This window comes from uncultured Kordia sp., assembly GCF_947489565.1.
GTDB lineage: Bacteria > Bacteroidota > Bacteroidia > Flavobacteriales > Flavobacteriaceae > Kordia.
The window spans coordinates 1-115,343 of the sequence record NZ_CANLEA010000015.1; the positions used below are offsets into that span (position 1 = coordinate 1).

The 115,343-nt window shown below is 34.8% G+C and carries 49 protein-coding genes (1 of these 49 running past the window's edge); 35 read left to right on the plus strand and 14 right to left on the minus strand.

Going from position 1 to position 115,343, the window contains the following annotated elements:
• Positions 1 to 9: 9 nt before the first annotated feature.
• The 18 genes from Q0845_RS19150 to Q0845_RS19235 all read left to right on the plus strand — a co-directional run bounded on the left by Q0845_RS19150 (position 10) and on the right by Q0845_RS19235 (position 62,536).
• Entirely contained in the window at positions 10 to 7,293 is a 7,284-nt protein-coding gene (locus Q0845_RS19150; protein ID WP_298516663.1) for a non-ribosomal peptide synthetase, read from the plus strand.
• Positions 7,294 to 7,304: 11 nt separating this feature from the next.
• Positions 7,305 to 8,894 carry an MBL fold metallo-hydrolase gene (locus Q0845_RS19155; protein ID WP_298516666.1) on the plus strand — a complete coding sequence of 530 codons (1,590 nt, stop codon included), beginning with the start codon at positions 7,305 to 7,307 and terminating at the stop codon, positions 8,892 to 8,894.
• A 117-nt stretch (positions 8,895 to 9,011) separates the two neighbouring features.
• Positions 9,012 to 16,106 carry a non-ribosomal peptide synthetase gene (locus tag Q0845_RS19160; RefSeq protein WP_298516668.1) on the plus strand — a complete coding sequence of 2,365 codons (7,095 nt, stop codon included), beginning with the start codon at positions 9,012 to 9,014 and terminating at the stop codon, positions 16,104 to 16,106.
• A gap of 54 nt (positions 16,107 to 16,160) precedes the next feature.
• Positions 16,161 to 17,783 carry a sodium:alanine symporter family protein gene (locus Q0845_RS19165; protein ID WP_298516670.1) on the plus strand — a complete coding sequence of 541 codons (1,623 nt, stop codon included), beginning with the start codon at positions 16,161 to 16,163 and terminating at the stop codon, positions 17,781 to 17,783.
• Positions 17,784 to 18,288: 505 nt separating this feature from the next.
• Entirely contained in the window at positions 18,289 to 20,034 is a 1,746-nt protein-coding gene (locus Q0845_RS19170; RefSeq protein ID WP_298516672.1) for a carbamoyltransferase N-terminal domain-containing protein, read from the plus strand.
• Between the two features lie 38 nt (positions 20,035 to 20,072).
• A complete protein-coding gene (locus Q0845_RS19175; RefSeq protein ID WP_298516674.1) occupies positions 20,073 to 33,161 on the plus strand; it encodes a non-ribosomal peptide synthetase in 13,089 nt (4,362 codons plus the stop codon).
• Between the two features lie 38 nt (positions 33,162 to 33,199).
• Positions 33,200 to 39,493 (plus strand): non-ribosomal peptide synthetase, encoded by a 6,294-nt coding sequence (locus Q0845_RS19180; protein WP_298516676.1) that lies wholly within the window; start codon positions 33,200 to 33,202, stop codon positions 39,491 to 39,493.
• Positions 39,494 to 39,527: 34 nt separating this feature from the next.
• Positions 39,528 to 44,045, plus strand: a complete 4,518-nt coding sequence (locus Q0845_RS19185; protein ID WP_298516678.1) for a type I polyketide synthase — start codon at positions 39,528 to 39,530, stop codon at positions 44,043 to 44,045.
• Between the two features lie 18 nt (positions 44,046 to 44,063).
• Positions 44,064 to 45,968: a CocE/NonD family hydrolase gene (locus tag Q0845_RS19190; protein ID WP_298516680.1), complete on the plus strand. Its 1,905-nt coding sequence runs from the start codon at positions 44,064 to 44,066 to the stop codon at positions 45,966 to 45,968.
• Complete coding sequence (locus Q0845_RS19195; RefSeq protein WP_298516681.1) at positions 45,968 to 49,651, plus strand: beta-ketoacyl synthase N-terminal-like domain-containing protein; 3,684 nt, start codon at positions 45,968 to 45,970, stop codon at positions 49,649 to 49,651. Before Q0845_RS19190 ends, Q0845_RS19195 begins: the two co-directional genes overlap by 1 nt.
• Positions 49,652 to 49,707: 56 nt before the next feature.
• Complete coding sequence (locus tag Q0845_RS19200) at positions 49,708 to 50,415, plus strand: alpha/beta fold hydrolase (RefSeq protein ID WP_298516683.1); 708 nt, start codon at positions 49,708 to 49,710, stop codon at positions 50,413 to 50,415.
• A 23-nt stretch (positions 50,416 to 50,438) separates the two neighbouring features.
• A complete protein-coding gene (locus Q0845_RS19205; RefSeq protein ID WP_298516686.1) occupies positions 50,439 to 52,085 on the plus strand; it encodes an ATP-binding cassette domain-containing protein in 1,647 nt (548 codons plus the stop codon).
• A gap of 85 nt (positions 52,086 to 52,170) precedes the next feature.
• The gene (locus Q0845_RS19210; RefSeq protein ID WP_298516688.1) at positions 52,171 to 52,368 is read left to right on the plus strand and encodes a hypothetical protein; all 198 of its coding nucleotides are present in this window, start codon (positions 52,171 to 52,173) and stop codon (positions 52,366 to 52,368) included.
• 80 nt (positions 52,369 to 52,448) lie between these two features.
• Positions 52,449 to 52,631, plus strand: a complete 183-nt coding sequence (locus tag Q0845_RS19215; protein WP_298516691.1) for a hypothetical protein — start codon at positions 52,449 to 52,451, stop codon at positions 52,629 to 52,631.
• An 83-nt stretch (positions 52,632 to 52,714) separates the two neighbouring features.
• Positions 52,715 to 57,145: an amino acid adenylation domain-containing protein gene (locus Q0845_RS19220; protein WP_298516693.1), complete on the plus strand. Its 4,431-nt coding sequence runs from the start codon at positions 52,715 to 52,717 to the stop codon at positions 57,143 to 57,145.
• 11 nt (positions 57,146 to 57,156) lie between these two features.
• Positions 57,157 to 59,091 carry an alpha/beta fold hydrolase gene (locus Q0845_RS19225; RefSeq protein WP_298516695.1) on the plus strand — a complete coding sequence of 645 codons (1,935 nt, stop codon included), beginning with the start codon at positions 57,157 to 57,159 and terminating at the stop codon, positions 59,089 to 59,091.
• A 20-nt stretch (positions 59,092 to 59,111) separates the two neighbouring features.
• Positions 59,112 to 61,877, plus strand: a complete 2,766-nt coding sequence (locus Q0845_RS19230) for a hypothetical protein (RefSeq protein ID WP_298516697.1) — start codon at positions 59,112 to 59,114, stop codon at positions 61,875 to 61,877.
• Positions 61,874 to 62,536, plus strand: coding sequence for a 4'-phosphopantetheinyl transferase superfamily protein (locus Q0845_RS19235; RefSeq protein ID WP_298516699.1), 663 nt, complete (start codon positions 61,874 to 61,876; stop codon positions 62,534 to 62,536). Before Q0845_RS19230 ends, Q0845_RS19235 begins: the two co-directional genes overlap by 4 nt.
• Positions 62,537 to 62,627: 91 nt before the next feature.
• On the opposite strand, the gene Q0845_RS19240 is transcribed toward Q0845_RS19235, so the two are convergent.
• From Q0845_RS19240 to Q0845_RS19250, 3 genes are read right to left on the minus strand one after another with little or no spacing between them, the layout of a single operon-like run.
• On the minus strand, positions 62,628 to 63,815 hold the full coding sequence (locus Q0845_RS19240) for a hypothetical protein (protein ID WP_298516701.1): 1,188 nt from the start codon (positions 63,813 to 63,815) through the stop codon (positions 62,628 to 62,630).
• Positions 63,815 to 64,651, minus strand: a complete 837-nt coding sequence (locus Q0845_RS19245; protein WP_298516703.1) for a M23 family metallopeptidase — start codon at positions 64,649 to 64,651, stop codon at positions 63,815 to 63,817. Before Q0845_RS19245 ends, Q0845_RS19240 begins: the two co-directional genes overlap by 1 nt.
• A gap of 3 nt (positions 64,652 to 64,654) precedes the next feature.
• Positions 64,655 to 65,857 (minus strand): hypothetical protein, encoded by a 1,203-nt coding sequence (locus Q0845_RS19250; protein ID WP_298516705.1) that lies wholly within the window; start codon positions 65,855 to 65,857, stop codon positions 64,655 to 64,657.
• A gap of 214 nt (positions 65,858 to 66,071) precedes the next feature.
• Here Q0845_RS19250 and Q0845_RS19255 point away from each other — a divergent pair, with 214 nt between their 5' ends.
• A complete protein-coding gene (locus tag Q0845_RS19255) occupies positions 66,072 to 67,112 on the plus strand; it encodes a sensor histidine kinase (protein WP_298516707.1) in 1,041 nt (346 codons plus the stop codon).
• Between the two features lies 1 nt (position 67,113).
• Positions 67,114 to 67,821, plus strand: a complete 708-nt coding sequence (locus tag Q0845_RS19260; protein WP_298516709.1) for a LytTR family DNA-binding domain-containing protein — start codon at positions 67,114 to 67,116, stop codon at positions 67,819 to 67,821.
• A gap of 2 nt (positions 67,822 to 67,823) precedes the next feature.
• Here the strand turns inward: Q0845_RS19260 and Q0845_RS19265 are convergent, their stop codons facing one another.
• The 4 genes from Q0845_RS19265 to galK are packed head-to-tail and all read right to left on the minus strand — an operon-like array spanning position 67,824 to position 72,053.
• Positions 67,824 to 68,840, minus strand: coding sequence for a UDP-glucose--hexose-1-phosphate uridylyltransferase (locus tag Q0845_RS19265; RefSeq protein ID WP_298516711.1), 1,017 nt, complete (start codon positions 68,838 to 68,840; stop codon positions 67,824 to 67,826).
• A gap of 9 nt (positions 68,841 to 68,849) precedes the next feature.
• The gene (galE, locus tag Q0845_RS19270) at positions 68,850 to 69,875 is read right to left on the minus strand and encodes a UDP-glucose 4-epimerase GalE (protein WP_298516713.1); all 1,026 of its coding nucleotides are present in this window, start codon (positions 69,873 to 69,875) and stop codon (positions 68,850 to 68,852) included.
• A 6-nt stretch (positions 69,876 to 69,881) separates the two neighbouring features.
• Positions 69,882 to 70,889 (minus strand): LacI family DNA-binding transcriptional regulator, encoded by a 1,008-nt coding sequence (locus tag Q0845_RS19275; protein WP_298516715.1) that lies wholly within the window; start codon positions 70,887 to 70,889, stop codon positions 69,882 to 69,884.
• An 18-nt stretch (positions 70,890 to 70,907) separates the two neighbouring features.
• Positions 70,908 to 72,053 (minus strand): galactokinase, encoded by a 1,146-nt coding sequence (galK, locus tag Q0845_RS19280; protein ID WP_367180686.1) that lies wholly within the window; start codon positions 72,051 to 72,053, stop codon positions 70,908 to 70,910.
• 466 nt (positions 72,054 to 72,519) lie between these two features.
• On the opposite strand from galK, the gene Q0845_RS19285 reads away from it, so the two are divergent.
• The 14 genes from Q0845_RS19285 (at position 72,520) to Q0845_RS19350 (ending at position 101,056) form a co-directional block, all read left to right on the plus strand.
• Positions 72,520 to 73,215: an NUDIX domain-containing protein gene (locus Q0845_RS19285; protein WP_298516717.1), complete on the plus strand. Its 696-nt coding sequence runs from the start codon at positions 72,520 to 72,522 to the stop codon at positions 73,213 to 73,215.
• 15 nt (positions 73,216 to 73,230) lie between these two features.
• Positions 73,231 to 74,247, plus strand: coding sequence for a GntR family transcriptional regulator (locus Q0845_RS19290; protein ID WP_298516719.1), 1,017 nt, complete (start codon positions 73,231 to 73,233; stop codon positions 74,245 to 74,247).
• A 251-nt stretch (positions 74,248 to 74,498) separates the two neighbouring features.
• On the plus strand, positions 74,499 to 77,522 hold the full coding sequence (locus Q0845_RS19295; protein WP_298516721.1) for a TonB-dependent receptor: 3,024 nt from the start codon (positions 74,499 to 74,501) through the stop codon (positions 77,520 to 77,522).
• Between the two features lie 17 nt (positions 77,523 to 77,539).
• Positions 77,540 to 79,120 (plus strand): RagB/SusD family nutrient uptake outer membrane protein, encoded by a 1,581-nt coding sequence (locus tag Q0845_RS19300; RefSeq protein WP_298516723.1) that lies wholly within the window; start codon positions 77,540 to 77,542, stop codon positions 79,118 to 79,120.
• 476 nt (positions 79,121 to 79,596) lie between these two features.
• Positions 79,597 to 82,953: a VCBS repeat-containing protein gene (locus Q0845_RS19305; protein ID WP_298516725.1), complete on the plus strand. Its 3,357-nt coding sequence runs from the start codon at positions 79,597 to 79,599 to the stop codon at positions 82,951 to 82,953.
• Entirely contained in the window at positions 82,950 to 84,719 is a 1,770-nt protein-coding gene (locus Q0845_RS19310) for a glycoside hydrolase family 36 protein (protein ID WP_298516727.1), read from the plus strand. Before Q0845_RS19305 ends, Q0845_RS19310 begins: the two co-directional genes overlap by 4 nt.
• Positions 84,720 to 84,722: 3 nt before the next feature.
• Positions 84,723 to 86,381, plus strand: coding sequence for a solute:sodium symporter family transporter (locus Q0845_RS19315; RefSeq protein ID WP_298516729.1), 1,659 nt, complete (start codon positions 84,723 to 84,725; stop codon positions 86,379 to 86,381).
• A 29-nt stretch (positions 86,382 to 86,410) separates the two neighbouring features.
• Positions 86,411 to 89,581: a glycerol kinase GlpK gene (gene glpK / locus Q0845_RS19320; protein ID WP_298516731.1), complete on the plus strand. Its 3,171-nt coding sequence runs from the start codon at positions 86,411 to 86,413 to the stop codon at positions 89,579 to 89,581.
• 40 nt (positions 89,582 to 89,621) lie between these two features.
• Entirely contained in the window at positions 89,622 to 90,947 is a 1,326-nt protein-coding gene (locus Q0845_RS19325; protein ID WP_298516733.1) for a vanadium-dependent haloperoxidase, read from the plus strand.
• A 179-nt stretch (positions 90,948 to 91,126) separates the two neighbouring features.
• A complete protein-coding gene (locus Q0845_RS19330) occupies positions 91,127 to 91,315 on the plus strand; it encodes a hypothetical protein (protein WP_298516735.1) in 189 nt (62 codons plus the stop codon).
• 228 nt (positions 91,316 to 91,543) lie between these two features.
• Positions 91,544 to 93,622: a tetratricopeptide repeat protein gene (locus Q0845_RS19335; RefSeq protein WP_298516737.1), complete on the plus strand. Its 2,079-nt coding sequence runs from the start codon at positions 91,544 to 91,546 to the stop codon at positions 93,620 to 93,622.
• Positions 93,619 to 94,353 (plus strand): LytTR family DNA-binding domain-containing protein, encoded by a 735-nt coding sequence (locus tag Q0845_RS19340; protein ID WP_298516739.1) that lies wholly within the window; start codon positions 93,619 to 93,621, stop codon positions 94,351 to 94,353. The genes Q0845_RS19335 and Q0845_RS19340 overlap by 4 nt, the downstream gene beginning before the upstream one ends.
• A 393-nt stretch (positions 94,354 to 94,746) precedes the next feature.
• Complete coding sequence (locus Q0845_RS19345) at positions 94,747 to 95,319, plus strand: hypothetical protein (RefSeq protein ID WP_298516741.1); 573 nt, start codon at positions 94,747 to 94,749, stop codon at positions 95,317 to 95,319.
• Between the two features lie 31 nt (positions 95,320 to 95,350).
• Complete coding sequence (locus Q0845_RS19350; RefSeq protein ID WP_298516743.1) at positions 95,351 to 101,056, plus strand: hypothetical protein; 5,706 nt, start codon at positions 95,351 to 95,353, stop codon at positions 101,054 to 101,056.
• Positions 101,057 to 101,400: 344 nt separating this feature from the next.
• Here the strand turns inward: Q0845_RS19350 and Q0845_RS19355 are convergent, their stop codons facing one another.
• The 7 genes from Q0845_RS19355 to Q0845_RS19385 all read right to left on the minus strand — a co-directional run bounded on the left by Q0845_RS19355 (position 101,401) and on the right by Q0845_RS19385 (position 114,353).
• Positions 101,401 to 101,580 carry a hypothetical protein gene (locus tag Q0845_RS19355; RefSeq protein WP_298516745.1) on the minus strand — a complete coding sequence of 60 codons (180 nt, stop codon included), beginning with the start codon at positions 101,578 to 101,580 and terminating at the stop codon, positions 101,401 to 101,403.
• 380 nt (positions 101,581 to 101,960) lie between these two features.
• Complete coding sequence (locus Q0845_RS19360; protein WP_298516747.1) at positions 101,961 to 108,341, minus strand: hypothetical protein; 6,381 nt, start codon at positions 108,339 to 108,341, stop codon at positions 101,961 to 101,963.
• A 17-nt stretch (positions 108,342 to 108,358) separates the two neighbouring features.
• Positions 108,359 to 108,520: a hypothetical protein gene (locus Q0845_RS19365; protein WP_298516749.1), complete on the minus strand. Its 162-nt coding sequence runs from the start codon at positions 108,518 to 108,520 to the stop codon at positions 108,359 to 108,361.
• A 107-nt stretch (positions 108,521 to 108,627) separates the two neighbouring features.
• Entirely contained in the window at positions 108,628 to 110,274 is a 1,647-nt protein-coding gene (locus Q0845_RS19370) for a tetratricopeptide repeat protein (protein WP_298516751.1), read from the minus strand.
• A 106-nt stretch (positions 110,275 to 110,380) separates the two neighbouring features.
• Positions 110,381 to 111,799, minus strand: a complete 1,419-nt coding sequence (locus tag Q0845_RS19375) for a DASS family sodium-coupled anion symporter (RefSeq protein ID WP_298516753.1) — start codon at positions 111,797 to 111,799, stop codon at positions 110,381 to 110,383.
• Positions 111,800 to 111,976: 177 nt separating this feature from the next.
• Positions 111,977 to 112,618 (minus strand): gamma-glutamylcyclotransferase family protein, encoded by a 642-nt coding sequence (locus tag Q0845_RS19380; protein ID WP_298516755.1) that lies wholly within the window; start codon positions 112,616 to 112,618, stop codon positions 111,977 to 111,979.
• A gap of 73 nt (positions 112,619 to 112,691) precedes the next feature.
• The gene (locus tag Q0845_RS19385) at positions 112,692 to 114,353 is read right to left on the minus strand and encodes a tetratricopeptide repeat protein (RefSeq protein ID WP_298516757.1); all 1,662 of its coding nucleotides are present in this window, start codon (positions 114,351 to 114,353) and stop codon (positions 112,692 to 112,694) included.
• Positions 114,354 to 114,476: 123 nt separating this feature from the next.
• Between Q0845_RS19385 and Q0845_RS19390 the strand changes: the two genes are divergently transcribed.
• Positions 114,477 to 115,343, plus strand: the beginning of a protein-coding gene (locus Q0845_RS19390) for a BspA family leucine-rich repeat surface protein (RefSeq protein WP_298516759.1). Its footprint extends 7,530 nt past the window's final position; 867 of the gene's 8,397 nt are visible here — the first part of the coding sequence; it begins with the start codon at positions 114,477 to 114,479; its stop codon lies beyond the right edge, outside the window.

Sequence of the window (115,343 nt, forward strand, 5' to 3'; positions counted from 1 at the left end):
CACTTTCAATTGCCAGAGAGTGATCATTTGGTATTTATCGCACATCACTTAATCATTGATGGTGTTTCATGGCGAATTTTACTAGAAGATTTCACCAATGTGTATAGCAGTTTTGTAGCAGGTGAAAAGATTCAATTACCAGCAAAAACGACTTCATACAAAGCTTGGGCCAAAGAACAACAAGCATATGTGGATAGCGGACAGCTTGAAGCAGAGCAGAAATATTGGTCTTCTGTATGCGAACTTCCAAGTAGTAGTTATTTACCAGAAACACTGGCTACAATAACTCAAATACAACTAGATTCAACGACCGATTTTGCACTTACAGCTTCACAAACAGAAAAGCTGCAAAGCTCAATCCATGTTGGATACAATACAAATGTAAACGATATCTTGCTGAGTAGTTTATCATTGAGTTTAGACGAAGTATTTTCCATAGATCGTTGTTTGATAGAACTCGAAGGACACGGACGCGAAGAATTAACAAGCGCAATAGATTTAAGTAGAACCGTAGGTTGGTTTACAAGTTTATATCCTTTTGAATTACAATCTAAAGGTACAAATGTTGACACCTTAATTACAACCAAAGAAGGACTCAGAAACATACCAAACCGCGGAATCGGCTATAGTATGTTGCAATACTTATCTGAGGATTTTAAAACTGGATATCGACCATTATTACTGTTCAATTACTTAGGAGATTTTGGTTCAGGCGTAGAAAGTACCGAAACAACAACTACTGAAGCATCTACGAGTTTTGAATATGGAAGTTATGACGTTGGAAATGATCGTTCTAAAAACAATATCAGTCATGTCGGATTAGAAGTCACGGGCATCATTGTTTCAGGAGAATTATCAATCAGTATTCGTTACAGTCAAGCACATTATACCACGAATCAGATTAAGCAATTAGAACAATCTTATAAAAAACATTTACAACAATATATACAAACACTATCCGACAAAAAAGAAGCCAGTTTAACACCAAGTGATCTTAGCTATTCAGCAGTTAGCATAGAAGAATTATCACAGCTAACAACAGAAACCGCAATTGCAGATATCTATGAATTATCACCGTTGCAAGAAGGAATGTATTATCATTGGCTGTCAAGCGAGCTGAACGAATTGTATTTCGAACAAATGTCGTATAGTGTTAATTCGCTAGAGATTCCAATTCCATATGTAAAAGCAGCCTATAATGAACTGATCGCTCGTTATGAAGTCTTAAGAACAGGCTTTAGAAATGATATTGGCGGAACTCCATTGCAGATTGTTCACAAGGATGTACAAGGAGATTTTCGTTATTATGAAGCCGCTAGCAGTGAGATCAGCATAGAGGAATTAAAGCAACAAGATCGAAAAGAAGGTTTTGACTTAAGTGCTTCCTCACTGATGCGTTTACAAATCTACAAAACTGAAAAAGGAAGCTATGAATTCTTGTGGAGTCACCATCATATCTTAATCGATGGTTGGTGTATGAGTATTTTGATCAATGATTTTTACGAACTCATTCGCTCAAAAGTATCTGGAAAACCAGCCGATTTACCAAAAGTGCTTCCATATTCTCGCTACATCAATTGGCTTAGAGGAATAGACAAACAAAGCTCGCTGAACTATTGGAACAATATCTTATCAGGATACGAAGGCATCACACGTTTGCCAATGGACAAGCAAGCGGTATCAGAGGAATATCAACAATCACATATAGATTTAGAGATTTCTCAGGAAATATACACTTCATTAAAAGCGGTTTGTGCAGAATACGGATTCACACAAAATACACTCATACAAGGAGTTTGGAGTTATTTACTCTCACGTTATACACAACGTAACGATGTGGTATATGGTTCTGTAGTTTCTGGTCGTCCATCTGATTTAGAAGGTGTGGAAACCATGGTTGGACTGTTTATCAATACGATTCCAGTACGAGTGGAATTGAACGAAGAAGACACCGTTACAAGTGTACTCAAACGCATTCAAGAAGGTACCATTAGCAGCAACGGACATCATTATTTGAATCTATCAGAAATACAATCGTTTACCAAAACAGGTCGTCATTTGATAGATCACATTTTAATGTTTGGAAACTATTTGGTGGAAGAATCACGTGTGTCAGAAGTCGCTTCAGCAGAAGAAAGCGATACTGTAGAGATGGAAGTGAGTTCGTTTGAATCGTATGAAAGAACGAATTACAATTTCTACATTCAAGTTGCTCCAGATGCATCTTTAAGCTTCCGTTTTGTATACAACGAAGCCCTATACAGCACTGAATACATTCAGCGATTATCAGAGAACTTCAATACGTTGTTAACATCGTTTGTCACAAAACCAGAAGCACAATTAAGCAAATTAGCGTATGTATCTCCAGAAGAAGAATCATTATTGCTAAACACATATGCAAGTGATGATACGAATTACACAACTGAAGGCACAATTTTAGATCGTTTTGAGGAAATAGCAACACAGTATCCAACTCATACCGCAGTTGTATTTGAAGGAGAAACACTGAGTTATCAAGAATTAGACGAACAATCAAATCAATTAGCACATTATTTACGATCAGAACACAATATTGGCACAGAAGATTTAGTAGGAATTCTATTAGACAGAAGTCAATGGATGATCGTGTCCATCTTGGGAATCCTAAAAACAGGCGCGGCTTATGTTCCTATTGATCCAAATTATCCGGAAGCGCGTAAGGAATATATTTTAGAAGAAACAAAAGCCAAACTCTTGATTACGAGTACGGACTATATGTTTGACATTTATTATTTTGAAGAAACCATTTTTGCGATTGATGTCGAAATAGATTTCCTTGAAATGTCTCCTCAAAAACTAGATGTACACATTGCGGAAGAAAGTTTGGCATACATACTCTATACTTCAGGATCTACAGGGAAACCTAAAGGCGGAATGATTACGCACAAAGCTGCACTCAATACAGCATTGGCAGAGAAAGAAACCTTTCAAATTAGCGAAAAAGAACGTTGTTTACAGTTTGCTTCGTTCTCTTTTGATGCGTCCGTTTGGGAAAGCTTTTTAGCATTACTTTCTGGTGCTTCGTTATACATTACGACTGAAGATGTCCGAAAAAATCCAGAGCGATTACTTTCTTATATGCTCGAAAATGAAATTACGGTCGCCACATTGCCGCCATCGTATTTACGATTAATCGAAGTAAGCAAACTCAGAACATTAAACATTTTAATTACCGCGGGAGAACAAATCAATTACGAAGATATTGCAGGATTTGAAACTATTGGAACCTATTACAATGCCTATGGATTAACAGAAACGAGTATTTGCTCTTCCATTCATAAAGTAGCTGTTGAAGCGTATCAGCAAACTGGACCAATTTCTATTGGAAATCCAATTCGAAACATGTCATATTATGTATTGCAAGATGATATTTTGTGTCCAATTGGTGTTGCAGGAGAATTGTGCATAAGCGGAATTGGTTTGGCAAAAGGCTATCATAATAACGAACAATTGACCGCAGAAAAATTTGTAGAAAATCCTTTTGTAGCTGGCGAACGCATGTATAAAACGGGCGATTTGGTACGATGGCTTTCTGATGGAACGATTGAATTTTTAGGTAGAATTGACGATCAAGTGAAATTGCGTGGATATCGAATTGAATTAGGCGCCATTGAAAACAGTTTGATCAATCACAAAGAGATTCGCGAAAGTGTTGTATTGGTTCGAGAATTAGCAGGACAACAAGAATTGATTGGTTATTATGTGTCTGATAATGAATTAGAAACAGCTGAATTGCGTTCGCATGTTGGAACAAACTTACCACAATACATGTTGCCGTCATATTTTGTGCATTTAAAACAAATGCCATTAACCGCAAATGGTAAAATAGCGAAAAAGGAATTGCCAAATCCGGAAATAATAACATCAAGTGAAACAGCATCTTTCCGAGCTGCTGAAACAGATCTGGAAAAACAAGTGGTTGCTATTTGGGAAGAAATTCTAGGCAGAGAACATATTGGCTTGGATGATGATTTCTTTGTTTTGGGCGGACATAGTTTACGTGCGACTCGCTTATTAAATAAATACCACAAAGAATTTGAAATACGTTTAGAATTGAGCGATTTATTTTCAGCAACGACGGTTGCTTCACAAGTCGAATTGCTGTCTTCATCTGCAAATGAAAGCTATGAGGAAATTCCAGAATTGGAAGCACAAGAAGACTATGCAGTATCGTCAGGTCAGCATCGTTTGTGGATATTAAGTCAATTCAAAGAAGGTTCGTTGGCGTACCACATGCCAAGTTTTGTATATCTGGAAGGAAATCATAATGTTGTAAACTTTCAAAAAGCAGTACATGCGGTTGTTGAACGACATGAAATACTACGAACGGTATTCAAACAACAATCTTCAGGAGAAGTTCGTCAGCGCATCATTCCAAAAGAAAACTACAACTTTACAATCGATGTAGAAGATTTTAGCAGTCATGAAAACAGTGAAACAGCTTTTGAAAACTACAGAAAACAAGATGCCCAACTCGCTTTTGACCTAGAAAATGGTCCTTTATTTAGATGTAGTTTGATTCAACTATCAGACAAACACTATGCATTTTATTACAACCTGCATCATATCATCAGTGATGGTTGGTCAATGGATGTGCTTCGAAATGATGTCATGAAATACTATCAACAGTATCAACAAGGATTGGCAACAAATCTAGAACCATTACGCATTCAATACAAAGATTACAGTCAATGGCAATTACAGCAAAGTGAATCTGAAATACAAAAATCAGCTCAAAGCTATTGGAAAGAAAAATATCAAGGTGAACTTCCTATATTGAATTTGCCAGTCACCAAATTACGTCCAAAAGTAAAAACATACAATGGACGAGTATTAGAATCGATCATTTCAAATGATACATATAATGCCGTACAAAACTTTGTTTCAGAACACGGCGGAAGTACGTTTATGGTGCTTTTATCAAGTTGGCAAGCTATATTTTACCGTTATTCTGGTTTAAGAGATCAAATTATAGGAACGCCAACTTCTGGGCGAATGCACAAAGAATTGGAGAATCAAATCGGGTTCTATATCAATACCTTGGCATTACGAAATACACTGGAAGAAGGCGACACATATGTTACATTTTATGAACGTGTTACACAAAATACACTCGAAAGTTTTAACCATCAGGCGTATCCTTTTGATCGTTTAGTGGAAGATTTAGCGCTGAATTATGATACGAGTCGTAGCGCTTTGTTTGATGTATTACTTACGTTGAATCAGGTAGATGAAGCTTCTGAAGAAATAGAAAATACAGAAACGATCATAGAAGCAGGACAAACGATGACAAAGTTTGATATTGAAATTTCATTTCATGAAACGGAAGGTCAATTGTCATACGTGTTTATCTACAATGAAGATGTATACGATAAAGTAGTAATGAAGCAACTCATGAAGCATTATGAGGAATTATTATCTAAGATAGTTGTCGATTCAGTCACCAATATTGATCATATAACATACCTAAATAATGCCGAAAAAGAAGCGTTCGTAGAAAATATAGTTTCTCTAGAAACAGAAGATAATTTACTGTCTAATTTTCAAGCGAATGTTGCAAAAACTCCTGAAAATATAGCTGTAATTTTTGACGAAATCACGCTGACGTATCAAGAATTGGATCGACTGTCGAATCAATTTGCACACTATCTAATCAATACATATCAAGTTGCTTCAGAAGAATTAATTGCATTGAAATTAGAGCGAACCGAATGGATGATCATTTCCATATTAGGAGTTTTAAAATCAGGAGCTGCGTATGTGCCGATTGATCCAAACTATCCGCAAGAGCGAATTACATACATAGAAGCAGATATCAATTGCAAAGTTAGCATCGATGAAGCAGAATTGACCAAGTTTAGAGAAAATCAACACACATATGCCCAAACAGCAGTACCAGTAAGTATTGCAGCAAACAATTTGGCATATGTCATTTATACGTCAGGATCTACCGGGAAACCAAAAGGCGTGATGATTGCGCATAAAAACGCCGTAAGCATGCTACAATGGGCACAAAAGGAATTTGCAAAAACTGCTTTTGACGTCATGTATTATGTGACTTCCTATTGTTTTGATTTGTCTATTTACGAAATGTTTTATCCGTTAAGCACAGGGAAAAGCATTCGTATGTTAGAAAATGGATTGGAAATTCCAAACTATCTAGAAACAGACAAAAACATCGCAATTAATACGGTTCCAAGCGTGATTGAAACCTTGATTTCACAACAAGTAAATTGGGAAAACGTAGTTACCATAAATATGGCAGGCGAACCAATTCCACAACATGTTTCAAATGCTTTACCTTTTGATCGTATTGAAGTTAGAAATCTATACGGACCTTCGGAAGATACGACGTATAGTAGTTGTTATCGTATAGAAAAAACATTTGATTTTGATGCAATTCCTATCGGGAAACCAATTGATCAAACACACTTTTACATTCTATCAGAAGAAATGCAATTGCAACCCGATTATGTAGAAGGAGAATTGTATATAGAAGGTGCGGGACTTGCCAAAGGATACCTAAACAAAGAAGCATTAACCCAAGAAAGATTCATTCCAAATCCATTCAAAAGAGGAACACTTTTATACAAAACGGGAGATATTGTAAGACGTTTACAAGATGGTAATATTGTGTACAGAAGACGCTCTGATCATCAAATAAAATTGAGAGGTTACCGAATTGAATTGGGAGAAATAGAACAAGTAATTCAGAAGTTTTCGGCCATAAATCAAGTGGTTACGGTAGTGAAGCAACTCAATAATGAACCAAGTTTAACGGCTTATATTACTTCAGATGATACTATTGACAAAGCGCTCTTGCGAAGTTTTATTTCGGAAAGACTGCCAGAATATATGGTACCATCTTTCTACATGCAATTGGATGAATTGCCAAGAAACGCCAATGGAAAAATTGATCGAAAAAATCTTCCAGAAATTGACGATTCTGCAATTGTGAGAAATGTGTACGTTGCTCCAGAAAGTGAAGTACAGAAAAAACTTGTGACACTTTGGGAAGAACTCTTAGCAGTAGACAAGATTGGTATTGAAGATGATTTCTTTGAATTGGGTGGAAATAGTATCAAAGCAATGCAGTTAATCACCAATGTACAAGAACTTTTTCAAGTAACTATTGATATTGCAAATGTATTCCTCAATCCAAACATTACGCAATTGGCCACTGAAATTGAGAAATCATTATGGTATCAAGACTCTTTTGATGAAGATGAAATTATAGACTCAGAAATAATATAAAAAAACATAAAATGGAAGTATATTTAAAATTAAACGTTGTATTAGAAGCCTTAATTGATCGATGGTATGCCTGGTCACACTTGGTATCGCCAGCTACGGCAGCCATGAATATCAAAGACCGACATTTAAAAATAATGCAGTCGTACATCAGAAACCCAAAAATACATGCAGCAGCGGTTAAAAAACCTGAAATGTTAGGCGGACCTTTTATTGATTATGATGGCGGACGTGTAGAAGAAATCAAAGCGCTATTTGAGGAAACCAAAGAAAAAAGAGCACCAATGCTTGAACTTTGTGAAGCAATTAGTCAACTGAATACTACCTTGCAAACCGAAGCTACAGGGTTTTCATTAAATGCTTTATATGACAAAGTACCAGAACCACTCAAAGGATATGTAGAATTGTATTATGACTTAAATAATCATCCAAATTTCAGGTTCTTTGAAAGTTTATTATACCAAAGTGAATATTATGATGAAAGTACACAATCTGTGTCTTTACAGTTGATTGATGCAGATGATTCTCGCTCGTTTGTATTAAGCACACCAAGATTGGATGATGAAGATATGATTCATTTAAACATTCCTTTTAAGGAAAACGTGATTGAAGAACTCTTTAAAATGAAGCGAATTGCAGGTTCGTATGAAACTATCAAGGAAAAACTCAACATTCCAGCGGATAAAGAAGAACTATTCAAAAGCTTTTTTACGACAGAAGCACCTAAAAAATATGAACCGTATACAGGAAACGGAATTCGCACACGTTATTTTGGACATGCCTGCGTATTGGTAGAAACGAATGAAGTATCGATCTTAGTAGATCCTGTAATTAGTTATGACGGTTACGAATCGGATGTGAACAGATATACCATCAACGATCTTCCTGAAGAAATAGACTATGTATTAATTACGCACAATCATCAAGATCATATTTTGTTGGAAACCTTATTGCAACTGCGACATTCTATCAAAAATATCATTGTTCCTTCTTGCGGAAAAGGAAACTTACAAGATCCAGGACTAAAACTAATGTTTCAAAATATCGGATTCCACAATATTATAGAACTAGATGATATGGAGTCAATTACGTTAGATAAATGTACCATTACAGGATTGCCATTTTTAGGAGAACATTCTGATTTAGATGTACGAAGCAAACTCTGTTATCACATCAAATTACACAATGACTTCCGAGTGTTATTTGCTGCGGATTCGTGTAATGTAGAACCAAGAGTTTACGAACGTGTACAAAAACTGGTAGGAAATGCAGATGTGATATTTTTAGGAATGGAATGTGACGGTGCGCCGTTATCATGGTTGTACGGTCCGTTAATGCCAGAAAAATTACCGCGCGATCAAGACAATTCCAGACGTTTGGCCGGTTGTAATTACGAACAAGCTAGAAAATTCATCAATATCTTCAATCCAAAAGATGTATTTGTATATGCGATGGGACTCGAACCTTGGTTAGAATTCATCAGTTCTTTAAAATATACAGACGAATCACGTCCTATTGTCGAATCAAATCGTTTGCTCGATGATTGCAATCAAAGAGAAATGGTAGCTGAACGATTATTTGGAGAAAAAACAATTGAATACTAATCAATAATTTCTAGGGAGAAACCAAGAAGAATTTACATAAAATAACTAAAAATATTTCTACACAAACGTGGAGTATTACAATCTCGATTATCGAGTTAATTCATCATTAAAGCATACGTGGAAAACATAACAAATATACTTTCTGAATTACAAAAAGAAGATATCAGGCTCAAACTAAAAGGTGATGATATACAGGTGATTGCACTAAAGAAAAAACTAGCGCCAGATACCATTCGCAAAATAAAAGCGAACAAACAAGCATTGATCAATCATCTAAAAAAAGTAGAAGAATCCAAAAAAATATTAAACATTCCGAAGCTTGAAACGCAAGAAAATTATCCACTTTCTCCGGGACAGCAACGTATTTGGATTCTTAGTCAATTTAAAGAAGGAATGTTGGCATACCACATGCCGCAATATGAATATTTATCAGGAGAAATTAACCTTACAAACTTTCGTCGTGCAGTAGCAGCCGTTATTGCGCGTCACGAAATACTAAGAACGGTTTTTAAGCAAGATGAAAATGGTATCGTACGACAGTGGGTTCTTCCCGTAAACGAATGTTCGTGCGAGTTGGGATATATAGATTTTACTACTGAAACATGTCCAGAAAAAGTGTTTGAAACCTACAGGATTATTGAAGCAAATCAGCCATTTAAACTTGAGGAAGGTCCATTATACAGAGGAAGTGTCATTAAACTGTCAGAGTCAAATTTTGTATTCTACTTAAACATACATCACATCATTGGCGATGCGTGGTCGTTAAAAGTACTGCGAGATGAAATTATGAGCTATTACCAACATTATCAATTTGAAACGCCTTTGCAAATAACACCGTTGCGAATTCATTACAAAGACTATAGTGCATGGCAAATTTCATTGCAAGAAACGGAGCGTTACAAATTACATCAAACCTATTGGAAAGAAATTTTTAAAGGTGAAATTCCGGTATTCAATCTTCCCACACGAAAAAAACGTCCAAAACTAAAAACCTACAATGGTACAGGTTGGGAAGCAACAATTCCAACAACATTGCACAACGCGGTTCAAAAATTTACAAAAGAGCAGGGCGGAAGTGCATTCATGGTGTTATTAGCTGCTTGGAATGCCATTTGTTATCGCTACACGTCAGCAAAAGATCAAATTATAGGAACGCCAGTTTCTGGTAGAGTACATAAAGAATTGGAAAATCAAATTGGTTTTTATATCAATACTTTAGCATTGCGAAATACGATTGAAGATACTGATACTTTTCAAACACTATACAAACGCGTCAAAGAAAATACACTAGAAGCATACAATCATCAAGAATATCCTTTTGACAAATTGATTGATGATGTATCGTTAAGTTATGATTCAAGTCGAAGTACCTTATTTGATGTGCTTTTTACGGTGCATCAAGCAGAAGAGGCTTTGCAAACTTCACAAAACACGACGGAAATAGAAGAAATATACTCAATTTCCATAAAGTTTGATGTTGAATTTGCCTTTCATCAAGCAGAAGATCAACTACGTTACTCGTTTTTATATAACGAAGATGTATATGATGCTATCACAATGCGTCAATTAATACAACATTATTTTCAATTTCTTGAAAAAGTATTGGCAACACCTACAGCGGAAATTCGTAAAATTGACTATTTAACGGAAACAGAAAAAATCGTTTTATTAGAAGATTTTAAAGGCGAAGTAGTTTCGTATGATCAATCGGAAACGCTTATTTCGTTATTTCAAAAGCAAGTTGCTAAAACACCGAAAAACACTGCGGTTGTATTCAATGATATTCAACTCACATACGAAGAATTAGATGCTGTATCCAATCAACTAGCACAGTATTTAGTGGAAACGTATCAAATCAAAGCAGACGAATTAATTTCCTTAAAATTAGCGCGTAGTGAATGGATGATTATTACGATTCTGGCAGTATTAAAAACAGGTGGAGCGTATGTGCCTATTGATCCTAACTATCCGCAAGAGCGCATTCAATATATAGAAAACGATACAAATTGTAAGTTGAGTATTGATGCTGCGGAATTGGAACGTTTTAGAGCAGTGCAAGCGAATTATTCGGAAACCTACGCAGGTATTCATCCAAAACCAACCGATTTAGCCTATATCATTTACACTTCGGGATCTACAGGGAAACCGAAAGGAGTAATGATTGAGCATCGTTCTATCAGTAACTATCTGCAATTCAATACAAAAGTCTATGGTTTTAATGCCGATGATGTTACTCTATTGGTGTCTACGTATTGTTTTGACATTTCTCTAAACCAAATATTCAACACAATCCTTACGGGAGGAAAGCTGATTGTTTCAAAATTTGGCTATAATGAATTGAAGGAACTCATACACAAACATCAACTTACTTGGTTAGATGGAACTTCTTCCATGTCCGAATTTATTCCTGCTGAAAAATCATCATTACAAAAAATATTTCTCGGAGGCGAACCTTTAAAAGATACGGTTGTTGAAAAGTTTAAACACCAGCAATTGTACAATGGATACGGACCTACAGAATGTACGGTAACGACTTCCAGAGGAGAAATTCACAAAGGAAAACCCATTACGATTGGAAGTCCTGTACACAATGCGTCGTATTATGTCTTGCAAGATGAAACCTTATGTCCAATTGGTGTTGCAGGAGAATTGCACATTAGTGGAATTGGCTTGGCGCGCGGCTATCATAACAAACCTGAATTGACCGCAGAAAAATTTGTAGACAATCCTTTTGTACCTAGCGAACGTATGTATAAAACGGGCGATTTGGTACGATGGCTTCCAGATGGAACGATTGAATTTTTAGGAAGATTGGACGATCAAGTGAAACTGCGCGGCTATCGCATTGAATTAGGAGCCATAGAAAAGTGTCTCACATCTCATTCAGCGATACGTGAAAGTGTTGTGTTAGTGCGAGAATTGTCTGAGCAGCAAGAATTGATCGGTTATTACGTGTCTGATAATGAAATAGAAGCAGCTGAATTGCGCTCGCATCTAGCTACAAGTTTGCCACAATACATGTTGCCAGCGTATTATGTGCATTTAGAACACATGCCGTTAAATACCAATGGTAAAATTGCAAAGAAAGAACTTCCAAATCCTAAAATTGCAGATGCTAGAGAAGCGGAATCTTTTCGTGCGGCAGAAACGGACTTGGAAAAACAAGTAGTTGCTATTTGGGAAGAAATTTTAGGAAGAGAACATATTGGTTTGGATGATGATTTCTTTGTTTTGGGCGGACATAGCTTACGAGCAACTCGCTTATTAAATAAATATCATAAAGAATTTGAAGTACGCTTAGCATTGAGCGATTTATTTTCGTCAACAACAGTAGCTTCGCAAGTTGCATTGTTGTCTTCATCTGAAAATGAAAGTTATGAGGAAATTCCTGAATTGGAAGCGCAAGAAGACTATGCAGTATCTTCAGGTCAGCATCGTTTGTGGATATTAAGTCAGTTCAAAGAAGGTTCGTTAGCCTATCATATGCCAAGTTTTGTATATCTGGAAGGCGATTATGATATTGAACATTTTCAAAAAGCAGTACACGCGGTTGTAGAACGTCATGAAATACTACGTACGGTATTCAAGCAGCAATCTTCAGGAGAAGTGCGACAACGCATCATTCCAAAAGAAAATTACAATTTTACAATAGGTTTTGAAGACTTTCGCAATCACGCAGACAGTGAAATCGCTTTTGAAAACTACAGAAACGAAGATGCGCAACTCGCTTTTGACTTAGAAAATGGTCCATTATTCAGATGTAGTTTGATGCAACTTTCAGACAAACATTATGCATTCTATTACAATCTACATCATATCATTAGCGATGGTTGGTCTATGGAAGTGCTTAGAAATGATGTCATGAATTACTACCAACATTTCAATCAACAAGCAGCATTAGAGATAAAACCATTGCGAATTCAATACAAAGAATACAGTCAATGGCAGCAAGCACAACAAGCTGAACCATCATTTATAACACAAAAAGAATATTGGATCAGCCAGCTTTCGGGAGAATTACCATTATTAGATTTACCGACAACGAAACTGCGTCCAAAAGTAAAAACATTCAACGGATATGCACTAGGAGCGCAACTTCCAAAAGCACTTTACACGCGCATACAAGACTTTACAGCACAGTACGGCGGAAGTACATTTATGGTACTTTTATCAGGTTGGCAAGCTATTTTTTACCGTTATTCAGGATTGAGAGATCAAATTATTGGAACACCAACTTCTGGACGAATGCATAAAGAATTGGAAAATCAAATTGGATTTTACATCAATACCTTGGCATTGCGAAATACGGTGAAAGAAGACGATACGTACGCTACATTCTACGAACGTATCAAACAAAGTACACTGGAAAGTTTTAGTCATCAAACCTATCCTTTTGATCGTTTGGTGGAAGATTTAAACATACAATATGATACCAGCAGAAGCGCTTTATTTGATGCATTACTCAGTTATGACATTCTCAAAAATGGAGAAGAAGGCATCTCTTTTGGTACTGAAATTCAAGATTTCGGAGCAGCAGTTGTCAATTTTGATATCCGAATAGAAATACAAGATCAAGGAGATGAACTGAATTACAAACTCATCTTCAATCAAGATGTATACGATAAAGCATTAATGCAGCAGTTAATGCAACATTATGCGCAATTGCTCAACGCGCTTTTAACCAATGCAACAACCGCTATTGATACAATTGATTATTTACATGAAGATGAAAAATCAGCCTTATTAGAAGCTACCAGTGAAACGGAATCGTATGATACTTCGCAAACTGTAGTATCCTTATTTGCTTCGCAAGTACAAGCATTTTCAGAAAGAACGGCGCTTGTTCATGAAGGAAAGAGTTTTACGTACAAAGAATTGGACGAACTATCCAATCAGTTTGCGCACTATATAATAGAAACAAATACGATACAAGCGAACGATTTAATTGCGGTAAAATTAGATCATAATGAATGGCTGATTATTGTCATACTAGGAATTTTAAAAGCAGGCGCTGCATATGTGCCAATTGATCCAAACTATCCGCAAGAGCGTATCAATTATATAGAATCAGATACAAATTGCAAGCTAAGTATTGATGCTGATACTTTGGAACAATTCAAAACTCAACAGGAAGCATATCCTGAAACTCAGGTTGGAATTTACCCAAAACCAACCGATTTAGCATATATCATTTACACTTCAGGTTCTACAGGAAAGCCAAAAGGAGTCATGATAGCGCATCAAAACCTAAACCATTTATTCAGCAATGCCACTAAGAAATTGTTTGACTTTACAGAAAAAGATGTTTGGTGTTTATTTCATTCCTATTGTTTTGATTTCTCTGTTTGGGAAATCTTTGGCGCGATACTTTCTGGAGGAAAACTCGTGATTCTACCAAAAGCGCAGCGTGTCGATTATAAAAAACTAACTCAAGTATGCATTCAGGAAGGAGTTACGGTATTCAATCAAACACCAACTTCTTTTCAAGCATTGCAATCTAGTTTCATAGAAAATGCAGCAGCACTTAATATCCGCTATTTAATTTTTGGTGGAGAAAAGTTAGAAAATACTTTATTAAAAACGTGGAAACATCACTTTCCAACATGTCGTACCATAAATATGTATGGAATTACGGAAACTACGGTACACAATACATTTAAAGAACTCACGCTAACAGATGTCAATAGTAATGGAAGTACGATTGGACGATCAATTCCAGGGATTGACATACAAGTATTGGATGCGAACTTTGAACTTGTTCCTTTCGGAATTACAGGAGAAATGTATGTAAGTGGCGCAGGATTGGCAAAAGCATATTTAAACAGACCAGAAATCACAAAAGATCGATTTTTTGAAATATCAATCGGCAACAAAACAAGAAGGTATTACAGAACGGGCGACTTGGCAAAACGACTTCCCAATGGAGAACTTCAATATATTGGACGAATTGACGATCAAGTAAAAATTAGAGGTCATCGCATAGAAGTAGACGAAATTAATGTGGCACTAAATGCGCATAATGCCATCAAAGAATCCATTGTCATAGCACAAAAATCTTCCGTTCACGGCGCTATGGAATTGATAGCGTATTATGTATTGCAACCAAGCATTCAAGAAACGGACACTACCTTGCGTACATATCTTGCAAGTGTATTGCCAGAATATATGCTGCCTACATTTTTTATTCCTTTACAGCAGATGCCGCTGACGGTAAATGGTAAAATTCATAAAAAACAATTGCCAAAACCGAGTTCGGTAGCAATTCCGATTGTTGAAAATAACGAAATTGAAATTTCAGAGACGGGAAGACAAGTGGTGCAACTTTGGGAAGAAATATTACAAAAGAAAAACATTGGCTTGGATGATGATTTCTTTGAAATTGGCGGTTACAGTCTTACTGTGGCTTTAATGCTAAACAGACTCAAAGAAACGCTAGGTATTGAAATGCATATTGTAGATTTTTACGAAGAACCTACGATTGAAAACATTCTAAGTCACGCCGAACAAACGGAAGAAGCACAAGAAAATCATTCACGATTGCTCACCCTAACCAATGGGAATCATCAAAAAAGTATCTACTACTTGCCTTTATCACACGGAATAGGTTTGGTTTTTAAATCTTTGGCAAACTATCTAGGAGATGCATATAACAACTATACATTTCAAAGTTTAGGAATGCATGGCGATGAAGCTGTAGCTGAAACATTCCGAGAAGAAGCTGAGGTATATGCAGATCTTATCATCGAAAATTCACAACATACAGAAGCAATACTATTTGGATTCTCATTTGGAGGATACATAGGATATGAAACCGCAAAAATCTTAGATGAAAAAGGGTTTTCCAATTACAGACTAATCATCTTAGATGTAATTCCAGCATTTGAAAACATCATCGACAAAGACGGCGAATTGAAAAACTTAAAGGAATATGTGAAAGAATTTGGACAAGCTTTTGATCAAGATGTGGTGCAACGAAGCTTACGAATTGCAGAAAACAATTTACACATACTAACTGATAGTTATCAAGTTTCCGGAACCATCAAAAATGAAATCATTTGTGTACAAGCAACTAAGAATACAAAAGTACTCAATATGAACACTTGGGAGCCGTTTACAAAATCGTCTGTAGTTACGTTCCAACTAAGCTGTATACACGGAGAAATGATGGAAGAAGAGCACTTTAAATCACTAAAAAATATTCTTGATTCCTAAGTATATTTAAATATTATTTTTATATTGCTCAATATTCAAAATTAAACTTCATTCATGAAAAAAAGTAAAACTATTCTATCGCTACTGCTCGGTTTATGCTATTCGATAAGTGCTTTTTCACAAGACACAACTGTTGTTGAGGAAAAAGGAATTGATGAAAAAATTAATGACTTCTTTGTACCAATTACCGAAAAATGGGAAAGTATTGTACTTTGGGAAGTACCAGGGATAGAAATTCCTCTAGTAGTAGTTTTACTAGTACTTGGAGCTATATTTTTTACGGTAGCTTTTGGATTTATCAACTTTAGAAAAGTTCCTTTAGCAATAAATGTAGTAAGAGGAAAGTATGACGAATTAGATCATGCTTCAGCTGATGAAAAAGCGCAAGTGAATGTAGTTGATGGAGATATTCCTGATACGATTAGAGATGAAAGTGAAGGAGAGGTTTCTCATTTCCAGGCGCTTACAACAGCAGTTTCAGGAACAGTTGGTTTAGGAAATATTGCGGGTGTTGCTTTGGCAATTGCGATTGGAGGACCAGGAGCAACATTTTGGATGATTGTCTGTGGACTTTTTAGTATGGCGACTAAGTTTGTGGAATGTACACTTGGTGTAAAATATAGAGATGTAGGAGAAGATGGAGCTGTATATGGAGGACCAATGTATTACTTATCAAAAGGTCTTGCAGAAAGAAACATGAAAGGCTTTGGTAAAGTATTAGCGATTGTTTTTGCAGTATTATGTGTTGGAGCTTCTTTTGGAGGAGGAAACGCAGTACAATCAAATCAAGCAGCAGAACAGATCGCAAATGTTTTAGGAATTCAGGGTGGTTCTACAGGATTTATAATCGGAATTATATTTGCAATGGTAGTAGGAGTTGTTATTATTGGAGGAATTAAAAGAATTGCTTCTGTAACAGAAAAAATAGTACCATTCATGGCAGGTATTTATGCTTTAGCATGTTTGATCGTAATTTTTGCGAACATCTCATACATTGATGATGCTTTCGGATTAATTTTTGAAGGAGCCTTTACACCAGAAGCTGGACTCGGAGGTTTATTTGGAGTGTTAATTATAGGATTCAGAAGAGCAGTATTCTCTAACGAAGCAGGAGCTGGTTCTGCAGCAATTGCACACTCTGCTGTAAAAACAAAATATCCTGCTAGTGAAGGAATTGTAGCTTTACTAGAACCATTTATAGATACCGTACTTATTTGTACAATGACTGCCTTAGTAATTATATTCTACAACAGTGGAGATGTTTTTGCGTATGGTGGAGACGGATTAGGAACTGTAATTGTTGAAGGTCAAGCAGTAGGAGGTGTTAATTTAACCTCAATGGCTTTTGAATCTGTAATTCCTTGGTTCCCATATGTACTTGCAGTAGCAGTAGTATTATTTGCAATATCTACGATGATTTCTTGGTCATACTACGGTTTACAAGCTTGGAAATATGTTTTCGGAAGAGGAAAGAAAACAGAAATGGTATATAAAGTACTATTCCTATTATCAACAGTAGTTGGAGCTTCGATGTCTATGGGAGCAGTATTTGCTTTCTCTGATGCGATGATACTAGCATTAGTATTCCCTAATATGATAGGATTACTAATACTATTCCCGAAAGTAAGGGAAGAATTGACGCGATATATGACCGCGATAAAAAAGTCAAAAGAATAATAAATAATATAATCTAAATAAGAAATTACAATAACTATCTAATTCAATTAGGTAGTTATTGTAGTAATATAAAAGAACATAATTCTTTAAAAAATTAAATAGTTAGGCGAATATTTTTCCTACCTGTTTTATACGAAGCGTTTATGTTCAACGTTATCTAATAGTAAATCTATTTTAAACGAAGAGCGCCTATGTTTCTAAGTAAATAAGTAAAATCTAGATAAGATAATACCCTAAAAAACTATTTCAGGTTTGAGTCACACTTCGTGCTCTTAAATTTCCCCCTATTACATACATATAATATCAACAAAATGAATGTGTTGATATGAATCGATTTGCCTTATTCATCTAAGGTAAAACATGTGCAATTATGTTTTTAAAACAAAATTGTATGCAACGCATTGAAGACATACTGCTAAAATCAGTGATTGTTCTTCAATGATATAAAAATGGTGAAGCATACTAAAAAAGGAAGCTTCATAAACAGTATAGTAAAAAGAGAAATATGATTTTTTGTGGTATAAAAATAACGCATGACGGCGGTATAGCGCTTATAGAAAATAATGAACTTATTTTCAGTATAGAACTTGAAAAAGTAAATAATAATAACAGATATGCAGGAATTACGGATCTTTCCGAAATAGAAGAATTACTGCAATCAAAAGGATATGCCATAGATCAAATAGATCATTTCATCATTGATGGCTGGCATATTGATAGAACTCAAAATACAAAACCAGAACACTCTGTAATTGAAACGCAGTCGTCTGGAAAACCAATTTCACTTCCTGTTGCAACATACAATGAAGAAAGTCTCAAAGAAGACAACTTAAAAGCAACCATTTTTCCAAACGGATTACCTGTAAATAATAAAAACTATACCTACAGCAGCTACAAACATGTTGCAGGACATATACTAAGCGCGTATTGTGCAAGTCCTTTTGCAGCGAAAAAAGAAGATAGCTATGTATTGGTTTGGGATGGCGGACAATATCCACGATTGTATTATGTAAATGCCAATACGAAGAAGGTAGAAAACAAAGGAACACTCTTCTTTTTGACAGGAACCATCTATGGAATAATGGGACATTATTTTGGACCTTATAAGAAAAGTGAAGAAGAACGTCTAGAAGATCAACGACAAATGACGCTTAATGGTTTCTTTGGCGGATTGTCAATTGCAGGTAAAATAATGTCGTATATGGGCGAAGGGCAAATCAACCAAGAATTATTAAATGCTTTGCCTCGACTTTACAAAACGACTTTAGAAATCTCCTTATTCTTTGAGCATAAATTTTGTGCAGCCATCAAAGAATTCACAAAACATATGTCTTGTACAGATGCAGATGTATTACTTACAATACATACATTTTTAGAACATATGATCATCGAAAAACTAGCAGGGAAACTGAAAAAAGATGCATATGCAAAAGCGAATCTTTGTTTTGCGGGTGGTTCTGCTTTAAACATAAAATGGAACAGTGCCATAAGAGCTACAAACTTATTCAACGATGTATTTGTGCCACCATTCCCAAACGATTCCGGAAGTGCCATCGGAATGGCTTGTGCAGGAATGTGGGAACATACAACACATTCACATATTGAATGGCATCCGTATTTAGGACCAGATATAAAAGAGAGTGAAGTGCCAGAAGGTTGGACAGAAACAGCTTGTAATTTAGAAGATTTAGCAGCATTACTACATCATAAAAATGAACCTGTAGTATTTTTAAGCGGATGTGCCGAAATAGGTCCAAGAGCTTTAGGAAATCGAAGTCTAATCGCTGCTGCAACCTCGCCAAATATGAAGGCTTGTTTGAATATGGTCAAAAAACGCGAACCTTTTCGTCCAGTGGCTCCAATTTGTCTGTCGGAAGATGCTGAGACAGTATTTGATCCTGGTTGCGAAGATCCGTACATGCTATTTAATCATGATGTACGAGAAGATTGGAAAAATAAAGTGCCTACAATATGTCACGTTGATGGCTCTGCAAGGTTACAAACTGTAGGACCAGATTGCGCTTCAAAGGAAATTAGAAGTTTATTAGAAGCGTACAAAAAAATAAGTGGAATTCCATTGTTATGTAATACGAGTGCCAATTACAACGGAAAAGGCTTTTTTGCAGATGTAAAAACAGCGTGTGAATGGGGAAAACTAAACTATGTGTGGAATAATAACATCCTATACACAAAAATACAGCATCCTAATATTTTCCGAATTGATGAAGTATTGGAAAATAGTAATTCTTAAAAATAGTGTTTTAAAATATCAATAGTAGTTGTGTGAATATGAAGTCTCTATTAGATACATTATACAAATTAGGAGTTCGTTTAGAAATACAGGATAACGACCTAAAAATTAAAGCTCCACAAGGTGTAGTAACATCTTCTCATATACAAGAAATAAAAAAGTATAAAGAAGATTTAATTACATTATTGAGTGCTGAAAATACTTCAAAGATTCCCAAAGCTCCAACACAAGCTTTTTATCCTTTGACATCAGCTCAAAAACGTATTTGGATGCTGAGTCAATTCAACAATGCAAATACAGCTTATAACATCGTTGTAGCCTATCAAATGGAAGGCATGTTGAATAAAGAAGCCTTAGAAAAAGCTTTTCAATATGTTATTGACCGACATGATAGTTTGCGAACATCTTTTGTAGAAAAAGACGGAGAAGTATTTCAGCAAATTACACCAGCAGGACAAAACACTTTTGAAATAGAATACATAGATGAAACGACTGCTACAATTGAAAATATAGCTCCGTTTTATGAATTTGATTTAGACATCTCAATTGCTCCTTTATTGGGCGCGCGTCTTCTCAAAATATCCGAAACCAAACATATACTCATAGCTGTATTGCATCACAGTATTGGCGATGGTTGGTCTATGGAAGTTTTCTCCAGAGAATTGGTCATTGCGTATAATGCGCATTGTACATCAAAACCTGTAGAACTTCCAACGTTAGCAATTCAATATCCAGATTATGCAGTTTGGAAAAACCAATCTGAAAACACTGAAAATCATAAAAAAGCAGCAACATATTGGTTCAACAAATTTCAAGGAGAACTTCCATCACTACAATTACCTAGCTTTACAAAGCGTCCCGCAGTAAAGACATACAATGGAAAAACGAATCATTTCAAATTTTCAAGCGAATTCCATCAGACTTTAACTCAGTTCTCAAAAGATCAAAATGTTACTTTATTTGTGACGCTATTAGCTGGAATCAATGCGTTTCTATATCGATATACAGATCAAGATGATATTATTTTAGGAACACCAGTAGCTGGAAGAGAACATCCAGACTTACAAAACCAAATAGGTCTTTTTATCAATACAATTGCAATTCGTACACAAATTGCATCAAACGATAATTTCACCAAAATAGTACAACGTGCAAGAGAAAATATTTTTGAAGCATACGAGCATCAATCGTATCCATTTGACGAATTAATAGAGAAGCTTCAGTTAAAAAGAGATGTATCTCGCTCGGCATTATTTGATGTAATGGTAGTATTGCAAAGTCAATCGCAATTACAAGCAGTCGCAACCGATAATTTCTTTAAAGGATTAGAAACAAAACCACATCAGGTAGATTCTAATGTAGCAATGTTTGATCTTAGTTTCGTTTTTGCAGAAACAGAAGAGTTAAAATTGACATTAAATTACAATGCAGATATCTATGAAACTTCTTTTATTGACAGATTTCTTGAACATTTTGAAAGCTTCATGCGTAAAATCATTACAACGGAAGTGGCAACACCAATTCGTCAAGTAAATTATCTTTCAACAAAAGAAATAGAAACACAATTAACGAATTACAATGCAACAAGTGAGTCGTATCCAAAAAACAAAACACTAGTTGATATATTTCAAGATCAAGTACATAAATGTCCAAATGCAATCGCTGTAGTATTTGAAGGAAATGCGCTTACGTACAAAGAATTAAATGAAACATCAAATCAGCTAGCACACTATTTAAAAGAAACCTACAATCCGCAGCCAGATGATGTTATCGCAATACTGTTAGATCGTAGCGAGTGGCTTATCATTTCAATATTAGGAATTCTAAAAGCAGACGCGGCATATGTGCCAATGGCAGTAGAATATCCGAAAAATAGAATAGACTATATCTGTGCAGATGCAGCATGTAAAGCTGTGATTGACAGAGAAGAATTGACTGTTTTTAAAGAGAAGGCAGCTGCTTATAACAATACACTTCCAACGCAAGCAATTCGCCCAGAAAATTTAGCGTATACCATTTATACTTCTGGAACTACAGGAAATCCAAAAGGCGTCATGATTACACATAAAAACTGTGTAAATATCATGTCTTACTTTAACAAAGAAGTACACAATATTTCGCTAACCTGTAAATCAATTTTTGATGTTTCTGTAAAGGAAATATTCACAGCACTTACGTCTGGAAGTACTTTATATATAGCAAAAGAAGAAACCACTTTTGATCCTGAAGCTTACGCCAAATTTCTATATAAAAATCAAATATCATACAGTTATCTTCATCCCATGCATGTGCATCTTATTGCAAAAACATTGGATTCTTATGAAGAAATCTTTCTGAAAAAAATCATTCTTGGAGTAGAACCTATCAAACCAGAAATGGTTGCTTGGTATCTGTCCAAAAATATAAAAGTCATCAATGCATATGGACCTTCAGAAACGACGGTTTGTGCTACTGCGTATGAAGTTAGCAGTATAGATGCCATTAAAACACCAAATATTCCTATCGGGAAACCTATTGCCAATTATCAAGTATATATTGTAGATAGTGTATACAATACTTTACAACCAGATGGTATTTTGGGAGAATTATGTATTTCGGGTGATGGAGTTGGAAAAGGATATATAAATCAACCAGAATTAACTGCTCAAAAATTCATTCCGCATCCTTTTATAGAAGCTGAAATTTTATACAAAACAGGAGATTTAGCTAGAAAACTTCCTGATGGAAATATTGAATTTATAGGCAGAAGTGATCGACAAATTAAAATTCGTGGTCACAGAATCGAATTAGGAGAAATAGAAGCGGCAATTACAAACATAAACACTATTGAAGTTGCCTATGTAGATGTTCAATTACATCAAAACGAAAAACACTTAGTCGCTTATTATATAAGTACTAAAAAGCTGCTTAAAGAAGAAATTCGCAAGCATTTACAAACGCAAGTGCTAGACTATATGCTTCCTAGTTTCTACATGGAAATTCCAAAGTTGCCACTAACGGTCAATGGAAAAATAGATCGAAAAAAGTTGTCAGCAATAGATTTGGACGACATGATACAGGCGGAATATATACTGCCAAGTACAGCCATGGAAAAAGAATTGGTGGCGATTTGGAAGCAAGTATTGGGAACGCAACAGATTGGAATTACGAATAATTTCTTTGAATTGGGCGGACACAGTATGAAAGCCATGCAACTGGTAAATCATATAAATACTGCCTTTGAGAGCGATTTACACATGCGTGATGTGTTTCTGTATCCAACGATAGCAAGCATTTCAGAACAAATAGCTCAAAAGAATACGATTCAAGTACTACCAGCAGCATTCAAACCGAATTATGCGCTCTCAAACATTCAGCAACAAATTTGGATAGAAAGTCAAATTCCAGAAGGCTCAAAAGCCTATCACATGCCGTTTGTCATTGAATTATCAGGGAAATATGAATTGGATGTTTTGCACGCAGCGATGGATTGTATGATTGAACGTCATGAAATCTTAAGAACCGTTTTTAGAAAAGATGATCAAGAAACGGTCAAACAATGGATTTTAGGCGCCAAAGAAATTACTCGTAGCTATGACTTTTTTGACTGCACAAATCGAGAAGATGCGCATGCTTTCGTGAAAACATATGTGGACGATGAGAACGATAAAATATTCAACTTAGCAGAAGGTCCATTACTACATTATACGTTGTTTGATATGCCAGCGGATAAAAGTATTTTTTATCTAAAACTGCATCATATCATTGCCGATGGTTGGTCCATTCAAGTATTGCTAAAAGAATTATTTGATCACTACGAAGCACTGAAAAACAACAAAACGATTTCATTATCTCCATTATCATTGCAATACAAAGACTATGCGGAATGGGAAAAAACAGTGACTTCAGAAGCTGCCTTAAGTACACATGAAAAGTTTTGGAAAGAAACTCTTTCGGGAGTTTTGCCTGTCATTGATTTGCCAAGAACAAAAGTGCGTCCAAAAATCAAAACTTATAACGGAGCAATTTTTGAAACTTCACTATCCGTGACAACGTCAAAAGAACTTCACGTATTTTCAAGAGCGCATGAAGGAAGTGTATTTATGACTTTATTGACAATTTGGAAAGTCTTACTGTATAAGTATACGGGAACACAAGACATCATTGTGGGAAGTCCAGTTGCAACAAGGAAAACAAAAGCACTCGAAGATCAAATTGGACCGTATATCAACACAATTGCTTTACGAAATACAATTACGCCTGAGAAAAACTTTGAAGAATTATACACGTCTGTAAAAGACAATACCTTGGCTGCTTTTACTTATGAAGAATATCCTTTAGATGTTTTAGTAAAAAAAATGAACATCAAAAGAGATCACAGTCGAAGCCCAATTTTCGATATTTTATTTACATCGCAAAATGTGCAATCTTCAATAGTGAGCAATGCCATTCCTTCGGAAGATGAAATTATATACAGAGACAATGTATCCTCTAAGTTTGACTTAAATCTAAGCTTTTACGAAAGTGAAGATGCTATTGTTTTAGGATTAAATTTCAATCCAGACATCTATGAAGCAAACACAATTCACCAACTTTTAAGTCATTACAAAACACTTATTCCAAAGCTACTTCATAACCAGCAAGTTTCTATAGCAGCGTTGTCAATACTGTCTGACACAGAGCAACAAAACTATATCAATGCTTCGCAAAGCAAAGAAGTTTCCATTGATCAGAATGATACTATCGTAGGAAGTTTTCAAAATATCGTTCGAAAATATCCAGAGAATATTGCCATACAAACACCAAACAGAAAAGTTACATATCGTGAATTAGATACAGTAAGCAATCAATTTGCACACTATCTAAAGCAACACTATAAAATTACTTCTAGACAAGGTATTGTCGTAAAACTAGAAAGGGACGAATGGTTTTTTGTAACCATCATGAGTATCTTAAAAACAGGATCTTATTTCATTCCGGTGGACGTAGATTTTCCTGAAAAAAGAATCGATTATATCTTAAAAAATAGTGGAAGTTCTCTCTGTATTGACGCTGCTTTTATAACAACATTTACGGAGCAACAAGATACATACAGTAAAGATTTTGAAACCACTGAAATAGATGCCAATACTACATGCTACAGCATTTATACTTCAGGAACTACAGGAAATCCAAAAGGTGTTTTAATTCCGCACAAAGCGGTTGTAAACTATGCAAATTGGTTTATTTCCTCAAACAATATAACAGAAAATGATAGTTCTATCGTGCTTTCTAGTTTGGCATTTGACCTTATCTATACGAGCGTATTTCCGTGTATTCTGTCTGGTGCGACTCTTTTTGTGCCGCCAACAGGACAAACCAAGAACATTATTGAAATTACAAATTTTATAGCGGAACATGGAATTACATATCTGAAAATCACGCCGTCTTATTTAAATGTTTTTCTAGATATTTCTGAGAATATTCTAACGCGAGATGCCAAATTAAGATTGATTGTTAGTGGAGGAGAATCGCCGATACGAAGTGATGTTGAAAAAATTGTCCATTCTGGAATTCATATGTTAAACCATTATGGTCCTACAGAAGCGACTATCGGAACCTGTACACATTTGGTAACGCCAGAAAATTTAGCTGCTTTTGTAGAAAATCCAGTCATTGGAAAACCGATTTTCGGGAACTATATATATGTGCTCGATGCTTCATTACAATTAGTTCCGAATGGAGTTATGGGCGAATTATATATTGGAGGGAACGGACTGGCAAAAGGCTATTTAGATGCCGAAGAAACAAACCTAAAGTTCATTGCAGATCCATATAGAGCCGACAATAGAATCTATAAAACAGGTGATTACGGAAAAATTCTTCTTGATGGAACGATTCAGTTTTTAGGTAGAAAAGACAAGCAACTAAAAATCAATGGTTACAGAATTGAAACGCAAGAAATAAAAAGTTTATTGCTAGCGCATGACGCCATTACCAACGCACACATTGCAGTTGTTGAAAAGGACGGACAACAATTGCTTATTGCTTTTGTTGTGGGAACAATTGCAGATACCAACAAAATTAAAGAATATTTAGGTCAATATTTGCCAGCGTATATGTTGCCAAGACAAGCGTATGTATTTAATGAATTTCCGATGAATGAAAACGGAAAAATCATTGAAGAAACGTTGTTGGAAAGTATTGATATTACACAAGAAAACACAACCAATTATGTGCCGCCAAGCTCTGAAATAGAGAAAATGTTGGCAACGATTTGGCAAGACGTTTTAGGAGCTAAACCCATAGGAATTAAAGATGTATTCTTTGAATTAGGAGGCGATTCCATCAAAGCAATTCAAATATTATCGAGAGTAGGAGAACAAGGATTTACGTTTGATTTGACAGATATTTTAAAATATCCAACCATCGAACAATTGGGATCATTCGTAAGAGTTAAAAAAAGGAAAATTCCTCAAAATCAGGTTTTTGGAGAAGTTTCCTTAAGTCCAATTCAACAGCGATTCTTAAGCAATGAAGAAAATATTCCGCATTTCTTTAACTATTCATTCCTATACGAAAGCAAACTTCCGTTAGAAGAAAAAAAGGTTCAAAAAGCCTTTGAACTTCTATCCGAACATCATGATATTTTAAGAGTACAATTTTCCAAGTCAACTACAGAATGGAAACAAATCATACAAACACAGGCTGTATATGATTTTTATAAGTTTGAATCGACTTCGGAAGAGTTTGTATTCGAAAAATCACAATATGTGCAGGAGCAAATTAAAGTGACAGATACTTTGATTGGATTGGCACTTTTTAAAGATCACGAAAAATCATTGCTCTTCTTTACATTCCATCATCTAATTATCGATATAATTTCATGGTACAGTCTAAAAGAAGATTTTGAAAACATATACCAAAGTTTACACAACAACACAGCCGTTGCATTGCCTCAAAAAACAGATTCATATGCGTATTGGGTGCAACAACAACTAGCAAAAATACAAACCAAACAATTCCAAAAAGACAGTGACTATTGGAAGCAATTTGAAAAAGAATTACATACACCAATATTCAAAAACACAACGGAATTCATAAATACATTTGAACATCAAGAAGTTGCTTCGTTCCAATTTTCAAAAGAAGAAACATTGTTGTTCCAAGAATTACCACAAAAAAAATACAACATCAACATCGAAGAAGTACTCATAACAGGATTGTTAGATGCTTTTTCGAAAACGTTTGATACACACGAACTTCTCATAGATGTAGAAAGTCATGGAAGGCACGAAACATTAGAAGCTACCGATATCAGTCGTACTGTAGGATGGTTTACGTCCATCTATCCTGTGCAATTGCAAAACCATAGCACATTACGTGAACGCATCATTCACACGAAAGAAGTATTGCGAAAAGTACCCAACAAAGGAACGAGCTTCGGAATGTATAAATACTTGTCAAATACAACACAAGAATTCATACAACCACAACTACGCATTAACTATATCGGAAATATTGATGCAAGCGCTGTAGAAGAAGGTTTTTTAATCATGAAACCTAGCGTGCATCCAATTGCAGAAAAACGTACGCGCGATTATATCATTGATGTACAAGCACGCATACAAAATGGAGAATTGCATGTACAATGCTTCTATCCAAAAGATTTTCTTGCAGCAACAACCATAGAAAAACTGTTGACTGCTTATGCGCAAGAATGTCACGAAATCGTAGCGCATTGTCAAACCTTAAAAAAGCAAAAATACACACCATCTGATTTTACATTTTCAGACTTCAATATAGCGGAAATGGAAGCTTCAAACATCTTTGAAGACAACAATGTGGTTGATGTATTGCCGATGAGTTTGCTGCAAAAAGGAATCTTCTATCATTACCAAAGAAACACAAGTAGTAAAGCCTATTTTGAACAGAAAAACTTCAAACTCAGAGGAAACTTTAATGCAAATCAAGTTGCAGAAGCTTTTCAAGTAGTACTCGATAAATATTCTATTTTAAGAACGTCTTTTTCAGATGATATTGGCGGCGATTTGTTGCAAATTGTAAAAGGAAATCAGAAACTAAATTTCAACTATCACGATGTCTCTGAGGTTTCGGAAGAAGTCAGAAACGAAACTCTAAAAACCATTAAAGACCAAGACATTAAAGATGGTTTTGATATAGAAAAAGATACGCTAATACGTCTCAATGTCTTCAAACTTGCACCTTCTATTTTTGAATTTTGTTTGAGTCACCATCACATTCTGTTTGATGGTTGGTGTAATGGATTAATATTTAGCGACTTCTTTAAAGCTTATATTCAGCTACAGCAAGGTGTTGTAATTGACATTGGAAGCGAAATTCCGTTTTCTAACTATATCAATTGGTTGACAAAAAGAGACAATTCGGAAGCAGTTACGTATTGGAAGGAACTATTATTTGACTATGACAAAGGCGTCAAAGTTCCGTATGAAAAAAATATAATAGTGGAAGATGCGAGCAAACTACACGATCGCTATTCATTCCATATCACAGAAGAAGAAACCATTGCTTTACAACGTTTGGCAAATACGAATCGTGTTACCTTAAATACCTTGATTTCTGGAATTTGGGGAATGCTCTTAGCAAAATATAACGACACAAAAGATGTGGTTTTTGGAGCGGTAGTTTCTGGAAGACCAGGAGATTTACAACATGTGGAAAGTATGGTTGGTTTATTCATCAATACGATTCCTGTACGTGTGCGATTTGAAGAAGAATCCTTTGAAAATGTCGTAAAAGATCATCAACAATTTTGGATCGATTCACAAGCGCATCAATATTTGCAATTATCTGAAATTCAAGCGAATTCTCAGTTGAAAGATCGTTTAATCAATCACTTATACGTATTTGAAAACTATCCAAGTCTCAGTTCTTTGAACGAAAACAAAAAGAATTTAGACTTTGAATTTTTAGATTTTGAAGTGTACGAACAATCCAATTACAACTTTGCAATGATTGTCATGCCGGGAGCGGAATTGCATTTCGGATTTTCATACGATGCCAATTTATTTGAAACACAAGACTTGCAAAAAATTGAAAGTCACCTCAAAAATTGCATCCAACAAATCATAAAAAATCCAACGCTTTCTATTTCAGATATTGATATTATCACACCAAAGGAAAAAGAAGTATTGCTTTCCGATTTCAAAGGCTTTGAAGAAGAACGAAACGAAGCAGATACATTGGTGTCGCTGATTCACAAACATGCAATAGAATTGCCAAATCATGCCGCTGTGATTGATCATGAAGATGCACTTTCATACACAGAATTAGATCAGTTTTCTTCCAAAATTGCCAATTATCTCATTGAGAATAATATCCCGAAAGGAAAAAACATTGGAATACTCTATCACAAATCAACTACCTACATCGGACTGATTCTAGGAATCTTAAAAGCAGGTTGCGCGTATGTACCATTAGATATAAACTGGCCTCAAAAACGAAAAAAAGAAGTACTAGATCAGGCTGAAGTTCCTTTAATATTCATTGGGACTTCCGAAATACCAACGGCAAATATATTGCAATGGGAATGTTCTGAATTAAATACCTATGCATGTGTTGACAACGACGATCCGTACGCGATCCTAGAAAATGAAAGTCCGTTAATGTCGCAGGAATTATGGAATCACATCGCAAGCACAGCTACAGATGCTATTGAAGCAGGAGGTTGGGTGAGTAGTTTTACAGGATTGCCGTTTTCTGAACTAGAAATGAACGAATATTCAGAAAATGTACTGCAAAGAGTGCGTCCATATCTCAACAAAAACAAGCGTGTACTTGAAATTGGTTGTGCTTCAGGAATTACCATGTTTGCCGTAGCGCCGCATGTAAAAGAATATATAGGATTGGATATTTCTTCGGAAGTCATTCAAAAAAATAGAGAAAAAATACAACGAGAAGGAATCCTAAATGTCTCTTGCTATGTAAAAGGCGCGGCAGATATTGATGCACTTGACTTAGGAACCTTTGATATTGTCATTATCAATAGTGTGATACAATGTTTTCCTGGATTGAATTATTTACGTGATATTCTTGCAAAAGCTTGTTCAATTGTTGCCAAAGATGGAATGTTGTTTTTAGGCGATATCATGAATCATGATACAAAGCAAACCATGTTGGAAGATCTTCTAATGTATCAACAAGCACATCCTAATGTAAAAACGAAACTTGCATTTGATACCGAACTCTTTGTTGCACCAGCCTTTTTCCTTGATTATGTTGCTCAAAATCAATTGCCAATAAAACCGATTGTTTGTGGTAAAATACATTCCATCGCCAACGAATTGACAACCTATCGCTATGATGTTATTTATGAAATGGGCGAGGAGCATGCGCTTCCAAGTAGTTATACTTTGAAACAACAGCATGGAAAAAATGTTATTGAACAACAATCTATTGAAAGTTGCTACAGAGAAGTTTCTGCGGAAGCAGCAGCATACATGATTTTTACTTCGGGAACTACTGGAAAATCAAAAGGAGTTAGTGTAGCACATAAAAGCATTATCAACACCTTAAAATGGCGCGAACGTGTATACGAATTCACAAACGAAGACAATATCTTAAGCATTCCATCTTTTCACTTTGATGCTTCTGTAGAAGATATATTTGGTGCGCTAATTGTAGGCGCAACACTGTGCATTCCAGATCAAAACAAAACACTAGAAACAGCCTATCTTTCAAACTTCATACAAGACCAAAAAGTCACGAACTTTATTGCAGTTCCAACATTTTATGAAGTATTGGTGAACGATTTACAAGACAAATCACTCAACCTAAAATCCATTACTGTAGCTGGAGAAGCATTGACACAAAGTGTGTTGGAGAAGCATTACGAACTATTGCCAGCCGTTAAACTATTCAACGAATACGGACCTACGGAAACCTCTGTTTGCGCTACGTATAAAGAAATGTTGCCTTCTTCAATAATATCGATTGGAAAACCGATTGATAATATGGAGATTCTCATTTTAGATTCAGATCACAAATTATTACCCGTAGGAATTGCAGGAGAAATAGCGATTGGCGGTGTTGGTGTTTCGCTTGGATATTATAATGACGTAGAAAAGACAGAGCAAAAATTCATTGCGCATCCGTACAAAACTGGAGAAATTATCTATAAAACAGGCGATTTAGGAAAATGGTTGCCAAATGGAGAACTTGAATTTTTAGGTAGAAACGATCACCAAGTTAAAATACGAGGTTTTAGAGTTGAACTTACGGAAATAGAAGCTGTTTTAGAAACACATCTGCTCATACGAAGAGCTGTAGTTTCAAACAATGACGATCGTTTGTTGGCATTTGTAGAACTTACAGACGCTGAATCGTTGGATGCAGATACGATTCTGAATTATGCAGCAAGCCGTTTGCCATCCTATATGATTCCTTCAAAAATAGAAATTATAGATGCGATTCCGCTGACTCCAAATAACAAGATTGATCGTAAAAAAATCAAGACTTTCTCGCTAAAAACGAATCAGAATGCGGTAGCAAATCTACCAGAAACGGAAAAAGAACAAATTTTAGCGAGCGTATGGAAAGAAGTATTGAATATTGCTCATGACATTTCAGTCGATGATAATTTTTATGATCTTGGTGGAGATTCTATAAAATCGATGTTGGTCGTTTCTAAACTAAAAAAACAGCAATATCACATCAGTGTGACCAATGTATTAATGGCGCCAACATTAAAAGATCAAGCATTAAAACTCGCGTTAAAAGATGCTACAAATGCGCAACATCAAATTAATATAACGTCAGCATTATTGCCGATTCAATCGGAATTTGTAAATCAATTCGGAACGATTCCTTCGCAATTCAATTTGGCAATCGCGTTGGTAAATGAAGATACAAATGATCGATGGTTGCCAGATGCAGTTCAAGAAATACTGCGTGTATTAATGCAGCAACATGATGCGTTGCAACGAAATTTTAAACAAGAAGACGATCAGTGGTATATGCAGTATGATGCTACCATAGAAGCTGAAAAACCATTATATATTGACTGTCGTAATGGAAAAGGAAGCTTGGAAAACATGCATGCAATAGCGACTGAAAAGTTGCACCAAGCCATGGATGTTCAAAATGGTCCTTTAGTAAAAGCTGCGATCTTTGATTTTGAAGAAGAAAGTCGCTTAGTGATTGTGATTCATCATTTTGTCATTGATGTTATTTCTTGGAGAGTTCTGATCAAAGATTTCTTAAAACTAAAAGCGCTACAACTCGAAGAAAAAGTAGTGAAACTCGAAGATAAAAAATATCCTTACGGGAATTGGGTTCAGGAATTAACAGCATATGGAAACAGTCATGTATTCCAGAAAGAACATGCGTATTGGGAAGACATAGCTACACAAGAAACAACACATATCGTTCCCGATTTTCCTAACGGCGATCGTTCAACATTACACCAAACATCAGCAGCAATTACAGTATCTGCTTCAAAAACAGAGCGTTTATTAGCAGAAGCGAACAAAATGTATGCGTGTAGAACGGACGATATCATGCTTTCGATTTTCGGAATGGCACTGAAAAAAGTTTTCAATGCTGATAGTACCAAAATTCACATGGAAAGTCATGGTAGAGCAGAACTAAATGAAACCATCGACATCAATGAAACGATTGGTTGGTTTACCTGTAAATATCCTGTGATTTTGACGCCTCAATATGATTTGGAACAAACGCTCATTCACACCAAAGAAGCCTTGCGTAAAATACCAAACTTAGGAATTGGCTATGGAATTTACCGTGATTTAATACAATCAACAGCGAAGCAAGAAGACATTACAATCATGTACAATAATTTGGGAAGTTTTGATACTGAATCAGAGCAAATGTCGTACAATAAAATTTCAGTTTCCCAAGAGTATACGGGAGAAGGCATTTCGGAAGACAGTCCAATTAGTTACGATTTGTACATACGAACGGTAACGGTGAATGGAGAAATTCAAATGACCATTAATTACAATAAAACCCGATTCCGTACAGAAACAATTCATACACTTAAAAGCGCAATTACGGAGCTTTTAGAACAAGTAATACATTTAGTAGAACAAACAGAAAATGTGGTGATTACACCAAGTGATTTAGGAGAAAATGATCTGAGTTTAGACGAGTTTGAAGCACTCTTTTAAAAACAGAAAATGAAGCAAGAAGAAAAATATAAAAATACATGTTACACAAAGAAAATATAAAACGAATCTTTAAATGTTCACCGATGCAAAAAGGAATGTTCTTTTTGCACAAGCTGAATCCGTCATCAAAACAGCATATCGTACAATATTGTTTTGATTTAAAAGGAGATATACAGTCTGCTAATTTTAAAGAAGCTTTTCATGATGTTTGCAAAAGATACGATGTTTTGCGAACCATTTTTGTCCAAAAAACAACCGATTATCCAATTCAAATTGTATTAAAAGAAATTGAATTAGATTTTACATATACAGACATAACAACGGCGAATGTAACGAGTACGAGAAAGGAACTTCTAGAAGCAGATTTAGAAAAAGGATTTCAAATTGACAAAAAACCATGTGTACGTTTGCAACTTGTCAAAGAAGGAACAGCTTCGTATGCGTGTATTTTTACATTTCATCACATTATCATGGACGGATGGTGCAACAGCATCATTATCAATGATTTCATGATGTTTTATGCAGCGAGAACACTACAACTAGAAGTTCCTCAAAAGCCAGTGCCAAACTACGAATCGTACATACAATGGCTGGAAAAACAAGATACTGAAGAAGCTGCAAAATTTTGGAAAGACTATTTAAGCGAATATCAAAATCAGCTTAAAATTCCGTTTCTAAAAACACACAATGAACTTCCATACCAATTTGCAAATCATACGGTTTCGCTAGGAACGGAACTTACGGAACATATTGAATTCATCGCCAAAGAAAATGATGTCACTATCAATGCGGTATGTCAATTATTATGGGCAATTGTACTGGCAAAAATCAACGATGTTTCAGATGTAGTATTTGGTGTAGTTTCTTCGGGAAGACCACCAGAAGTAACAGATTCAGATAAAATATTAGGACTCTTCATCAATACGATTCCAATTCGAATTTCTTGGGATGAAGACACGACAATCCGCGAAGTATTAAAGCAATCGTTTGAAAAAATAAATACAATTCAAGAGTACAGTTATCTACAATTAGCGGACATACAAAAACAATCAGAGCAATCTAGAAATTTAATTGATCATATCTTCATTTTTGAAAACTATCCGAAAAACATTGAAGATGTATCCAAAGCCGACGAGTTAAAAGCGTTGGATTTACGTCTAGAAAATACGCAGGTTTTTGATCAGACAAACTATCATTTTAATATCATCGCGAAGAAAAATGAACAAGTTGAATTTAAGTTTTTATACAATGCTTCGCTGATTTCGGTAACAGACATTGACATTATTGGAGATTATCTAAAAAATGTAATGCAGCAAATTGCTGAAGACCAAAATAATAAAGTAAACGGTATTTCTTTAGCTATAGACAAGCATTTGGCCGTAGTTAAAGGCGAATCACACGAAATTCACCAAGAATCTTTAGTCAGTTATTGGAATGAAAGTGTGCAAAAATATGGAACTCGTGTAGCAGTTACGCATGACAATCAGGAATTTACCTATCAGGAAATGGATCAATTGTCAGACGCTTTCGCGGGATTTTTACATAAAAACCACACCATTCAACACGGCGATCGCGTAGTAGTTGCTCTAGAAAGATCAGAGCGAATGCTCATTGCAATTTGGAGTATTTTAAAACTAGGAGCTACCGTTGTGCCGCTAGATGTGAACTATCCTGAAGCTAGAAAAGACTATATTCTGCAAGATTCAAAAGCAACTTGTATTATTGACGAATCTATGATGGAAACTTGGCAGAGTTCTCAAGAAACATTCACAGAAAATAAAGCTATTTTTACGAGTCCACATCGCACTTCCATCTGTTATATCATCTATACTTCGGGAACCACAGGAAAACCAAATGGTACGATGTTGACGCATGAAAACATGATGAACTTAGTCGATTTCCATGACGCAACAACCATTCAACTTTCAAAAGTATTGCAGTTTGCACCTTTGGTATTTGATGTTTCCTTTCAAGAAATATTTGCAACACATCTCAGAGGAGGAAATCTATTCTTAATTCACGAAAGCTTACGATACAACGTAGAAAAACTATTTCAATTTGTAGAAAAACAGCAAATAGAAACGCTATTTCTCCCAACATCGTATCTAAAATACATCAGCAATTCCAAAGAAGTATTACAAACATTTCCAAGCTGTGTAAATGACATTGTTGTTGCAGGAGAACGTTTAATTATCAACGCAAATCTAAAAGAATTCCTTTTCAGTAGAAACATCCAATTGCACAATCATTATGGACCTTCAGAAACGCATGTAGTTACAGCGATGACGGTAGATACTGCAACGGTAATTGAAAAAATTCCTTCCATAGGAACGCCAATTCAAAATACAGCGATTCATATCATCTCTAAGACGAATCAAATTCAAGCAAAAGGTGCAGTCGGACAAGTATTGGTAAGCGGAAAATCTGTTGGAAATGGATATGTGAATAATGATGAGTTGACTCAGAAAAAATTCGTGACGATTGATGGAAACATCTATTACAAAACGGGCGACAAAGCCTATATTCATTCCGATAATTCCATTCACTATTTAGGAAGAATAGACGATCAAATAAAATACAGAGGTTACCGAATTGAATTGGATGAAATTGCTGCGACAATCTTACAAAATAACACGGTAAAAGAAGCTGTAGTCATTCTCCATGAAGAATCGGCTTCGGTACAAAAACTAATCGCTTTCATCATAGCAGATGATGCTTTTGAGATGTCAACGCTCATGGCACATATAAACAATCATTTGCCACACTATATGATTCCTACGTCCATCATACGTCAGGATGCATTTCCGATGACACATAATGGTAAAGTTGACAAAAGAAAGCTCTACAGTGACTATACTTCCAACATTGTTACAAACGCAGCAACGGAAGTGCGCACACAAGAAGAAGAGAAAATTATAAGTATCTGGAAAGATATTTTAAAAATAAATGAACTTTCGCTGTATGATAACTTTTTAAACCTTGGCGGACATAGCTTGCAGTTTATACAACTCGCAGGAAGGTATTCCAAGCATTTTAAAGTAACGGTTTCTTTTAGAGAATTATTTCTGAATGCGACTGTAAAAGCACATGCCGAATTAATCATTTCCAAAGCAACGGGCGAACAGCAATCACAAATTCCGAAAGCAGCAATTCAAGAAACGTATCCGTTAAGTTCAGCGCAATTACGTATGTGGACGCTAAGTCAGTTTGAAAATGCAGACAGAGCACACAATATTGTACAAGCTTTTGAATTTTCTGGAGAATTACAACATGCGATTTTAGAAAAAGCAATTGCAAAAGTAGTAGCGCGACATGAAATTTTGAGAACACAATTCATAATTGATCAAGAAAATAATGTTCGTCAAAAATTTCATTCCATTGCAGAATTTCAACACGATCTTACTTTTACAAATGAAGCCACACTTTCAGAGGTAAATACGATTATTGAAGAAAAATATACAACTGTATTCGATTTGCAAAAAGGACCATTGTGGAATGTAACGATTGCAAAAGTATCCGAACAGCAACACATTCTCATACTCACCATTCATCACATCATTTGCGATGGTTGGTCAATGAAAATTTTAGCAAAAGAAGTACTGACAAACTACCATGATTTACTGCACAAAAGTAAACAAGAAGCGTTGCCAGAACTTTCAATTCAATACAAAGACTATGTGGCTTGGCTCAACATGCCAAACCAAGAACAACAAATACAAAAAGAAGAAGCGTATTGGTTGGACAAATTCAAAGGTGAAATTCCACATATCAAATTTCCGACCTCAAAAAAACGTCCTGCGCTCAAAACATACAATGGCGATAGTGTTTCGACGAGTTTTTCCAAAGAACTCTCAGAAAGTATCAAACATTACGTAGCTAAAAGTGAATCTACACTTTTTATGACATTACTAGCTGGTGTAAATTCGTTATTGTATCGATACACAAATGAAACGGACATCATTGTAGGAACACCAACTGCGGGAAGAATACATGAGCAATTGGAAGATCAACTAGGATTGTATTTAAATACGTTGGCGATACGTACACAATTTGATAAAGAAATCAATTTTGCTGCTTTAACAAATCTTGTAAAAGACGAATTATCAAAAACATATTCGCATCAATTATATCCTTTTGACAAACTGGTAGACAAGTTAAAATTGGCAAGAGATTTAAGCAGATCGCCATTATTTGACATCTTAGTTGTGTTGCAAAACTTCCAAAATACCATTGTTAAGGAAAAGCATCAAGACTCAGGACTTACGGTGACTACATACGCTGGAAACGCTCGAAAACTCAGTATGTTCGATTTAAAATTTGTGTTTCAAGAGCATAATAATAGAATTCATTTATTATTAGAATTCAATGCAGATATCTATGCGAAAGCTCAAATTCAAAAAGTTCTATCGCATCTAGAAATATTGTTGCAACAGGCAATCCAACAACCTAAAATTCCAATCAACGAATTACGCTATTTATCAGCGTCAGAAGCGGAAATCATCTTAACGACTTCCGAAATACAAACAGAAACACCAAATGAAAGCATTGTAAGTATATTTAAAAATACAGTACAAAAATTTGGAAGCGAAACAGCTTTGGTTGGTGAAGAAAAGCAATTTACATATGAGGAGTTGAATGCTATGTCGGATGAATTTTCGAAGTATTTAAAAACAGCACATTCCATTCGTCCAGAAAGTACAATTGCACTACAATTAGAACGCAGTGAATGGGTTTTTGTCGCAATGTTAAGTGTCTTAAAACTAGGTTGTGCTTTTGTTCCTATTGCCATAGATGCACCAAGTGAACGTACAAAATACATGCTAGAAGATAGTGCGTGTGTACTTACGATTGATGCGTCTGTTATTCAAGATTTTGAGTTGAAAGAATTTGAAAGTGAGATGATTACATTGCCTGAGATTTCTAGTGATATGAGAGCGTATATCATTTATACATCTGGAACTACAGGAAAACCAAAAGGAGTGCAAATTCCACACAAAGCGGTAGCAAACTATAGTAATTGGCTCAAAAATGCACATAACATTACAGCAGGCGATAGTTCTATGGTACTTTCGTCACACACATTCGATTTAATATACACAAGTGTATTTGGTTGCTTACTTTCGGGAGCAACATTACATGTGCCACCAGAAGACTTAATCCGTGACTTAAGCGGAGTTTCAAAATACGTTATGGAACACAAAATTACGTTTTTGAAAATCACTCCAATGTACTTAAATGTATTATTAAACGTACGAGGAAATATTTTGAAAGCCTCTACTTTAAGACTTATTGTTTGTGGTGGAGAAAAGCCGATAGTGAACGATGTACGAAGAACAATTGCGGCAGGAAAAACATTTGTAAATCATTACGGACCTACAGAAACAACCATTGGAGTTTGTGTACATACCGTAACAAAAGAAAATCTAAAAGAATTTGAAGAAAATATTGTCATAGGAAAACCTGTAGCGAACATGCAGCTTCTAATTTTGGATGAAAAACAACAATTATGCGGAGATAATATTATTGGGGAACTCTGTATTTCAGGGCCACAATTATCAGATGGATATTTGAATTTACCAGCACTCACGGAAGAAAAATTCGTGCAACATTCAAAATTGAGCAAAAGAATTTTTAGAACTGGCGATTTAGGGAAAAGATTACCTAATGGAACGATTGTATGCATTGGACGAAAAGACAATCAAATTAAAATAAGAGGATACAGAGTAGAATTAGAAGAAGTAGAACAAGCGCTGGCAGCAGAAAAACAACTCATTCAAAAAGCGGCAGTATTGGTAAAAGAACGGAAAGGTCAGCAAGTTTTAGTTGCTTTTATAGTACCACAAGAGGAAAGTGTGAATGAAGAAGCACTGAAAACTGTATTGAAGAAAAATCTGCCTGATTATATGTTGCCAGAATATTTTGTAAGCTTGAACGAAATGCCATTGAATGCGAATGGTAAAGTGGACAAAAAAGTACTGCAAACCAAAGATATAACGAATGATACAGCTCCGAAAAATATTGTTGAAGCTAGCAATCATACCGAACAAATATTGGTAGACTTAATCAAAAAAGAATTGGGTGTTGAAAAAATATCAATCAAGGATAGTTTCTTTGACTTAGGCGCAAATTCTATCTTACTGATCAAACTAGTATATGATATTAATTCTGCATTAAATATTGACTTAAAACTACCAACCATATTTCAATATCCAACAGTGGAAAGTCTCGCAGCAGCAATTAATACTTCTGAAGAAGAAGCAACCAATAAATTATTAGAAAGAGTAGAAGAAAGTGTCGTAGATGATGATGTGTATGATATGTTTGAAGAATAACTTTTTTAATGTGTAGAAAAAAATGAGTATGCAAATGGACGAAAAAACAATACGAAAAAGCGTTGCCGTTGTCGGATTATCTGGTAGATTTCCGAATGCGGGGAATTTGAATGTTTTTTGGGAAAAATTAAAGGAAGGCGCATCGTTATATAATTGGCATTCTGATGAAACGCTGAGAGCAGCAGGAATCAAAGAAAGTCAAATTCAAGATGAAACCTTCATCAAAATAGATACTACTTTACAAGGCGCAGAAACGTTTGATCCTTCATTTTTTGGATACACAAAAAGTGAAGCAAAATACATGGATCCGCAAACTCGAATATTACATGAAGAAGTTTGGTTGGCATTAGAAGATGCAAAATGCAATCCTTTTGCGTTTGACAAAAAAATTGGTTTGATCGTAAGTGCATCCGAGAATCTAGATTGGAAAGTCTATGCGCAAAATCAAAAAAGTGCAAATGTTAGTGCTTATTATCGAAGACAAATTAGCAATGTAAAATTTAGTAATACGCTCATATCATATCGGTTAAACCTAAAAGGACCAAGTTACTTTATAGATACAGCTTGTTCCAGTTCTTTGGCAGGAATACACATGGCTACGCGTCAATTACTTATGAAAGAAGCATCAATGTATGTAGTAAGCAGTGTTTCTTTAAATTCACGTGATGGCAAAGGATATTACTACCAAGAAGGAATGATTTCCTCAAAAGATGGTTTTTGTAAACCTTTTGACAAAGATGCTTCAGGAACTTTTTTAGGAGAAGGAACAGGAACGGTTGTCCTAAAACGATTGGAAGATGCCATCAAAGACGGAGACAGTATTTATGCAGTAATTAGAGGTTCTGCAACTAATAATGACGGAAATAATAAAGTTGGATATACGGCACCAAGTATTGACGGACAAGCAAGTTGTATTGCATTAGCACATAGAGTTGCCAATATAACTCCAGAAACGATAGGTTATGTTGAAACACATGGAACGGCAACACAAATAGGTGATCCTATAGAATTAGAAGCACTCAACATTGCGTTCAAAAAGAATACTCAAAAACAATGTGCGATTGGTAGTATCAAATCAAATTTGGGACATTTGGACGCGGCTGCAGGAATAGCAGGATTTATAAAAACGGTCTTAAGCTTACATCACAAGCAAATTCCGCCAAGTTTACATTACAAAGCACCAAATCCGAAAGTAAATTTTAATCAAGGTCCTTTTTATGTAAATGATACTTTACAATCGTATCAGCGAAAACAAGCCGAAACTCCATTGCGAGCAGGCGTAAGTTCCTTTGGAATTGGAGGCACGAACGCACATGTTATCTTGGAAGAATTTAATACAATCAAAAAAGAGGAATCGCATACGAGTCAGCATCAAATTCCAATAATGCTTTCTGCCAAAAGTACTTCTTCGTTGATGGAGTATAAAGCAGCACTGATAGGGCATTTACAAAACAATCCTTCTCTAAGTACAATTTCTATTTTCAATGCGTTGCTAGAAAAAGCAGTTTTTTCTAAGAGAGTTTCTGTAGTTGCGAGCACTAAAGAAGAACTTATCGGAAAGTTGCAAGAATTGACTCCAGATGATGTTGTACGTGGAGATGATGAAAATACGAAGCCAAAATTAGTATTTATGTTTCCTGGACAAGGAAGTCAATACGAAAATATGGCATACGAACTCTACAAAGAGAATTCATTTTTTGCAGCTATTATTGATGATGGACTCAACATTTTGTCAGGCATAAATAATAATGACTATAAAAAAGTGTTATTTTCTGCACTTTCAGAAGAAGAGACTTCCGGCTTACTACACACAACTGAGTATACGCAACCGTTGGTCTTTTTGATTGAATATGCGTTGGCAAAATTACTGATGGATATCGGAATTCAACCAACAACCATGATTGGACATAGTTTGGGTGAATATACGGCAGCATGTATTTCGGGCGTTTTTTCATTAGAAGATGCTTTGCAATTGTTAGTTTACAGAGCTGCTCTTATGGAACAAACCGAATCGGGCAAAATGATTAGTGTCAACTGTTCGGAAGAAGAAATCATTGCGTATTTAAATTCAGATGTAAGTATTGCGGCGATAAATGCACCAAATGCTGTCGTATTATCAGGAACAACAACTGCCATTGAAAACTTAGAAACGATATTTAAATCACTTCGTATTGCTACAATACCGTTAAAAACTTCCAAAGCTTTTCATTCGCCTACCATGGATGCAATTCTGGATGATTTTCAACAAAAAATAAGCACAATTACATTACACGAACCTCAAATTCCGTTCATTTCCAACCTCACAGGAAAAACAATCACATCCGAGGAAGCGATTTCACCAAAATATTGGGTTTCACATATCCGAAATGCAGTATTATTTTCAAAAGGAATGAAAACGTTAGAAGCAGCTAACTATGATGTATTCTTGGAAGTAGGACCTGGAAATATATTGAGAAATCTATATCATCGCAATGTAACAAATTCGTCAGGGAATGCACTAAGCATCCTAAAAGATGCAAAGAATACAGAAAATGAAGCTACATGTTTTGTCAAACAATTGGGTATGTTGTGGAGTTATGGCATACATCCACAATGGAATAAATTCCTTCCAATACATTCACAAGAAAAGACAAAGTTGCCTAACTATGTTTTTGAAGATATTACATTTCCATACAAAATTGATGTATACAGAGAACTCAACAAAGAATTTGATTTCAGTATAAAAAATGATAAAAAACCATTTAACCAATGGTTTTATACCACCAATTGGAAGCTTACACATCTAGAAAAAACAGAAGAACTATTTTCTGCGTCCAACACCATTGTATTATTTGCTACAGAAGATGCTTTCTTTACAGAACTTCAACAACAGTTTAGCGCACAAGGAAAAAATGTAATTGTCGTTAAAAAAGGAGCACAGTATCGCTATGTTTCTGATAAAGAATATAGTATAAATGTAGATAAATCCTCAGATTTTACATTGTTATACAATGATATAAAACTCGATCATGGCACAGTAGATCATTATATATACGGTTGGTCATTATCAAATGCGGAAAAAACAATCGAAATAATAGATGTAGAAAATATAGGAGCGTTGCATGAAGATTTCCATGCATGTTTGTACATACTTCAAGCATTTCAATTACAAAAAACACGACAGCGACATAAGTTTACACTTTTAACTCAGCAACAAGTCAATATTCATACAAACGAAAAAAAGGACTTCGCTTCTGCAAGTGTAAAAACCTTATTATACGTGGCAATGCAGGAAAATCTAAAAGGATTTAATTGTACCATTGACATTGACAAAAATGATGAGCAGTTGGTAGAAAAAGTAGCAAATGACATTCTATACAACGCAAAAGACATACAAATTACCTATCGAAATAATATTCGTTGGGCGAATTTCTATGAATCTATACAAATACCTACGCAAACAACGTCTTCCATCATTACGGAAAATGGAAACTATATCATTACGGGAGGAATTGGTAATGCCGCAATAACATTAGCAACGCATTTAGTAACGACCTATCAAGCAAAAGTCTTTCTTATAGGGAGATCAAGCATGCCAGAAGAAGAAAATTGGGAACAACTCTTACAATTGTCTTATCATGAAATTAGAGCACAAAAGCTTGAAAAAACAATCAGATATATAAAATTAGCCACAAAACATAAAGGATTCTTACACTATCTTAGAGGTGATATTACAGCATTAGAAGCAACAAGAAACACAATTTCTGAGCTAGAAGCATCACATGGAGCAATAAACGGAATTGTACATACCGCAGGGAATATTGATAGAAAAACCTATGAATTGGTAGAAAATATTCAGCCTGAAAATGTACAAGCACAAATGGCGCCGAAAGTAAACGGAATCATAAATCTCCATGAAATTGCAAAAACGAGTACGCTAGATTTTGTGTGGACGACTTCTAGTTTGTCATCTGTTTTAGGAGGAATTACCTATGCTTCATATGCCGCAGCAAACAGCTGTATGGATCATTTTGTATCAGTAATACAGGCAGAGTCAGATCAAAAATGGGTTTCTGTAAACTTAGACGGATTGTCGTTTGGAGACGATGATGAATATATACCAGAAGCCGAATTTATAAAAGTATTTGAACGCACATTAAATGCAAAAGAAGCACATCAGTGGATTGTTTCCATACATGATATATATGAACGCGATACGCTTCCAAAACGCATTGTAGAAAAAATTACATCCACAACAACTGTAAATGGTCTAGAAAATGTAGATGATGACAGTACAGAAGGCAAAAATGTGGCAAACGAATTGCGCAAATTGTGGATGGATTTCTTTGATAATGAAGAAATTAATCTTGATAGCAACTATTTTGAACTTGGAGGAAACTCTCTTAACATCATAGTTATGCATCAAAAAATAAAAGAACTGTGGAATGTAGACATCTCCATTGCGCAACTCTTTATGATGCAAACACTCAAAGACATTGTTCAAGAAGTAGAAAAACATCTTGAAAAAGAAGAAACCATCAGTGTAAATGATGATACCTTAATTGGATTTTAAACCGCAAAACAAACGCGAATGAAAAGTGGTAAAAACATATTTGTAATTTTTATACTCATCAGTCTATGTGCAGTACAATTCAGTATAGCACAAAAACTGACGAAAGAAGATTACACGAAAAAGGAAGTCTATATTGAAATGCGAGATGGAATAAAATTGTATACCGCAATTTATACTCCAAAAAATAGCAAACAAGAGTATCCAATCATGTTATCTCGTACCACATGGGGAAATAGACCTTACGGAGAAGATAAAAAACACAGATACATTTCATATAACAAAACCATGCTGGCAGAAGGTTACATTTTTGTACACCAAGATGTAAGAGGACGTTTTATGAGTGAAGGCGATTTTGACAATACGCGCCCTGTGGTTTCTACGACCAATCCGAATGCCGTAGATGAATTGACAGATACGTATGATTCTGTAGAATGGTTGCTAAAAAATGTAAGGCACAACAATGGAAATGTAGGTGTCGTAGGAACATCATATCCGGGATTTTATGCAGCCTTAAGTGCAATATCAAAACATCCAGCCATCAAAGCAGTCTCTCCTCAAGCACCAGTATGTGATTTATTTTTTGATGATATACATCGGAATGGAACTTTCGGAATTTATTTCTGGCCTTCCTTAGATGCTATCGGAGTACAAACGCCGAATAACACAGACAAATGGTGGGACATGTACAATCTTTCCAAAGTGAAAAATAAAGATGGTTACGACTTTTATTTAAATGATTTAGGAAGCTTAAAAAACTCCGACAAGTTTATGAATCCTGAGAATTTTCTCTGGAAACAAGTTGTAGAACATCCAAACTATGATACTTTTTGGCAAGAAAGAAATCCATTGCCACATATGAAAAATATAAACTGTGAAGTATTGGTTGTCGGCGGATGGAATGATATGGAAGATTTATACGGAACCTTAGGTTTTTTCAAAGCAATCAACAAACAGAACGCAAATGTAAACCCGTATTTGGTTATTGGTCCTTGGGCACATGGTGATTACCGATATGAAAAAGGAACCTACGCAATTGGAGATTTATATTTTGGAGAAAATCTAACAACCTACTTTCAAGAAAGTATAGAAGCACCTTTTTTCAGTCGCTATTTAAAAGGAAATGACAAGGATGTAGAAATTCCTAAAATTAGTTTGTTTGATACAGGATCATTACAGTGGAAACATTTTAAAAGTTATCCAAAAACAACGTCAAACAATACAATTACCTATTACACAGGCGAAAACGGAAAACTTACACAAAACAATCCGCAAACTGAAGATGTGGAGGGAATTAGTTATGTAAGCGATCCAAACAAACCAGTTCCATACTCAGCAGATCGTACTTTACAAAAATATTCTCCCAAACTATTCGTAGCGGAAGATCAACGTTTTGCTAGCTCACGACCAGATGTCATTACTTTTTCTAGTGAAACATTAAAAAATGATGTACAAGTATATGGCGCCATAGAAGCAGCACTTCAAGTGGCTACAGACCAAACGGATGCCGATTGGATGATAAAAGTTATTGATGTATATCCGCAAGAAGAAGTGGCAGATAGTCTCAAAATTAATAAAAATGCACTCATGGAAGGATACGAACGTATTGTTCGATGGGACGTGATACGAGGACGTTTTAGAGAAAGTTTTGAAAACCCAAAACCTTTTGTTCCCAATCAAAAAACAGCGGTCAACTTACAACTATTGGATGTGATGCATACCTTTAAAAAAGGACATAAAATTATGATTCAAATCCAAAATAGTTATTTCCCGTATTTAGATCGAAATCCCCAAAAATACATTCCAAATATTTACAAAGCAGACGATTCGGATTTTACAAAAGCCAATCACACTATATATTTTGACAGTCACATCAAATTCAATGTAGTAAAGAGTCAAAATTATAAAGAAAAAAACAAAAATTAATGAGTATAGATATTGCTATAGTAGGTGTTTCTTTTTCAATTGCTGGAATTCATAATTTACAGGAATATTATGAAGCTATTGCAGATGAAACGCTGAACATAAAAGGAATTCCCCATATCCGCAAAGAAGATGTTGAAGCCAGATTTGGCTCGCAAGATATTGGAAATGCAGGATACTTAGACCGCATCGATTTATTTGATGAAAACTACTTCGGAATTACAAAAGGTGAAGCCATGCGTATGGATCCTGAACAGCGATTAATGCTGGAACATTCTGTAAAAGCATTGTACAACGCTGGATACACGCGAAAAGAAGTCGCAAACAACAGAACCGGATTTTTTCATACTTACTATTATTCTTCCTATCGTTACTTTTTTGACGATTTTTCCAATCTATCACTTACTTCACACATGTCAGGAATGATTGGTACAAAAGTCGCAAATCATTTAGGACTCAAAGGACCTGTAGTTGGGTATGATACTACTTGTTCTTCTTCCTTAGTAGCATTGTATTATGCATGTCAAAGTTTATATACGGAAGATTGTGAATATGCCTTTGTAGGTGGCGTGAATTTAGGTGTTGCACATGCACAAAAAGTGGCCGCAGCGATATATTCAAACTCTGAAAAATGTTTACCGTTTGATGCAAAAGCAGATGGAACTGTTCCAGGAGAAGGTGCTATTTGTCTTTTGTTAAAACCTTTAGACAAAGCCGAAAAAGCGAATGATACCATTTACGGAGTCATCAAAGGTGGAGCGATCAATCATGGAGGAGAACGCATTCAAAACATAACTGCGCCAAGTCCATTAGCACAAAAAGAAGTGCTCATTAGAGCCTGGGAAAAAAGTAAAATTTCTGCGGACGATATTGGATTTATTGAAGCACACGGTACAGGAACTGAATTGGGCGATCCTATAGAATTTGAAGGCATTCAATTAGCATTCAAAGAGAAAAATAAAACGAGTACTTGCGGAATCAGCTCAGCAAAAGGACAAGTTGGTCATTTAGATGCGATGTCTGGTTTGGCAGGAATTGTAAGAAGTTTGGTGAGTTTAAACTATCGCATAAAACCCAAACAGCAAGGTTTTCAGCAACTCAATCCGCACATTCGAACAGAATTACCAAATGTGTACGTTCAAGATCAAACAGAAGCCTGGGAAACGGATACAGACAGAATCGTAGGCGTGAGTTCTTTTGGACTTACAGGAACCAATGTACATATGATATTGAAAGAGCATCAATATCTAGAAACTCAAACAGAATCAAATCATAAAACGGTACACTTTGCGCGACTTTCGACCAAGAGTGAAGCGCTGATGCAGGCAACCAAAAAGCATTTAATATCCTATATAGAAAACAATACAGAAGTCAATCTAAACGATTTCTGCTATTCATTAAACAAAGTATTTGATGCGGAAGAGGCGGTAACTTCTTCGTTGTTATTTAGAGATAAAAAAGAATTGATACAAGCGCTTCAACAGCAAAATGTCCATATTCGTAAAAATGAAACGCAGAAAAATGTCATTGTATTAGTTCCAGGAATTTACGATTGGAATGAAAATGAACGTACAGCGCTTTTAAAAGAATATCCTGAAATATGGATAGAAATTCAAAAAGCAATGCGTGCTGAAACGTATGTTGAGAAAGATGATTTTATCAAAAATGTTCTGATTCAGTATGGAATTTTGAAGCATTTCATGCAAATGAAGGACTTTGCAGCGCAGGTTTTATTTGGCGGACAAGGAAAAATAGTGCAACAATTGCTAGCACTTACAAGTCAACAAGAAAAAGAAAACTATTTGCAAACGATCACAGTAGATAGTTCGACAGATTTTAAAACAGCTTCTTTTTTAAACTATCTCAACAATTTAAGTCAGCTTTCAGAAACTATTTTTTACGTCGTTGGAGATCATGGAGAAATGTTGCAAGCGTTTCAAAGTAAAAGCAAAGAACAACACTTACACAAGTGTTACATGAGTAAAAATCTTTCAGGATATATAGAAATGCAACAACATCTTTTTGATCATGGATGTTCTATAAAAACACCCGTTGAAAAACGACAATTCATTCAAAATCTTGGACTTCCAGTATTTCTATCCAAACGTCATTGGGTAGAAGGTGTTTCGCTAGATGTACCAGATTATGCACCAGCAAGTCAAATAACGACTTCTGAAAAAAACACACAGGAATTCACTGCGGAACAAATTAGTCATCATATCAAAACCGTTTGGGAACAAACATTACAAATTGAAGCTATAAGCGAACAAGACATCTTTTTTGATATTGGCGGAAGTTCACTCTTAGGTTTAGATGTCATGATGGATATCGAAAACATATTTGGAATTCGTATGGAATATCAAGACATATTTGAACAAGATACGATTCAAAAATTAGCAGTTTTTGTTGAAAGTAAGTTGAACGTAGAAGCCAGAGTATCAGAAACAAAAACAACTTCCAAGAAACAACCATCAATTGATAAAGAAGAGCAGTATAAAATTGCCATTCAAGAAGTGGAAACTCAATCGCTATCTGTCAAAACATTTCAAACAATTTTCTTAACAGGAGCTACTGGATTTTTGGGAACTTATTTATTGAGAGAGCTTTTAGAAAATACTACGGCAAACATCATTTGTTTGGTCAGAAAATCTGAAACCAAAACTGCTGCACAACGTTGTTTTGAGAGCTATGAATCGTATTTTGGAAAGAATGGACTATCACTAGCTTACAAAAGCAGAATTAGAGTAATAGCAGGCGATGTTACGATGCCAGGTTTGGGTATAGAAAATGAGATGGCTTCTATATTCGAAAAAATAGATGTTGTATATCATACGGCGGCTGCGGTAAATCATTACGGAAAGAAAGAACGATCCGAACGCATCAATTTTCATGGAACAAAGCATGTTTTTGAATGGGCAAAAGCGCATCAAATTCCGAATTTCAATCACATATCATCAGTAGCCGTATCAGGTTCTTATATTGAAAATGTGGACGAGATCAATTACAATGAAATAGATTTAGATTTGGGACAGGAATTTGGTTCATACATTTACAGTTCTTCCAAATTTAAAGCAGAAATGTATCTGCACGAACAGCAAAATGATGCGATGTCGATCAATATTTTGCGATTGGGAAATTTGGGAGGTGATAGTGAACGAGGAAATTTCCAGAAAAACATAGAAAACAATATTGTATACCTACTTTTTAAATCGTTATACAATTCTGGGATTTATCCTTCCGATTACGAAAGAAACATAGAAATTTCTCCGGTTGATCAAATCGCCAAAGCAATACATTTAATTTCGGCACGTGCCAATAAAGCATTGCAAACATTCCATTTGTACAAATTTGAAAATCTTACGCTAGAAAATGTAATAAAAGCTTTTCAGTATAACAATATTACGGTGCATCCTTTGGAGCATACTACTTTTGAAGAACGAATAGCAACCGTGATTTCGGAAACGGATTCCAATAAAATTCCATTTTTTGGCATTGCTCAACAAAGAGAACAAAACATAGAAGCATACACACATTATCACATTCAAACCCAAAAAACAGACGCGTTTTTAGCACGTATTGGCTTTCGATTTGAACCAGATGCGATGTATTATTCAAAAATTATAGAACACTGTATTCGTATGAACTTCTTCAAACCAGAAGAGCAATTACACTTACACACAAAATAAAATAACCGGATTTTTCACGATCAAAATAGAGACTAGAAACCCAAAAAAATAAAAAAATGATATATCAAAAACCACAAATATTTATGTTGCACTTCGCAGGAGGTAGCTCGCATTCATTTGTATTTTTGACCAGCAAAATATCTCAAAAATTTGAAGTGCATACCTTAGAATTACCAGGAAGAGGAAAACGTTTCAAAGAACAACTACTCACCAACAGTCAAGAAGCAATTGACGACTATGTACAACAAATAAGAGCCAAAAGAAATGGCAAACCATTCATTATTTATGGACATAGTATGGGCGCAGCATTGGGATTATTTGTAGCAAAAAAACTAGAAGACTTCACAGATTACCCAGAAGCATTAATTACTACTGGAAACCCAGGATTGGGCGTAAAAGATGAAGAAGAAGAAAAAAGAGGAAAACGTCATTTAATGAATGATGAAGATCTCAAAAAAGAATTGCGCAGGCTTGGTGGTGTTCCTGAAGAAGTGTTGGGAAATGAAGAGCTTTACGATTTTTTTAGTCCTATCATTCGTGCAGATTTCCAAGTCGCAGAAGAAGGATATGCGACGGAAAATATCGTCATAAAAGCTCCAATAAAAACCATCATGGGAACCGAGGAAAAGTGCAGTGATCGTTTGGATAATTGGAAACGATTTACCGCGAGCTATTGCAATTGTGAATTATGGGAAGGAAATCACTTTTTTATCAACGATCATCCAGAAGCATTAGTACGCATATTAGAAAAGTCATTTGACTAAGCAATCAACTAAAACAACAAACAATGTTAAAACTAAAAGCAAAAGACATTATCTATCTTATTTTGTATGCCTTACCCAATACAATTTTAAGTTTTGCCATCATATACATTATCAATAATGTGATGGCGGCAAATCCTGTATTTACTAGAAAATATATGGGAATTGTATTTGTGGCAATCATAGTATATACATATTTACTCAATATCATTTTCCAGAAACGACTCAATCTGTATGCTTTCAAGTTTCTTTATGAAAATGAAAAAAGAGTTTTTAGTCAAATTTTAAAAGCATCGTTGATCAAATTAGAAAAACTCGGTCCGCAACGCTTTTATACGGCAGTAGAAGATTTAAGAACCTTCTCGATGTTACCTTATACAGTTACACATACCGTAAACTCAGTACTTATGCTTGTACTTTGTTTAATATACATGTTTACGCTCTCTTTTTCATCGGCATTAATTGTCATCATTCTTATTGCGCTGGTAGCAGCTTGTTATTTTGTGGTGATGAATACAATGACCAAACAAGTAGCAATTCTTCGAGAATATAATGAAGATTACTATCAATATGTAGATGATGTAATGCGAGGATTTAAAGAACTAAAACTAAGTTTTTTTCGTCGTAATAGCTTAATGAATAACTTCTTAATTCCGAACCGAGACAAGGCAATGGACTTAGATTTTAGAATTAACTATGTCTTTCTATCAATCAACTTAATAAGTCAATATGGATTGTATTTTGTGGTTGCTGTCATTCTATTTGTATTGCCACAATACGGACTGCTTACCACCGAAGATGTTATAGCCTATGTTGTCATCATCCTTTTCATTTCTGGACCTATCAACAACCTGATTAATTTACAACAAATGTACACCCGATTCATGGTTGCCAATACTAGAGTTAAAAAGTTTATAGGCGATTTTGAAATTGTAGATGATGGAAAACAGGAAAAGGCAGTGACATCAGATACATTCAGTTCACTTGAATTTAATGACGTTGTATTCTCATATCCAACAGACGAAAAATTAGAAGAGAAAACAAAACCTTTTGCACTGGGACCATTGAATTTATCCATAAAACAAGGAGAAGTCATTTTTGTAGTAGGAGGAAACGGATCAGGGAAAAGTACTTTCATCAATGCATTGACAGGATTGTATTCGATATCTGATGGTGAGATTTTAGTAAATGATTCCATCAGTGAAAAATCAAATAGAAGCTTGCAAGACATGACGGCGGCTGTATTTACAAACAATCACATTTTCTCAAAAAACTATGATGATTTTGAGCTTGAAAACAACAAGAAATATAGACAACTTGTAGAAACGATGGAGTTGGATCATATCATAACAGATGATAAAGAAAAATCGATTCGAAGACAATTCTCCAAAGGACAAAGCAAACGTGTATCATTGATACTAGCCTTATTAGAAGAAAAGCCAGTATTGGTATTGGATGAATGGGCAGCAGATCAAGATCCACATTTCCGTAAATATTTCTATGAAGTATTAATTCCAAAACTAAAAGCAGAAGGAAAAACAATCATCGCAGTAACACATGATGATGCGTATTTTAACAATGCAGATCGAGTGATAAAGTTTGATTATGGAAAAATAATAAAAGACATCAATATACAATCAAGTGAAAGTAGTATGCAAGACATTTGGGCATAAAACCAAGACATACTAACACTCGTAAATTGTAAAGTCATTTGCCAGTGTTTAGTTTTTATGAATATTAACTTTAATTTTTTTAATTATGAAAAAAGCAAATCTCAAAAATTTACAATTAAACAAGAAATCGATTTCTAACTTAACTTTTCACGATATCAGAGGAGGAGCTGCAGGAGGAAATGGAGAAACAAGCAAAAATGGAATGGATCCTACAGGAAAAGAATGCTTAACATGTTGTGGTTGCGATGCTGCACCTGCACCAGTGAGAAATCCTGGAAATTAATATAAATTACGAAAAGAAAGTGATTAAAAAGATTGCTGTCTTTTTCGTTTTTATGAATACTAACTTTAATTCTTTTAATTATGAAAAAAGCAAATCTCAAAAACTTGCAATTAAACAAAAACTCAATTTCTAGCTTAAGTTTTCACGACATCAAAGGTGGAAGAGCAGGAGGAGATGGAGAAACAAGTAAAAATGATTTTGATCCTACAGGAAAAGAATGTTGGACATGCTGTAATGCAGCTGCACCTGTAAGAAACAATTAAGCTTAGTAAACAATTAACAACCTAAAGAGAGCGATCTCAACATCGCTTTCTTTTTCATCTTTACGTTTCATAATTATAGCCTAATGTCAGAAATGATACAACTTACATTACCACAGCAAGATGTGTATTTTGAACAACTATTGTTCCCCAACGATCCTATATACAATATAGGTGCAAAAATTAAAATTGAAGGAACATTAGAAACTAAAATAATGCAAGAAGCATATCGTGCTTTATTGCAGCAACACAATACATACAGAAGTTGTATTAGTCATGCAAATAATACGATTTCGTTTGTGGAATTGGAAACCTATGATGATGTTCTTGAAATCAAGGATTTTTCAAACGAAACGCATCCTGATAGTGCAGCAAATGCATATATGCAGGAACGTTTTACACAACCTTTTGATCTCACTACAAGTGGTTTGTTGCATAAATTTATTTTAATACGAGTAGAAGAACAACAACATTATTTATTCTCTGTATACCATCATATTATTACTGATGGTTGGGGAACTTCGTTAATGTTTCAACGTTTGGTAGCCAACTATAACGAAATTACAACTAGCGGAAACGTAACGTCTAGCTATCCGTATCATTATAATGACTTTGTAGCAGATGATGTACAATACCAACAATCAGAAGCTTACGAAAAAGATAAAACGTATTGGAAATCAAGATTCCACAGCTTACCTGAATCACTTTTTCAACCGATTAAAGGAACACTTCCAATACCTAAAAGTCAACGAAAAGTATTGACTGTCAAACGTGCATTATACAATGAATTAGAAACCATCGCAAAAGCAAACAGATGCAGTACGTTTCATGTCATTTTAGGATTGATGTATGTGTATTTTGGAAGAAAACAACGCAATCACGATTTTGCAATTGGACTGCCAGTTTTAAACAGAAGTAAAGCGGTTTTCAAAAAAACAGTTGGACTGTTTATGGGAGTTTCCGCATTGCGAATTCAACTCGAAAAAGAAGATACATTCAACTCCTTTTTAACAAAAATACGCCAACAACTCAGACAAGATTATCGCTACCAACGTTTTCCGTTAGGGAAACTCATACAAGAATTAGAACTATTCAATCATACGAGTCACTTGTTCGATATTTCGCTGTCGTATGAAAAACAAAACTATGCAGATCATTTTGCAAATACCAAAACATCTGTAATTCCACTCACGCATCAATCGGAACGTGTACCATTGGCATTATACATTCGAGAATTTGATCCGAAAGAAGATGTGCATATCGATTTTGATTACAATACCTCTTATTTTGATGAACCTTCAATCTCACAAATCATCACACATTTTGAAACTTTACTGACCTCTGTTGTACAAAATCCTGAAAAAAATATACATGCGTATTCCTATCTCACAGCAAGTGAAGAAAAAGAAATACTGCATACCTACAATCAAACATCATATACATATTCAACACAAAAAACGGTACTCGATTATTTTACGGAGCAAGTAGAAAATCAACCTCAAAAAATAGCTTTACGTGATCAAAACGAGTCTTTTACATATCAAGAATTAGAAAATTTATCAGATACGATTGCAAAAAATATCATTGCAACCTCGGGAATGACTTCACAAAAACCTGTTGCAATCTTACTGCCACGTTCAGCAAAATTGATTGTCTGTATTTTGGGTGTCATGAAGTCAAAAAGACCATTTATTCCTTTAGATCCAAGCTTTCCAAAAGATCGTTTATCCTATATCATTTCGCATAGTGAAACCGATTTAATCATAGCATCAGCTTCCGATTTAGTGCTTTCGGCAGCAGTCGAAAAAACGGATTATGAAGCTTTATGTTCGCCATTAAACACAGAAATCGAGTTGCCTAGAACAACAGCAACAGATTCAGCTTACATCATATACACTTCTGGAACTACAGGAAATCCAAAAGGAGTTGAAGTGGGACATCAAGCATTAGTCAACTTCATTCTAAGTATGAAAGAACGTCCTGGAATGGAAAAAAATGATCTGCTCTATTCGGTAACAACACAATCTTTTGATATTTCTATCTTAGAATTTTTAACTCCTTTATTAGCAGGCGCTTCAGTACATGTAGCATTACAAAAAACTATCGCAGATCCTTTTGTATTAATCGAAGAAATAGCAGAAGTTGCGCCAACAATGATACAGGCAACACCAAGTTTTTATCAATTGCTCTTCAATGCAGGTTGGAAAGGAAATTTGGGAATTAAAATTTTATGTGGAGGCGATTTATTAAGCAAAGCATTGGCTGAAAAATTACTCCAAAACACTCGAGAATTGTGGAATATGTACGGACCCACCGAAACGACAATTTGGTCCACTTGCAAACAAATTACAAGTCCGTTAGAAGCCTCTACCATCGGAACTCCAATTCACAATACACAAATATACATTCTTGATGATGCGCTGCAACTACTTCCAAAGCAAAGTATAGGAACTTTATATATTGCAGGAGATGGTTTGGCGAAAGGATATTATAAAAATGAAACCTTAACGGAAGATCGTTTCATAGTACACACGCAATTGGAAAAACGCATGTACAACACAGGCGATTTAGCAAAATGGAATGATCACGGAGAGATTGAATTTTTAGGACGTGATGACTTTCAAGTGAAAATCCGTGGATATCGTATTGAATTGGGTGATATTGAAGCAAAACTCCACGAAATTGAAGCCGTACAAGAAGCCGTAGTTGTCGCTAAAAAACAACAAAATCAAGAAGCGTATTTAGCAGGATTTGTCGTAGCAGATTCGACAAAAATACAAGTGGAAAATCTTAGAAATATTCTAAAAGAACAATTGCCAGCTTATATGATTCCGAGTCAAATCGTAATTCTTGATGCATTGCCACTAACACCAAACAAAAAAGTAGATAGAAAGGCTTTGATGGAGTTTCAAATAAAAAACACACATACGGACGAAACTCCCGTAAGAAAGGCAAGCACTTCTTTAGAAAAAACACTCTGTCAATTATTCCAAGAAACATTAAATACAACGTATGAAATTCATCTTACGGATAATTTCTTTGAACACGGTGGGCATTCTTTAAATGCGGTAAAACTAATCAATAACATACAAACTCAGTTACACTATACTTTGAGTTTACGAATACTATTCGATTGCCCAACAGTATTAGAATTAACAGATTATATACAAAACAATCTAACAACGCTACAAAAAGAGCGCATATCAAAAGCTCCTGAGCAGGAATATTATCCAATTACAGAAGCACAAAAAGAAATATGGATGGCATCACAAAATCGTGATCGCTCTATTGCTTACAATATGTTTGCTGCTTACAAAATAGATGGAAATATAGAGTTGTCCAGACTTCAGACCATATTCACGTATTTAATTTCTAAATATGAAATTTTACGTACGAATTTTGTTGAAGTAGGAGGAATTCCACAACTAAAAATTCAAGATGTAAACCCTGATTTTACCATTGAAACGATTGTATGTGTTGATGAAAATATAGAGCTGAAAATTCAGGAAGATGTGCACAAGGTATTTGATTTAAAAAATGATTTATTGTGTAAAATGACACACTATAAAAGTGATTCCAAAAGCTTTTTAGTATTCAATACGCATCACAGCATTTTGGATGGTTGGTCATTAGAAATTTTAATAAAAGAAATAGCACATTTGTATCGTTTGGAAACACTTCCAAATCAAGAAAATCAAGATAGATTTCAGTTCAAAGACTATGCAAGATGGCAAACACAAAAAAATATAGAAAACGTACATGATTACTGGACTTCGTATCTAGAATCATACCAATGGAAACCATTATTGACAGCTACAGGTACATTGCAAAAATCAACAGATCAAGGCGCGTCTATACAACTAGAATACGATGCAGCGTTATGGCAACAAATACAGGATTTTACTGTTGCACAAAAAATTACACTACACAGCTTTTTGGCAACGATGTTTAGCGTTTTAATCTTAAAAAACTATGATCATGATGATGTGTGTATCGGAACGGTAAATGCTGGGAGAAATCATACGAGTTTGCTTTCGGAAGTAGGAATGTTTGTAAAAACGCTACCATTACGAACCAAAAACAACAAAACGCAGACGGTATATTCACTTTTACAGACAGCGCAAGACAGTATATTGGACTTTGATATGCATCAAGATATTCCTTTGGCAACACGAAAAGATTTTCTTTGGGATGTTATACTCGTAGTCCAAAATCAGTCATTCAATTATGAGACAATTCAAGTAACTGATGATCTTGTATTTTCAGCACATGAAATTGCATCGCGCTACAGCAGATTGCCATTATTATTAAACTTTACTGTCGGATCGTCCTTATCATTACATATAAATTATGATACCACAATATTTGATGCCGATAGCATATCATTGCTCTGTATGCGCTTTGAAAAATTGCTAACATCCGCCGTCGCAGCAACAAAACAAACAACAATAGAAGACTTAAACATTCACTTACATCAAGAAACATCTTCTGAAATAGACATAGATTTTAATTTTTAGAAATACGAATTATGAATACATACATGAAAAATATTTTTAATGCACTTTTGCTACTGATTACTTGTACAGCCTTACACGGACAAGAAGGTACATTTAAAAAAGTAGATTCTTCCTATCATCGATATGCAGATTATATAGAAGATGATGCCATTACATGGGGTTATTTATCGGTACCAGAAGATTGGAATCAACCGATGAGCGATTCTATAAAAATTGCAGTCTCAGTCTTAAAAAACACTTCTGGAAAAGCGAATGCAGAAGCATTGGTCTTTATTCAAGGTGGTCCAGGGCAAGGAAGTGTAGACGATGTTTGGTCTTGGTTGAATCATTCTTTGCGAAAAAATCATGATATCGTATTGTTTGATACTAGAGGAACAGGCTATTCACAACCGCGTTTGTGTCCGGATTTGGGAAAAGAATTCTTAGCCATTCTAGCAAAAAATCAATCGCCATCTAAAGATGAAGAACAAAAAGCAAATGCAGCATTGGCTTGTAAATCTGATTTGATAAAAAAAGGAATCAATATAGAAGCCTATCAAAGTACTTCAGTTGCCAAAGATTTACACGCACTAAAAAACAGTTTGGGATACAAACAATGGAATATTTACGGAGTTTCCTACGGAACTTATATGGCGCAAGTATATGCAAATATGTTTCCTAATGACATCAGTAAACTCATTCTAGATTCTTCGATCTCAAACATTACTGAGTATTACACGGCAAATACGACAAACTATATGACAAGTTTGCAAAAGGTATTCAAAGCCTGTGAAGCCGATGAAAACTGTAACAAAAATTATCCAAATATTGAAAATATCTATTATGAAGTCATTGCAGATTTAGAGAAAAATCCAATCACGGTTGATGTAGATAAATTTTTGATTGAATCAGAATCGTTCACTTTTAATGCAGAAGACTTTAAAGTAGCCTTGCAACAAGCTTTGTATAACAAGCAATTGGTTGCGGTAATTCCATTGCTTATTTATGAGTTTAAAGCACGAAATAAAATCGCTTTGGGGAATTTAGTGCCTGCTTTTTCAGCGTTGTTAAATATGGATTATGGAGTGTATTATTGTGTGAGTTGTAACGAAACTTTACCTGTAAACGATATAGAAACGCTTGAGCAACAATCTAAAACATACAAAGGACTCAAAGGACCAATTTCATTCTACAAATCAGATTTTGTGGTATGTGATCAGTGGAATATTCAAAAAGATTCCATCATATACCAAAACTTAGACAAGTTGAAAGAAAGCAATATACCAGTATTGGTATTTGGAGGAGAATTTGATCCAATTACACCAGAAGGTAATGCAGAAAAGACGGCCAATTTATTTAACAACGGAACGGCGGTTACAGCATATACTTACGGACATGTACCAAGTTTCACAAGAATAGGAACGGAAGTAGTCACAGCATTTATTGATAAAAATGAAGTGCCAGAAAAAGAAGTGTTCAAAAAAGCACCAGCGTTACAAATTGTCAACTCCATCACGGTCAATGGCGGCGTTTCTTCTATGGGAAACAGTTTAGATGAACAAGATCCACTATTTCTCACGCCATTATTAATTGCACTTGGAGTTGCATTGGCATTTATCATTGCACATGGAATCAAATTGATTCGAAGAAAATATAAAAAACTATCAGACAAAATTGTTAGAATTCTATGTTTATTAACGTCTGTATTTGGAATTATAAGTTTGATAGGATTTGTAAATGCACTTTTGACAACGGTAGATCAAAACTTTTACATTTTGGCGTTTGGTTTGCCGAGTTCCTATGACTATTTATACATTTTCATGTGGATATTTCTAGGATTATTGTCACTCACACTACTATTTTACGTTATAAAAATCAAACAACTCAATGAAAGAAGTATTCTATTCTCAATCGTATTTTCAAATATATTGATTGCTGTCTACTTTTTGTATTGGGGAATTATTTAATGTACACAATAAAAACAACCATGGAAAAGACCATTTTAGCTAACTACTATGATCATCTAGTAAAACCTTCAAAGCAATCGCTTCCAGCATTAATAAACACAAAAGCAAAGGAAGTCCCAGAAGCATTAAGGCATTTTGAATATCCTATATCTTCTTGGCCTATCATTCTAACAAAAGAAGAGGTTGAAGAATTAGAAGATTGTTGTACGTTGATTCCAAGACTCATAAAAGAAATACCTGAGCTATATTTTAAAAATGATCTTGAAAAAATAGCTAATTTCTACTATGAAGGAGATCAAACCAAAGCACAATTTGCAAACTTTTGCAATCAGAAAAAGATAGATGTAAGCTGTCGTTTGGATTTAATACAATCTGATTCAGGTTTTAAAGTATTGGAAGTAAATACAGGTTCTGCTATTGGCGGAATGGAAATTCAAAGCTTTAAAGGCGCTATAGAAGTAATGCATCCCGAATTAGAAGATGAAAAAATAGGTTTAAAAGCACGTGAGGTACAACAAATTTATATTGATTTCATTATTCAAAAAGCAATTGAATTACGCGCTAAAGGAGAAGATGAAATTACCATTTTCATGGCAGAATTAATCTCAAATAGAGAAGGTTTTATCGCGTATGCAGAAGCAGAAAAGTTTTTTAATGAAATCCTCAATGAACAAATAAAAAAGTACAATATAAAAGGAAAAGTAGTCATCAACACTATGTCTTCTGTAAAGTTTCAAAACAACAAACTGACTTACAATGATGAACGTGTACATGTAGTTTTGATACGTAATTTTGCGCTAAAAGATATTTCACCAGATGTATTTAGAGCTTTTATGATGAATGCGATCTATTTTCCAGACCACTTAGGAGTAGGCGTACTTCGCGATAAACGAAACCTTGCAATACTTCGCACACTTGCCGACGAAGGAAAATTTACTGCAGAAGAAAACAAAAAAATACAAAAATTTATTCCTTGGTCGGTATTAATGCAAGAAACCACAGTTTCGTACAATGGTGCTACGCATGATTTACAAACCTTATTAAAAGAGCAAAAAGACAATTTAGTAATTAAAGTTGCTGACGGATTACAAGGAGATGATGTATATATTGGAAGATCATTATCTGAAGAAGCTTGGAATAAAGCCATAAAAAAAGCAACTCAAGAAGAAAAATACATTGTACAAGAGTTTGTGTCATCTGACTATATACAAGCACCAAACAAACAGAATCAATGGACACCACACTCATTAGTTTGGGGCGCTTTCGGATTCGGAGATGCCTATGGAGGTACTTGGATACGAATGTCATCTAAAGAAAATAGCTCCGGAGTTATCAATGCTGCAACAGGAGCTATAGAAGCTATTGTCTATGAAGAAGTAGCTGTGCAGCATGAAACTCCTATGGTAGAAAAAGAAATGACAGCTACGATATTGGGAGATGCCTACGAGAATTTAATGACTTTAGATGCGTCTAAAAATTGCCCAACTTTTGTAGATGCTTCTTCTGAAAAATTACCAAAATTTTTGAGAGGATACGGATATCCTGTTTCATCGTGGCCAGTTATTATCGACAGAACACAAACCAAAAGTTTAGAAGAACTTTGTGTCAAAATACCCGAACTCCTTACTAAAATACCTGAATTACACTTTCAAAATGATACCAAGAAAATTGCAGATTTTTACTTTCAAGGAGATGAAATGATGACGCAATTTGCGATGTTATGCCACGAAAAAAAGATAGAAATTGGTTGTCGTTTAGATTTATCGCTCGATGCAGATGGATTTAAAATACTAGAAGCCAATGTTGGTTCTTCTATTGGAGGATGGCAAGTACAAAGTTTTGAGTCAATCATCCGTGAAACACATCCAAATTTAGATGAAAATTTCACTACAGAAAATACACAAGCTAATTACATCGACTTTTTGGTGAAAAATATCATCAAACAAGTTTCATATCTTAAAGAAGACATCAATGTGTTTTTAGCCATTGGAGAATACGAAGAAGGTTTCCAAAGAGAAAATATTACGAGCTTCTTTAATGATTTATTAGCAGAATCATTAAAAGGTACAAGATTCAAAGGACATACATTTATCGGAGAATTTACAGATATAGAATTACAAAAAAACAAACTAATTTTTGAAGGTCAAGAGATGCACGGTGCTTTAGAAATTGTAGTAAGCGATATGGGAATTCCAGCTAATATCTTTAGAGCTTTTATGATGGGAATTGTTTACTTTCCAGACCATTTGGCTTCAGGAATGTATGGCGACAAAAGAAACTTGGGAATCTTAAGAGAATTAGCCGAAAACAATAAATTTACCGCAGCAGAAAATAAATTGGTTATTGAAAGTATTCCATGGACAAAGGAAATTAAAGATAGGACAGAGATATTTCAAGGAGAACGTTTACCGATCACAGAAATTCTAAGAAATCATAAAGAAGACATGGTGATCAAAGCAGCGCAAGGATATCAAGGAAAAGATGTTTTTATAGGAAGATTTTCGTCTGATGAAGAATGGAATGAAGCTATAAAATTAGCCTTAACGAATAAAAACTTTATTGCACAAGAATTCAGTGATTCTATCAAAGTATTAGCACCTAATAAAGAAAATCAGTGGACGCCGCATAAATTAATTTGGGGAGCTTTCGGATTTGGAGAGAAATATGGAGGTGTTTGGGTACGAACATCAGAAGTAGCCAATGATATCGGAGTTATCAATTCTGCCACAGGAGCAGTTGAAGCCATTGTGTACGAACACCATTTGATGGATGAAATGACCATATGATAACAATTTATTACTACCAAATATCACAAAATGCTCATGCTGGATTGATTCAAAAGTATCTTTCCAACTTTCCTGTAGAATTTCAAGAAAGAATACAAAGATTCAGGAGATGGGAAGATGCACAATTGTCTTTATCAGGAAGATTGTTGCTACAATATGCTTTGCAAAAGCATGCGAAATTAGCTCATTTTGATTGGAATTCATTGTCGTATACTTCCTATGGAAAACCGTATTTAGATACCAGTGAGCTACATTTTAATATTTCACATTCAGGAACAATAGTGGCTTGCGCACTAACGACAGGAATCAAAATTGGAATAGATATGGAACAAATGCGTCCCATAGATGTAGAAGATTTTAAGCGACAAATGACAAACAATGAATGGCAATATGTAAACACTGCTGAAAATCAATTGCAAGCCTTTTATGAATATTGGACTAAAAAAGAAGCCGTGATCAAAGCAGATGGAAAAGGAATGTCCATTCCGTTGTTATCTTTTGAAATTCAAAACAATACAACATTGGTTCATTCAGAGAAATTTTACACCAAAAGAATCGCTTTATCAGAAAACTACATGTGTCATATTGCGTGCAATAAGGAAATTGATGCAACAGATATTAATCTTATAGAAATACCAGATTTGACGGCCAAAATTTAAAATTTCATCAAGTATTGTCTAGAAAATAAGGAAACATAAAAAACGCCATCAAGAGAGCATGATGGCGTTTTTCTGTATTATGAATATACGTTTAATCTAAATTTTCTAAAGGTTTACAAGCGTTCACATACATTAAAACATCATATTGTAAAACTAATTTTTTCATTTTTGGAGATAAACGATTGGCTTTCTCTTTTAACTTTTCGGCATCAATGATAATATAGTTAGCCGTTATATTTTTGATAAGATTTTTAACTTCTTCAGGTATATTTTCAGAATCATCAAATGGTACTACGGGAGTTGGCGCAAAAGGATTTCCTAAATTTTTAGCACCATTAATTCCCACAGCATATACATGCAAAGAAGTTTTCCCGTTCATGGCTGCCAATTCGGTAATCATATTTGAAATATCCAATACATTGGTAGGAGTAAATCCTTTTGCAACATGATTTGCTCCTAATTTAAAGATCACTTTCGGTAATTTTCCAGCAGTTGCTGCTTCATCATAATACGTTAAAAAATTACGTTTCATGAGTTTTGCACGTTCATTATTGTTCAAATAATATTGTTGCTGAAAATTGTACAAGTATATTTCTTTAGTCAATTTTAAATCTGTTAGTATTTTTTTCTCTTCATCAGAAATTGTCAATGCCATCAGTTTGTGATGCAATTCGTCAGTATATTTAAAAATAAATAATGCCTGATAATCTTTTTTCTCTACAGCTTTATTAAAAGCCAAATTTGCTTCTTTCAATAGAGGTTTTACGGTGTTTTTTAGGGCTTTATTATCATTCAGATTTACCAAATAATCAAAAACAAGTCTATATTCTACCATGAAAGATTGATCTATTCCCCAAATTGCACCATGATTTTCAATAACGTTTTTAAATAGTCCGATATCATTCTTATTATTATAAAATGGAATTGCGAACGGATATGCATCATACAGTTTTTTCAATCCTTCCGCAGGATTTTTTGCACTTGTAAATTGTAGTTCTAAAATATTAGCTGCAAAAGGCGAAGTTTCTATACAAAGTGCATTATATCCTTCTGGTTTAGAAAGATTGTATAAAGCATTGGTAATTTCTCCAACTTCCTGAATGCCATGCTGTTCTCCGAGCATGATAAATTGTGTGTTCTTAATTTTCTTTGAAAAGAATTGTGCAAATTGATTCGAATTCAAATCATTCACACCAAAAGAATAGTTCTCGATCAAGTTTTGAGCTTGTATAGTAAAAGCAACTAAACAAGCAATTACAGTAAGTGTACGTGTTTTCATTATTGTATTTTTATTCGTTTTACATGATCTCCTTTTTTCAGAGCTTTATTTTCATATCCTTCAAAATAGATAGGTACGCAAATATCTTTGGGCAATCGGACGGCAAAGTGCAGATGTGGTCCGCTAGAATATCCTGTATTTCCTGAATATCCGATAAGTTGGCCTCTTTGAACAGTATCTCCTTTTTTGACCAATGCGCCATTATACATAAGATGAGAATAGGCTGCAAAAGTGCCATCATCATGAAGAATTAAAATTTTATTCGCCTTTTTAACATAAGCTTTTCCACCAGCTTTTTTGTAGCCAGTGATGGTGTATACGACAATGCCTTCTCTTGCAGCATAAATTTCAGTGCCCACAGGAATGTCAAAATCAATAGCATATTTGGAGGCAATGCTTGAATGTGATTTTTTGCCGTTAAACCCTTGTGATATTCTGACTTTTTTTCCAATAGCTACAGGCAAACTATATACATATGCATCGTTGTGGACAGCCGTTTTGCTATCTCCATAATCAAACTTTGCAGTAATGTGTTTTCTTAATAATTTTGTTTCTCCAATAGAGTCAATCACCGTATTTGGAACAATAATTACCTTAAAAAGCGTGTCTTTACTTTTTAATAATCCATGGTTTTTGATGTGAATATTTTTTAGTTCACCGTTTTTCAAACCTACTGAAATTTCCATAGGCGCAAACGAATTGCTAACAATATGAACATAAGTTGAATCTTGTTTTCGTTCTGACAAGAAATTCACTTCATTAGGTTGTATATTTTCAGGTTTGCAACCTTTCGCAAAAGCGAGCGTCAAAAAGCTTATAATTAATACTTTATTCATCTTTTATCTGTTTATGTTACCTTTAGAATCATTCGGAGAAATTAAGAACCAATCATAATTTTTAAGTTCCCATGCAGTGCCTGTATCTACTTGTAATTGTTGTGTTGCAACCAACTTTTTTAGAGGTCGTAAATCAATCAATGTCCATTGGTCTTTTTTCCCTAATTGCATTAAAAAACGCGTATTCTTCCAGCCACTTTTCCCAATTTGATCTTTCCCGTTTTTATAGCGCCATACATGACGAATTGCTAAGAAATTAGTGTTATTATCTTTGGCTTTTTCGTGTAAATGTCTTCCAACATCATAGCGTCCGTATTGTGAATTTCCGTGTGTCAAATGCACGCCGCCAAGTTTTACCAAAACCTTTGGCAATTTTTCTTGTGTCGTAGCTACAGTATACAAACTATCAAACTTACGCTTCATATAGGTTGCTCGTGCAGTGCTTCCGCCTTTTTTGGTAGCGAATCGACAGTAAATTTTCCATGAATTTTTCAATTCATTAGCATAGTTTCTCAGTGTGGTTTCTTCTGATACAAGCATTAAAAAGTCGTTTATAGAAGGTTCGTTCAGCAACCAACAATACTTAGATTCACCAGAGACTTTATCTTTAAAAGCGTTCTTTTTCAAGATTTTTCTAGCTTTTTGATAGGCAGTTGTAATTTCAGATGTTTTTGTAGAAAGCGCGTACATTTTGTCGAAATGCAACAAGTATGAAAATTCATATTCACGATCAATTCCCCAAAGATTGAAGTCTAATTTTGAAGCTTCTTGGATGAATTTGACATCTGCAATTTTATCAACAAAAATAAATGGCACATACGGGAATCTACTTTTTCCGTACTTTTTGTTCAATATGCTAAGTTTGTGTTGTATTTCAGCTGGTTTTTTAGAAATATTTTCTAGAATAGAAGTCGCATAATCACCAATCTCCAAAGCAAAATTGTTGAATTCATGTGATTTTAGAATGCGTAAAAAAGCAGCTGTAAAATGACTTAACTGTTCGGATTGATGAACTTCAGCAATACCAATGAATTGACTTTCTTTTGCTCCTTGAGCCAACATTTCTTGAATGTTTTCTGAAAATTCGTAATTCTCTGATATTGAAAAATAGTGAGTGTGTTTTTGAACGTCATTCAAAGACAGCTGCTTTTGCGCATATATGGTGGTGCATATTAACAAACAAGTGAAAAATGTATATAGTTTCATGATGCGGATTTTAGAATTAATTTACAGTCCCAAAACTATATTTTGATCAAATACCAAAAAGGAGAACTCCATCAAATACAGGTCTTAAAAGATGAAACCAGAAGATGATCACGGTATTTTATTTTGTTGTGTGTGTGCTGTGTTTTGTCCTGTCAAACAGGAGTTTTGTATTTCTCGCGAAGAAATCCGTTGTTTTTATGCATATTTTTGAGATATGAATCTAAAGAATACATTTAAATATCATTTATTACTTGCTTTCATTATTATAGCCATGCATATTTTGGATGAGTATAATAAAATGGGAAGCAAAATTTTCTTTAATGAATTGGCTTTAGGGATTTCGTATTTAACAACTTTCAATATTGCTTTTTTTGGAACTTATGTATTTAATTATAAAGTGATTTGTCCGAATACCTTAGCTAAGAAAAAAATACTTCTGTTTATAATAGGTTTATTTTCATTGTCTTTTGTTTTTGCAGGGATTAGATTCCTAATGGAAGAAATTATTATGTATAGTATCACCGGATTTCATAATTATGGAGACAGAACCCGAACGTTTTGGTATTATATTTTTGACAATGCTTTTTACGCTTTAAAAGCTGGTTTGTTCAGTGCTTTTATGTATTTTCTTTTTAACTATTTAAGAAGTATGTCAAAAATTCATCAGCTTCAAATAGAACGGCAAAAAGCAGAATTAGACATCTTAAAAACACAACTCGAACCACATTTTTTATTCAATACGCTCAATATTTTCTATTCAGAATTGGCAGAAAGCAAACCAGAAACTGCTAAAGGAATTTATAAATTATCTGAATTATTACGTTATCTGACTTATGAAACCAAAGAAGACTTTATGCCATTAACGCAAGAAATAAAGTTTATCAAGGATTATATGTATTTTTATGAAAAGCGTTTTGAAAACAATTTTCATCTCGATTTTACCATAAAAGGAGCTGTTACAACACAAAAAATGCCTTCGTTAATTTTAATTCATTTTGTAGAAAATATTTTCAAGCATGGAATTATCAACGACATGGATCATCCAGCAAAAATTACCATAGACATCACCTCAGATTTTCTGGAGATTACTACAGAAAATAAAATTTCAATAGGACAGAATTATAGCGGTTCTGGAATAGGGAAGGAGAATTTGAAAAAGAGATTGCAGTTATTGTTTGAAGATGCTTATGAATTAAAACATGACGAAGCGCACGAAATATATACAGCATATTTAAAAATTCCGTTAAAAAACTAATATGAAGAATTTGAAATGTTTAATCGTAGATGACGAAACGCCACCAATACGTTTGCTAGAATCGTATATAAAGAAAGTTCCTTTTTTAGAACTGGTAGGATCAACGTCAAATCCGGTTGAAGCAATCGGAATCATTGAAAACGAAGCACTAGATTTACTCTTTTTAGACATACAAATGCCTACGATTACGGGAATTCAATTGTCTAAAATAGTCAAAGACAAAGTCAGTGTCATCTTCACTACGGCATATCCTAAATTTGCTTTAGAAAGTTATGAATTAAATGCCGTCGATTATCTATTAAAGCCTTTTGAATTTGAACGATTTTACAGTGCAGTATTAAAAGTAAAAGGAAAAAATAAGGCGCAATCTTCCACCAATACGGATGATTTCATCTTTATAAAAACGGATGGGAAAAATAACTTCGAAAAAGTGTTCCTCAATGATATTCTATACATTGAAAGTTTAAAAAATCATGTGTGTATTCATACGGTAAATAGCCAAGTTATAACCTATAACACCTTGAAAAACTTTGAAACGCAATTGTCTAAAGATTTATTTATCAAAACGCATAAATCCTATATTGTTTCCATTAAAAACATAGTAAAAACCACGACAATTTCTGTACAAATGAGTAACGGAAATGAATTGCCTATTGGCGAAACCTACAAAAAATACTTTTTTGAAATTATCAATAAGTTGATGTTTTAAGCTTAGACCAAATCTCTCAACATTTCAGCAGCTTTTTCGGCTGTGATATCGCGTTGTGGCATGGCAAACATTTCATAACCAACCATAAATTTCTTCACCGTTGCTGAACGTAATAACGGCGGATAAAAACTCATATGCCAATGCCAACCATCATTGGATTGATTATTTGTTGGTGCTTGATGAATTCCCGCAGAGTAGGGAAATGGGACATTAAATACTTTGTCATACACGCTCGTAATGGTTTTGATGGCGTCTGCGTAACTCGTAATTTCTTCCGGAGTCATTTCCAAAATATTTTTCATGGCTTTTTTGGGAACAATCATCGCTTCAAACGGCCAAACTGCCCAAAAAGGAACCAGCACTGCAAAATGCTCGTTTGCATATACAATGCGTTCTTTCTCCTGAATTTCTTGTGTTAAGTAGGCTTCTAACAAGGTTTTGCTTTGATTAGAAGCATGATATTTTGCAAAATTGTGCGTTTTCTTTTGAAGTTCTGTCGGAATGGATTTCTGTGCCCAAATTTGTCCATGTGGATGCGGATTGCTACAACCCATAATATCACCGCGATTTTCAAAAATCTGTACATTATTGATAAAATCAAGCGTAGACAATTCTGCAAACTCACGCTGCCAAGTGGTAATCACTTTTTCAATAGCAGGAATCTCCATTTTAGAAAGTGTCAATGAATGATTTGGTGAAAAACAAACCACTCTACAAATTCCTCTTTCAGCTTTAGCTTCCAACAATCCAGAAACATAATCGGCAGCTTCGGTATCTTCTTTCAAAGCAGCGTAATCGTTGGTAAATACAAAGGTATCTTCATAATTCGGGTTTACGTCTCTGCTAGCACGTGTATTTCCTGGACACAAATAACAATTTGGATCGTATTCCAAACTTACAGGCACAAACTGATCTTCTACTTTTCCTTGCCAAGGACGCTTGGTACGATGCGGTGAAACCAATACTTCATCACCTGTTAATATATTTTTTCTAATATGCGGTTCTTTCAAAATATCCATGACACAGTCTTATTCGTTCTTTAAATTTTCTTCCCATTTCCATGAGGTGGAAATCATATCATCAATGCCCAAAGTGGTTTCCCAACCTAGTTTTTCTTTCGCCATTTTTGTCGAAGCATACAAGGCAGGAACATCGCCAGCACGTCTTCCAACAATTCTATAATTCAATGGTTTTTCGGTGATTTTTTCAAAAGATTGAATCACTTCCAACACCGTATAACCATTTCCTGTTCCCAAATTGAAAATTTCCAACGCTTGCTCTTGTTCTTTGTGAATCAGTCGTTTTACAGCTTTTACATGCGCATCTGCCAAATCGACTACGTGAATATAATCGCGAATCGCCGTACCATCTTTCGTATCATAATCATCACCAAAAACCTGTAACTCTTTGCGAATTCCGGCAGCAGTTTGTGTAATATAGGGCATTAAGTTGTTTGGAATTCCGTTTGGCAATTCTCCCAAATCTCCAGAAGTATGTGCGCCAATCGGATTAAAATAACGCAAAGAAATGCTTGAAAAACCTGTGTTGGCTTTGACGATATCTTCTAAAATTTCCTCAGCAATTTTCTTTGTATTTCCATACGGAGAAAAAGGACGTTGTACTTCATTTTCTTCAGTAATTGGTAATGTTTTTGGATTGCCATATACCGTTGCAGAAGATGAAAAAATAAAATTATGTATTCCTTCCTGCAATTGTGCTTCTAGCGTATTCAGTAACGAAAAGAAGTTGTTTTTATAATACATCACAGGATTTTGAACCGATTCAGCCACAGCTTTATATGCTGCAAAATGAATGACAGCAACCGCATCTGCATGTTTTGAAAAAGCTGCTTTTGTCTTTTCGGTATCTTTCAAATCAATTTCTTCAAAAATGGGTCTAACACCCGTAATCTTTTCAATGCGATCTAGTGTTTTAATGTTCGAATTTGATAAATCGTCCAGAATGACAACTTCAAATTGATGCGTGATCAATTCTATCACAGTATGCGATCCAATATAGCCGCAACCGCCAGTAACAATTATTTTCTGTTTCATCTTGATTTAATAGGTTTTATAGTCTAAACTTGCTTTAACAGTAGCCGTTGTATAACTTTTCTGTTCATCTTTTAACAAGCGATCTAACATGAGTTGCGCCGTTTTATGTCCAATTTCAGTAGCGTGTTGATCTACAATAATCAGCGAAGGATGATTTCGTAACTGATACGTATTGCAAAAAGCTGCAATTGGAACCAATGTAGAAATATCATACTCCATTTTTTTCGCAATATTGATCGTTTTCATGATAGCAGATTCATTCACACCAAAAAAACCATCAATACTTTGGTCTTTCAATGCACTCGGAATTCGCGACGTAAAATCAATCAAATTTGGCGAGTTGATAATATGACTTGGATTCACTTCAATTCCATGATCTATCAAGGCTTGCTGATATCCTTCCAAACGTAACTTTCCTAAATGTACATCTGCAATTGACGATACCAAAGCAATATTTTTACAACCTTTATCTTGTATTAAATGTGTAGTTGCTCTGTACGAAGCTTCATAATCGTCGTTGATCACTTTGTCACACTCAATATCATTATGAATTCGATCAAAAAGTACCATTGGAAGTTCTTTATCAATGATCATATCCAAATGCGAAAACTCTTTATTGATCTGTGTTTCTTTCGCCAAACACATAATCAATCCGTCAATAAAACCGAGCGACATCGTTTTGACACATTTGATCTCTTTTTCAGTAGATTCATGCGAAATGGACGTGATAATATTATAGCCTTTTTTAGAAAGTACTTCTTCCAAACCAATCAACACTTTTGCAAAAAACGGATTCAAAATATTTGGAATAATCACGCCAATAGTTTTGGTATTTCCCTTTCGGAGTCGCACTGCATACTGATTCGGTATGTAATTGTATTTCGTAGCTACGGCTCTGACTCTCAAACGTGTTTCGTCACTAATTTCAGGATTGTTTGCCAAAGATTTTGAAACAGTAGATACCGAAACATTTAAAATTTCTGCTAATGATTTCAATGTTATTTTTGGCTTCATCTTGATCGTTTTTTATGATTAATTTTTTATAAAAGTTCCTTGACTCGGATTGACAACAATGGCTGTTAATTCTCGATGAAACGTATGTTTGTACGCTTCAGAAACTTCAGTTATATAGGCTTCCACATCATCTTCATGAATAATATTGATAGTACAACCACCAAAACCGCCGCCCATCATTCTAGAACCTAAAATATGAGTATTTGCTCTTGAAAAATCTACTAAAAAGTCTAATTCAGGACAACTCACTTCATACAAATGTTGCAAACCTTCATGCGATTGATACATTAAGTTCCCAAACGCTTCTAAATTTCCAGCTTTCAATTCTTGTACAGCTTTTAAAACACGTTCATTTTCTGAAATTACATATTGACAACGTTGATAAACGATCCTGTCTAATTGCGATTCAAATTCCTTTAATATAGACAAAGATACATCGCGTAAAGATTGTATTGCACGATATTTTTGTTGCATAATTTTTACGCCCGATTCACATTCTTCACGTCTCTTATTATATTCACTACTTGCCAAATTGTGTGAAACATTGGTATTCAATAACAAAATTTGGTACGGAGCAATATGTACAGGAATCAATTCATAATCCAATGATTGACAATCGAGTAGGAGCACATGATTTTCTTTGCTCATGACCACGGCAAACTGATCCATAATTCCACATTTTGTACCAACAAAACGATGTTCTGCATCGCGTGAAAGTCGAATCAATTCTTCAACAGGTTGTTTTAGGTTAAAAAATTCGTTTAAACCAATGGCCATACCACATTCCAATGCTGCGGACGAACTTATACCAGCACCAATAGGCAATTCACTTTCAATAATGCAATCAAAGCCAGAAAGTGTGGCATTTCTCATCAACAATTCATGAATTACACCTAAAACATAATTTTCCCATTCTTTGTCACTTTTACGTACATTTTTTAAATCGACCTGCAAAAAAGCATCGTAGCTTTTACTATAAATATTACAGGTAGTAACGGTATCATTTTTTCGAAAATAAAAGTGAATCTTCCGATCAATAGCTGTCGGTAATACAAAACCGTTATTATAATCAGTATGCTCTCCAATAAGGTTAATTCTCCCTGGAGAAGTCACCGTCAATTCTGTTTTAAAATCTTTAAAATAATGTTTGTCTAATGCTGGCACAATAAAAAATTAAGGTGCGTAAATATACAATAAAAATAATAAATGTAAATATTACGTTTATTATTTTTTCTTTTTGCTGAATTTTCTGCGAAAAGCACAACTCAATTAATTTGACTACATTTGAAAGCATTAAATAGTGGTCAGCTTGAGGTTAGAATCAGGAGAGTTTTTCTTCTTTTCCGCAGTATAGCAGGAATTTTTCGTTAAAAATTTTTGAAGCCTTGGAAAAAATTTAGAAAAGTTCATGCGGTTTTAATTTTTCCCAAAAAGAAAATTAAAAATACCTCTGGAAAAGCGCCGTTTCTTTTGTTTCTTTTCTTTGGGCGAACAAAGAAAACGAAAATAAAAAACTAAGATTCAGTTTTTTGTAAATAACATACTAAATGTTTTTAAAGTTTTATTTGAATATTATGTATGTTAAACTGGAGTATAATAGTAGTTATATTTTTTAAATCGATTTGATTATATGTGGAAAGAAGACAAATATGGTATGCATGACAAAATGTATGTGGCAACAGACTGTATTATATTTGGTTTTGATGATGGAATACTTAAATTATTAGTTTTTAAACGTAGAATAGCACCGCAAGAAGGCGCCTTATCACTCATTGGAAGTTTTGTAAAATTGGATGAAAGTGTAACGGAAGCAGCCAACAGAGTCCTAGAAGAAATCACGGGTTTACAAAATGTCTTCATGGAAGAACTCAAAACCTACAATGCTGTTGAGAGAGATGATGGATACCGATGTATTTCTATTGGGCAGTATGCGTTGATACGAATTGATGAGTACGATAAAAATTTGGTAGAAAAACACAATGCTATTTGGTATCCGTTTGATGAATTGCCTGCCTTAGTCTTAGATCACGATCAAATGGTAAAAGATGCCTTGGCACGATTGCGACGCAAAGCACGATATCAACCTATTGGATTTGAATTGCTCCCCGAAAAATTCACACTTCCACAATTGCAAATACTATACGAAGCTATCTACCAAAAGAAAATGGATTCGCGTAATTTCCGTAAAAAAGTATTGTCGTTTGGCGTATTGATTAAATTGGAAGAAAAAGACAAATCGACTTCCAAAAAAGGCGCATTCTACTATAAATTCAATCATGAAAAATATCAAGAGTTAATTGCAAAAGGTATTAACTTTGAAGTCTAAACTGTATTGCTACACATGGATGCTGTATTTGAAAAAATCATAGAACTCAAAAACGAAAGTTTACATTCCAAACATGAACAATTGGTCAATGGTATTATCAATGCTATTAATGACAAAACCTTACAAAAGGGAGATCGTTTGCCTTCAATCAATAGCACGGTAAACAAACTTGGTTTTGCTAGAAAAACGATTGTACGTGCGTATGAGGATTTAAAAAGCAAAGGTTTGGTGGAGTCCAAACAATTCAAAGGCTATTATATTTCAAACACAAATACGCGTATAAAACTCAAAGTGGCGTTACTTTTATTTGCGTTTCATTCGTTTCAAGAGGACTTTTACAATACATTTAGAAAAGAATTGGGTAAAAAATACCATATCGATGTATTTTTTCATCACAACAATCTGGATGTTTTCAAAAATATTTTAAGTACCATTACGGGGAAATACGGAATGTATGTGATTGCGCCAATTCCAACGCCTGAAATGCCAAGCATTCTAAAAAATATTCCATCGGACAAATTGTTAGTAATTGACAGATTCATTCCGATGTCAAATGAATACTCATACATTTCTCAGGAATTTGAGCATTCTACCTACAAACGTTTAGAAGAATTATTGCCAGCGATCAACAAGTACGCAAAAATGACGTTGTTCTTTCGTGATGATACCGATTATCCGATAGGAATCAAAAATGCATTTCGAAAATTCATCAAAACCTACAACATAAAAGGTACGATTGAAAAAAAATACAAGCAAGGAAGTGTCAAACCTAACACACTATATTTCTTCATCAGTGATACACATTTATGGCAGGTGTTACGCGATTGTAAATATGCAAATTATACGATAGGGAAGGACGTTGGTATTTTGGCACATAATGATAATGATGTGAAAGAAATTATCTTTGGAGGCATCACGACCATCTCTGCAGACTTTAAAAAAATGGCGCAAGAATCGGCGGCGTATGTCAAATATTTGACACCAATTCACCGAATCATTCCGTCAGAAATAAAAAGGCGTAATTCACTATAACGCAGTAATAAAAGGCTTTTACTGCATTATTTATAAATTTTTTAACTTTTTTTTGATGATTTGTTAATCATGTGAAAAATTAGTGTATATTTGTAAAGTAGCATACTGTATCACAGTTTAGTATTTCGCTGTTCAGCTAAGGTGCCAAAGCATCTTAGATTTTTTTATGAAAAAAGTAATAAGCGTAATATTTACATTTATAAAAACGAATTAATAAATTTAATCAACTAACTAACCTTAACAATATTCTTATGGATAGAAAATTAATAAGACTATTATGCTGTATGACCTTTGCCTTATTTGGTTTTGCAGTAAATGCGCAATCAGTTTCGGGGACAGTTACCGATGGAACGATTCCGCTTCCTGGCGTAAATGTTACTGTAAAAGGAACTACAAATGGTGCCGTAACTGACTTTGATGGAAAGTATTCATTAAACGATGTAAATACTGGCGACACTCTTGTGTTTAGCTATGTAGGATACAAAACTCAAGAAGTAGCCTACAATGGAGAAGCAACGCTCGATGTAACTTTAGAAGAAGATACTGCAGCTTTAGATGAAGTCGTATTGGTAGGATACGGAACTTCTAGTAAACGACAAGCAACAAGTGCAGTAAGTACCATTAAAGGAAAAGAAATTACGAATACCATTGCTGGTAATCCAACCGTAGCTTTACAAGGTAGATTGCCTGGTATACAAGTAGAAAGCTTTGGTGGACAACCTGGTGGTTCTGCCAATGTATTCATTCGTGGTATCAACTCTTTAAGCAACGCAGATCCGCTATATATTGTAGATGGATTGTTTGTCGATAATATGGATTATGTGAATCCGAAAGATATAGAAGACATTTCTGTATTAAAAGATGCTGCAGCGGCAGCTATTTACGGATCGCGAGCAGCGAATGGAGTGGTTTTAATTACAACGAATCACGGAAAAAAAGATCAAGCATTAAGAGTGAATTTTAACTCAAGAATTGGTGTCGATTCGCCAAGCAAACGATTAGACTTCATTAATGGTCAACAATATACAGATTACTTAAATCAACGATTTGCAAATGATGGTTCGTCTACAACCGTAACTTGGAATGGTGTAGATACAGATTGGCAAGAAGAATCTTTACAATCAGGAATTGTGGAAGATTATGGATTGTCCATCGCTGGTGGAGGCGAAAAATCATCATACTTCGGTTCTGTAAACTACTTCTACCAAGATGGTATCTTAGTAGGTTCAGGATTTAAGCGATTAAACGCACGATTGAACTCTAGACATGAATTAGGAAAATTTACCATCACACAGTCATTAGGTATGACAGAAGGTAAATTGCAAGAAAATAACTGGTATGGTTTTGACGGAACTACAGCGCCAACAATTGCCTTATCAGATCCAAACAATGATGGAGGATTTGCTGGGCCAACAGATCCAATTCATGGTCCTGGTGGTGTCAACCAATTCGGATTGGCTTCTTTGGAAAACAATTTAGAAACGACAAGAACCATGTTCGCAAGTTTAAAAATTGATTATGAAATCACAGAAGAACTAACAGCTTCTGTAAACTTAGGTGTAGATTATAGAAACAGAAGAAACTTCCAGTTTACGCCAACATACTTAATGACAAATCCTGTAACGAGTGGAAACAGTATTGATCCTGTTCGTAACGTAAATGAATTAAACGACTTGACAAACTTTGTACAAGATGATGTAAATCTATTGTTTGAACCAACCATTTCATACAAAAAGACATTCAACGATGTGCACAAATTCGAAGCGGTTTTAGGACATACACGTTTTATTGAAAAACAAGATAGCAATGGTGTATACGGTGAAGGAACTCCAGCAAACTCAATTCAAGTAGCAAGTGCGTTGACTTCGGTTACACAAACACTTGGTGCTAGCAATGAAGCAGCTTTACTATCATACTTTGGTAGAGTAAACTACGGATATGACAACAAATACTTATTCTCTGCAACAGTAAGACGCGATGCTTCTTCACGATTTGCAGAAGACAATAGAGTTGGTTATTTCCCAGCATTCTCAGGAGCTTGGAATGTAAGTAGCGAAGAATTCTGGAACTCAGAAACCATCAACTTCTTTAAAGTAAGAGCTTCGTATGGTGAATTAGGATCGTATCCAGATCAATTTTACCCAACACAAGCAGTTTTCTTAGCCAATCAATCTAACGCAAGTTTTGGTGGAACTACCGCAACAGGTTTAGCACAAACAACATTGGCTGATGAGAATCTAGTGTGGGAAACTACAAAAACATTTGACATTGGTATTGATATGGCGTTGTTAGATAACAAAATCAAATTCACAGCCGATTACTATTCTAAAAATGTAGAAGATGCCTTGGTGCCAATCAATGTGCCATCAACTTCAGGAGTAAGTTTGCCTGTGACCAGAAATGCAGGTACCTTAGTAAACAACGGATTTGAATTTGACTTAAGCTATAATAAATCAGAAGGAGATTTTAAATATACGATTGCAACAAACTTTTCTTTCAATCTTAAAAATGAAGCAGAAGACATTCCTGCAACGATCTTAGGACCTGGAATTGATGAAGATTTACGTGTGGTAAACAGAACGGAAGCAAACGGACCTGTAGGAGCATTTTACGGTTGGGTTGTAGAAGATAGAGTAGATCCAGCAACAGGAAACTTTGTACGAGTAGATACCAACGGAGATGGAACAGTAAACGAAGACGATCGTACAATTATTGGAGATCCAACACCAGATTTTACCTATGGTTTAAACATTACTGGAGAATACAAGAAGTTTGACTTTGCTTTAAACTTCAACGGTGTACAAGGAAATGATATTTACAACTTAAGCCGTTATTACAATATTCTTTGGCAAGATGGTGGTAAATTAACAGATGTATTAAATGCATGGACACCAACAAACACAAACACAAACATACCAATTGCTACAGAAGCAGATCCAGGAGGAAACAGGGAACCTTCTTCATTCTTCGTAGAAGACGGATCATACTTCAGACTTAAAAACCTAGAAATTGGATACAATTTTGACAATGGTTTCTTAGGTGTCGATTGGATTGCAGACGTTCGTTTATCACTAAACGTTCAAAATGTATTTGTCATCACTAACTATAGTGGTTACGATCCAGATGTTGCTTCCACAAACGGAGGTAGAGCCAACTTAAATTCAGGTGTTCCTGGATTACGACCTAATGTAAACCCATTATTAGGAAGAGGTTTGGATGCAAGAGCATATCCAAACGCACGTACATTTAGTATTGGATTACAAGCAAGTTTCTAAAATAAAAAAAATTACAGATGAAAAAATTAATGAACCTAAAATCAGTCGTTAGCTTACTAACACTCGCATTGGTATTTGTTGTAGTTGCTTGTTCTGATGATGTATTAGATCAACAAAACAACAACGCAACATCGACCGCAAACTTCGGTACTTCTGTGGAACAAGTAGAAGCCGCAGTAAACGGAGCATTTCACCCAATCACAGGAACATTTTTCTGGGGAAGAATTGTACATACTGGTGCTTTATTACGTTCGGATGAATTCAATATTTTTCCTTTCGGAAGCAACACAGCAATGTCAACATTTCAAGGAAATCCTGGCGATCGTTGGGCAACAGAACCTTGGCAAGAATTATACAAGTCGATTGCCAGATGTAACAATATTATTGTAAATACATCGACAACAGCCATTCCAACAGCAGATTACAATGCTTTGGTGGGACAAGCATATTTTTTAAGAGCATTTGATTATTGGTATTTAGTAAACCTTTACGGGAATGTTCCTTTAATTACAGATTTACCTGATTTAGATAACTTATTAGTAAATCAGGCAACAATGCAAGAAGTTTGGACGCAAATTATTGCCGATTTAGAAATGGCAGAACAAATGTTACCATCAAGCTGGTCAGGTGAAAACTTAGGGCGCCCAACGTCTGGTGCGGCGAGAGCTTTAAAAGGAAAAAGTTATTTATATATGGGCGATTGGTCTAACGCACACCAAACACTAGATGATTTAGTGGGGCAATACAGTTTATTGCCAGCAGCTCAATTTGGAGATAACTTTACAACGACGAACGAAAACAATTCAGAATCTGTATTTGAATTACAATTCTTAGGACAAGCAAACTTTGTTTGGGGATCAGACATTCCACAAACGGGAACGATGGGGAATTATCATATTGATTATGCGCCACCAGCAAAATCTCCAGATCAAAGTCACGTAGTAAATCCTTGGTTAAGAGCATTGTTTGAAGCAAACGGAGATACCTTCCGTAGAAACGAAACCTTAGCATACGATTATACTGGAGCCACAGGTTATGGTGGATTGCCATTCAATACAGACTTTGTTGATGATATTCCTGTAGCAACAGATGCAAACGTTGAACCAATCTTTTCTAAAAAATATTCAGGAATGGATTTAGGAACAAGAGGAGAAGTAGATTTCTTAGGAACAAATGTTGGTAACAACTGGCGTGTAATTCGTTATGCAGATGTATTATTAATGTTGGCAGAAGCGTTAAACGAAGATGGAATGACAATGTCAGCAGGAAACTATGTAAACATGGTTCGCGAAAGAGCAGGTTCTGGTTTAACACCAATATCAACAGCATTAAGTCAAGCAGACATGCGCCAAGCAATCATTGACGAAAGAGCTATGGAACTAGCTGGAGAAGGACATCGTTTCTTCGATTTAGTACGTTGGAATTTAGCAGATGATTATTTAGGACAAACATCATTACACGTAACCAATGGTTCACAAACATACCATCCAAAATCGTTAAGTGGCGGGACATACCAAACATCAAAACATGAATTGATATGGATACCAAATTCTGAATTAGATGCGAATCCTAATCTAACTCAGAATCCAGGATACTAAAAAAATCACTAAGTGTTAATTTAAACTATTTTGGATTAGTTTTTTAATTGAGCAAAAGTCAGGTTTTTCGAAACTTGGCTTTTCTTCAACTAATAACTTATTTTTAATGAGAGTTTGATATAAGAATCAAGATTGCGTTTTTATCTTTTCCGCAGTATAGTAGGAGCTTTTCGTTAAAAATTTTTGAAGCCTTGGAAAAAATTTAGAAAAGTTCATGCGGTTCTAGTTTTTCACTAAAAGAAAACTAGAAATACCTCTGGAAAAGCGCCATTTCTTTTGTTTCTTTTCTTTGGGCGAGCAAAGAAATCAAAGATTCATGAGTTCTTTAATTTAAAATAGAAAGCTCACGAACTAAAACGAAAATAAAAACAATAGAATTTGGTGTTTTAATATGAGCGTTTTAGAAAAGTTAAGATTGTTATTTGAATGTAATTTATATCGAATGGATATTATTTTAGTAAAAAAACTTTATTCAATTGAAAAAATATAGCCTTCTTAGTATACTCATTTGTCTTTTAATTTCCTGCTCATCAGAAAATTCAAAAGCCAAGTTTTCGTATGTCAAATCCTCACATTCAAACATCAATTTTACCAATACGATTGTTGAAAACGACTCAGTAAATGTCGTGATGTTTCAATATGTGTACAATGGTGGCGGTGTTGGAATTGGCGACTTTAACAATGATGGACTTTCGGATATCGTCTTTACAGGAAACCAAGTTTCTTCAAAAATGTATATCAACAAAGGAAATTTTCAATTTGAAGACATCAGCGAAAACGCACAGTTTAAAACGAGTTCTTGGGTTACAGGCGTTTCTATTATTGACATTAACACAGATGGTTATGAAGATATTTATTTAAATGTTGGAGGTGCCAATTGTAACAATGATTGTGAAAATTTACTCTTCATCAATCAAGGCCTCGATGCAAATGGCTTTCCAACGTTCAAAGAACAAGCAGCGGAATATAACCTAGCAGATGGAAATTACAGTCAACAAACTGCTTTTTTTGACTATGATTCTGATGGAGATTTAGATGCGTTTATCACCAGAAATGGAAATGTAAAATTCGACAAAAACTCACCAGTGCCAAAAAACTATATGCCAAAAAACTTAGCAGACATGCTCTTACGAAACGATCGTAAAGAAGGTGTGAATCATCCTGTGTTTACAGATGTTTCAGATAGTTTGGGCATTACGTACAAAGGCTTTTCATTAGGTGTGAATATTCAGGATTTTAACGGCGACAATCTTCCAGATATCTATGTTTCCAACGATTTTATTACCGAAGATTTGTTGTACATCAACCAAGGAAATCATCCAGAAACCAACAAACATCAAGGATTTACAGAAAGTAACAAACAGTTTTTAAGTCATATTACGTACAATGCAATGGGCGTAGATATTTCAGATATCAACAATGATGCGCTTCCAGATATTTTAGTAGTAGATATGTTACCAGAAAGCTACGATCGTCAAAAACGCATGCTTGGTGTGATGAATTATGACAAATACGAACTCTCAAAACGCAACAACTATAACTCACAATTCATGCACAATACATTGCAATTGCATAACGGAATGCTAAACGATTCTGTATTAAAAGCAAGTGAAGTTGGTTATATGTCGGGAATGGCTTCCACAGATTGGAGTTGGGCACCAATTTTGGCAGATTTTGACAATGACGGCGATAAAGATGCATACATCACAAACGGTTATGTAAAAGACTTAACCGATTTAGATTTTATCAACTATTCTACGCAAAATACTATGTTTGGTAGCAAAGAATCCCGTACCAAACGTTTGCGAGAATTGCTCAACAAAATTCCAAGTGTACACTTGCCAAACTATTTCTACGAGAACAAAGGCGCCATTCAATTCAACGATGTTAGTAAGGATTGGAAAGTTGCAGAAAATTCATTCTCAAACGGTGCAGCCTACGCAGATTTTGACAATGATGGCGATTTAGATTTGGTGGTGAATAACATTAATCAAGAAGCTTTTCTACTCAAAAACAACACAAACACTCCAGAAACAAACAACTATCTAAGAATCAAGCTAAAAGGAGAAGTAGCGAATGCAAAAGCAATAGGCGCAAAAGTAACTATTTGGCAAAATGGAAATGCACAACATCAGTATCAATCCGTCATACGCGGGTATTTATCGTCTATGGAACCGATAGTGCATTTTGGAGTAGCCTCAAATACTGCTGTAGATTCTTTACAAGTACTTTGGCCAAATGGAAAGGTTTCTAGCATGACAAATGTTGCCGTGAATTCGGTGGTTGAGGCTGATATCAAATCTGCGTTCGACAAGAATATTTCAAAAAATACAACAGAAACCATATTTACAGATGTTTCAAACAGACTGGATTTTGAGCACAAGGAAAATCGCGGTCACGATTATGTATTGCAACACTTATTGATGCGTCAGTATTCGAAATTTGGACCATGTATCGCTGCGGCGGATGTGGACAATCAACCTGGAGATGAAGTATTCATTGGCGGAAGCAAAGGTGAAGCTGCAACCATTTGGACACAGACTAGTACAGGAACTTTTGAATTATTGCAAGAATTAGACAGTAAACACGAAGATACAGATGCCGTTTTTGTGGATATTGATAATGACAATGATTTGGATCTATATGTCGCTAGCGGCGGAACGGAAGTACAACGAAATGCGCCAGTACTACAAGATCGAATCTATCTAAATGATGGAAATGGTCATTTCAGTCAAGCTGAAAATATATTGCCGGAAATTTTTGAAGTCAGTGCGCGTGTACGACCAAATGATTTTGATAAAAATGGCGATATTGATTTCTTCATCGGAAGCAGAATCGTACAAGGACGTTATCCGCAAGCGCCAAAAAGCCAATTGCTTACAAACACAAACGGCACATTTTTAGCAACGACAAATGATGCTTTGACCAATCTCGGAATGATTACAGATGCTACTTGGCAAGACATCAACAATGATGGTTGGGACGATTTAATTGTAGTAGGCGAGTGGCTGCCAATAACGATCTTTCTTAACAATAATGGAACACTAGAAAAATCATCGCCAAACTTTACCAATGCAACAAACGAAACAGTAGAAACTTTTGGTTGGTGGAATGCCATCAAAGCAGCAGATTTTGACAACGATGGCGATCTAGACTTTATCGTTGGAAATCAAGGTGAAAATGGTTTTGTATTGCCCAAAGAAAATAAACCTGTGTATGTCTATAAAAACGATTATGACAACAATGGTAGTACCGATCCTATAGTCGCCCAATACTTTAACGATCCAGAAAATAACAACACATTATTGCCAGTACAAACACGCGATGATGTCATGAAACAACTCGTAAAACTCAAAGATAGATACTTAACGTATAAGGATTTTGCCAAAGTAAGTTTCACAGAATTACTCAACATAGAAAATTTAGAAGAAGAAACATTCAAAGCAACTACATTTTCAAGTAGTTATATAGAAAACCTTGGAAATGGAAACTATAAAATCACCAAACTTCCAGAGCAATGTCAAGTCGCACCAATCAATGATATTTTACTAAAAGATATTGACAATGATGGCTTTACAGATGCCTTATTAGTTGGAAATGACTTAACTGCAGAAACCAATTACGGACTCAACGATGCGCTGATTGGCGTGCATTTAAAAGGTAGTAAAAACGGTTTTGAAGTAGTCAAAAATAGTGCTTCAGGATTTTACGTACCAGGACAATCACATCACATTGTAACACTAAAATCTGCCACAGGAGAAACCATGATTTTGGCTTCTCAGAACAACACAAATGCTAAAATCTTTTTAATCAAAGAAAGCGAAAAAAAATGATGACAGTAAACCATACAGTCCCAACAACGGACATTCAAATAGTAGGACTCTCCGAGAATTTTAAAACACATCTTCATGAAGTGTACAGTCATAATCGAGTTTCTATATACGAACTCAATATTACCGCTGTAGAACCCGAAATTCCAACTCCTTTAACTATCAAATGGAAAATTCCAGCACACAATGTCAAAGGACTTTGGAAACCTACAACCGATTTCGCCAAAAGAATTCAAGCCGATTGGGAACTAAAACCGATGGAATCACGCATATCGATTGATTCTCCCGTCATTTCACTATTCGGAAATAAAGACGAAAACAGACATACATTTGCGTGTTCAAATGCTATTAATAAACTAGAATTAGACGCCGTAATTCGTGAAGAAGACGATTATTTCTATTGTCATATCAAAATGTTTGCAGAGCGACATTCTAAGCTAAATCAATACAACGTACAAATTCGTATTGATTCGGGAGAAAAACACTTTTCAGAAGCGATCAGAGAAGTATCGCAATGGTGGGAAAACTATGAAAACTTAGCGCCAGCTTATGTACCGGAAATTGCACAAACGCCGTTGTATTCTACGTGGTATCAATTTCACCAAGACTTGGAAGAAAACACATTGATAGAAGAATGCAAACTAGCGTACGGACTAGGCTATCGCTCTATTGTCATAGATGATGGCTGGCAAACCAACGACAACAATCGCGGATATGATTATACAGGCGATTGGAATCCAGATCGTTTGTCAAAAACGCGCGAATTTGTCGACAATGTTCATGCGACTGGAATGAAAGTTGGTTTTTGGTATTCGGTACCTTTCTGCGGAAAAAAATCAGAAGCGTACAAACGTTTCAAAGGAAAATTCTTAACCGAAAACCACCGTTGGGCGCCAGTGTTTGATCCAAGATATCCAGAAGTCAGAGAATATCTAATCAATATCTATAAAACAGCGTTAATCGACTGGAATTTAGATGGTTTTAAACTTGATTTTATTGACGATTTTAAACTCTATCCAGATACACTTCGAGAAAAAAATGATGAAATGGACTTTCATTCCATCAACGAAGCTGTCGATCGTTTATTGACAGATGTCATGTATACCTTACGCGCCATCAATCCAGAAGTATTTATAGAATTCAGGCAAAAATATACAGGTCCAGCCATGCGAAAATACGGAAACATGTTCCGTGCTTTTGATTGTCCAGGCGATGGTGTCATGAACAGAGTTCGGATTGCAGACATCAAAATGCTTGCAGGAAATACAGCCGTACACAGCGATATGATTACATGGCATAATGATGAAACCGTTGAAGTTGCCGCATTGCAATTGGTAAATACACTCTTTGGCGTGCCTCAAATTTCGGTGAAGCTCAAAAATGTTCCTGAAAATCATTTAAAAATGATTAAATTCTACACAAATTATTGGAACATTAATAAAGAAACAATTACCACAGGACATTTTATTCCATCGCGACCGTTGGCAAACTATCCGTTACAGCAAGTCTCTAAAAATGGCAATTTGATCATTGGAGTGTATGACGATCATGTTGTACACATCAATGAAAACGCAAATACAATTGACATCCTCAATGGAAAATTAACGACATCCGTTGTTGTAAAAAGTACCGTTGATGCTGGCGAATACAGTTTGACCACTTTTGATTGTATGGGAGAAAAAACCAATCACTACAACATCAACTTGAAACAAGGATTGTTTGAAGTGGAAACGCCTGCTTGTGGTTTAATTCAACTAAAAAAAATCTAACCTATGGATTCATTATCAATCATTTCATTTATTGGCTTTACACTTTTAGTAGCATTTATTGCGTGGTATGCCACCAGAGGCACAGACGAAAGTACTGCAAAAGGATATTATTTGGGAGGAAGAAGCCTTGGATTCATAACCATTGCAGGTTCATTACTACTCACCAATTTATCCGCAGAACAAATTGTTGGACTAAACGGACAATCTTTTACCGAAGGTGTATTGGTCATGGCTTGGGAAACCTTGGCAGCAATCGCCATGATATTTACAGCCATCTATCTATTACCCAAATACATGCGTTCGGGAATTACGACGATTCCAGAATTCATTCAAGATCGTTTTGACAAGCAAACAAAAGCCATACTATCTGTTTTATTCATCATAGCGTTTGGAGTAGTATTACTGCCAACCATCTTATATTCAGGGTCTTTGGCGTTTAGCACGATGTTCGATTTGCCAACACTATTTGGAATGTCGCAAGGAAGTGTCATCACAATCTGTGTGTGGTCTATTGGAATTATAGGTGTGATTTATGCAATTTTTGGAGGATTAAAAGCTGTAGCCGTATCTGATTTAGTGAATGCAATCGGATTGTTAATTGGTGGATTGTTAATTCCGATTTTTGGTTTACTATTAATTGGAGATGGAAGTATTTCTGATGGAATTAGTACGCTTTGGAACGAAAATCCAGAAAAATTTGATGCTATCGGAGAAGTAGATGCTTCTATTCCTTTTGGGACGATCTTTACAGGAATGATGATTGCACAAATGTATTATTGGGGAACAAATCAATCCATATTGCAACGTGTATTTGGTGCGAAAAGTTTAAAAGAAGGACAAAAAGGAATGATTCTCGCAGGATTTGTCAAATTCTTAATTCCAATCATTGTTGTATTGCCTGGAATCATCGCATGGCATTTATTTGATGGAACGCTTGAAAATGCAGACGAAGCTTATCCTTCACTTGTGAAAAAAGTATTACCAGGCGCATATCTTGGATTCTTCGCTGCGGTTTTATTTGGCGCAGTATTAAGTTCCTTCAATAGTTTACTAAACAGTAGTGCGACCTTATTCGGATTTGACTTGTACAAACAATATTTTAAAGGAAATGCTACCGAAAAAGAAACCGTAAAAGCGGGGAAAATCTTCGGGTTATTATTGGCGTTAATTTCGATGTCTATCGCGCCATTTATCGCCGACGCACCAGATGGTTTATTTGCCTATATTCAAGAATCGTTAGGAAGTTTAAGTGTACCAATTTTAGCTGTTGTAGCCATTGGAATCTTAACAAAACATGTACCAGCCTTAGGCGCAAAGATTGTATTAACGGTTGGTGTGTTAATGTACCTTATCAGTCAATTTGTAGTTCAACCAATTTTTGTAGATGCCGCTTTGGCGGAAGCAGCAACGAATGGAGTTACGAATGCGAAAGAATTAGGCATTATCAAAGCGAATGCCTATCCGCACTTTTTACATGTCATGGGAATTTTGTTTGTCATCAACATTGCCATCATGCTCATTATTGGAAAACTACGTCCTAAAACAGACGAGTACATTCCAAAAGTTACAGAAGAGATTGATATTACGCCATGGAAATATGCAAAAATCGTAGGATTAATCATTACGATCATGGTACTAAGCACCTATTTAATATTTAAATAACTCCAACTAAAAATACCAAACCACAAGCGATGGAAAAGAAATATGTAGTAGCCTTTGATCAAGGAACCACAAGCACAAGAACGATTGTCTTTGATCAAAAAGGTCAAATTCATGCTATTGCACAAAAAGAGTTAACACAACACTATCCAGAATCTGGTTGGGTAGAACACAATCCGATGGATATCTACAACGATCAGGTAGAAACCTTTCACAAAGCAATTTCAACTAGTGGAATTTCAGCAGAAGAAATTGCGGCTGTCGGAATTACAAATCAGCGTGAAACTACCGTAGTTTGGGATAAAGAAACAGGAGAACCTATTTATAATGCGATTGTTTGGTTGGACAAAAGAACGACTGAAATCTGTGATCAACTCAAGCAAAATGGCATGTCGGAATATGTACGTCAATCTACAGGTTTGGTGATTGATTCGTATTTTTCTGGAACAAAACTCAAATGGATTTTAGATCATGTAAAAGGCGCTAGAGAAAAAGCAGCTGCAGGAAAATTGTGTTTTGGAACGGTTGATAGTTGGCTGATTTATAAATTCACGAACGGAAAAAAACACGTGACCGATCATACGAATGCGTCACGTACAATGATATACGATATCAAAAATTTATGTTGGGATGATACACTTTTAAAAGCATTGCAAATTCCAAAATCAGTCTTGCCAACAGTTCAACAATCTTCTTCCGATTTTGGAAGTATTGATTACAAAGGCACCGAAATTCCAATCTTTGGAGTCGCTGGAGATCAACAAGCATCGTTGTTTGGACAAGGTGGACTCAAATCAGGAATTGCCAAAAACACCTACGGAACAGGTTGTTTTATGCTATTGAATATTGGTAAAAAAATTGTGACTTCTAAAAGTGGTTTGTTAACGACATTGACCTGTAGTTTGGAAAATGAACCTGTAAAATATGCTTTGGAAGGAAGTATTTTTGTAGGTGGCGCTTCCATTCAATGGTTGCGTGATCGGATGCAAATCATAGAAAAAGCATCGGATACCGAAGCAATTTGCAATAGTATTCCGCCATTAAAAAATATCTATGTAGTTCCGGCTTTCGCTGGATTGGGCGCGCCGCATTGGGACGACAAAGCCAAAGGAAGTATTTACGGAATGACCTTAGATACAGGCAAAAACGAACTCATCAAAGCAACAGTGGAAGCTTTAGCCTATCAAACAAAAGATGTCATTACTGCCATGATCAATGATAGTGGTAAGGAAATGAAAACGCTCAAAGTAGATGGTGGCGCAAGTGCCAATAACTATTTGATGCAGTTTCAATCAGATATTTTGAATGTTGCGGTAGACAGACCTAAAATGATTGAAGTCACAGCCTTTGGAGCAGCATTGTTGGCTGGAATCAAAGCAGGAATTTGGACGAAAAATGATATTGAAACCATTCGTGAAGTAGATACTATTTTCACTTCTGAAATGAAGCCTAAAACCCGCAAAAAGAAATACAAAGGCTGGCAAAAAGCGGTAGAACGCACCAAAAGTTCCAACAAAAAAAAAGTCGCATCTAAAGAAATTCGTTTTTCAGTCTTAGATCGTCAACGACAACTCAAAAAAATAAAATCCGAAACCTTTGATTTAATCGTCATTGGAGGCGGCGTTACAGGTGCGGGAATTGCCTTAGATGCTTCTTCTAGAGGTATGAATGTTTGTTTGATAGAAAAAAATGACTTCGCTTCGGGAACGAGTAATAAATCTACAAAACTGATTCATGGTGGATTGCGATACCTAAAACAATTGGAAATTGGATTGGTACGTGAATCGGGCTCAGAACGTGCTATTGTACACAAACTAGCTCCACATTTAGTCATTCCAGAAAAGATGTTATTGCCATTAATAGAAGGCGGAACGTATGGAAAAATGATGACGTCTATTGGTTTAAAAGTATATGATTTATTGGCAAATGTGGGCGGCGATGATCGTCGTAAAATGCTGAATAAACAAGAAACGCTCGACAAAGAACCTTTGTTGGACGAAAGCATCGTGTTAGGAAGTGGTTATTATGCCGAATACCGAACCGATGATGCACGTTTGACGATAGAAATTCTTAAAAAAGCAACTGAATTTGGCGCAACGATTATCAATTATTGCGAAATGGAATCGTTTGCATATGACGATGATGGTAAAATTGAACATTTACATTGTATTGATAATAATACAGGTAAAAAAATCAGCATAAAAGCACGTAATTATGTATCTGCGGCAGGTCCTTGGGTAGATTTACTTCGTGAAAAAGATCATTCCAAAAACAACAAACATTTACACTTGACAAAAGGAGTACATATTGTATTTCCGCATGAAAAATTACCGATCAAACAATCTGTTTATTTTGATGTAGCTGATGGACGCATGATTTTTGCCATTCCACGCGGACGTTGTACGTATGTTGGGACAACCGATACCAATTATTATGGAAATTTAGAACGTGTCGTTGCAACCAAAGAAGATGCAGAATATCTATTGAAAGCGGCAAATAATACTTTTCCAGACATTCATCTAACGATTGATGATATTGAATCGAATTGGGCAGGATTACGTCCGTTGATTCACGAAGAGAAAAAAGATCCTTCAGAATTATCACGGAAAGATGAAATTTTTGTGTCTGATAGCGGTTTAATCTCTATTGCAGGAGGAAAATTAACAGGCTATCGTAAAATGGCGCAACGCGTGATTGATGAAGTTTTGAAAACATTGCCTAAAAAACGAAAGGACAAGCTTAAAAAATCGTCCACAAAAACCATAGAATTGGTACATCCTGCAATGCATTCTTCTCAAGAAGTTAAGGAATACCAAAAACAGTTGGAGGAAAAACTAGCAACTATCGGAATACAAGATTCGTATTATGCGTGGCATTTGTGTACTACCTTTGGAAAAAAAGCGGACACTATTATTGAAAGAGCCAATTTCTTTATTGATGGTACGCCGCAAGAACGTTTGATTCGTGCTGAATTATGGTATTGTATTCACAACGAAATGACCAATAGTTTGACAGATTTCTTTGTACGCAGAACGGGTCGTTTGTATTTCAATATCACAAGTATTCAACACTATTTGGAAGTCATTTTAAACGATTGTATCAATTATTTAGAGTGGGATACTGCTCGTGTGGAAGCAGAGAAAGCAACACTAGAGATGCTTTTAGCAGATGCTACCACATATTATGATAAAGAATTTGAGTAGTTTTGAAAGAATATAATTCGTACGCGTAAAAAGTCTAAAAATGAAGCACATAGTTTTTATAATTGCAAGTTGTCTTTTATGTATGTTTACAAGCTGTCAAAAAGAATTGATGCCTATTAAAGTGACTGCAAACGATTACCAAACGGCTATTAACAAACTTACTAAAACCATGGTGTATGATATATTTTCGCCACCAGTTGCGAGTCGAATTTATGCATATCCAAACGTTGCTGCTTACGAAATTATGTCACAAAAAAATGAAAACTATACTTCATTACATTCACAAATAACGTCTTTAGAAGCCATTCCAAAAGCTACTAGCAAAGATGTCAATTTGGATGTAGCGGCAATGATTGCTTATATGGAAGTTGGTAAAAAGTTAGTCTTTACGCAAGATTTACTCAATGCGTATCAGGATTCTATGGCAGTTGTATGGAAAGAGATCAACGCAAAAGAATTTGAAGCTTCTAAAAGCTACGGAATGCAAGTCGCATCACATATTCAAAACTGGATTGACAAAGATAATTACAAGGAAACACGTACGATGCCGAAGTTTACGGTAGATTCAGATACTGCTTCGCGCTGGCAACCAACGCCACCATCTTACATGGACGGAATTGAGCCACATTGGATGAAGATTAGAACGCTGGTTTTAGCGAATGCATCACAATTTAAACCAAAAACACATCCAGTGTTTTCATTAGCAGAAGACAGTGATTTTTATAAAGAGTTGGAGGAAGTATACCAAGTAACCACCAAAATTCAAGAAACAGGCGATGAAGCTGAAGAAGTGAAAATTGCTCAATTTTGGGATTGCAATCCGTATGTAGCTGTGAGCACAGGACATTTAATGACAGCGACCAAGAAAATTACGCCAGGCGCACATTGGATTGGTATTACAAATATTGCTTGCGCGAAAAAGAATTACAATTTAGACGATACTATCTATGCCAATACGCTTGCTTCTATCACTATTTTTGATGCGTTTATAAGTTGTTGGGACGAGAAATATAGAAGCAATTTGATACGTCCAGAAACCTTAATCAATCAGCATTTAGACGTGCATTGGAAACCGTTGTTGCAAACACCTCCATTTCCAGAATATACCAGCGGACATTCGGTAGTTTCAGGTTCGGCGGCAACTGTTTTGACACATATTTTCGGCGATAATTTCAGTTATACGGATGATACAGAGTTGGAATACGGTTTGCCTTCACGAGATTTTACGTCTTTCAATCAAGCAGCACAAGAAGCGGCAATAAGTCGTTTGTATGGAGGAATTCACTACAGAGCAGCCATTGACAATGGATTGGCACAAGGTATTCATATTGGTCAGTTTGTGTTAAAAACAATCAATTTGAAATAACGAATATCAAATCATATAGCTCACTCATATCTTCAAACCACTCAAAAATGGATTGCCTATTTTAAAAATGCAATATAACTCATAACTTTGGTATGTACTCAGAGCTCAAACCAAAACAATTTGTTGGAAAAGCGCATACTCAGCAAATGTATTTTTAAACAAAATAAAATAAGAAGATCATGAAAACTAAGAATTTAAAATCATTAAAACTGAAAAAAAATACAGTTTCTACATTTGATTATGTACAAGTAAATGGAGGAATTAGTGGAACAGCTTGTGGCGGATCAAGAGCAGCATGTGCACCACAAACAGTAGTACATACATGTCAGCATTCTGATAAAAGAACATGTACATTGACAACATTTTAATTTAATAAAAACCAAAATTAATTTATAACATAAGAGCATCACTTAGAAATGGGTGATGCTTTTGTGTTGATTTTGAGAAAATATGCTGCTATTAAAGAAAAATATTTTCAAGAAAACTCGATAATTTTTATACATTTATATGCCGCAGATATTTCGTTTTTAAGCGAAACTTTTCTATTGATTGTATATGTAATTACAATTGAAATAGTATCTATTAAATTTTACTTTATGAATACGCATCTTAAGTACTTTTTTTTATTCCTTTCTTTTTTTCTTTTTACGATCAATTCGTATGCTCAAAAGCGATCGCCTACAAAAATTTTAGATTCTCTATTGTTACATCATCCGCAAAAAGACACGACAAGAGTCAAAATGCTATCAACATATATTCAAAAAATTTATTACAGAGATACACTCAAAGCAGATTCTTTGATCACAGAGGTTGAAAAATTATCTGATGAAATAAATTATGCAAAAGGAAAAGCAGATGCTAGCTACTACAGAGGCGAAGTACAGATTACAAAATCTGACTTTAGTGCCAGTATTATTTCCTTTAAAAAGGCGATTGAATTGTATGAGAAAATAGATCGTAAAGCACTTATTGCAAACTGTTTTAATAGAATAGGAGCATCTTATTATCATCAAGGTAATTTTTCAGAAGCACTCGAGTATTACAACAAATCGGCAAGCATGTGTAAAGAGATTAATAATTTAAAAGGTGCTTCTGTTATTTTCAATAATATCGCCAATATTTATGCAGATCAAGGGAAATATTTTGAGGCTATTAAAAATTATAATGAGTCAAAAGAAATTAAGCTAAAAATTAACTATCGCTCAGGACTTGCCAAAACCTATACCAACCTAGGATCGATTTATGGGGAATTAAAAGATTTTCCGAAAGCACTAGAAAATTTGAATGATGCATTGCGTATTTATGATAGTATTGAAAATAATACCAAAGCCAAAGTACTTTTATTGAGCATAGGAGTCATTCATAGCGAACAAAAGCAATCAGATTCAGCTTTAGTATATTATGAAAAAGCGCTAAAACTCTATAAAAAGGAGGATGATCAACGCGGAATTGCCGATTGTCTTGATAAAATAGGGAATGTGCATAAAAACCGATTTGAAAATAAAAAGGCATTAGATTTTTTCTTTAAATCATTAGCGATTTCAAAAGAGGTAAATGATGAAAGAGGCATGGCTATGAGTTATTTAAATATTGCGCAGGTATATTATTTTCAAAAGAAACATAAAAAAGCTCTTGACTATACTTTAAAAACCAAAAAAATAGCAGATAAATTAAACATCCTCAAATTCCAAAAAGAAATATATGGTTTGCTTGCTGGTATTTATGAATATCAAGGTGAATATAAAAAATCCTTAGCAACACATAAAGAATTTAAAACGATAAACGATAGTTTGTTAAGTAAGGATGTAAACAAAAAAATTATAAAATTAGAATACGAGTATAAATACAAACAAGAGTTAGCATCTGCCAATCAAAGAGAATTGCGGCTAACGAAAGAAGTAGAAACAACGAATCAAGATTTAGAAGCATCGCAACGAAATTTACTTTTGGGAGTTATCGCTTTCTTATTAGTTACATTGGCTTTAGCGGCGATTATCTTTTTCTTGCGATTGCGAAATATTAAAGCAAAAAACGCAAATATTTTAACTGAACAGAAGTTATTGCGTTCGCAAATGACACCACATTTTATTTTTAATGCCTTGTCAGTTTTACAAGGAATTATATTGAATGATGAAAAAAAGAAATCATTGTCGTATTTGTCTAAATTTTCAAAATTATTGCGAATTACCTTAGAAAATTCTAGAGATAAAATGGTGCCTCTCGATCAAGAATTGCTCGCTGTCGAAAATTATTTATCGCTTCATAATATAGAATCAAATAACTCGTATAAATATTCTATTTCTGTAGATGAAGCCATTGATAAACCTCAATTTGAAGTGCCGCCAATGCTGATTCAACCGTTTATAGAAAATGCTATTGAGCACGGATTTAACAAGCAGAGCGAAGATCGAAATATTGACATTCAACTGAGCTATGCCAAAGAAGAACTCGTTTGTACTATTATAGACAATGGAATTGGTATAGATTCTCAAAAACAAAAAAGTCAAAAACAGAAAAAGTCTTTAGCAACGATCATCACTTCTGAACGCTTGCGAATTTTATCTGAAGATTCTAAAACTAAAGGAACACTTACTGTAGAAGATCGACAAAAGTATAATGAACAAGGAACTATAGTTACACTCGTTATTCCACATAAAATACAAAAAGCATCATGAAAGCACTTGTTGTAGAAGATAAAGAATACATTAGAAAAGGACTGCTGAATCTGTTAGAATTGGTAGAATTTGAAGTGCAAGTAGTAGGAGAGTGCGAGTCTGTAAATGAAGCGATAATTTTAGCAAAGGCATGCAAACCCGAATTAATTTTCTTAGATATAAATCTGACAGATGGAAATGCTTTTGATTTTTTAGAACAAACAGAATACTCCGATTTTAAAGTAATTTTTATCACTGCGTATGAAGAATATGCACTAAAAGCGTTAAAAATGGGCGCTGTAGATTATCTTTTGAAACCTGTTGATATAGAAGAACTCCAAACTGCTTTAGAAAAAGTTTCTGCGTTGCCACTTTCTACACAAAAACAACAAATAAACGTTGTAAAAAAAGCAATAACACAAGATACTTCTCAATTAATATTATCGCTACAAGATAGTTTTCAAGTAATTGAATTACATAATCTTATGTATTGTGAATCGGATAAAGGATATACGACTTTTTATTGTGCTGACGGACAAAAATATGTAGTTTCTAAAACCTTGAAAGAGTTTGAAGAACGCTTGACTAAAGCTAACTTTACACGACCACATCAATCTTATATTGTCAACTTAAAATTTATCAATAAGTATGACAAATCGGGTGTAATTCACTTAAAAAACGGACATAAAATTCCAGTATCTTCTAGACGAAAAGAAGCTTTCTTAAGTACTTTCTTGAACAAATACAAATGATAATTTTCCTTTTGAAAGCTTCAAAACATACTTAATAACGCTTACTTCATAGAATTTTAGTGCATTTTCAAATATGTACTCAAAAGTATCATTTATAGCTCCAAGTGTAACGGAAATAAAATGGCTATTTCTTTATTCATTCTTACGACATACTTTTATAAAAGTTAATCAATAATCAACGATAAAATTTTTTAAAAAAGCTGGTTAATAGTAGTATACAAAAACCTTAAGCCTGCTATACTTTAATTTTTAGTTACAACAGTATCTTATAGTTTGGTTAGACCTCTTGGCAAATACTGTATGTTGGGTAATTAGAGTGCTATTCATCATGTAGCAGGCAAGGCTTTTTTAGTAAGAACGATGCTTCGAAAAAAAACAAAATATAGATTACATATGAAAATAATAAACTTTACAATGATTGTCATTGTGATAGTGGCGTTATCGTTATTGTCGTGTACTAAAGATGTAGAAATACTACCTGCCAATGCCATAACATTTGGCGAAATAGAAAAAGAAATGAAGAGTGAGTTTGGCGAAAATGCATACTACACAGATGTTTCTATCAGCTATCATAAAACAGCTGGAAATATTGTTACAGCCACAGTAACAAATACTCCAAAATCTTTAAAAATGGAAAAATGGAACTCTATTGAAGATGCTTGGAAAAAGAAATCGGATATATTTATCGAAATTCCTAATGGAACATTGGCTGCAGATTTTATGTTTCGATTAAGCGATACCATCAACCTTTCTACTTTAGGAGATTTGGCAGAAAGATCTAGTAAAAAGCTTCAAAACGAAGAAAATATACAAAACCCTGCATTGTATTTGGCTTCGATCATATTTCCTAGAAATGGAGACATAACTAAAACAGAGTATTGCATCATTCTAAAACCAGAAAATAGCGATGCAATGTTTAGTTTTTTCTACACTATTGATGGAAAATTGATCAAAATGAATTCTTAATAAATAACCACTTTATAACCTACTTTTTTACATGAAAAAAAAGCTACCATTCATCGCAATTTTAATACTACCATTTTTGATATTTGCTCAAACCTATGTGCCTGATGATAATTTTGAACAGGCTTTAATTGATTTAGGATATGATTCTGGTCCTTTGGATGATTTTGTGCCGACAGCAAATATTAGCGGCGTTATAAATTTGGATATTACTCAAAAAAACATCTCCGATCTTACGGGAATTGCCGATTTTGCAGCGCTTGAAGAAATACGTTTTTCCCAAAATCAAATACAAACAATCGATTTTACAAGCAATACCAATCTAACTTTCATTTCAGCGTATACAGGTGATTTGACAAGCATCGACATTACGGGATTGACAAACTTAGAAGAAATATACCTGCAATTACACGATTTAACAAGCTTGGATATAAGTACCAATACAGCATTGAGAATACTTCACTGTAATGGAAATGATATCACGAGTATGAATGTAAGTAACAATACATTAGTAGAATTGGATTGTTCTGGAAATGACTTAGCTACCTTAGATCTCTCCAATACTCCAGCATTAAAAGTATTGCGAATTGCAGGAAATCTATTCCAAACAATTGATCTAAGTCACAATACAGAACTTACTCTTTTAAATTTATACGGAACTCCAGTAGTATCACTAGATGTAAGTAATAATTCATTATTAGAGTATTTATATGTGAATTTTTCTGCATCAAATCAAACAACTTTAGAAGAGTTGGATTTGAGCAACAATCCAGCATTAAAAATTCTTCGAGCACAAAGTATCATCAATTTAAGAAGCTTAAACCTACAAAATGGGAACAATACAGCAATTACTACTTTTGTTGTAACAAATACACCAGCACTTTCCTGTATAGAAGTAGATGATGCCGCTTACAGTACTTCCAATTGGACAGCGGTAGATGCAAGTGTAACTTTTAGTACAGATTGTGATCCTTTGAGCACGGATGTTCCCGATGATAATTTTGAGCAAGCATTGATTGATTTAGGATACGATTTTGGACCGCTTGATGATATAGTGCTAACCGCAAATATTAGCGGAATTACGACGTTGGATGTAAGTTCGAAAAATATTGCTGATCTCACAGGAATCGAAGATTTTACAGCACTTCAAACCTTGTATTGTAATGATAATCAACTGACAAGTCTGGATGTGCAGAACAATCTGCAACTTGCCGATTTGCGATGTAATGACAATCAACTCACCAATGTCGATCTTTCGTCTTTACTACAATTACAAATTTTTAGTGCTACCAATAATCAATTGTCAAGTGTTGATATTTCTAACAATTCCAGTTTATTGGCGATTGCGGTTACTGAAAACAATCTGACAGCTTTAAACACAAGCAACAATCCGTTGCTAATACAAATTATCTGTGGTCAAAACCAATTGATGTCATTGGATGTATCGTCAAATCCAGATTTAATTGATCTGTATTGCTATCAGAATCAACTCACAACGATTGATGTAACTTCGAATTCTATTTTGGAAGTATTATGGTGTAGAAGCAATCAGTTAACCAGCATAAATACGACAGGAATTAACACTTTAAAAACCTATGTAGCGTATGACAATCAATTAAATGCAATTGATGTAAGTACCAATAGTGGTTTAGAATTATTATCGCTTGGAAATAACAACTTATCCACGGTAGACGTAAGTGCAAATTCAAGTTTAACCGAATTGTATGCACAAGCCAATCAATTAAATTCACTTGATGTAAGCGCAAACGCAGCCTTAGAAACATTATGGGTTTTTAACAATGCCATACCAGTACTCAATCTTTCAAACAATATCAATTTACAAGTCGTAGACATAGGAACAAACGATTACGCGTCTCTTGATTTGAGTTCCAATGCACAGTTGACTGAAGTTTATGTACAGAATTGTCCCAACCTAGAAGTCCTAAACTTAAAAAATGGTGCGAATCCGAATCTTACTAATTTCTTAGCAACGGGCAATCCGAACCTATCATGTATTGAAGTAGATGACCCAGCCACAAGTACCGCCAATTGGAGTGGAGTAGATGCAGGAACAGTTTTTAGTATAGATTGTAATTACGATTTAATCTATGTGCCCGATGATGCTTTTGAGCAAGCTTTGATCAATTTGGGATATGATACAGCTCCTTTGGATGATTATATACCAATGGAAAATATTAATACAGTTACAACGCTTGATATCAGTAATTTGGGAATTGCAGATATGACCGGAATTGAAGGTTTTATAGCTTTAGAAGAACTAAACTGTTCTGGGAATTCTATTGAAAATTTACAAATTACGGCAAATACCTTACTTACAAATTTAGATGTGAATGACAATTTGTTGTCGGAGTTAAATATCAGCACAAACTTAGCATTAGAAATGTTGAATGTAAGTAACAATGCATTGACTACGATCGATTTAAATAATCATACACAATTGACCAGTTTTGATGGTTCTTACAATAATTTCATCTTATTGCTTATCAAGAATGGAAACAATAGCAACATGACGAATTTTGCTGCAACCAACAATCCAGATTTAACCTGTATTGAAGTAGACGATGTTGCGTATAGTACTACCAATTGGACGGCAATTGATACACAAACAAGCTTTAATACCGATTGCAATCAGTTTTATACCTATGTTCCTGATGACCGTTTTGAACAAGCTTTAATTGATTTGGGCTATGATTCTGGACCATTGAATGATTATGTATTGACAGCAAATATCAATACCATAACTGTTCTAAATGTAACTTATAAAGGAATAACTGATTTAACAGGAATCAATGATTTTACAGCATTGGTACAATTGGATTGTGGATACAATGCACTTTCTAGTATAGATATTAGAGGGAATGCAAATTTAGAAATATTGGATTGTCGTTTTAATGCTATCACATCTATTGATGTTACAAATAATGCTGCACTAAGAGCATTGTCCTTATGGAGTAATGATTTTACGGAAATAGATGTCAATAATAATGCTGCATTAGAATATTTGGATGTAGAATCCAACAATATTACAGCACTCAATCTTTCTTTAAATACACAATTAACGCAACTATATTGTTCGGATAATAATTTAGAAAGACTGAATGTGAAAAACGGAAATAACGAAAATTTCACCACTTTTTTTGCGACTCAAAACGATAATTTAACTTGTGTTGAAGTAGATAATGCAGAATATAGCACCACAAACTGGACAGATATTGATGCGCATACCAACTTTAATGAAAACTGTACTTACGACTTTACCTATGTGCCAGATGATGCTTTTGAACAAGCGTTAATCAATTTAGGATATGATACAGCTCCTTTAGATGATTTTGTGCCAAAAGCCGCTATAGAAGTAATTACAACACTAGATATAAGCAATTTAGGAATTACTGATTTAACTGGAATCGAAGACTTTACAGCTTTACAAGAACTCAACTGCTCGTCCAATGCGTTAGGAACACTAGACGTACGTAATAATTTGAATTTGACTAACTTAAACTGTGCTTCAAACGTATTAACTACACTTGACATACTCGCTAACGAAAACCTTATTTCGTTGAACGTAAACGGAAACATGTTGTCTGCACTCAATATTATTAATAATTCATTACTAGAATCAGTGAATATTAGTAATAACAACATAATGGTATTTAATGTAAACTTTCATGTAGCATTAAATGAATTGTATGCAGACAATAACGCGTTGCAAATGCTAAATGTTAAAAATGGAAATAACACGAATTTTGTTGGTTTCTCAGCCATAGGAAATCCGAGTTTAACGTGTATACAAGTGGATGATGCAACTTGGAGCGCAACCAATTGGACGAGCATTGATGTACAAACAAGTTTTAATGAAGATTGTGGCTATGCAACCTATGTACCTGATGATAATTTTGAACAAGCATTGATTGATTTAGGCTACGATTCTGGTCCCTTGGATGATTTTGTGCCTACAGCAAACATCAATCCTGGAACAACTTTAAATATTGATATAAGCAGCAAAGGAATTGTAGATATGACAGGAATCGAAGCTTTTTCAACCTTACTATCGCTCGATTGCTCTAACAATGCGATTACCAATCTGAATGTAAGTAATAATTCAATATTAAATTATTTAAAATGTGACTATAACGACTTAACATATTTGAATACAAATACGCCAAGTTTAGCGCAGTTGTATTGCAATCATAATGAATTAACCGCACTAGATTTAAGCAACAATCCAGACTTATTTATTTTAGATGCTAAGTTCAATGATATTGAAAATTTAGATGTCAGTGTAAATACAAAATTAAGAGATGTCGATCTTCAAGAAAATCAATTAACAACGCTAGACTTTTCTACACATACACTTCTAGAAGATTTACGATGTCATAACAACAGGCTTAGAAATTTAAACATAGGAAATTCTCCCATATTGCAGGTTTTAGTTTTTAGTGATAACAAATTAGCAGCTATTGATTTAAGAAGTAATATAAACTTAGAATTCATCATTGGGCAACGAAATTTCTTATCAGAATTAGATCTGAGCGCCAATGTAAAATTGGAAACTTTAGCCGTTAGCGGAAACGACTTTACATCGATCGATTTGACAAATAATATACTATTAGACGATTTATCGATTCCTAATAATTATATCAACGAATTATCTCTTGACACCAATGTGAATTTGGAACGATTGACATGTTTTTCTAACGAATTGAAAACTTTAGATCTCAGCATGCTTCCAAACCTAAACTATATGTACGTAAGTGATAATGAGTTAACATCTTTGAATGTACAAAATGGAAACAATGCAAACGTAACATTCTTCCGAGCAGCTACGAATGATGATTTGTATTGTGTGTTGGTTGATAATGCTGCGTATAGTACTACCAATTGGACACAAATTGATGCACAAACTTCATTCAATGAAACGAGTTGTGATTATATTGAATTAAGTGCAAAAGTGCTCTTACAAGGAGCAAGTTTAGGTCCAAATGTTGGAGAAGAAAACTTAATGCGAGACGATTTACGCGTCAACGGATTGATCAGTGCAACTTCACCATATGGAGATGGCGCAATGATTAGTGAATTGGTTCGCACAAACGATAACGCAGGAAACTCAATGGTCGATTGGATTTGGGTAGAATTGCGTGATAAAAACAATCCGACGAATGTCATTGCCGGAAAATCAGGAGTTTTACAGCGTGATGGAGATATTGTAGATGTAAATGACGATTTAACAAAACCACTTACATTTGATGCGCTTCCTATTGGAGACTATCATATCGTTATAAAACACCGCAATCATTTAGGTGTGATGACGGCAACTTCGGAAACACTCAAACAAGCAACTACCATTGTCGATTTTACCAATGCGAACAATCAAATTACTTTTGGAAGCAATGCACAGACTGTTTTTGGAATGCAACCTAACAAAACGGCTATGTGGGCAGGAAATGTCAACGGAGACACAATGGTGCAATATTCTGGAACGAATCCAGATACGCCAACCATTTTATCAACCGTATTGAATGATCCAGGAAACTTCTTGAATTTCCCAACCTTTGCGGTAACCGCATACATTGCAGATGATTTGAATATGGATGGAAACATACAATATTCTGGAACCAATCCAGATACGCCAGTCATTCTACAGAACGTACTCGCACATCCTGGAAACTTCTTAAATTTTAGCACATTCCAGATTACAGAACAGCTACCTGAACATGATTAATACAAATTTTTGGTAGTTACATAATGAGGGGATTATCTTGTAAGACGTCATTTCTATTTGGAATGGCGTTTTTTGTGATTGACACTGAAAAAAATACTTCCTAAAAAAAACGCCACCTTAGCATAAAAGATGGCGTTTCGATTCATTAGTTGCCCCAAAAGTCTATTTGCCCAGTGTTAGACTGCAACTAAATCCTACTTAATATTATTAATGACTTATTCAAATGTTCTTAAAAAGTTGTAAAAAGCACCATCTGTGTAGATGATGCTTTTAATCATTAGTCATGAAAGTTTCTAGACGCCTTTTCTATAGCTTTACAACTAATGTTACTTTTTACTTTGTGATTATTGTTGATTGTTCTTTATCTTTTTTTCAAGTTCAATCAGAAGTTCTAATTGTGCTTTCATTTCATGTTTTTGTTGTTCCATTTCTTCAATGGTTTTTGTTTTTTGCCTTTTCGATTTAAAAAATCTTTTAAAGAGGTGTATCATAACATCTTTGTATTCATGTGATTTAAACTTCATATAGGATAAGAAGCTTTTCTGAAACTTTTATAAATGTATGATGCACTATAGTTTTGAAAAAAAAAGTTGGGGAGACATTTAGGGGGACAGGTTTTTAAGTTGTTGAAAATCAAAATATTAAATTCTTGTTCGAAAACGGAAAAATAACTTTTTATAAGTAGTTAATAATTGAAAGTGCTATTTTCTAGATTGATTTACTATCAATTTTTTCTGTTTTCTTTTGAATTTTACGATTCAAATCAATTTAAAAGAAAGCGCCACCAATATCGATGACGCTTTAATACTTAGTTGCCCCAAATGTCTAATTGCCCTTTATTAGACTACAACTAAAAACCTAGTAAACTAAAACTAAATATTGCTTTTTTGTATTTTGATTGTTCTTATTCATTATCGGGTAATTGTTCTATAATTTGATACGTACTGAATCCTAAAAAGTTACTTGGATGCGCCAATACATTTTGTAAAATAAATGGCGTATCCGGATCTGTTCCTGAATATTGTGTATTGTTATCCAAATTAACATCGTCTGCATTGTAACCACTTACTACATACGTTGGAAAGTTTAAAAAGTTTCCAGCGTCATTGAGTACTTTCGATAGAATTTCTGGCGTATCAGGACTTACTCCAGAATATTGTACAACGCTGTCTCCATTTACATTTCCTGCCCACATTGCCACAATATCCGTTGGCATTCCAAAGGTTGTTTGTGCATTGCTTCCATAGGTAATTTCATTGTTTGCATCTGTAAAATCAACAGTCGTAGAAATTTGTTTTAGCGTAATTGCAGAAGCTGTCATAATACTTAAGTGATTTCGGTGTTTTACCACAATGTGATAATCTCCCGCAGGAACATTGTCAAAAGTTAATGGTGTTACCAAATCATCGTTTACATCTACAATATCGCCATCACGTTGTAAGATTCCAGATTTTCCAGCAATGACTGTAGTTGGATTGCTTGCATCACGTAGCTCTACCCAAATCCAATCGACTGTAGAATTATTTCCATTATCGCTAAGTCCAACAGTTTCATTGATTGAAGCACCATCACCATACGGAGAATTGGCGTCATAAGTTCCTCCAGCAATTCTAAGATCATCTCGCATTAAGCTTTCTTCTCCCGTATTTGGATTGAGTAAAGCACCTTGCAGAAATACATCCACATCGACAATGACAAAATCACAACTCGTTTCATTATAGCTAGCTTGCGCATCTTTATTTCCCCAATTGGTATTACTATACGCTTCATTATCTACCAAAATACAATACAAATCATCATTGCCTTGTGCATTGAAATCCGTGATGATTCCATTGTTTCCATTTTGTACATTCAGACTTATTAATTCATTATTATCACAAAAAAGAGTTTTTAAAGCTACATTATTACTGAGATCAAGTGTTGTTAATCGATTTTGGAATAGATCTAAGGTTTCTAATACTGTATTCGTAGAAAAATCTGCAGTAGCGATCAAATTCCCATACACAACAATAGTTTTTAACGCTGTATTATTTGTGGTATTTAGACTTGTTAACTGATTAGAATCTGCTGATAAACTTTCTAATAGGATGTTTTGTGAAATATCTAAACTTGACAATCCACAAGCATTTGCTGAGAGAGATACAAGGTTTCGACTGTTAGAAATATCAAGTACTCCGATAGTATTGTCTGAAGTATTCAGATTTGTTAATCCAATAAAATCTTCAATTCCTGTGATATCTGTAATTCCTTGATTGCTTATATTTAAACTTGTTACCGTTTCTATAATGGCTGTTGGCACTTGTCCATCGGCTGAAATATCGTCATAACCTAAAGCTTCTAAACGTGCTTCAAAGTTGGCATCTGGAATGGCTGTGTAGCGACAATATTGATCGCTAAAACTTGTGGTCACATCAATTCCTCCCCAATTAGAGGTACTGTAGACAGCATCATCTACCAAAATACAGCTTAACGAAGGATTGTTGGTTGCTACAAAATTGGTAACGTTCATATTATTCCCATTCTGAATGTTTACAAATGTTAAATTGTTATCATTTGCAACAAAAGATGTCAATGCCGTTTGAAGCGAAACATCAATCGTTGTGATGGAATTATTATCGCACCAAAATGTAGTTAATAATGTATTTGTGCTAAGATCAATGCTTGTTAGCGCATTGTTTCCGCAACGCAAATCTAACAGTGCTGTGTTGTTTGAAACATCTAATATGTCAATGGAATTGTTATTACATTCCAAATAAGTCAATGCGGTATTGGTAGAAACATCTAAACTACTTAAATTATTGAAAGAGCTTACCAATTGCTCAAGATTGGTATTTGCACTAAGATTTAAGGTTGCAATAGGTGTAAACTTTGTCCAAAGTATTTTTAATGCAGTATTGTTTGAAAGGTCTAAACTCGTAAATGTATTGAGAGTTGCATACAATTCTTCTAAAGCAGTAAAGTCTTCAATTCCCGTAATATCTGCAATACTTTGCGAATTGATGTCTAAGGTTGTTACCACTTCAATTAACGCAGTTGGTACTTGTCCGTCAGCAGAAATATCATCATAACCTAGCGCTTCTAAACGTGCTTCAAAGTTTGCATCTGGAACAGCAGTATATCTACAATAAGCTCCGTCCCTGAATGTTACTGTTAGATCCACATCTGTCCAGTATGTAGTGCTATACGCAGCATCGTCTACTAAAATACACGTTAGATTTGGATTGTTATCTGCTATAAACGTAGTCACATTGGCATTATTCCCATTTTGTACATTCAAGTAATTTAAACTTGTATCGTTCGCATATAAACTTTGTAAAGCCGTTTGATTGCTTAGATCTAAGCTTTCAATAGCTGTATCATTGACACGTAACGTTATAAGATTTGTATTATTAGTCAAATCTAAGGCAGTAATATTCGTGTTTTCTAAGCGTACTGTTTCCAACAAAGGATTATTAGAGAGATCAATACTTGCAAGTGGTGATCCGTAGCATTCTAACAATTCTAAATCAGGATGAACGCTCAAATCTAAAGTAGCAATATCTGTGTTATTAGTTCTAAATTCTACTAGTTGAACATTGTTACTAATATCGATACTTGCTAATCCACCATTTCCTTGTACGAATAGTTTTCTTAACTCTGTATTATTGGATACATCGATCGTTGTTAGATTGCTACCTGCAAGATTTAGATTGGATAAATCCGTGTTATTAGACAGATCAATCGCAGTAATATTATTGCTATCAGCCGTTAAGGTGGTTAACAATACATTTTGTGTTACATCTAACGCTGTTAAATTGTTGAGTCTACAGTTTAAAGAGGTCAATGCTACAAAATCTTCAATTCCTGTTAAATCATTGATACCTTTATTTGGAAGCGCTAAACTTGTAATTCCTTCAATTAATACTGTTGGTACTTGTCCATCTGCTGAAATATCATCATAGCCTAACGCTTCTAACTCTGCTTCAAAATTCGCATCAGGAATGGCAGTGTAGCGACAGTAGGTTTCAGAAAAAATTAAACCTGTATCAACTTGTGTCCAGTAAGTTGTACTATAGGCAGCATCGTCTACTAATACACAGTTTAAATTGCTATTATTTGTCACGTTAAACGTGGTCATATTGCTATTGTTTCCGTTTCTGATGTCAATATGTTCTAAGATTCCCGTTTGTCCTTCAAACTTTGTCAGAACCGTTAAGCTAGTTAGATCTAATGAAGTAATTAATGAACCGTTTACTTTTAGCCAATCAAGTTGAACGTTATTGGTAATATCTAGTGTACTTACATCAGTATTGTCAATGCGTAACTCGTCCAATAGTGGATTGTTAGTAACATCAATTGCTGTAATATTTGTTTTGTATAAGCGTAATTTTTTCAAGTTTATATTAGCACTTAGGTCTATCGTTGCAATGTCTGTTTCAAATGCTTCTAATATTTCTAACGCAATATTATTGCTTACATCTAATGTTACAATATTATTTGCAGGGCAATCCAGTCTGGTTAAGGCAGTGTTTGCAGAAACATCAAGTGCAGTAAGTTGATTAGCTCCTAGGTCTATAATTTGTAAGTTTACGTTTTGAGATAAATCTATAGAAGTGATGTCATTTTGATTGGCAATTAGTGTCTCTAAGGCAATATTATTAGATAGATGTAACTGAGTTAAGTTATTTCTATCAACATCTAACGTAATTAAGGCTGTAAAGTCTTCAATTCCTGTTAAATCACTAATCGATTTGCTTTGTAGATCCAAAGAAGTTACCACTTCAATTAACGCTGTTGGCACTTGTCCATCTGCAGAAATATCATCGTACCCTAAAGCTTCTAATGCCGCTTCAAAATTAGTGTCAGGAATGGCTGTGTAGCGACAATACGTATCATTAAAGGAAGCTACTCCAGTATCAATGTTTGTCCAATTTGTAGTACTCCAAGCGGCATCATCTACCAAAATACACGTCAAAGCACTATTTCCTGAAGCGTTAAAATCCGCATCTAAAATAGCGGTATTGTTTCCATTTTTAGTATTTAAGAATGTCAAATTATTGTTACTGCATTCTAAACGTGTTAGTGCAGGATTGTTGGAAACATCTAAGGTTGTTAAGTTATTATCCGAAACTCTTAATTGTGTTAATGCAGTTAAGTTTGAAACGTCAATACTACTGATGTTAGCCCTAAGTATACTTAAGATTTCTAATAAGTTGTTTTGAGAAACATCTAAACTATTTATGCCCGTATCTTGAAAGTATAAAAATTTTAAATTGACATTATTGGTAATATCAATGCCTGTGAGATTGGTCTGATCACGAAGATTAATGGTTTCAAGTAGCGTATTGTTGGAAACATCAATTGTTGTAAATAGATTGCTTCTTAAATTTAGGAATGTCAGATTGGTGTTTTGACTAATATCAATTGTGCTGAGCTGATTGTATCTTCCTCTTATATAATCTAGTGTTGTATTTGCTCCTAGCGTCAACGATGCAATAGCATTATTATCAAACTCTAAGGTTTGTAAATTCATATTAGTACTTACATCCAAAGAAGTCAGTGAATTGTCTGAACAATTCAAATCAACCAATGCCGTAAAGTCTGAAATACCTGTTAAATCCGATATAGATTGATTTGTTACGTCTAAAGTAGTTACAACTTCAATCAGCCCAGTAGGGACTTGTCCGTCGCTACTTATATCATCATATCCTAAAGCTTCCAATGCAGCTTCAAAGTTGGCATCTGGAATAGTAGTATATGGTATTTCATTAATGTCAAAACTTCCCAAACTAATAGGGCAGGAGCTTTCATTAAAAGCTACCCAAACATCATAGGTTCCTATAGCAAGATTTGTAATATCGGCAGTGCCCGCATCATCATTAAAAACATGCGGATACGTTGTACCACCATCTACACTAAATTTAATTTGTGTTTCTGTAGCTTCATCATCAAAACTTACTTTTATAATTCCGTTACTTTGTCCTGCATTCACGCCAACTGTTTCTGTAACAGAAGCTACAGGTGTTACAGTATTTGCCAGCGGCACAAAATATATAGCTCCAGAATTACTTGGACTATCATCTTCATTTTGACCAATTAATAAGTAAGGAAAAGAAACGGCAACCGCTCTGTGTGCGAACTCATCCCAACTAGCACCAGAAGTTATTTTTGATATTTGTGTCCAGTTATTGGTACCATCATCTTTAAATACATACAATGCATCTGAATTGATTGCTCCATTTCCAAAAGTTCCTACATATAAATATTCACCATCCAAAGCGACATCAGTTCCAAAACGTTGATCATTAAAACTATCTTTGTCATCATTTTGAATCATGACGCTATTGGCTTCTAAATAATCACCATTTATATCTGCTTCGTACACATAAACTCTTCCTTGATCTGCTTCAGGTGTTGTAGAAGTTTCAAAATTCATAGCACCAATGGCTAAATAATCTCCTTCCACATCAATAGACCATCCAAAAGCTTCTGTAGTTTCAGTACCTCTTAATCTGTGTGTACGTGACCAAGTTCCATCATTTGCTTGATCCCATATTTGAACAGATCCAGCAGAGGCATTACCCACAGCAGAAAAATCTTGAGGTCCGCTAACATACGCACGTCCATTTTTTATTAATACATCATGACCAAATCGTGCGCCTGAATAGTTAGATTGTACTTGCGGCTCTAATTTTGTTTCGGTATAGGTAAATGTATTGGTTCCATCATTTTCATATAAATACGCGCATCCACCAATGCATCCATTTCTTGCACCTACAAGGATTAAATCACCTTCAATAGAAACAGCTTCTCCAAAACGAATTCCAGTAGTTCCATCGCTAGGTTCAAAAATGGCTACTTGAGTCCACGTATCTACACCATTATATTCAAATAAATACGCAGCTCCAGTATCTACATCGGCAGCATCTAGTTGCGAACGTGCGCCAACCAATAAGTAATTACCTTCTAAAGCTACTGCAGAACCAAAATTATCTCCAGCAAAACTATCACTGGCAGATATGATGGTTTGTTCTGTCCAGTTTCCTGAACCATCATTTGTAAAAATATATACTTTTCCAGCGGCAGCAGCATTGCTACGTGAAACAACTGCAGCGATATTTCCGTCAATAGCAACACGTTCTCCAAATCTGTAATTGGAAGTAGCGTCACTAGCTTTTGTTTTTGAGGCGCCAGCAGTAGTTACTGTAAGCGTGCCAGAAAATAGACTTTCATCAAAAGGACAAGAGGTTTGTCCATACATGTACGAGGCAGCACATACTAAGATAAAAAATAGGTTTCTTTTCATAAGAATAGAATGATAGGTTATGATTTGTTGTTGAGTTCTTTTAAAAAGTTTTCAAATTGTGATAATGATTCTAATTCGGCTTTCATGATTTCTGTTTTAGATTTCAATTTTTCCAAAGAAGCAGCTTTTTTATTCTTTCTAGAAAATAAATTTTGAAGGAGCGATGGAAGCTTTTTCATTGCATAGTATCGTATCAGTTATTGATGAAGCAATACTAGGAAGATTTCTTAGTTTAAAAAAGAAATTATAGGGTGCAGAATAGGGTGCAATAAGTTTAAGTTATTGATTATATAGAGTTTATAAAATCGTCTAAAGAATCTTGTGCAGATAGATTTAATTTCTTTTTCAATCGAAAACGTGTCGATTTTATGGCTTCTAAACTCGTTTTTCGAAGTTCAGAAATTTCTTTTCGAGACAATCCAAGCTTGATAAAAGAACAAACCTCAATGTCTGTTTTGGTTAAATTTGAATGTTTTTCGCGAAGTCGTTTTAGGAATTCATAATTGAGCGTTTCAATATTTTCTTTGAGCAATACTAGTTTTCCATCTTCTAGTTTATCGGCTTTCAATTCAGCCAGAATTCCGGTTAAAGAAATCCCTTCTTCTTGTTTGGAAAGTTTGTTGAGGTTTTCGGTAATTTTTTCTTTGGTATTCAGATGTATGATCGTTTCTGCCACCAATTCTGAAATTTCCTCTTTTTTAGAACTGATTTCAGTACTCAATTGATCAATCTTTGTATTTAGTTGTTGTGCTTCTAGTTGTTTTCGAAGGCGTAATTTTTTAAAATATTTACTTCCAAAATATACAATCGCAACAATGATGAATAAAGTAATGATCAACAATGCGAGATACCACTTTTTTTGAAGCGACTCATTTTCTGTTTTAAGCATGAGTACATCTTTCTCTTGTGTAAACTGAATGCTGTCCATATAACGCTCTTTCTCAAAAGCATAGCTCAATTCTATTTCACGAATTTCTTTAATCTTATCTAAATTTAAAATACTATCGCGTGCTTTGCTATACCTTCTGTAATCTTCCAACGCATTGTAATAATCTTTTAAATTATTGTAAATGAGACTTCTTCTTCGAAAAGACAAAAAATACCGACGTCCCATTTTTTCAGTTTTGGCAATATTCAGCGATGTATTTATATGAAATAATGCTTTGTCGTATTCTTTTAATGAGATGTAAATTTTTGTAATATTATAATGAGAAGCCGCAATCGCCGTTTTTTTTCCAATTTTAGTTACATAAGCGAGATTTTTTAATTGCAATTCCAGCGCTTCCTCGTATCGTTTTTCTCTAACATACAAGTTTCCAATATTTGACATTACTTGATGAACGCCTTCTTCATAATTTGCTTCCTTATAGTGAGTTAAGGTTTTATCAAAAAAATACTTTAAAGAATCTATTTCAGTATCATCTTTGTACGCTCTTGAAAGTATATTGTAATTATGACCAATACTTCTTGGACGTTTTAATTTTGTATTGATTGTAATGGCTTTGCGGAGTATTTTTTTAGCTTTTTCAAATTCTTTTTGATAGATAAGCACATTCCCAATATTATTACAACTAGAAGCCAAACCTATGGAATCGTTGTATTTCTCAAAGATTTTTAAGGCTTTGTAATAGTCTCGTAACGCTTCAGAATAATTAGCACGTCTTCTCTGAATTAAACCAGATTGTTGTAAAATTTCGGCTTCATGTAGTTCCGAATTGTACTTTTTTGATGAAGATTTAATGATTTTTCGAGCTTCGTTTAAGTATGCAGACACACTATTAAAATCGCGTCGCAATTGATAATCTCCTAAGGTAAGATAAGCGGAAACTTTGAGTGAATCGTTCGGTGCTTCTGCTACTATTTTTTCTAATGCCACTACGGTGGAATCTTTCTCTTGTGCAAAACTCACTGCAGACTGCAATAGAAAAGCCATAAAAAGAAGACAATAGCGGCGCATTTGGTAAAATATTAGGGTTAGGATAAATGTAAGTGAAAGTCCTTACAAAAGCAAAAAAGGATGTGTAACAGCAAAATGATTTTTAAAAAACCAAAGGAATCACAAACTGAAAAAATACGATGAGTAAAATGATTGAAATAATGTTCAATAAAAAACCAGCACGCGCCATTTGTGCTACTTTTACATGACCACTGGCGAATACAATGGCGTTTGGCGGCGTGGACATCGGCAACATAAATGCACAACTAGAAGCCATAGTCACAGGAATTAAAATATGTAAAAGTTCAATATTCAATCCTATAGCAACACCTGCAACCATAGGAGCAAAAATGGCAATCAAAGCAACATTACTCATCAATTCGGTCATAAATAACATAACAGCGATTAAAATGCTGCAAATAAGCAATATGCTTAAGGAAGTATTGTTGCTCACAGCAGCTCCGATCATATCAATAATTCCAACATTCGATAAAGCGCTTGCTAAGGCGAGTCCGCCACCAAATAATAATAAAATTCCCCAAGGCAATCGTTTGGTATCTTCCCAAGCTAATACAGCCGTATTTTTGTGCGTACATGTAAAACAAGCAAATGCAGCAAGCATACTAATTGTAGTATCACTTAAAGCTAAATTTGGGAATAGACTGTTGATGTAATTTTTTCCAATCCAAAGTACAATTGCAGTGATAAAAATAATCAATACAATGACTTCTGATTTGCTAATTTCACCAAGTTTCTTCATCTCTGCATCAATGATATCTTTCGATTTTTCAAACGAAGCCAAATGGTTTGGATACATCACTTTGGTTAAAATATAATAAATAAAGAAGAGCATAATAATGGCAAACGGAAGTCCAACAATGATCCACTTTAAAAAGGAGATACTATAATTATATTCGCTTTCCATAAAACCAGCCAATACAATATTTGGTGGCGTTCCAATTAAGGTTGCAATACCGCCAACATTTGCAGAATAGGCAATTCCCAACATAATACTCAACGCAAAGTTTCGATCTTTTTTGGTAAAACCATCTTCATCATGAATCAATAATTCGATGACAGAATAGGCAATAGGAAGCATGACAACGGTGGTTGCTGTATTGCTAATCCACATACTTAAAAATGCAGTCGCCAACATAAAACCGAGAATGATTTTGTTGGGACTTGTTCCTGTGAGTTTGATGATAGACAAAGCAACGCGTCTATGTAAGTTTACTTTTTCTAACGCTAATGCTAATACGAATCCGCCAAAAAACAGAAAAATGATCGGATGCCCATAATTCACAGCTACTTCTTTGATCGGCATAATACCTAATAAAGGATAAAAAGTCAACGGAATTAACGCAGTAATAGAAATAGAAACTACTTCTGTAATCCACCATAAAATCATCCATAAAGCGACTCCAATTACTTTATCAGCTTCAGGACTGATGAATTGAAATGGACTGAAAAAAAACAGCAAACAGATAACAGGACCTAAAACAAGAATTAATTTTTTCTTCATAGTTGCAAAGATGGTGATCAAAAAAAATGATTCATCAGAAAATCATTCACACTGCAAAATATAAAAATGAAAACTTTTTTATGAGAAAACCTTAGATTTTATACTGAAATAATAAAAAATGCCACCGTAATTGCTTCGATGACATTTTTCGATCGTTAAACTAAAAATGGTATATATTTATTCAATATAAATATTATCGTATATGCATTCGGGTAAATTTTCTTTTAAGATTTTATCGATCGCAAAGGCATTTTTTTCATAAATAAATGGTCGTCTCGGATAAATGCGATCGTTTGCCCAACATTCACTCCAACCAATGGTAGAACGAATAAAATCGATGGTATAATGATCTTCTTTGGCTTTTGGAAAACTATTTTCAATCTCCAAACAGCCATTAATGCAAATATCTACATACGATTGTACAATAGGAAAATCTTTTGAAGGATACGCACTTGGAGGCGCTACAATACCACTAAAATCATTTACATAAATCCAAACCGTATCTCCAGGCTCTAAAATTTTATAATACTCTTCAATATGTGTTACTTTCTTTCGTGTATAGCCTTTTTCTCTTCCGTCTGTAGCTTCCAATTCACTGTCGGTGACTTCATAAATAACACCGTTTACATGACTTTCTCTATCGGGATAACAGCCTAAATACGTTGGAGAAATACTTGCAAGTGTTTCTGGCATGCGCGCATACCAACCACGTTGAAACCCAAAAGCAATTGCCGGAAAAGCTACTTTTGCCATCGGCGCATCTCTGAGTCTTGACTGTGTTTCTATCAAGGAACCATATCCAAAAATGTAATTTTTCATAGTAATGTGAATTTGTACACTTCCAAATTTAACAGTGTACACATTACATTGTATGCGTATTTCTACGTGATTTTTAGAAAAGTTTCTTGATAAATAATTCCAATTCTTCGCCTTTAGGAACTTCTAGTTTTTTGCGAATGCGATATCGAGCAGACTTTATAGAAGAAAGTGTGGCATTGCGCACATTCATGATTTCTTTCAGATTTAAATTTAGATACATTAAATGACAAATTTCGCGTTCTGCTTTGGTAAGATCAGGAAAACGTTTGGCCAATTGGATTTCAAAATTAGCTTCCGACATATTGTTGACTTCGGAGACACTATCCAATCGTTTTTCAGTGCTGATTTGGTTTTTAAGTTGCATTAAGATGCTTTGATAACTATCTACAACACCCAAACTACTATCTTTTGTTTGCAATACTTTAATGGTGTCTAGCAGTTCTTTTTTAAAATCGATACGCATCTTATTATCCATCAACAATCGCTCTGTTTTATAGCGTAAAAAATTTACTTTTTCATTCAACAATTCAGTCTCTAACTCTTGTTTTTGACGATTTCTAAGATTAATTTTTCGTTTATATCGATACAAAAGGAATAAACTAACCAAAGCTAGTAGTGCAAGGAAAAATAAAACCGCAAACAAACGTTTTTGTGCGCGTTGCGATTGGGCAACTCTTTGTAATTCTATTTTCTCTGTAGATGCTTGTAAACTATCACGATATGCTTCTTGTTTGAACTTAAATTCTAAAGCTAATTTTTCAAAACGTTCAGACTGTTCTATGGTTCTAGAAGAGTCTCTATATCTTTTATAAGTCCTGTAAAAAGATAAGGCTTTTTTATAATTTTTTTGATCACGTTCAATTTTATAGCGCTCCAAATACAATCGACCCAATAATATTTTATTTCCATATTGAGTCGCCAATACTTCACTACTGTCCAAATATTTTGATGCTGCATCGAATAGATTCATTTTTCGAGCATTAAAAGCTAAATCTTTCATCGTAGAAGCCAATCGCTCTATCTTTTCTTCTTTTTTATAAATGACAAGATTTTGCTTGTGAAGCTCAAAAGCTTTTTGATACATTTTTTTTGACCTGTATACTTTCGCTTTATATCTTATTACATCTGATAAATAAAGAGACTGGGTAAAATAATTTTTGGCACTGTCTAAAACGATAAGTGCACTATCAAGTTCTTTTTTTAAATATAAAAAGTGTCCATAATTGTTTAGTGATACTCCATAATCTAAACTATCATTACGTCGCATTACCAAAGCTTTCTTCATATAGGAAATGGCTTTGTCATACTTTTTTTGTGAACGAAATAACATGGCAATATTATGGTACGAACGTCCAATTTTTGAGGAATCTTTGGCTTTTTCTTTAATTTTGAGCGATGTCAAGTAATACTGCAATGCTTTATCATAATTATTACGTCTGCGTTCAATAATTCCTAAACAATCGTAGGCGAGTGCTTGCTGTGTAGCTTTATCAGAAAAAGTATATTCATTCTCTAATATTGTCAGTGCATTTTTAAAATATTCAGAAGCTTTAATCGGATCAGAAGTATCTATTAAAACTCCTAAATCGATAGTACGCGAAACACGTAACGAATCCGAAGAAGTTGTTTCTAACAAAACAGTGAGCGAGTCAATTTTTTGTTGCTTATTTTGAGCGTAACAAAGCAATGTTACACTAAAAAATAGTACTAAAAATAAATAAGACTGCTTTTTCATTGAAAACTTCTATAAAGTCTGTAAAAGTACTACTTTTTTAAGATTTGCGACCATTTGCTACCTTATAAAACAATGCTTTTTTTGGTTTTCAACCTAAGTTTGCAAAAAATAAAAATTGTTCTCATGCGAAACCTACTTTTAAGCGTATTCCTATTTTTTTGTGTGTCCCATATTGCATATTCTCAACATTTTGAGTTTTTTATTGAAACCACTACTCAAAATGAAACCTTCACCATACCTATTGATGGTTCTTTAACTTACAACTATAATGTTGATGTTGTTGTTCCTTTTAATCCTAATGCCACTGTTTCTTATACGAATGTTACAGGAGCCCTAACGCACACTTTTGGAAATGCAGGGTCTTATATTATTAGAATACTAGACGGAAGTTTGTTTCCAAGAATAATTTTTTCTAACAGTCCAGACAAATCGAAGATAACAATTATATCGAAGTGGGGAAATAACCCTTGGACAACTATGGAGTCTGCTTTTGAAGGCTGTGATAACTTAATCCTCGATACTAGTGATACTCCAAACCTTACTAATGTAACGTCTACTAATAAAATGTTTAAAGACGCTGATGCTCTTGTCGATAATAGGAATAAAATAGGGTCATGGGATATGAGTAATGTAGAAAATATGTCACAAATGTTTCGTAATTGTGATGTATTTAATGAAGATTTAAGCAATTGGGATACTAGTAACGTAGAGACCTTTACCCGAATGTTTCAAGATGCCAGTGCATTCGATCAAAATCTTGGTAATTGGGATATAAGTAATCTAAACTCAGGAGGGACAGATGCTATATTTGCACAAGCAGGTGTTTCAACAAGTAATTATGACCAAACTGTGACTGGATGGGGAACGCTAGATACAGGAGAAACACAAATTCCAAGTGGATTAAATATTAGGTTTGATAACAGTACGTATTGTGCATCGCAGGCAATAAGAACAACATTAGCGAATGCTCCCACGAATTGGAATTTTATA

Coding starts and splice junctions, on each gene's coding strand:
- Q0845_RS19260 (WP_298516709.1), top strand. CDS start 67,114: ATGAAGAATTTGAAATGTTTAATCGTAGATGACGAAACGCCACCAATA.
- Q0845_RS19185 (WP_298516678.1), top strand. CDS start 39,528: ATGGACGAAAAAACAATACGAAAAAGCGTTGCCGTTGTCGGATTATCT.
- Q0845_RS19175 (WP_298516674.1), top strand. CDS start 20,073: ATGAAGTCTCTATTAGATACATTATACAAATTAGGAGTTCGTTTAGAA.
- Q0845_RS19245 (WP_298516703.1), bottom strand. CDS start 64,651: ATGAATAAAGTATTAATTATAAGCTTTTTGACGCTCGCTTTTGCGAAA.
- Q0845_RS19225 (WP_298516695.1), top strand. CDS start 57,157: ATGAATACATACATGAAAAATATTTTTAATGCACTTTTGCTACTGATT.
- Q0845_RS19250 (WP_298516705.1), bottom strand. CDS start 65,857: ATGAAACTATATACATTTTTCACTTGTTTGTTAATATGCACCACCATA.
- Q0845_RS19285 (WP_298516717.1), top strand. CDS start 72,520: ATGTGGAAAGAAGACAAATATGGTATGCATGACAAAATGTATGTGGCA.
- Q0845_RS19155 (WP_298516666.1), top strand. CDS start 7,305: ATGGAAGTATATTTAAAATTAAACGTTGTATTAGAAGCCTTAATTGAT.
- Q0845_RS19190 (WP_298516680.1), top strand. CDS start 44,064: ATGAAAAGTGGTAAAAACATATTTGTAATTTTTATACTCATCAGTCTA.
- Q0845_RS19375 (WP_298516753.1), bottom strand. CDS start 111,799: ATGAAGAAAAAATTAATTCTTGTTTTAGGTCCTGTTATCTGTTTGCTG.
- Q0845_RS19165 (WP_298516670.1), top strand. CDS start 16,161: ATGAAAAAAAGTAAAACTATTCTATCGCTACTGCTCGGTTTATGCTAT.
- Q0845_RS19340 (WP_298516739.1), top strand. CDS start 93,619: ATGAAAGCACTTGTTGTAGAAGATAAAGAATACATTAGAAAAGGACTG.
- Q0845_RS19315 (WP_298516729.1), top strand. CDS start 84,723: ATGGATTCATTATCAATCATTTCATTTATTGGCTTTACACTTTTAGTA.
- Q0845_RS19195 (WP_298516681.1), top strand. CDS start 45,968: ATGAGTATAGATATTGCTATAGTAGGTGTTTCTTTTTCAATTGCTGGA.
- Q0845_RS19275 (WP_298516715.1), bottom strand. CDS start 70,889: ATGAAGCCAAAAATAACATTGAAATCATTAGCAGAAATTTTAAATGTT.
- Q0845_RS19345 (WP_298516741.1), top strand. CDS start 94,747: ATGAAAATAATAAACTTTACAATGATTGTCATTGTGATAGTGGCGTTA.
- Q0845_RS19370 (WP_298516751.1), bottom strand. CDS start 110,274: ATGGCTTTTCTATTGCAGTCTGCAGTGAGTTTTGCACAAGAGAAAGAT.
- galE (WP_298516713.1), bottom strand. CDS start 69,875: ATGAAACAGAAAATAATTGTTACTGGCGGTTGCGGCTATATTGGATCG.
- Q0845_RS19215 (WP_298516691.1), top strand. CDS start 52,449: ATGAAAAAAGCAAATCTCAAAAACTTGCAATTAAACAAAAACTCAATT.
- Q0845_RS19325 (WP_298516733.1), top strand. CDS start 89,622: ATGAAGCACATAGTTTTTATAATTGCAAGTTGTCTTTTATGTATGTTT.
- Q0845_RS19310 (WP_298516727.1), top strand. CDS start 82,950: ATGATGACAGTAAACCATACAGTCCCAACAACGGACATTCAAATAGTA.
- Q0845_RS19230 (WP_298516697.1), top strand. CDS start 59,112: ATGGAAAAGACCATTTTAGCTAACTACTATGATCATCTAGTAAAACCT.
- Q0845_RS19170 (WP_298516672.1), top strand. CDS start 18,289: ATGATTTTTTGTGGTATAAAAATAACGCATGACGGCGGTATAGCGCTT.
- Q0845_RS19330 (WP_298516735.1), top strand. CDS start 91,127: ATGAAAACTAAGAATTTAAAATCATTAAAACTGAAAAAAAATACAGTT.
- Q0845_RS19205 (WP_298516686.1), top strand. CDS start 50,439: ATGTTAAAACTAAAAGCAAAAGACATTATCTATCTTATTTTGTATGCC.
- Q0845_RS19300 (WP_298516723.1), top strand. CDS start 77,540: ATGAAAAAATTAATGAACCTAAAATCAGTCGTTAGCTTACTAACACTC.
- Q0845_RS19290 (WP_298516719.1), top strand. CDS start 73,231: ATGGATGCTGTATTTGAAAAAATCATAGAACTCAAAAACGAAAGTTTA.
- Q0845_RS19210 (WP_298516688.1), top strand. CDS start 52,171: ATGAAAAAAGCAAATCTCAAAAATTTACAATTAAACAAGAAATCGATT.
- Q0845_RS19200 (WP_298516683.1), top strand. CDS start 49,708: ATGATATATCAAAAACCACAAATATTTATGTTGCACTTCGCAGGAGGT.
- Q0845_RS19355 (WP_298516745.1), bottom strand. CDS start 101,580: ATGAAGTTTAAATCACATGAATACAAAGATGTTATGATACACCTCTTT.
- Q0845_RS19350 (WP_298516743.1), top strand. CDS start 95,351: ATGAAAAAAAAGCTACCATTCATCGCAATTTTAATACTACCATTTTTG.
- glpK (WP_298516731.1), top strand. CDS start 86,411: ATGGAAAAGAAATATGTAGTAGCCTTTGATCAAGGAACCACAAGCACA.
- Q0845_RS19265 (WP_298516711.1), bottom strand. CDS start 68,840: ATGGATATTTTGAAAGAACCGCATATTAGAAAAAATATATTAACAGGT.
- Q0845_RS19180 (WP_298516676.1), top strand. CDS start 33,200: ATGTTACACAAAGAAAATATAAAACGAATCTTTAAATGTTCACCGATG.
- Q0845_RS19220 (WP_298516693.1), top strand. CDS start 52,715: ATGTCAGAAATGATACAACTTACATTACCACAGCAAGATGTGTATTTT.
- Q0845_RS19235 (WP_298516699.1), top strand. CDS start 61,874: ATGATAACAATTTATTACTACCAAATATCACAAAATGCTCATGCTGGA.
- Q0845_RS19360 (WP_298516747.1), bottom strand. CDS start 108,341: ATGAAAAGAAACCTATTTTTTATCTTAGTATGTGCTGCCTCGTACATG.
- Q0845_RS19335 (WP_298516737.1), top strand. CDS start 91,544: ATGAATACGCATCTTAAGTACTTTTTTTTATTCCTTTCTTTTTTTCTT.
- Q0845_RS19380 (WP_298516755.1), bottom strand. CDS start 112,618: ATGAAAAATTACATTTTTGGATATGGTTCCTTGATAGAAACACAGTCA.
- Q0845_RS19240 (WP_298516701.1), bottom strand. CDS start 63,815: ATGAAAACACGTACACTTACTGTAATTGCTTGTTTAGTTGCTTTTACT.
- Q0845_RS19385 (WP_298516757.1), bottom strand. CDS start 114,353: ATGAAAAAGCAGTCTTATTTATTTTTAGTACTATTTTTTAGTGTAACA.
- Q0845_RS19365 (WP_298516749.1), bottom strand. CDS start 108,520: ATGAAAAAGCTTCCATCGCTCCTTCAAAATTTATTTTCTAGAAAGAAT.
- Q0845_RS19255 (WP_298516707.1), top strand. CDS start 66,072: ATGAATCTAAAGAATACATTTAAATATCATTTATTACTTGCTTTCATT.
- Q0845_RS19295 (WP_298516721.1), top strand. CDS start 74,499: ATGGATAGAAAATTAATAAGACTATTATGCTGTATGACCTTTGCCTTA.